At 42.7% G+C, this 115,343-nt stretch carries 115 protein-coding genes (2 of these 115 only partly in view); 112 read left to right on the top strand and 3 right to left on the bottom strand.

All coding sequences use genetic code 11. The features are described 5' to 3' along the window. Nucleotides 1-2,111, top strand: partial view of a chromosome segregation protein SMC gene (gene smc, locus AC0DBE_RS06660; protein WP_014113768.1) — the 3' portion only. Its footprint begins 1,450 nt before the window's first position; 2,111 of the gene's 3,561 nt are visible here — the last part of the coding sequence; its start codon lies off the left edge, out of view; its stop codon occupies nt 2,109-2,111. A gap of 19 nt (nt 2,112-2,130) precedes the next feature. Further along, a complete protein-coding gene (gene ftsY / locus AC0DBE_RS06655) occupies nt 2,131-3,120 on the top strand; it encodes a signal recognition particle-docking protein FtsY (RefSeq protein ID WP_014113769.1) in 990 nt (329 codons plus the stop codon). 37 nt (nt 3,121-3,157) lie between these two features. Here ftsY and AC0DBE_RS06650 read toward each other — a convergent pair whose 3' ends face one another. Next, a complete protein-coding gene (locus AC0DBE_RS06650) occupies nt 3,158-3,643 on the bottom strand; it encodes an Ig-like domain-containing protein (protein ID WP_014113770.1) in 486 nt (161 codons plus the stop codon). A gap of 179 nt (nt 3,644-3,822) precedes the next feature. Here AC0DBE_RS06650 and AC0DBE_RS06645 point away from each other — a divergent pair, with 179 nt between their 5' ends. The 108 genes from AC0DBE_RS06645 (at nt 3,823) to mutL (ending at nt 112,295) form a co-directional block, all read left to right on the top strand. Then, complete coding sequence (locus tag AC0DBE_RS06645; RefSeq protein WP_003238590.1) at nt 3,823-4,155, top strand: putative DNA-binding protein; 333 nt, start codon at nt 3,823-3,825, stop codon at nt 4,153-4,155. 13 nt (nt 4,156-4,168) lie between these two features. Then, on the top strand, nt 4,169-5,509 hold the full coding sequence (gene ffh, locus AC0DBE_RS06640; protein WP_014113771.1) for a signal recognition particle protein: 1,341 nt from the start codon (nt 4,169-4,171) through the stop codon (nt 5,507-5,509). A gap of 105 nt (nt 5,510-5,614) precedes the next feature. Next, the gene (rpsP, locus tag AC0DBE_RS06635; protein ID WP_003220815.1) at nt 5,615-5,887 is read left to right on the top strand and encodes a 30S ribosomal protein S16; all 273 of its coding nucleotides are present in this window, start codon (nt 5,615-5,617) and stop codon (nt 5,885-5,887) included. Continuing rightward, nucleotides 5,887-6,132: a KH domain-containing protein gene (locus AC0DBE_RS06630; protein ID WP_003220817.1), complete on the top strand. Its 246-nt coding sequence runs from the start codon at nt 5,887-5,889 to the stop codon at nt 6,130-6,132. Before rpsP ends, AC0DBE_RS06630 begins: the two co-directional genes overlap by 1 nt. A 121-nt stretch (nt 6,133-6,253) precedes the next feature. Beyond that, nucleotides 6,254-6,640: a YlqD family protein gene (locus AC0DBE_RS06625; RefSeq protein WP_014113772.1), complete on the top strand. Its 387-nt coding sequence runs from the start codon at nt 6,254-6,256 to the stop codon at nt 6,638-6,640. A gap of 4 nt (nt 6,641-6,644) precedes the next feature. After that, the gene (rimM, locus tag AC0DBE_RS06620; RefSeq protein ID WP_014113773.1) at nt 6,645-7,169 is read left to right on the top strand and encodes a ribosome maturation factor RimM; all 525 of its coding nucleotides are present in this window, start codon (nt 6,645-6,647) and stop codon (nt 7,167-7,169) included. Beyond that, nucleotides 7,166-7,897, top strand: coding sequence for a tRNA (guanosine(37)-N1)-methyltransferase TrmD (trmD, locus tag AC0DBE_RS06615; protein WP_014113774.1), 732 nt, complete (start codon nt 7,166-7,168; stop codon nt 7,895-7,897). The genes rimM and trmD overlap by 4 nt, the downstream gene beginning before the upstream one ends. 139 nt (nt 7,898-8,036) lie before the next feature. After that, on the top strand, nt 8,037-8,384 hold the full coding sequence (gene rplS, locus AC0DBE_RS06610; RefSeq protein ID WP_003220825.1) for a 50S ribosomal protein L19: 348 nt from the start codon (nt 8,037-8,039) through the stop codon (nt 8,382-8,384). Between the two features lie 144 nt (nt 8,385-8,528). Next, complete coding sequence (gene ylqF / locus AC0DBE_RS06605) at nt 8,529-9,377, top strand: ribosome biogenesis GTPase YlqF (protein WP_009967235.1); 849 nt, start codon at nt 8,529-8,531, stop codon at nt 9,375-9,377. Nucleotides 9,378-9,447: 70 nt separating this feature from the next. After that, nucleotides 9,448-10,215 carry a ribonuclease HII gene (rnhB, locus tag AC0DBE_RS06600; RefSeq protein WP_053407021.1) on the top strand — a complete coding sequence of 256 codons (768 nt, stop codon included), beginning with the start codon at nt 9,448-9,450 and terminating at the stop codon, nt 10,213-10,215. Nucleotides 10,216-10,244: 29 nt separating this feature from the next. After that, a complete protein-coding gene (locus AC0DBE_RS06595; protein ID WP_472961522.1) occupies nt 10,245-11,972 on the top strand; it encodes a hypothetical protein in 1,728 nt (575 codons plus the stop codon). Continuing rightward, the gene (locus AC0DBE_RS06590) at nt 11,969-12,250 is read left to right on the top strand and encodes a FlhB-like flagellar biosynthesis protein (protein ID WP_014113777.1); all 282 of its coding nucleotides are present in this window, start codon (nt 11,969-11,971) and stop codon (nt 12,248-12,250) included. Before AC0DBE_RS06595 ends, AC0DBE_RS06590 begins: the two co-directional genes overlap by 4 nt. A 173-nt stretch (nt 12,251-12,423) precedes the next feature. After that, nucleotides 12,424-13,581 carry an ADP-forming succinate--CoA ligase subunit beta gene (sucC, locus tag AC0DBE_RS06585; protein ID WP_019714397.1) on the top strand — a complete coding sequence of 386 codons (1,158 nt, stop codon included), beginning with the start codon at nt 12,424-12,426 and terminating at the stop codon, nt 13,579-13,581. Between the two features lie 28 nt (nt 13,582-13,609). Continuing rightward, nucleotides 13,610-14,512 carry a succinate--CoA ligase subunit alpha gene (sucD, locus tag AC0DBE_RS06580; RefSeq protein ID WP_003238566.1) on the top strand — a complete coding sequence of 301 codons (903 nt, stop codon included), beginning with the start codon at nt 13,610-13,612 and terminating at the stop codon, nt 14,510-14,512. A gap of 60 nt (nt 14,513-14,572) precedes the next feature. Further along, nucleotides 14,573-15,466, top strand: a complete 894-nt coding sequence (gene dprA / locus AC0DBE_RS06575) for a DNA-processing protein DprA (protein WP_061187457.1) — start codon at nt 14,573-14,575, stop codon at nt 15,464-15,466. A 186-nt stretch (nt 15,467-15,652) separates the two neighbouring features. Beyond that, complete coding sequence (gene topA, locus AC0DBE_RS06570; RefSeq protein ID WP_014113782.1) at nt 15,653-17,728, top strand: type I DNA topoisomerase; 2,076 nt, start codon at nt 15,653-15,655, stop codon at nt 17,726-17,728. Between the two features lie 75 nt (nt 17,729-17,803). Then, nucleotides 17,804-19,111, top strand: a complete 1,308-nt coding sequence (trmFO, locus tag AC0DBE_RS06565) for an FADH(2)-oxidizing methylenetetrahydrofolate--tRNA-(uracil(54)-C(5))-methyltransferase TrmFO (RefSeq protein ID WP_014113783.1) — start codon at nt 17,804-17,806, stop codon at nt 19,109-19,111. A 67-nt stretch (nt 19,112-19,178) separates the two neighbouring features. Continuing rightward, complete coding sequence (gene xerC / locus AC0DBE_RS06560) at nt 19,179-20,093, top strand: tyrosine recombinase XerC (RefSeq protein WP_014113784.1); 915 nt, start codon at nt 19,179-19,181, stop codon at nt 20,091-20,093. A gap of 12 nt (nt 20,094-20,105) precedes the next feature. After that, on the top strand, nt 20,106-20,651 hold the full coding sequence (clpQ, locus tag AC0DBE_RS06555; RefSeq protein WP_003238555.1) for an ATP-dependent protease subunit ClpQ: 546 nt from the start codon (nt 20,106-20,108) through the stop codon (nt 20,649-20,651). A 16-nt stretch (nt 20,652-20,667) separates the two neighbouring features. Continuing rightward, nucleotides 20,668-22,071, top strand: a complete 1,404-nt coding sequence (gene hslU, locus AC0DBE_RS06550; RefSeq protein WP_472961516.1) for an HslU--HslV peptidase ATPase subunit — start codon at nt 20,668-20,670, stop codon at nt 22,069-22,071. Between the two features lie 39 nt (nt 22,072-22,110). Further along, nucleotides 22,111-22,890, top strand: coding sequence for a GTP-sensing pleiotropic transcriptional regulator CodY (codY, locus tag AC0DBE_RS06545; RefSeq protein ID WP_003220850.1), 780 nt, complete (start codon nt 22,111-22,113; stop codon nt 22,888-22,890). Between the two features lie 382 nt (nt 22,891-23,272). Then, a complete protein-coding gene (gene flgB / locus AC0DBE_RS06540) occupies nt 23,273-23,662 on the top strand; it encodes a flagellar basal body rod protein FlgB (protein WP_014113786.1) in 390 nt (129 codons plus the stop codon). Further along, entirely contained in the window at nt 23,662-24,114 is a 453-nt protein-coding gene (gene flgC / locus AC0DBE_RS06535; RefSeq protein ID WP_014113787.1) for a flagellar basal body rod protein FlgC, read from the top strand. Before flgB ends, flgC begins: the two co-directional genes overlap by 1 nt. Nucleotides 24,115-24,125: 11 nt before the next feature. Then, nucleotides 24,126-24,446 (top strand): flagellar hook-basal body complex protein FliE, encoded by a 321-nt coding sequence (gene fliE, locus AC0DBE_RS06530; RefSeq protein ID WP_003238544.1) that lies wholly within the window; start codon nt 24,126-24,128, stop codon nt 24,444-24,446. A gap of 45 nt (nt 24,447-24,491) precedes the next feature. After that, nucleotides 24,492-26,102, top strand: a complete 1,611-nt coding sequence (gene fliF, locus AC0DBE_RS06525) for a flagellar basal-body MS-ring/collar protein FliF (protein ID WP_080010075.1) — start codon at nt 24,492-24,494, stop codon at nt 26,100-26,102. Nucleotides 26,103-26,114: 12 nt separating this feature from the next. Continuing rightward, the gene (fliG, locus tag AC0DBE_RS06520) at nt 26,115-27,131 is read left to right on the top strand and encodes a flagellar motor switch protein FliG (protein ID WP_003220860.1); all 1,017 of its coding nucleotides are present in this window, start codon (nt 26,115-26,117) and stop codon (nt 27,129-27,131) included. Next, complete coding sequence (fliH, locus tag AC0DBE_RS06515) at nt 27,124-27,876, top strand: flagellar assembly protein FliH (protein WP_439846033.1); 753 nt, start codon at nt 27,124-27,126, stop codon at nt 27,874-27,876. Before fliG ends, fliH begins: the two co-directional genes overlap by 8 nt. Next, nucleotides 27,873-29,189, top strand: coding sequence for a flagellar protein export ATPase FliI (gene fliI / locus AC0DBE_RS06510; RefSeq protein WP_041520951.1), 1,317 nt, complete (start codon nt 27,873-27,875; stop codon nt 29,187-29,189). The genes fliH and fliI overlap by 4 nt, the downstream gene beginning before the upstream one ends. 2 nt (nt 29,190-29,191) lie before the next feature. After that, entirely contained in the window at nt 29,192-29,635 is a 444-nt protein-coding gene (gene fliJ / locus AC0DBE_RS06505; protein ID WP_003220866.1) for a flagellar export protein FliJ, read from the top strand. Nucleotides 29,636-29,646: 11 nt separating this feature from the next. Beyond that, nucleotides 29,647-30,261, top strand: coding sequence for a MotE family protein (locus AC0DBE_RS06500; RefSeq protein WP_014113791.1), 615 nt, complete (start codon nt 29,647-29,649; stop codon nt 30,259-30,261). Nucleotides 30,262-30,273: 12 nt separating this feature from the next. Further along, nucleotides 30,274-31,737, top strand: a complete 1,464-nt coding sequence (locus tag AC0DBE_RS06495) for a flagellar hook-length control protein FliK (protein WP_014113792.1) — start codon at nt 30,274-30,276, stop codon at nt 31,735-31,737. Continuing rightward, nucleotides 31,734-32,156 carry a flagellar hook assembly protein FlgD gene (flgD, locus tag AC0DBE_RS06490; protein WP_014113793.1) on the top strand — a complete coding sequence of 141 codons (423 nt, stop codon included), beginning with the start codon at nt 31,734-31,736 and terminating at the stop codon, nt 32,154-32,156. Before AC0DBE_RS06495 ends, flgD begins: the two co-directional genes overlap by 4 nt. Before the next feature lie 21 nt (nt 32,157-32,177). Continuing rightward, the gene (gene flgG / locus AC0DBE_RS06485) at nt 32,178-32,972 is read left to right on the top strand and encodes a flagellar basal body rod protein FlgG (RefSeq protein ID WP_014113794.1); all 795 of its coding nucleotides are present in this window, start codon (nt 32,178-32,180) and stop codon (nt 32,970-32,972) included. A gap of 39 nt (nt 32,973-33,011) precedes the next feature. Then, entirely contained in the window at nt 33,012-33,227 is a 216-nt protein-coding gene (gene swrD, locus AC0DBE_RS06480; RefSeq protein WP_003220876.1) for a swarming motility protein SwrD, read from the top strand. Then, the gene (fliL, locus tag AC0DBE_RS06475) at nt 33,224-33,649 is read left to right on the top strand and encodes a flagellar basal body-associated protein FliL (protein ID WP_014113795.1); all 426 of its coding nucleotides are present in this window, start codon (nt 33,224-33,226) and stop codon (nt 33,647-33,649) included. The genes swrD and fliL overlap by 4 nt, the downstream gene beginning before the upstream one ends. 33 nt (nt 33,650-33,682) lie before the next feature. Next, complete coding sequence (gene fliM, locus AC0DBE_RS06470) at nt 33,683-34,681, top strand: flagellar motor switch protein FliM (RefSeq protein ID WP_003220879.1); 999 nt, start codon at nt 33,683-33,685, stop codon at nt 34,679-34,681. Beyond that, nucleotides 34,671-35,807 (top strand): flagellar motor switch phosphatase FliY, encoded by a 1,137-nt coding sequence (gene fliY / locus AC0DBE_RS06465; protein WP_014113796.1) that lies wholly within the window; start codon nt 34,671-34,673, stop codon nt 35,805-35,807. Before fliM ends, fliY begins: the two co-directional genes overlap by 11 nt. 25 nt (nt 35,808-35,832) lie before the next feature. After that, entirely contained in the window at nt 35,833-36,195 is a 363-nt protein-coding gene (cheY, locus tag AC0DBE_RS06460; RefSeq protein WP_003220882.1) for a chemotaxis protein CheY, read from the top strand. Nucleotides 36,196-36,209: 14 nt separating this feature from the next. Beyond that, nucleotides 36,210-36,869 (top strand): flagella biosynthesis regulatory protein FliZ, encoded by a 660-nt coding sequence (fliZ, locus tag AC0DBE_RS06455; RefSeq protein ID WP_472961506.1) that lies wholly within the window; start codon nt 36,210-36,212, stop codon nt 36,867-36,869. After that, nucleotides 36,862-37,527 carry a flagellar type III secretion system pore protein FliP gene (fliP, locus tag AC0DBE_RS06450; protein WP_003220886.1) on the top strand — a complete coding sequence of 222 codons (666 nt, stop codon included), beginning with the start codon at nt 36,862-36,864 and terminating at the stop codon, nt 37,525-37,527. The genes fliZ and fliP overlap by 8 nt, the downstream gene beginning before the upstream one ends. A 14-nt stretch (nt 37,528-37,541) precedes the next feature. Continuing rightward, the gene (gene fliQ / locus AC0DBE_RS06445; RefSeq protein WP_014113798.1) at nt 37,542-37,811 is read left to right on the top strand and encodes a flagellar biosynthesis protein FliQ; all 270 of its coding nucleotides are present in this window, start codon (nt 37,542-37,544) and stop codon (nt 37,809-37,811) included. A gap of 7 nt (nt 37,812-37,818) precedes the next feature. Then, nucleotides 37,819-38,598 (top strand): flagellar biosynthetic protein FliR, encoded by a 780-nt coding sequence (gene fliR / locus AC0DBE_RS06440; protein WP_014113799.1) that lies wholly within the window; start codon nt 37,819-37,821, stop codon nt 38,596-38,598. Beyond that, nucleotides 38,598-39,680, top strand: a complete 1,083-nt coding sequence (gene flhB / locus AC0DBE_RS06435; protein WP_014113800.1) for a flagellar biosynthesis protein FlhB — start codon at nt 38,598-38,600, stop codon at nt 39,678-39,680. Before fliR ends, flhB begins: the two co-directional genes overlap by 1 nt. Nucleotides 39,681-39,712: 32 nt before the next feature. Then, a complete protein-coding gene (flhA, locus tag AC0DBE_RS06430) occupies nt 39,713-41,746 on the top strand; it encodes a flagellar biosynthesis protein FlhA (RefSeq protein ID WP_014113801.1) in 2,034 nt (677 codons plus the stop codon). Further along, nucleotides 41,746-42,846 carry a flagellar biosynthesis protein FlhF gene (locus AC0DBE_RS06425; protein WP_461720077.1) on the top strand — a complete coding sequence of 367 codons (1,101 nt, stop codon included), beginning with the start codon at nt 41,746-41,748 and terminating at the stop codon, nt 42,844-42,846. The genes flhA and AC0DBE_RS06425 overlap by 1 nt, the downstream gene beginning before the upstream one ends. Continuing rightward, a complete protein-coding gene (gene flhG / locus AC0DBE_RS06420; RefSeq protein ID WP_088884254.1) occupies nt 42,837-43,733 on the top strand; it encodes a flagellum location/number ATPase FlhG in 897 nt (298 codons plus the stop codon). Before AC0DBE_RS06425 ends, flhG begins: the two co-directional genes overlap by 10 nt. A gap of 1 nt (nt 43,734) precedes the next feature. Continuing rightward, on the top strand, nt 43,735-44,805 hold the full coding sequence (gene cheB / locus AC0DBE_RS06415; protein WP_014113804.1) for a protein-glutamate O-methylesterase CheB: 1,071 nt from the start codon (nt 43,735-43,737) through the stop codon (nt 44,803-44,805). Nucleotides 44,806-44,810: 5 nt separating this feature from the next. Continuing rightward, nucleotides 44,811-46,826 (top strand): chemotaxis protein CheA, encoded by a 2,016-nt coding sequence (gene cheA, locus AC0DBE_RS06410; protein WP_061187471.1) that lies wholly within the window; start codon nt 44,811-44,813, stop codon nt 46,824-46,826. 21 nt (nt 46,827-46,847) lie between these two features. Then, nucleotides 46,848-47,318 carry a chemotaxis protein CheW gene (gene cheW, locus AC0DBE_RS06405; protein WP_014113806.1) on the top strand — a complete coding sequence of 157 codons (471 nt, stop codon included), beginning with the start codon at nt 46,848-46,850 and terminating at the stop codon, nt 47,316-47,318. An 18-nt stretch (nt 47,319-47,336) separates the two neighbouring features. After that, a complete protein-coding gene (gene cheC / locus AC0DBE_RS06400) occupies nt 47,337-47,966 on the top strand; it encodes a CheY-P phosphatase CheC (protein WP_003220907.1) in 630 nt (209 codons plus the stop codon). After that, a complete protein-coding gene (gene cheD / locus AC0DBE_RS06395) occupies nt 47,963-48,463 on the top strand; it encodes a chemoreceptor glutamine deamidase CheD (RefSeq protein ID WP_003220909.1) in 501 nt (166 codons plus the stop codon). Before cheC ends, cheD begins: the two co-directional genes overlap by 4 nt. A 22-nt stretch (nt 48,464-48,485) precedes the next feature. Next, on the top strand, nt 48,486-49,250 hold the full coding sequence (gene sigD / locus AC0DBE_RS06390) for an RNA polymerase sigma-28 factor SigD (RefSeq protein WP_003220911.1): 765 nt from the start codon (nt 48,486-48,488) through the stop codon (nt 49,248-49,250). A 29-nt stretch (nt 49,251-49,279) separates the two neighbouring features. Beyond that, the gene (locus AC0DBE_RS06385; protein WP_242733277.1) at nt 49,280-49,783 is read left to right on the top strand and encodes a Swarming motility protein SwrB; all 504 of its coding nucleotides are present in this window, start codon (nt 49,280-49,282) and stop codon (nt 49,781-49,783) included. 143 nt (nt 49,784-49,926) lie between these two features. After that, nucleotides 49,927-50,667, top strand: coding sequence for a 30S ribosomal protein S2 (rpsB, locus tag AC0DBE_RS06380; RefSeq protein ID WP_003220918.1), 741 nt, complete (start codon nt 49,927-49,929; stop codon nt 50,665-50,667). 101 nt (nt 50,668-50,768) lie between these two features. Further along, nucleotides 50,769-51,650 (top strand): translation elongation factor Ts, encoded by an 882-nt coding sequence (tsf, locus tag AC0DBE_RS06375; protein ID WP_222142835.1) that lies wholly within the window; start codon nt 50,769-50,771, stop codon nt 51,648-51,650. A 145-nt stretch (nt 51,651-51,795) separates the two neighbouring features. Then, nucleotides 51,796-52,518, top strand: a complete 723-nt coding sequence (pyrH, locus tag AC0DBE_RS06370) for a UMP kinase (RefSeq protein ID WP_003220923.1) — start codon at nt 51,796-51,798, stop codon at nt 52,516-52,518. Between the two features lies 1 nt (nt 52,519). Next, nucleotides 52,520-53,077 (top strand): ribosome recycling factor, encoded by a 558-nt coding sequence (gene frr / locus AC0DBE_RS06365; RefSeq protein WP_061187472.1) that lies wholly within the window; start codon nt 52,520-52,522, stop codon nt 53,075-53,077. A gap of 130 nt (nt 53,078-53,207) precedes the next feature. Next, entirely contained in the window at nt 53,208-53,990 is a 783-nt protein-coding gene (locus tag AC0DBE_RS06360; protein ID WP_014113809.1) for an isoprenyl transferase, read from the top strand. Between the two features lie 3 nt (nt 53,991-53,993). Then, nucleotides 53,994-54,803 (top strand): phosphatidate cytidylyltransferase, encoded by an 810-nt coding sequence (cdsA, locus tag AC0DBE_RS06355; protein WP_079287750.1) that lies wholly within the window; start codon nt 53,994-53,996, stop codon nt 54,801-54,803. A gap of 61 nt (nt 54,804-54,864) precedes the next feature. Continuing rightward, complete coding sequence (dxr, locus tag AC0DBE_RS06350) at nt 54,865-56,016, top strand: 1-deoxy-D-xylulose-5-phosphate reductoisomerase (RefSeq protein ID WP_014113811.1); 1,152 nt, start codon at nt 54,865-54,867, stop codon at nt 56,014-56,016. A 6-nt stretch (nt 56,017-56,022) separates the two neighbouring features. Beyond that, a complete protein-coding gene (gene rseP, locus AC0DBE_RS06345) occupies nt 56,023-57,291 on the top strand; it encodes an RIP metalloprotease RseP (RefSeq protein WP_072182690.1) in 1,269 nt (422 codons plus the stop codon). 32 nt (nt 57,292-57,323) lie between these two features. Next, nucleotides 57,324-59,018 carry a proline--tRNA ligase gene (gene proS / locus AC0DBE_RS06340; RefSeq protein ID WP_472961494.1) on the top strand — a complete coding sequence of 565 codons (1,695 nt, stop codon included), beginning with the start codon at nt 57,324-57,326 and terminating at the stop codon, nt 59,016-59,018. Between the two features lie 108 nt (nt 59,019-59,126). Next, entirely contained in the window at nt 59,127-63,440 is a 4,314-nt protein-coding gene (locus tag AC0DBE_RS06335) for a PolC-type DNA polymerase III (protein ID WP_472961492.1), read from the top strand. Between the two features lie 329 nt (nt 63,441-63,769). Beyond that, nucleotides 63,770-64,240, top strand: coding sequence for a ribosome maturation factor RimP (rimP, locus tag AC0DBE_RS06330; RefSeq protein WP_003220940.1), 471 nt, complete (start codon nt 63,770-63,772; stop codon nt 64,238-64,240). Between the two features lie 34 nt (nt 64,241-64,274). Further along, nucleotides 64,275-65,393 carry a transcription termination factor NusA gene (gene nusA, locus AC0DBE_RS06325; protein WP_003220941.1) on the top strand — a complete coding sequence of 373 codons (1,119 nt, stop codon included), beginning with the start codon at nt 64,275-64,277 and terminating at the stop codon, nt 65,391-65,393. A gap of 13 nt (nt 65,394-65,406) precedes the next feature. Next, nucleotides 65,407-65,682 (top strand): glucose-induced regulator RulR, encoded by a 276-nt coding sequence (rulR, locus tag AC0DBE_RS06320; protein WP_003220944.1) that lies wholly within the window; start codon nt 65,407-65,409, stop codon nt 65,680-65,682. Nucleotide 65,683: 1 nt separating this feature from the next. Further along, complete coding sequence (locus AC0DBE_RS06315; RefSeq protein WP_003220946.1) at nt 65,684-65,986, top strand: YlxQ family RNA-binding protein; 303 nt, start codon at nt 65,684-65,686, stop codon at nt 65,984-65,986. Between the two features lie 19 nt (nt 65,987-66,005). Next, nucleotides 66,006-68,153: a translation initiation factor IF-2 gene (infB, locus tag AC0DBE_RS06310; protein WP_041520956.1), complete on the top strand. Its 2,148-nt coding sequence runs from the start codon at nt 66,006-66,008 to the stop codon at nt 68,151-68,153. Continuing rightward, nucleotides 68,150-68,428, top strand: coding sequence for a DUF503 domain-containing protein (locus AC0DBE_RS06305; RefSeq protein ID WP_003220950.1), 279 nt, complete (start codon nt 68,150-68,152; stop codon nt 68,426-68,428). The genes infB and AC0DBE_RS06305 overlap by 4 nt, the downstream gene beginning before the upstream one ends. Before the next feature lie 16 nt (nt 68,429-68,444). Beyond that, the gene (rbfA, locus tag AC0DBE_RS06300) at nt 68,445-68,798 is read left to right on the top strand and encodes a 30S ribosome-binding factor RbfA (RefSeq protein ID WP_019258420.1); all 354 of its coding nucleotides are present in this window, start codon (nt 68,445-68,447) and stop codon (nt 68,796-68,798) included. A gap of 83 nt (nt 68,799-68,881) precedes the next feature. After that, nucleotides 68,882-69,811, top strand: coding sequence for a tRNA pseudouridine(55) synthase TruB (gene truB / locus AC0DBE_RS06295; protein ID WP_014113818.1), 930 nt, complete (start codon nt 68,882-68,884; stop codon nt 69,809-69,811). An 18-nt stretch (nt 69,812-69,829) separates the two neighbouring features. Further along, complete coding sequence (gene ribF / locus AC0DBE_RS06290) at nt 69,830-70,780, top strand: bifunctional riboflavin kinase/FAD synthetase (RefSeq protein ID WP_072182683.1); 951 nt, start codon at nt 69,830-69,832, stop codon at nt 70,778-70,780. A 156-nt stretch (nt 70,781-70,936) separates the two neighbouring features. Beyond that, nucleotides 70,937-71,206, top strand: a complete 270-nt coding sequence (rpsO, locus tag AC0DBE_RS06285) for a 30S ribosomal protein S15 (protein ID WP_003154182.1) — start codon at nt 70,937-70,939, stop codon at nt 71,204-71,206. A gap of 172 nt (nt 71,207-71,378) precedes the next feature. After that, on the top strand, nt 71,379-73,496 hold the full coding sequence (gene pnp, locus AC0DBE_RS06280; RefSeq protein ID WP_014113820.1) for a polyribonucleotide nucleotidyltransferase: 2,118 nt from the start codon (nt 71,379-71,381) through the stop codon (nt 73,494-73,496). 117 nt (nt 73,497-73,613) lie between these two features. Next, nucleotides 73,614-74,573 carry a polysaccharide deacetylase family protein gene (locus tag AC0DBE_RS06275; RefSeq protein ID WP_014113821.1) on the top strand — a complete coding sequence of 320 codons (960 nt, stop codon included), beginning with the start codon at nt 73,614-73,616 and terminating at the stop codon, nt 74,571-74,573. A gap of 39 nt (nt 74,574-74,612) precedes the next feature. Further along, nucleotides 74,613-75,842, top strand: coding sequence for a M16 family metallopeptidase (locus AC0DBE_RS06270; protein WP_061187480.1), 1,230 nt, complete (start codon nt 74,613-74,615; stop codon nt 75,840-75,842). Between the two features lie 78 nt (nt 75,843-75,920). Continuing rightward, nucleotides 75,921-76,178, top strand: a complete 258-nt coding sequence (locus AC0DBE_RS06265) for a YlmC/YmxH family sporulation protein (protein WP_003238478.1) — start codon at nt 75,921-75,923, stop codon at nt 76,176-76,178. A 191-nt stretch (nt 76,179-76,369) separates the two neighbouring features. Beyond that, nucleotides 76,370-77,263: a dipicolinic acid synthetase subunit A gene (gene dpaA, locus AC0DBE_RS06260; protein ID WP_014113823.1), complete on the top strand. Its 894-nt coding sequence runs from the start codon at nt 76,370-76,372 to the stop codon at nt 77,261-77,263. 2 nt (nt 77,264-77,265) lie between these two features. Then, the gene (dpaB, locus tag AC0DBE_RS06255; protein ID WP_061187482.1) at nt 77,266-77,868 is read left to right on the top strand and encodes a dipicolinate synthase subunit B; all 603 of its coding nucleotides are present in this window, start codon (nt 77,266-77,268) and stop codon (nt 77,866-77,868) included. 125 nt (nt 77,869-77,993) lie between these two features. Continuing rightward, a complete protein-coding gene (gene asd / locus AC0DBE_RS06250) occupies nt 77,994-79,034 on the top strand; it encodes an aspartate-semialdehyde dehydrogenase (RefSeq protein WP_014113825.1) in 1,041 nt (346 codons plus the stop codon). Between the two features lie 91 nt (nt 79,035-79,125). Then, nucleotides 79,126-80,340, top strand: coding sequence for an aspartate kinase (gene dapG, locus AC0DBE_RS06245; protein ID WP_003220974.1), 1,215 nt, complete (start codon nt 79,126-79,128; stop codon nt 80,338-80,340). Nucleotides 80,341-80,370: 30 nt separating this feature from the next. Next, nucleotides 80,371-81,243 carry a 4-hydroxy-tetrahydrodipicolinate synthase gene (gene dapA, locus AC0DBE_RS06240; protein WP_014113826.1) on the top strand — a complete coding sequence of 291 codons (873 nt, stop codon included), beginning with the start codon at nt 80,371-80,373 and terminating at the stop codon, nt 81,241-81,243. Between the two features lie 178 nt (nt 81,244-81,421). Next, the gene (rnjB, locus tag AC0DBE_RS06235; RefSeq protein WP_014113827.1) at nt 81,422-83,089 is read left to right on the top strand and encodes a ribonuclease J2; all 1,668 of its coding nucleotides are present in this window, start codon (nt 81,422-81,424) and stop codon (nt 83,087-83,089) included. Between the two features lie 116 nt (nt 83,090-83,205). After that, nucleotides 83,206-83,943, top strand: coding sequence for a translocation-enhancing protein TepA (gene tepA, locus AC0DBE_RS06230; protein WP_003220980.1), 738 nt, complete (start codon nt 83,206-83,208; stop codon nt 83,941-83,943). Next, nucleotides 83,940-84,152 (top strand): YlzJ-like family protein, encoded by a 213-nt coding sequence (locus tag AC0DBE_RS06225; RefSeq protein ID WP_041520957.1) that lies wholly within the window; start codon nt 83,940-83,942, stop codon nt 84,150-84,152. The genes tepA and AC0DBE_RS06225 overlap by 4 nt, the downstream gene beginning before the upstream one ends. A 129-nt stretch (nt 84,153-84,281) precedes the next feature. Continuing rightward, nucleotides 84,282-86,642 carry a DNA translocase SpoIIIE gene (gene spoIIIE / locus AC0DBE_RS06220; protein WP_014113829.1) on the top strand — a complete coding sequence of 787 codons (2,361 nt, stop codon included), beginning with the start codon at nt 84,282-84,284 and terminating at the stop codon, nt 86,640-86,642. A 143-nt stretch (nt 86,643-86,785) separates the two neighbouring features. Next, nucleotides 86,786-87,511, top strand: a complete 726-nt coding sequence (locus AC0DBE_RS06215) for a GntR family transcriptional regulator (protein ID WP_014113830.1) — start codon at nt 86,786-86,788, stop codon at nt 87,509-87,511. Between the two features lie 137 nt (nt 87,512-87,648). Beyond that, nucleotides 87,649-88,860, top strand: a complete 1,212-nt coding sequence (gene bcbE / locus AC0DBE_RS06210) for a bacillibactin exporter BcbE (RefSeq protein WP_079288159.1) — start codon at nt 87,649-87,651, stop codon at nt 88,858-88,860. A gap of 252 nt (nt 88,861-89,112) precedes the next feature. Continuing rightward, on the top strand, nt 89,113-90,393 hold the full coding sequence (gene yfmF / locus AC0DBE_RS06205) for an EF-P 5-aminopentanol modification-associated protein YfmF (protein ID WP_472961480.1): 1,281 nt from the start codon (nt 89,113-89,115) through the stop codon (nt 90,391-90,393). Further along, entirely contained in the window at nt 90,390-91,676 is a 1,287-nt protein-coding gene (yfmH, locus tag AC0DBE_RS06200) for an EF-P 5-aminopentanol modification-associated protein YfmH (protein WP_326198901.1), read from the top strand. Before yfmF ends, yfmH begins: the two co-directional genes overlap by 4 nt. Nucleotides 91,677-91,729: 53 nt before the next feature. Further along, nucleotides 91,730-92,458: an elongation factor P 5-aminopentanone reductase gene (gene ymfI, locus AC0DBE_RS06195; protein ID WP_087987083.1), complete on the top strand. Its 729-nt coding sequence runs from the start codon at nt 91,730-91,732 to the stop codon at nt 92,456-92,458. 80 nt (nt 92,459-92,538) lie between these two features. After that, the gene (locus AC0DBE_RS06190) at nt 92,539-92,796 is read left to right on the top strand and encodes a DUF3243 domain-containing protein (protein ID WP_003220996.1); all 258 of its coding nucleotides are present in this window, start codon (nt 92,539-92,541) and stop codon (nt 92,794-92,796) included. 129 nt (nt 92,797-92,925) lie between these two features. Continuing rightward, nucleotides 92,926-93,717 carry a DUF3388 domain-containing protein gene (locus AC0DBE_RS06185; protein ID WP_003220998.1) on the top strand — a complete coding sequence of 264 codons (792 nt, stop codon included), beginning with the start codon at nt 92,926-92,928 and terminating at the stop codon, nt 93,715-93,717. A gap of 18 nt (nt 93,718-93,735) precedes the next feature. Further along, nucleotides 93,736-94,650: a cell shape determination protein RodZ gene (gene rodZ / locus AC0DBE_RS06180; RefSeq protein WP_472961476.1), complete on the top strand. Its 915-nt coding sequence runs from the start codon at nt 93,736-93,738 to the stop codon at nt 94,648-94,650. Nucleotides 94,651-94,699: 49 nt separating this feature from the next. Beyond that, nucleotides 94,700-95,281, top strand: coding sequence for a CDP-diacylglycerol--glycerol-3-phosphate 3-phosphatidyltransferase (gene pgsA, locus AC0DBE_RS06175; protein ID WP_014113836.1), 582 nt, complete (start codon nt 94,700-94,702; stop codon nt 95,279-95,281). Nucleotides 95,282-95,298: 17 nt separating this feature from the next. Beyond that, complete coding sequence (locus AC0DBE_RS06170) at nt 95,299-96,549, top strand: competence/damage-inducible protein A (protein WP_072566289.1); 1,251 nt, start codon at nt 95,299-95,301, stop codon at nt 96,547-96,549. 172 nt (nt 96,550-96,721) lie between these two features. Continuing rightward, on the top strand, nt 96,722-97,768 hold the full coding sequence (gene recA / locus AC0DBE_RS06165; RefSeq protein ID WP_014113838.1) for a recombinase RecA: 1,047 nt from the start codon (nt 96,722-96,724) through the stop codon (nt 97,766-97,768). 168 nt (nt 97,769-97,936) lie between these two features. Beyond that, nucleotides 97,937-99,112 (top strand): serine hydrolase domain-containing protein, encoded by a 1,176-nt coding sequence (locus AC0DBE_RS06160; protein ID WP_061187493.1) that lies wholly within the window; start codon nt 97,937-97,939, stop codon nt 99,110-99,112. A 275-nt stretch (nt 99,113-99,387) separates the two neighbouring features. Then, nucleotides 99,388-100,950, top strand: coding sequence for a ribonuclease Y (gene rny, locus AC0DBE_RS06155; protein ID WP_003221010.1), 1,563 nt, complete (start codon nt 99,388-99,390; stop codon nt 100,948-100,950). A gap of 69 nt (nt 100,951-101,019) precedes the next feature. Next, nucleotides 101,020-101,814 carry a 2',3'-cyclic-nucleotide 2'-phosphodiesterase gene (gene ymdB, locus AC0DBE_RS06150; RefSeq protein ID WP_003221012.1) on the top strand — a complete coding sequence of 265 codons (795 nt, stop codon included), beginning with the start codon at nt 101,020-101,022 and terminating at the stop codon, nt 101,812-101,814. 198 nt (nt 101,815-102,012) lie between these two features. Further along, entirely contained in the window at nt 102,013-102,273 is a 261-nt protein-coding gene (gene spoVS / locus AC0DBE_RS06145; RefSeq protein ID WP_003154135.1) for a stage V sporulation protein SpoVS, read from the top strand. A 264-nt stretch (nt 102,274-102,537) separates the two neighbouring features. Continuing rightward, complete coding sequence (gene tdh / locus AC0DBE_RS06140; RefSeq protein WP_472961470.1) at nt 102,538-103,581, top strand: L-threonine 3-dehydrogenase; 1,044 nt, start codon at nt 102,538-102,540, stop codon at nt 103,579-103,581. A 12-nt stretch (nt 103,582-103,593) separates the two neighbouring features. Then, nucleotides 103,594-104,772 carry a glycine C-acetyltransferase gene (locus AC0DBE_RS06135; RefSeq protein ID WP_014113842.1) on the top strand — a complete coding sequence of 393 codons (1,179 nt, stop codon included), beginning with the start codon at nt 103,594-103,596 and terminating at the stop codon, nt 104,770-104,772. A 144-nt stretch (nt 104,773-104,916) separates the two neighbouring features. Next, on the top strand, nt 104,917-106,446 hold the full coding sequence (gene miaB / locus AC0DBE_RS06130) for a tRNA (N6-isopentenyl adenosine(37)-C2)-methylthiotransferase MiaB (protein WP_003221018.1): 1,530 nt from the start codon (nt 104,917-104,919) through the stop codon (nt 106,444-106,446). A gap of 1 nt (nt 106,447) precedes the next feature. After that, on the top strand, nt 106,448-106,879 hold the full coding sequence (gene ricA / locus AC0DBE_RS06125) for a regulatory iron-sulfur-containing complex subunit RicA (RefSeq protein ID WP_003231834.1): 432 nt from the start codon (nt 106,448-106,450) through the stop codon (nt 106,877-106,879). A 259-nt stretch (nt 106,880-107,138) separates the two neighbouring features. Beyond that, on the top strand, nt 107,139-107,684 hold the full coding sequence (gene cotE / locus AC0DBE_RS06120; protein WP_003221022.1) for an outer spore coat protein CotE: 546 nt from the start codon (nt 107,139-107,141) through the stop codon (nt 107,682-107,684). 132 nt (nt 107,685-107,816) lie between these two features. After that, entirely contained in the window at nt 107,817-110,393 is a 2,577-nt protein-coding gene (mutS, locus tag AC0DBE_RS06115) for a DNA mismatch repair protein MutS (protein WP_072182671.1), read from the top strand. Nucleotides 110,394-110,408: 15 nt separating this feature from the next. Beyond that, a complete protein-coding gene (gene mutL, locus AC0DBE_RS06110; protein WP_041520962.1) occupies nt 110,409-112,295 on the top strand; it encodes a DNA mismatch repair endonuclease MutL in 1,887 nt (628 codons plus the stop codon). Nucleotides 112,296-112,885: 590 nt separating this feature from the next. On the opposite strand, the gene AC0DBE_RS06105 is transcribed toward mutL, so the two are convergent. Beyond that, nucleotides 112,886-113,320 carry a regulatory YrvL family protein gene (locus tag AC0DBE_RS06105; protein ID WP_079287761.1) on the bottom strand — a complete coding sequence of 145 codons (435 nt, stop codon included), beginning with the start codon at nt 113,318-113,320 and terminating at the stop codon, nt 112,886-112,888. Nucleotides 113,321-113,475: 155 nt separating this feature from the next. After that, on the bottom strand, nt 113,476-114,033 hold the full coding sequence (locus AC0DBE_RS06100) for a hypothetical protein (protein ID WP_072182668.1): 558 nt from the start codon (nt 114,031-114,033) through the stop codon (nt 113,476-113,478). Nucleotides 114,034-114,152: 119 nt separating this feature from the next. Between AC0DBE_RS06100 and AC0DBE_RS06095 the strand changes: the two genes are divergently transcribed. Next, complete coding sequence (locus AC0DBE_RS06095) at nt 114,153-114,770, top strand: TetR/AcrR family transcriptional regulator (protein WP_014113847.1); 618 nt, start codon at nt 114,153-114,155, stop codon at nt 114,768-114,770. A gap of 191 nt (nt 114,771-114,961) precedes the next feature. Beyond that, nucleotides 114,962-115,343: the 5' portion of an MBL fold metallo-hydrolase gene (locus AC0DBE_RS06090; protein ID WP_242733250.1), read on the top strand. Its footprint extends 296 nt past the window's final position; 382 of the gene's 678 nt are visible here — the first part of the coding sequence; the start codon lies at nt 114,962-114,964; its stop codon lies beyond the right edge, outside the window.

Raw genomic sequence — 115,343 nt, 5'->3', positions numbered from 1 at the left:
AGCAAGCGAGATCGAAAAAGGACATGCTTGAGACGATGCAGGGGGATTTCTCCGGCTTTTATCAAGGTGTTAAAGAAGTGCTGAAAGCGAAAGAGCGCCTTGGCGGAATTCGCGGAGCGGTCCTTGAGCTGATCTCAACAGAACAGAAGTATGAAACGGCCATTGAAATTGCGCTCGGCGCTTCTGCCCAGCATGTCGTGACCGACGATGAACAGGCTGCCCGTAAAGCGATTCAATATTTAAAACAGAATTCCTTCGGCCGGGCGACGTTTCTGCCTCTTTCTGTTATTAGAGACCGCCAGCTTCAAAGCCGGGATGCGGAAACAGCAGCCCAGCACTCGTCATTTCTCGGGGTCGCCAGTGAACTTGTCACATTTGATTCTGCGTATCGGCGTATCATCCAGAACCTTCTTGGAACCGTTCTGATCGCAGAGGATTTAAAGGGAGCAAACGAACTAGCGAAGCTTCTCGGGCACCGGTACCGTATCGTAACCCTTGAGGGAGATGTCGTGAATCCGGGTGGATCAATGACGGGCGGCGCGGTTAAAAAGAAAAATAACTCGCTGCTAGGAAGAAGCAGGGAGCTTGAAGATGTGAGCAAACGGCTCGCTGAAATGGAAGAGAAAACAGCACTGCTTGAACAAGAAGTCAAAACCCTTAAGCAATCCATTCAGGATATGGAGAAAAAACTGGCTGACTTAAGAGAGACCGGAGAAGGCTTAAGATTAAAGCAGCAGGATGTAAAAGGGCAGCTGTACGAGCTTCAAGTTGCTGAGAAAAATATCAACACCCATTTAGAGCTCTATGATCAAGAAAAATCTGCTCTGTCAGAAAGTGATGAAGAGAAGAAAACGCGCAAACGCAAGCTGGAAGAAGAGCTTTCTGCCGTGTCAGAAAAGATGAAACAGCTTGAAGAGGATATTGACAGACTAACGAAACAAAAACAAACACAATCCTCAACAAAAGAGTCTCTCTCCAACGAGCTGACTGAGCTGAAAATCACAGCTGCCAAAAAAGAGCAGGCATGTAAGGGTGAAGAGGACAACCTTGCCAGATTAAAGAAAGAGCTCACAGAAACAGAGTTTGCGTTAAAAGAAGCGAAAGAGGACTTAAGCTTCTTAACGTCAGAGATGTCATCAAGCACCAGCGGTGAAGAAAAGCTTGAAGAGGCCGCAAAACATAAATTGAATGACAAAACGAAAACGATCGAACTCATTGCGTTAAGACGCGATCAGCGTATCAAGCTTCAGCATGGGCTTGATACATATGAGCGTGAGCTGAAAGAAATGAAACGCCTGTACAAACAAAAAACAACGCTCTTAAAAGACGAAGAAGTCAAACTCGGCCGAATGGAAGTTGAGCTTGATAATTTACTCCAGTACTTACGGGAGGAATACAGCCTGTCCTTTGAGGGGGCAAAAGAGAAATATCAGCTTGAAACTGATCCAGAGGAAGCAAGAAAGCGCGTGAAGCTGATTAAACTCGCAATCGAAGAGCTGGGTACCGTAAACCTCGGAAGCATAGACGAGTTTGAGAGAGTCAACGAACGGTATAAGTTTCTGTCAGAACAAAAAGAAGATTTGACAGAAGCGAAAAATACCCTGTTCCAAGTGATTGAAGAAATGGATGAAGAAATGACGAAACGCTTTAACGACACATTCGTCCAAATCCGCTCACACTTTGATCAAGTCTTCCGCTCCTTATTCGGAGGAGGGCGCGCTGAACTTAGGCTCACTGATCCTAACGATCTGCTTCACTCAGGAGTCGAGATTATCGCGCAGCCGCCGGGGAAAAAACTGCAAAACTTAAACCTTCTGTCAGGCGGAGAGCGTGCGCTTACTGCAATAGCGCTCTTATTCTCAATCTTAAAGGTTCGTCCTGTGCCGTTTTGCGTCCTTGACGAAGTAGAGGCTGCGCTTGACGAAGCGAATGTGTTCCGATTTGCGCAGTATTTAAAAAAATACAGCAGAGATACCCAGTTTATCGTGATTACCCACAGAAAAGGAACGATGGAGGAAGCGGATGTGCTATACGGCGTAACAATGCAGGAATCCGGTGTTTCCAAGGTAATCTCAGTTAAGCTGGAAGAAACAAAAGAATTCGTTCAGTAACGAGGAAAGAGGTTAAAAGATGAGCTTTTTTAAAAAATTAAAAGAGAAAATCACCAAACAGACAGATTCCGTATCTGAAAAGTTTAAGGATGGCCTTGAAAAAACAAGAAACTCCTTTCAAAACAAAGTGAATGATCTTGTATCCCGTTACCGTAAAGTGGATGAGGATTTCTTCGAAGAGCTAGAAGAGGTTCTCATCAGCGCGGATGTCGGTTTTACAACCGTTATGGAATTAATAGATGAGCTAAAAAAAGAAGTGAAACGCAGAAATATTCAAGATCCGATGGAAGTCCAATCTGTTATTTCTGAGAAACTGGTCGAGATTTATAACAGCGGAGATGAGCAAATTTCTGAGTTGAACATAGAGGATGGGCGTTTAAATGTAATCCTTCTGGTAGGTGTAAATGGAGTCGGCAAAACGACAACAATCGGAAAGCTTGCCCATAAACTGAAGCAAGAAGGAAAATCTGTTGTACTTGCTGCTGGAGACACATTTAGAGCAGGAGCCATTGAACAGCTGGAAGTATGGGGAGAGCGTACGGGAGTGCCAGTCATTAAGCAGACGGCCGGAAGCGATCCTGCGGCTGTCATCTACGATGCTGTACATGCTGCGAAAGCAAGAAATGCCGATGTATTAATCTGTGATACGGCAGGGCGTCTCCAAAACAAAGTAAACCTGATGAAAGAGCTTGAAAAAGTGAAGCGCGTCATCGAAAGAGAAGTGCCTGAAGCGCCGCATGAGGTACTGCTTGCCCTTGATGCCACAACTGGCCAAAATGCAATGGCTCAGGCAAAAGAGTTCTCTAAAGCAACAAATGTTACCGGCATTGCATTAACAAAGCTTGACGGTACGGCTAAAGGCGGTATCGTCCTCGCGATCCGCAACGAGCTTCAAATCCCGGTTAAACTAGTCGGGTTAGGTGAAAAAGTTGATGATCTCCAGGAATTTGATCCTGAATCGTATGTGTACGGACTCTTTTCAGATTTAGTGGAAAAAGCCGACGATTAAGAAAAAGGCCCTCACATTTTGGGGCCTTTTTCTTTTTTTATCTTCTCACTTGATAGGCGAAATGATAAAGGCTATTATCAGTGGATACCAGTCTTGAATCTCCTGAATAAACTCTGAATGGGATGATGTCATAGTAATGGACGGAAACAGATGTGTAATATGTGTAGTACCCAGCAGCTGGCCCCAAATACATTGGAACTTCAAACGCTCCGTTTCCATCGGTTGTTCCTGATGCTGTTTGTGTTGTATTTCCGACTTTCGTATCTGCTTCAAATCGTACTGGAGCGTTCGGCACCGGCTGCCCGTTTTGGTCGAGTAATTTGCCGCTTATTGTAATATTGTACTTGACTCGCCAAAATTGACCTTGGCCGTAATTGATTTTACCGTAAACCCCTCCATCTGTGCTGATATTTGTGATCGAAGCCTTATAAGGCGCCTCAGCAGCGTCTGCTTGATGTACCGGGACAAGGATTGTAAACACGGCTGCCAAGCACAACATAAACAAAAAACTGATTTTTTTCATAAAAAATCCTCCTTTAAAATAGGGATCATATACAATATCGGAATAAGTTGGATTGTATTTAGCTTATTTTGGAAAAAGGTAATCACTGCTTTGACAAGATAAAAACTTGACAGTCTCAATAAAACCGTGTAAACTAAGTTATCGTAAAGGGATTTGACTTAACAAAGGGGAGAGCTCAAATGTCACTCGAAAAGACAACGAGAATGAACTATCTGTTTGATTTTTATCAGTCGTTGTTGACTTCAAAACAGAAGAGCTATATGTCGCTTTATTATTTGGACGATTTCTCCCTAGGCGAAATAGCCGAAGAATATGAGGTTTCAAGACAAGCTGTTTATGATAACATCAAACGAACAGAAGCGATGCTTGAACAATATGAAGAAAAGCTGCTCCTTTTGAAAAAGTTTCAGGAGCGTAAAGAGATGTTTAATAAGCTGAAGGAGCTTGCTTCCGGTTCAAAAGAAGAGGAAGAAATTACAGCTCTGATTGAAGCGCTTGAGAAATTAGATTAGGAGGCGGCAAACTATGGCATTTGAAGGATTAGCCGACCGACTGCAGCAGACGATTTCTAAAATCCGCGGAAAAGGGAAAGTCAGCGAACAAGATGTAAAAGATATGATGCGTGAGGTTCGTCTTGCGTTGCTTGAGGCTGACGTTAACTTTAAAGTAGTCAAGGATTTTGTCAAAAAAGTAAGTGAACGCGCTGTAGGCCAAGACGTCATGAAAAGTCTGACGCCCGGCCAGCAGGTCATTAAAGTTGTTAAAGAGGAACTGACTGAGCTGATGGGCGGCGAAGAGAGCAAAATCGCCGTCGCAAAAAGGCCGCCGACTGTTATTATGATGGTCGGTCTCCAAGGTGCCGGTAAAACGACAACAAGCGGTAAGCTTGCGAATCTGCTGCGCAAAAAGCATAATCGCAAACCGATGCTGGTTGCTGCCGATATTTACCGCCCAGCCGCAATTAAACAGCTGGAAACGCTCGGCAAACAGCTTGACATGCCTGTTTTCTCTCTTGGTGATCAGGTCAGCCCTGTAGAAATAGCTAAACAGGCTATTGAAAAAGCCAAGGAAGAACATTATGACTATGTCATTTTGGATACGGCGGGCCGCTTGCATATTGACCATGAACTGATGGATGAACTGACCAACGTGAAAGAAATCGCCAATCCGGAAGAAATCTTCCTGGTCGTCGATTCAATGACCGGTCAGGACGCTGTAAATGTTGCCAAAAGCTTTAATGAACAGCTCGGTTTAACCGGTGTTGTGTTAACTAAGCTTGATGGAGACACACGCGGTGGTGCAGCGCTTTCTATTCGCGCAGTCACAAACACGCCGATTAAGTTCGCTGGTTTAGGCGAAAAGCTTGACGCATTAGAACCGTTCCATCCTGAACGCATGGCATCAAGGATTCTCGGCATGGGCGACGTGCTGACATTGATTGAAAAAGCACAGGCCAGCGTTGATGAAGACAAAGCCAAAGAGCTGGAACAAAAAATGAGAACAATGAGCTTCACATTGGACGATTTTCTGGAGCAGCTCGGGCAGGTCAGAAACATGGGGCCGCTTGATGAGCTTCTGCAAATGATGCCGGGTGCAGGTAAAATGAAAGGCCTGAAAAACATCCAAGTTGATGAAAAGCAGCTGAATCATGTGGAAGCAATCATCAAATCAATGACTGTTCTTGAAAAAGAACAGCCGGATATCATCAATGCCAGCCGGCGGAAGCGGATTGCGAAAGGAAGCGGGACATCCGTGCAGGAAGTCAACCGTCTGCTTAAGCAGTTTGACGAAATGAAAAAAATGATGAAGCAGATGACAAACATGTCAAAAGGTAAGAAAAAAGGGTTTAAGCTACCTTTTATGTAATCGGTTATACATGATAAAACCGTTGTTAAGAAAAAACACTTTACAAACACTTTTATCATTGTTAATATACTATCTTGTTGAAATATTTTCGGAGGTGCTAGTAAAATGGCAGTAAAAATTCGTTTAAAACGTATGGGAGCAAAAAAATCTCCTTTCTATCGTATTGTTGTAGCAGATTCTCGTTCACCACGTGACGGCCGTTTCATCGAAACAGTCGGAACTTACAACCCGGTTGCAAAACCAGCGGAAGTAAAAATCGACGAAGAGCTTGCTCTTAAATGGCTTCAAACTGGAGCGAAACCATCTGATACAGTTCGCAACTTGTTCTCTAGCCAAGGAATCATGGAAAAATTCCACAACGCTAAACAAGGCAAGTAATGACTGATCAACACTTGGAAGATTTGATTGTCCGAATTGTGACGCCGCTTGTTGATCATCCAGATGACATTCGCGTCATAAGAGAAGAAACCGATCAAAAGATTGCGCTGCGCTTATCTGTCCATAAGTCAGATACCGGTAAAGTTATCGGAAAGCAAGGCCGGACTGCAAAAGCGATTCGAACAGCTGTATTTGCAGCTGGCGCACAGTCTTCTAAGAAAGTTCAATTTGAGATATTTGACTAAAAGGGAGAGGGCCGGCACCTCCCCTTTTTTTACACGCAAAAAAAGGGTAAACTGATAGAAGCTTAGGCAAAATAGAAAAGCCCTGAGCCAAAAAAGTTTTAAAAGCGGGGAGCTTGGTGCGATGCAAATTATTCACCGTGTAGCCGTTATGCAAGTCTTAACCGAGCGCAGCAAAGAAAAGCTTTTAGCTTCTTTTGCCGAAAAGAAACAAATGCTTGAACGAGAATGCAGCCAGCTCTATTTTCAGCTTAGAAAACATGAGAAAGAACAGCAAAACCCAGATATGATTGAACAATTTAAAAAGGCAATAGAAAAGCGAAAAGATAACATAAAAATAATCGATTTTCAAATTGCTCAAGTACATACATTGCCGCTTGGCAGTGAGATGAAAGAAAAGGAAGTCGATGCGCTGCTGACGATTGAAGCCGGGGATGACTGGCATGAGAAAACAGCAGCAAACACCATCGTCATAAAAGACGGAAAAGTAATTGAAATTCGCCAGAGGTGATCATATGACAAAGCGATGGTTTAATGTAGGTAAAATCGTAAATACCCACGGAATTAAAGGCGAAGTGCGGGTGATTTCGAAAACAGATTTTGCCGAAGAACGGTATAAGCCGGGCAACACGCTGTATTTGTTTATGGACGGACGTAACGAGCCAGTGGAAGTAACAGTAAACACGCACAGACTGCATAAGCAATTTCATCTGCTGCAGTTTAAAGAAAGACAAGGCCTGAATGAAGTAGAGGAACTGAAAAACGCAATCATTAAAGTGCCTGAAGAAGATTTAGGAGAGCTGAATGAGGGAGAATTTTATTTCCACGAAATCATTGGGTGCGAAGTATTTACCGAAGGCGGCGAACTCATTGGAAAGATTAAGGAAATTTTGACGCCTGGAGCTAATGACGTTTGGGTTATCGGGCGAAAAGGGAAAAAAGACGCGCTGATTCCTTACATTGAATCAGTGGTCAAACATATCGATGTCAGCGAAAAGAAAATTGAGATTGAACTCATGGAAGGATTAATAGACGAATGAAAATCGACTTTTTGACGCTGTTTCCCGAAATGTTCGAAGGTGTGCTCGGTTCATCGATTCTTCAAAAAGCCCAGGACAAAGATGCGGTACAGTTTCAGGTCGTAAATTTCCGGGAGTATTCTGATAACAAGCACAATACTGTTGATGATTATCCTTATGGCGGCGGCGCAGGCATGGTTCTCAAGCCTCAGCCTGTTTTTGACGCGGTCGAGGACCTGACATCAAAGGCAGCTGCTGCTCCGCGTATTATCCTCGTCTGTCCGCAAGGTGAGCGTTTTACCCAAAAAAAAGCAGAACAATTAGCGAAGGAAGAGCATTTGCTGTTTATTTGCGGCCACTATGAAGGTTATGATGAACGCATTCGTGAGCATCTGGTGACAGATGAAATATCCATTGGCGATTTTGTTCTGACGGGCGGTGAGCTTCCTGCAATGATGATTGCAGACAGTGTGGTCAGACTGCTTCCGGGTGTGCTGGGCAAAGAAGCTTCCCATATTGAGGATTCATTCAGCACCGGCCTTTTAGAACACCCGCATTATACAAGACCGGCAGATTACAAAGGTTTAAAAGTGCCTGAAACACTCCTGTCAGGAAACCATGCAAAAATCAAAGAATGGCGGAATAAAGAATCGATTAGAAGGACCTATGTAAGACGTCCGGATCTTTTGAAAGACTACCCGCTTACAGAGCAGCAAAGAAAATGGATTTCTGAATGGGAAAAAGAATAGATTTTATTGCATAGGCTATGAAATTGTGATAAGATACTACTTGTGGCTTAAGCGGGCTTATCCGCTGCAAGCTTGAAAACGATGTTCCGCTGTGCCGGGTTTTGTGGCCAAGAGCATCTGTTGGAAGGAGTTGAAAACGATGCAAAAACTAATTGAAGATATCACAAAAGAACAGCTTCGTACTGATCTTCCTGCGTTCCGTCCTGGTGACACTTTACGTGTACACGTTAAAGTTGTTGAGGGTAACCGTGAGCGTATCCAGATCTTTGAAGGTGTTGTGATTAAGCGTCGTGGTGGTGGAATCAGCGAAACGTTCACAGTTCGTAAGATTTCTTACGGTGTTGGCGTTGAACGTACTTTCCCTGTACACACACCAAAAATCGCGAAAATCGAAGTTGTACGTTACGGTAAAGTACGCCGTGCTAAGCTTTACTACCTGCGTGAACTTCGCGGAAAAGCGGCTCGTATTAAAGAGATCAGACGATAATAATAACGAACGAAAAGAGCTTGTTACCTGTAACAAGCTCTTTTTTTATACAGAATTTGAAAATGCCGGACAGGCATCGTAAAATACATAAAGGACAACAAAGAATCATACATACTGAAGAGATAAAGGCGGTGTTCGTGTCACATGACAATTCAATGGTTCCCGGGCCATATGGCAAAGGCAAGAAGGGAAGTAACCGAAAAATTAAAATTAATCGATATAGTATATGAATTGGTAGATGCCAGAATTCCAATGTCGTCAAGAAACCCAATGATTGAAGATATTCTAAAAAATAAGCCGCGAATTATGCTGTTAAACAAGGCGGACAAAGCAGATGCGGCAGTTACACAGCAGTGGAAAGAGCACTTTGAGAACCAGGGGATCCGCTCCTTGTCCATTAATTCTGTGAACGGACAAGGCTTAAATCAAATTGTGCCGGCATCAAAAGAGATCCTTCAAGAAAAATTTGACCGGATGAGGGCAAAAGGTGTGAAGCCGAGAGCAATTCGCGCTTTGATTATCGGCATTCCAAACGTCGGAAAATCAACGCTTATCAACCGGCTGGCAAAGAAAAATATAGCAAAAACAGGAGACAGACCTGGTATTACGACATCTCAGCAGTGGGTCAAAGTCGGGAAAGAATTAGAACTATTAGATACACCGGGGATTTTATGGCCTAAATTTGAGGATGAGCTTGTCGGCTTGAGGCTGGCCGTCACCGGGGCTATTAAAGACTCGATTATCAATCTGCAGGACGTGGCTGTGTTTGGTCTTCGTTTTCTCGAAGAACACTATCCTGAACGGCTGAAAGAGCGTTACGGCCTTGATGAGATCCCAGAGGACATTGCAGAGCTGTTTGATGCAATAGGTGAAAAGCGCGGCTGTCTCATGAGCGGAGGGCTCATTAACTACGATAAGACGACTGAAGTCATTATTCGCGATATCCGCACTGAAAAGTTCGGCAGGCTGTCATTTGAACAGCCGACTATGTAAAGGCGCGCAGAAATGCGGGTCTTTATTTTTTCGTGACCGAACCGATACATAAAGTAAGGGAGAAGAGAAAGTGAATACATTAACCGTAAAGGACATTAAAGACCGTTTGCAGGAAGTGAAAGATGAACAAGACCCATTTCTTGCCCAATGCGAAAAAGACCCGAGAAAAAGCGTTCAAACGCTTGTAGAGCAATGGCTTAAAAAGCAGGCGAAAGAAAAAGCGCTGAAAGAACAATGGGAGAATATGACTTCCTATGAAAGACTGGCAAGAAACAAAGGATTTCGTTTGATTGCAGGTGTCGACGAGGTCGGCCGGGGGCCATTGGCAGGACCCGTTGTCGCCAGCGCAGTCATCCTTCCAGAGGAATGTGAAATACTTGGGCTGACAGACTCCAAAAAGCTCTCAGAGAAAAAGCGTGACGAATATTACGAGCTTATTATGAAAGAAGCACTGGCGGTCGGAACAGGAATTGTAGAAGCCTCTGTCATTGATGAAATCAATATATATGAAGCTTCAAAGATGGCAATGGTGAAAGCGATACACGATTTGTCAGATACACCTGATTATTTGCTTGTTGACGCAATGACGCTACCGGTCGGCATAGACCAGTCGTCAATTATAAAAGGCGATGCTAAAAGCGTGTCTATTGCGGCAGGTGCGTGTATCGCGAAAGTGACGAGAGACCGGATGATGAGCGCTTATGCCGAAACATACCCCATGTACGGCTTTGAAAAAAATAAAGGCTATGGGACAAAAGAGCATCTCGAAGCTCTCGCCGCATACGGCCCAACTGAATTGCACCGTAAAACTTTCGCTCCTGTTCAATCTTTCAGATAAACCAATGGACAAGGAGGCACCTCTTTTACATGAATATACGAAATGATGTGCAAAAGGCGCTACAGCACCTTTTTGGAAATACAGCAGTCCCGCAGGAAACATCAAATGTCAGCGAAGCGCTAAACGGGGAGAAGCGTCTCCTTTTAGGAAAAGTGCTTCGTTTATTAGGAGATCAGCATGCGCTGATTCAAGTCGGCAATCAAACTGTCCAGGGAAAACTTGAAGCTCAGCTTCGTCCTCAGGCGTACTATTGGTTTTCCTACGAAAAAACAACAGCAGAACAAGGCCGTCTTCAGGTCGTTCAAAGCTTTGACCAAAATCCCAAATCCATTCAGGATGCAGCTGGCAAGCTTTTAAATGCCATTTCAGTAAAACCTTCAAACGCCGCTCTGATGATGACAGGAGCGATGCTGAAGAGCAAAACACCCGTAACAGAAAATGATATCAAAACAGCTGTCCGCTGGATGGAGACACTGCCTGCGCCAGATACAAAAAAAGCGATTGAAACCGTTCTGTTCGCTTTAAAGCGTGAGCTTCCCATTCACCCCGAAGTTTTGAGCGGTGTTAACGCTGTGAAATCGCCTGTTCCGCTGCATCAGCACGTATCCCGGCTGCTTCGGGCAATCAACCAAAACCCTCAGCAGAGCCAAATGACGGCAAAGCTAAAAGCAGCAGTTGCGGCACTTTTTAATAGTGAAATTGATGTCCATGCAGAACGTCTGATTGATAAGCTTATCTCTCTAACGGATAAGACCAAAGCACCTTCTTCAGGCCATACAGCTGGAAACATGGAGCTTAGCGCACGATCTGGTTCCCCCGGAAAGGCCGGCTTATCGCCCGTAAATGACACAGCGGAACAGAGAAGCATACAAGGAGAGCTTGTCAAAACAGCAGCAGACATTCCCATCAAAGAAGCCCGCCAGCTGCTGACAAAGCTGACGGAATCTGCTGAAAAAAACAGTCTTCACATTATGAAAGAAGCAGCAAATTGGATTAAAGCGGCTGCTTCATCGGGTGATAGTAACTCACCTGCAACTTCAACTGTTTTTCAGGCGTCACAAGTCACAGATCAGGAAGCCGAAATCTTTTTAAAGGCTGTTCAGCAGACAGTACCTAATTTGGCGGATAAGGCAGATGTTCTTTCTTTCTTATCCAAAGTAAAAACGGCAATCGGCGCAAGGGACGAGCTTGCATTCATTAAAGCGTTAGAACAAGGAAGCGCAGTCACACCTGACGAAATACAATCCATCAAGCTGGCTCTTCATGCCGCAAGATCGTCGCATGAGGTAGCTGAACCTGTCAAACAGGAAGCCGATCAGCTTTTTCATAAATTAAACGGGCAGCTTTTCATGCAGCAGGACCATCCGTCATACAGCCAAATTGTAATGTCATTTCCGCTGTTTTCGAAGTCAGGGGTTCAGGACATGACTGTTCTGTTTAAAGGAAAGAAGGAAGCAGATGGAAAGCTTGATCCTTCTCATTGCCGCCTTTTATTTTTGCTGCAGCTGGATACGTTAAAAGAAACTGTCGTTGATTGTTTGATACAGCAAAAAGTCATGACCATTACAATTGAGACTGATTTCGAGCTTCAGGCTGCCATCGATCCGATGGTGCCCGCACTTAAACAGGGTCTGAAGGACATGGGATACAGCCTTTCAGGGGTAAACGCTAAAAAAAGGATTCACTCCGAAGAGAAGGCTACAATCGATCAATATGTAACAAGCATCAGTGACCAGGAAGTGGACGTGAAAGTATGAAAGAGCAGACGCCGATCAGAAAAGCTGTGGCTCTCCATTATAACGAACAAAAAGACAAGGCGCCGAAAGTGATTGCGACAGGAAAGGGCCATGTAGCCGACAACATTATCAAAGAAGCGAAAAAGGCAGGGGTCCCGATTCAAGAAGATCGGACCCTTGTCGAATTAATGCGCCATTTGACTGTAGATGATCAAATCCCGGAAGCTCTTTATGAAACAGTAGCCGAGATTTTTTCGTTCATTTACAGATTGGACGAAAGTGTAAAAAATAAAAAATAGCTAAAATATTCCCCATCCTCCGTTTGAAATTTATGTTTTTAATAAAATAAAAGTTTGAATGTTTAGAAGGATTTAAAGATTTTGCATCGAACTCTAGACAATTCTTCCAGTATTATTATAGAATGAAAGCGCAGTCTATTTTAGTTTTGTTACATAAGTTAGGAGGATGGGAAATGAATATCCATGAGTACCAGGGAAAAGAAGTCCTCAGAAAATATGGGGTATCTGTTCCTGAAGGTAAAGTGGCTTTTACAGCAGAAGAAGCAGTTGAGAAAGCAAAGAACTTATCCAGCTCGGTTTATGTCGTAAAGGCTCAAATTCATGCTGGCGGTCGAGGCAAAGCTGGTGGGGTAAAAATAGCAAAATCGTTAGACGAAGTGAAAGCGTATGCCGAAGAACTCTTAGGGAAGACCCTAGTTACACATCAGACGGGTCCGGACGGCCAAGTAATAAAACGCTTACTTATTGAAGAAGGCTGCGATATTAAAAAAGAATACTACGTGGGGCTTGTGCTTGACCGCGCCACTTCTAGAATCGTTCTTATGGCTTCTGAAGAAGGCGGAACGGAAATTGAAGAAGTAGCGGAGAAAACACCGGAAAAAATCAAGAAAGCTGTCATTGATCCGGCTGTCGGCCTCCAAGGCTATCAAGCTAGAGAAATCGCATTCGCTATTAATATTCCAAAGGAGCTTGTGGGAAAAGCTGCTAAATTTATGCTTGGACTATACAAAGCATTTGTTGAGAAAGACTGCTCAATCGCCGAAATCAATCCGCTCGTTGTTACTGGCGACGGAAATGTGATGGCGCTTGATGCGAAATTGAATTTCGACAGCAACGCGTTGTACAGACAAAAGGACATTATGGAATACAGAGATTTGGATGAAGAAGATCCGAAAGAAATCGAAGCGTCCAAATATGACTTAAGCTACATTTCTCTTGATGGAAATATCGGCTGTATGGTAAACGGCGCGGGACTTGCAATGTCCACAATGGATATTATCAAGCATTATGGAGGAGAACCCGCCAACTTCCTTGATGTGGGCGGCGGTGCAACCGCAGAAAAAGTCACGGAAGCATTTAAAATCATTCTTTCTGATCAAAACGTTAAAGGGATTTTTGTCAACATTTTCGGCGGCATTATGAAATGTGATGTCATCGCAGAAGGGGTTGTTGAAGCGACAAGACAAGTCGGTTTGACATTGCCGCTTGTCGTCCGTCTTGAAGGCACAAACGTGGATCTAGGGAAGAAAATCCTTAGTGAATCAGGATTAAATATTACATCTGCGGAATCAATGGCTGACGGCGCGCAGAAAATCGTATCCTTAGTTTAGGAAAGAATGAAAGGCAGGGGACCAGATAATGAGTGTTTTTATTAATAAAGATACAAGAGTTATTGTGCAAGGGATTACAGGTTCTACCGCTTTATTTCATACGAAGCAGATGCTCGAATACGGCACAAATATCGTAGGCGGTGTAACACCTGGAAAAGGCGGAACTGAAGCGGAAGGTGTTCCTGTATTTAATACAGTGGCTGAAGCAGTTCAAACGACTGGCGCTAACGCGTCTGTTATATATGTGCCGGCACCGTTTGCAGCTGATGCCATTATGGAAGCGGTAGATGCGGAGCTTGATCTCGTGATTTGTATCACGGAGCATATTCCGGTTTTGGATATGGTAAAGGTCAAACGCTTCATGGAAGGCAAGAAAACGAGACTGATAGGGCCAAACTGCCCTGGTGTCATCACGCCTGAAGAATGTAAAATCGGCATTATGCCTGGATATATCCATAAAAAGGGTCATGTAGGCGTTGTATCGCGTTCAGGAACATTAACATACGAAGCGGTGCACCAGCTGTCAGAAGCGGGTGTAGGACAATCTACAGCTGTTGGAATCGGCGGCGATCCTGTAAATGGAACAAACTTTATTGATGTTTTAAAAGCGTTTAACGAAGATCCTGACACACACGCTGTCATCATGATTGGCGAAATCGGCGGTACTGCCGAAGAGGAAGCGGCAGAGTGGGTAAAAGCCAACATGACAAAACCGGTAGTCGGTTTTATCGGCGGGAAAACAGCACCTCCAGGGAAGCGCATGGGGCATGCAGGCGCCATTATTTCCGGTGGAAAAGGGACAGCTGATGAAAAAATCAAAACGCTTAATGCATGCGGAATCGAAGTTGCAGAGACACCTTCTGTAATGGGTGAAACCTTAATTAAGGTGCTGAAAGAGAAGAACTTGTTCGAAACTTGCAAAACGCATTAATAAAGAAGGGACAGCCGTCAAGGCTGTTCCTGCTTTTTCTGTCAAAAGGAGGTCAATATATTGGATCAGGCCGCTGCCTGTTTAATGATTTGCAGAATCAATCAATTATTATCCCCATCCCTTCTATTAAAATGGTGGAAAGCTGATCCGTCTATGTCGCTGACGTCACCCGTGTTAGAAACTGTTACTCGAGGTAAAATAAAGGCAGCTGCATTAAAAAATAAAATAGAAGAACAATATCCAAAGCTTCAGCGTGTACTTGCTGCTTACCATGAGCAAGGAATTAACCCCATCCCGATTTCTTCAAAGCAATATCCTTTCTGGCTGAAAACCATTTATGATCCCCCCGCTGTCCTGTTTGCAAAGGGTGATATGACCCTTCTTTCTAAAGGGAGGAAAATTGGAATTGTAGGGACAAGAAATCCAACAGCTTATGGGATACAAATTGTCAATCATCTTACAGAAGAGCTCTGCCGTAAAAATTGGGTGATTGTCAGCGGACTGGCGTCTGGGATAGACGGAATGTCCCATGCTGCAAGTATTAAGGCGAAGGGGCGGACAATCGGCGTCATTGCAGGCGGATTTCAACACATATATCCCCGGGAAAACCTTCAGTTAGCAGATCATATGGCTAAACACCATATCCTTCTGTCAGAGCACCCACCTGAAACCAAACCCCAAAAATGGCATTTCCCTATGAGAAACCGTATTATCAGCGGATTAAGTGAAGGCGTTATTGTCGTGCAGGGCAAAGAAAAAAGTGGTTCGCTGATTACTGCATATCAAGCACTGGAACAAGGAAGAGAAGTATTTGCCGTACCCGGCTCATTATTTGATCCTTACGCCGGAGGTCCTATAAAACTGATCCAGCAGGGGGCTAAAGCTATATGGTCAGCAGAGGATATTTTCGAGGAGCTTCCTGAGAGAAACGTTCAATATACGGAACCCTTTTGAATTATCGTTTGACAAACGGTATTGTAATATTTAATAATAGTGAGGATTTAAAGTTGCATATTGTTTTCTATTTAAATAATGACGTTCATCATAAAGAATGAAATGTTGAAAGCCAAATAAAGACAGCTGCAAAAACAAAATTGAAATACTTGAAAAGAGAGAGAACACCTCTTGAGGGGGATGAAAATGTCTGATTATCTAGTCATCGTGGAATCGCCCGCTAAGGCGAAAACGATTGAACGTTACTTAGGTAAAAAATATAAAGTAAAAGCATCAATGGGACATGTCCGGGATCTTCCAAAAAGTCAAATGGGAGTTGACATAGAACAGAATTTTGAACCGAAATATATTACCATTCGAGGTAAAGGGCCGGTATTAAAAGAGCTGAAAACGGCTGCGAAAAAAGCCAAAAAAGTGTATCTCGCAGCCGACCCCGACAGAGAAGGGGAAGCGATTGCATGGCACTTGGCACACAGCCTTGATTTAGATCTTAATTCAGACTGCCGTGTGGTGTTTAATGAAATTACAAAAGACGCCATTAAGGAATCGTTTAAGCATCCTCGCATGATCAATATGGATTTAGTGGATGCACAGCAGGCGAGACGTATTTTAGACCGGCTTGTCGGATATAAAATCAGTCCTATCCTATGGAAAAAAGTCAAGAAAGGGCTTAGCGCAGGCCGCGTTCAATCCGTTGCCCTCCGTTTAATTATTGATCGCGAAAAAGAAATTAACGACTTTAAGCCGGAGGAATATTGGACAATTGACGGTACGTTTTTGAAAGGACAGGAAACGTTCGAAGCGAGCTTTTTCGGAAAAAACGGCAAAAAACTTCCTTTAAAAAGTGAAGCCGATGTAAAAGACATTCTTTCTCAGCTCAAAGGCAATAAATATACAGTTGAAAAAGTAACGAAAAAGGAACGCAAACGTAATCCAGCTTTGCCTTTTACCACTTCCACCCTGCAGCAGGAAGCGGCTCGCAAGCTCAATTTCAGAGCGAAGAAAACGATGATGATTGCACAGCAATTATATGAAGGAATTGATCTTGGAAGAGAAGGAACAGTCGGTCTGATCACGTATATGAGAACGGATTCAACCCGTATTTCAAATACGGCGGTGGACGAAGCTGCTGCATTTATTGATCAGGCATACGGCAAAGAGTTCTTAGGCGGCAAACGAAAGCCTGCGAAAAAGAATGAAAATGCTCAGGACGCTCACGAAGCAATTCGCCCGACATCAGTTCTCAGAAAACCAAGTGAATTAAAAGCAGTACTTGGCAGAGATCAAATGAGATTGTATAAATTAATTTGGGAGCGCTTTGTTGCCAGCCAAATGGCCCCTGCTGTTCTCGATACAATGAGTGTCGACCTGACAAACAATGGTTTGACATTTCGTGCAAATGGAAGTAAAGTCAAGTTTTCCGGGTTTATGAAGGTGTATGTTGAAGGAAAAGACGATCAAATGGAAGAAAAAGACCGGATGCTGCCTGACCTGCAAGAAGGCGACACGGTATTATCAAAAGATATAGAACCGGAGCAGCATTTTACCCAGCCGCCTCCGCGTTATACTGAGGCACGGCTCGTGAAAACTCTTGAAGAACTCGGTATCGGCCGTCCTTCCACATATGCTCCGACGCTTGATACCATTCAGCGGCGCGGCTACGTAGGACTGGATAATAAACGGTTTGTTCCCACAGAATTAGGGCAGATCGTGCTTGAGCTGATCATGGAATTTTTCCCTGAAATCATTAACGTTGAGTTTACGGCAAAAATGGAAAAAGACCTAGATAATGTTGAGGAAGGCAATATAGAATGGGTACAGATTATTGATAACTTCTATACCGATTTTGAAAAGCGCGTGAAAAAAGCCGAATCAGAAATGAAGGAAGTTGAAATTGAACCAGAATATGCCGGAGAAGATTGTGAATTGTGCAGTTCTCCAATGGTATATAAAATGGGCCGATACGGTAAATTCTTAGCTTGCTCCAACTTCCCGGACTGCCGGAACACAAAACCGATTGTGAAACAAATCGGTGTGAAGTGTCCGAGCTGCGGTGAAGGAAATATTGTTGAACGAAAATCGAAAAAGAAACGGGTTTTTTACGGCTGTGACCGTTATCCGGACTGTGAATTCGTTTCCTGGGACAAACCAATTGAACGAAAATGCCCGAAATGCGGAAAAATGCTCGTCGAGAAAAAACTCAAAAAAGGCATACAAGTCCAATGCGTGGAATGCGATTATAAGGAAGAACCACAGAAGTAGCGGTGAGCAGGGTCTTGCTCACCTTCTTTGTGTGTTAAAAGAAGGCCTTGAATAATAAACTAGGAGATGTGAAAGATGAACCAACAAACAGTGAATGTAATCGGAGCCGGACTCGCAGGAAGTGAAGCGGCGTGGCAGCTTGCCAAACGGGGGATTCAAGTCAGATTATATGAAATGCGCCCTGTTAAACAAACGCCTGCGCACCATACAGATAAATTTGCCGAGCTTGTGTGCAGCAACTCTCTGCGTTCCAATACGCTTGCTAACGCTGTCGGTGTATTAAAGGAAGAAATGCGGGCGCTTGATTCAGCCATCATCGCGGCTGCTGACGAATGTTCGGTGCCTGCTGGCGGTGCTCTCGCAGTAGACCGTCATGAATTTGCCGCAAGTGTGACAAATCGGGTGAAAAATCATCCAAACGTAACCGTTATTAATGAAGAAGTGACTGGAATTCCTGAAGGTCCTACCATTATCGCAACGGGTCCGTTAACATCTGAATCACTGTCTGCCCAACTGAAGGAGCTAACTGGCGAGGACTATCTGTATTTTTATGACGCAGCGGCGCCAATTGTAGAAAAAGACAGCCTTGATATGGATAAAGTGTACTTGAAATCTCGTTATGATAAAGGTGAAGCGGCATATTTGAACTGCCCGATGACAGAAGAAGAGTTTGACCGTTTTCATGAAGCATTAACATCAGCAGAAACAGTTCCATTAAAAGAGTTTGAAAAAGAAATTTTCTTTGAAGGCTGCATGCCGATTGAGGTCATGGCAAAACGGGGAAAGAAAACAATGCTTTTCGGACCGATGAAACCTGTTGGATTAGAGCATCCTGTTACAGGAAAACGTCCACATGCTGTCGTTCAGCTCAGACAGGATGATGCAGCGGGAACACTCTATAATATTGTAGGATTCCAGACTCATTTAAAATGGGGAGACCAAAAGGAAGTTCTCAAATTGATTCCAGGGCTTGAAAATGTAGAAATCGTCAGATACGGCGTGATGCACAGAAATACATTCATTAACTCTCCAAGCCTGTTAAAGCCGACATATCAATTTAAAAATCGCAGTGATTTGTTCTTTGCAGGCCAAATGACGGGAGTAGAAGGATATGTGGAATCCGCTGCCTCAGGACTGGTAGCAGGTATTAATGCGGCTAAACTTGTTTTAGGAGAAGAGCTTGTCACTTTCCCTCAGGAAACAACAATAGGCAGTATGGCACACTATATTACAACAACAAACCAGAAGAACTTCCAGCCGATGAATGCAAACTTTGGGCTTTTAAAAGAATTGCCTGTTAAAATTAAAAATAAAAAAGAGCGTAATGAACAATACGCGAACCGTGCAATCGAGACAATTCAAACAATTTCGAAAACAATATAGGTATTGATTGCAACCTGAACGCGATTTGTGATACCATTTAAAAGCCCTTCCTGGGGAGGTATTAGGCATGGAGAATGTTAAGAATTTCGTAAAGTTATTCGTTGAATATTTACAAATTGAAAAAAATTATTCACAATATACTATTGTGAATTATGTGGATTCAATTGAAGAATTCGAGACTTTCCTGCGCGTTCAAGGTATAAATGGATTTGAAAAAGCTGCATATCAAGATACTAGGATTTTTTTGACAGAAGCCTATGAAAAAGGTTTATCGAGAAGAACAATAAGCAAAAAGATATCTGCATTAAGAAGCTTTTATAAGTTTCTGATGCGGGAAAAACTTGTTGAAGAAAATCCGTTTCAGCTTGTTCATCTGCCGAAACAAGAGAAACGAATACCAAAGTTTCTATATCAAAAAGAGCTTGAGGAGCTGTTTGAAGTTTCAGATATAAGCCAGCCGACCGGAATGAGGGATCAAGCGCTGTTAGAGCTTCTCTATGCCACCGGAATGAGGGTCAGTGAATGCTGTTCCATAACTGTTAACGACGTTGACTTGTTTATGGACACTGTGCTTGTTCACGGTAAAGGCAAGAAGCAGCGCTATATCCCCTTTGGGTCTTACGCCCGCGAAGCGTTGAAGGTTTATATGAATAGCGGAAGACAGTGCTTGCTGATGAAAGCAAAAGAACCTCATGATCTATTATTCGTAAATCAAAGAGGCGGACCGCTTACAGCCCGAGGCATCAGGCATATTTTAAGCGGGCTTGTTCAAAAAGCGTCCGGCACTTTACATATCCATCCGCATATGCTTCGACATACGTTCGCCACTCATCTGTTAAACGAAGGGGCAGATTTGAGAAGCGTTCAGGAACTGCTCGGGCATTCCAATCTGTCTTCGACACAGATATACACGCACGTTTCGAAGGAAATGTTGAGAAACACATATATGTCTCACCATCCAAGAGCTTTTAAGAAAAATTAAAGGAGGCCCTTTATGTCATCTTTTCATGCGACCACAATATTTGCCGTACAGCATAAGGGACGAAGCGCTATGTCCGGAGACGGCCAAGTGACATTTGGTCAGGCTGTTGTCATGAAACACACTGCAAGAAAAGTGAGGAAACTGTTTAACGGTAAGGTTCTTGCCGGGTTTGCAGGATCTGTTGCAGACGCTTTCACATTATTCGAAAAGTTTGAAGCTAAGCTTGAAGAATATAACGGCAACTTAAAACGGGCAGCTGTTGAGCTTGCGAAGGAATGGCGTAGCGATAAAGTGCTTAGAAAGCTTGAAGCCATGCTGATTGTTATGAATCAGGATACTTTGCTTCTCGTATCGGGAACAGGCGAGGTGATCGAACCAGATGACGGCATTCTCGCGATTGGATCAGGAGGCAATTACGCTCTGGCAGCCGGAAGAGCTTTGAAAAAGCATGCCGGTGAAAGCATGTCTGCAAGTGAGATTGCTAGAGCCGCGTTAGAAACAGCAGGCGAAATTTGTGTTTACACGAACGATCAAATCATACTGGAAGAGCTTGAATAGAAAGGACTTGAGGCGCATGGAAAAACAACCGTTAACACCAAGACAGATTGTAGATCGGTTAGACCAATATATTGTCGGTCAGCAAAACGCGAAAAAAGCTGTCGCCGTGGCATTAAGAAACCGCTATAGAAGAAGTCTTCTGGATGAAAAGCTGAAGGACGAGGTCGTTCCGAAAAACATTTTAATGATGGGGCCTACCGGCGTTGGGAAAACTGAAATTGCAAGACGAATCGCCAAGCTTTCAGGTGCGCCATTTATCAAAATTGAAGCAACAAAATTTACTGAAGTCGGCTATGTAGGCAGAGATGTTGAATCAATGGTCAGAGACCTTGTGGAAACTTCTGTTCGGCTTATAAAAGAAGAGAAAATGAATGAAGTAAAGGAGCAGGCAGAAGAAAATGCAAACAAACGCATTGTTCGTCTGTTGGTTCCTGGGAAGAAAAAACAATCAGGCGTTAAAAATCCGTTTGAAATGTTTTTTGGCGGCAGCCAGCCGAACGGTGAAGATGAGGCGGAGAGCCAGGAAGAAGCAAACATTGAAGAAAAAAGAAATCGCATGGCGCATCAGCTGGCTTTAGGAGAGCTCGAAGACTACTATGTAACAGTAGAAGTCGAAGAGCAGCAGCCTTCTATGTTTGACATGCTGCAGGGCTCGGGTATGGAGCAGATGGGCATGAATATGCAAGATGCGCTGAGCGGATTAATGCCAAAGAAAAAGAAACGGCGCAAAATGACAGTCAGAGAAGCCAGAAAAGTCCTGACGAATGAAGAAGCAAGCAAACTCATCGATATGGATGAAGTCAGCCAGGAAGCTGTTCAGAGAGCAGAAGAGAGCGGAATTATCTTTATCGACGAGATTGATAAAATTGCAAAAAACGGCGGCGCGTCATCTTCTGCCGATGTATCTAGAGAAGGCGTTCAGCGGGACATCCTCCCAATCGTTGAGGGTTCAACCGTTGTCACTAAATATGGTTCGGTAAAAACAGACCATGTGTTATTTATTGCAGCAGGAGCGTTTCATATGGCCAAACCGTCAGATTTGATTCCTGAACTGCAGGGGCGTTTCCCGATTCGTGTAGAACTGAGCAAACTCACGGTAGACGACTTCGTGAGAATTTTGATTGAGCCTGATAATGCACTGCTGAAACAATATCAGGCATTATTGCAGACAGAAGGTATATCTCTTGAATTTTCTGACGAAGCTATTCATAAGATTGCTGAAGTTGCTTATCATGTGAACCAGGACACAGATAATATCGGTGCGAGACGCCTTCATACAATACTTGAACGCTTATTAGAAGATCTGTCGTTTGAAGCTCCTGATGTAACAATGGAGAAAATAACGATTACACCACAGTATGTCGAAGAAAAGCTCGGAACGATAGCAAAAAACAAAGATTTAAGTCAATTTATTTTGTGAAAAATTTAATAAGAGGAACGTTTAGGAGGATTATTTATCATGGCTTTATTACAAAAAACACGAATTATTAACTCCATGCTGCAAGCTGCGGCAGGGAAACCGGTAAACTTCAAGGAAATGGCGGAGACGCTGCGGGATGTAATTGATTCCAATATTTTCGTTGTAAGCCGCAGAGGTAAGCTCCTTGGATATTCTATTAACCAGCAAATTGAAAATGATCGCATGAAAAAAATGCTTGAGGATCGTCAATTCCCTGAAGAATATACGAAAAATCTGTTTAATGTCCCTGAAACATCTTCTAACTTGGACATTAATAGTGAATATACTGCTTTTCCTGTTGAAAACAGAGACCTGTTCCAAGCTGGTTTAACAACAATTGTACCGATCATCGGAGGCGGAGAAAGATTAGGAACACTCATTCTTTCACGTTTACAGGATCAATTTAATGACGATGACTTAATTCTCGCTGAATACGGCGCTACAGTTGTCGGTATGGAGATCCTGAGAGAAAAAGCAGAAGAAATCGAAGAGGAAGCAAGAAGCAAAGCTGTCGTTCAAATGGCTATCAGTTCTCTTTCTTACAGTGAGCTTGAAGCAATTGAGCACATTTTTGAAGAGCTTGACGGAAACGAAGGTCTTCTCGTTGCAAGTAAAATCGCTGACCGCGTCGGCATTACCCGTTCTGTTATTGTGAACGCACTCAGAAAGCTGGAAAGCGCGGGTGTTATCGAGTCAAGATCATTAGGAATGAAAGGTACTTATATCAAAGTCCTAAACAATAAATTCCTAATCGAATTAGAAAATCTAAAATCTCATTAATCACGCAAAGAACCCCCCTCTTAAGGGGTTCTTTTTTTATTTCAAATAAAGGAAATCAATAAGCTTTATTTCCTGGGTTGAAAGTCTTTCTTTGTAATAATTTTAATAAATCTCATAAATTTCTTCAAAAAGACTCAAAAATGACGAAAAGAATATAGAAAAAACAGAAATTCTGCTATTTTCAGGCTTATATTAAGGCGGGGAATGTAGTTCTAACAATCTAGGACTATATACCTAGTTGTAAAATAGATAATTGTGAGGACATTTTTTTACACGATCTTCATAGACTTTATGCCTGTTATTTCTTACAATAAGCATATAGTTTTACAATTCTCGACAAGGATATTGAGGGTGAAAAAAACTGAAATGGAGGTAAGTGGATTTGAGCTTATTTTCTGGAACGATACAAAATCTTGAAAATGCCTTGGGCAGAGCGAATATTAAGCAAAAAGTCATAACTAATAATATTGCTAATATAGATACACCGAACTATAAGGCAAAAAAAGTCTCTTTCCAAAATTTATTAGATCAAGAATCCTCTCGTCTTGAAGCGATAAAAACAGACTATCGTCATATTGATTTTTCTGGTACTGATTCGAATTATTCAATTGTAACGAGCGGAGATACATCGTATCAGCAAAACGGAAACAATGTTGACGTTGACAAAGAGATGACAGAATTGGCACAAAATCAAATCAATTATCAAGCTTTAGTTGAAAGAATGAACGGTAAATTTAATTCGCTGAAGACCGTATTAACAGGAGGAAAATGATGACAGCTTTTCATAGCTTAAATGTTTCAGCATCTGCTTTAACAGCTCAGCGAGTCAGAATGGACGTTGTATCGTCTAACTTGGCAAATATGGATACGACAAGAGCTAAGCAGGTGAACGGAGAGTGGGTGCCTTACAGAAGAAAAATGGTTTCCCTCCAGTCAAAAGGTGAATCGTTCTCTTCTATACTCAATTCTCAAATGAGCGGAAGCGGCAATGCTGGAAACGGTGTAAAGGTTTCTAAAATTACGGAAGATGATTCAGAATTTAATCTTGTCTATGATCCGACAGACCCTGATGCAAACGCTGAAGGATATGTACAAAAGCCTAATGTTGATCCGTTGAAAGAAATGGTTGACCTTGTCAGCAGCACAAGATCATATGAGGCGAATGTCACAGCGATGAATGCCACAAAGGGAATGCTGATGAAGGCGTTAGAAATCGGAAAGTAAGGTGAATGAAAGTGATTAATGCAATTTCTCCTTTTCAGGTTCAAAATACTCAAAACACTCAAAATGCAACAAATCAAGTAAACAATAGCCAAAAAACAGATTCTTCAAATCAAACAAGCTTTTCGGAGCTTTTAAAAAACTCTATTAGTTCGTTAAATGAGTCCCAAGTAGCTTCTGACAACATGACTAATGCCTTGGCTGCAGGAAAAGATGTAAATCTTGATGAGGTCATGATCGCCGCTCAAAAAGCAAGCATCTCTCTAACTGCAGCAACAGAGTTCCGCAATAAAGCTGTGGAAGCTTATCAGGAGATTATGAGAATGCAAATGTAGGGGGTCTGACGATTAAGAGAAAGAGTGGAATGACCGGGGGTTAACATGAATCGTACTCTAATGCAAATGAAAAACAAAACGAGTGAGTTTTGGAAAAATAGATCTAAATTACAAAAGGTTTTAATGATTAGTGCTTTAGCGGCAATTATTATTATTGGAATTATTATTAGTGTTTTTGCTTCAAGTTCTAAAATGGCGCCGCTATACAAGGATCTGTCTGCCGAAGAAGCAGGGCAAATCAAAGAAGAACTGGATGCGAAAAAAGTGCCAAACGAACTTTCGAATGGCGGTACAGTGATTAGTGTTCCAGAGGATCAGGTTGATTCTTTGAAAGTGCAGCTGGCTGCAGAAGGACTTCCCAAAACTGGATCAATTGACTATTCATTTTTTGGGCAGAATGCCGGCTTTGGTTTGACAGACAATGAGTTTGATATGGTGAAAGTGAAAGCCACACAGACAGAACTGTCAAATTTGATCAATGAAATGGACGGTATCAAAAATTCAAAAGTAATGATTAACCTCCCGAAAGACGCTGTGTTTGTCGGTGAGGAGCAATCTGCAGCATCCGCATCAATCGTTCTGCAGATTCAGCCGGGCTATACACTTGAGCAAAGCCAGATCAACGGATTGTATCATCTGGTATCGAAAAGTGTGCCGAACTTAAAAGAAGATAACATCGTGATCATGGACCAAAATTCTACATACTACGACAAATCAGACAGCGATGCAGGGTCCTACGCGGATAGTTATTCTTCTCAGCAAGGAATTAAGTCCCAAGTTGAAAAAGACATTCAAAAACATGTTCAGTCACTGCTTGGAACAATGATGGGCCAAGATAAAGTCGTTGTCTCTGTTACAGCAGACATTGATTTCACAAAAGAAAATCGCACAGAAGACATTGTCGAACCTGTTGATAAAGAAAACATGGAAGGCATTGCAGTTAGCGCTGAAAAGGTATCTGAAACATACCAGGGTGACGGTGCAGCCAATGGCGGAACTGCCGGAACCGGCGACGAAGATGTAACAAATTATAAAGCTGACGGTGAAAATGCCGAAAGCGGGAACTACGAAAAAAGCAGCAATAAAATCAATTACGAGGTTAACCGAATCCATAAAGAAATCGCTGAAAGCCCTTATAAGGTCAGAGATTTAGGGATTCAAGTAATGGTTGAGCCGCCTGATGCCAAAAATACAGCGTCGCTATCAACTGAAAGACAGGATGATATACAAAAAATCCTCTCAACTGTAGTCAGAACATCATTAGATAAGGATGCAACAACAAACCAGAATCTTTCTGATGAAGATATTAATAATAAAATTGTGGTCTCCGTTCAGCCATTTGACGGGAAAGTCAACTTGGATACAAATACGGAAAAATCTTCAGGTATCCCGCTGTGGGCATATATCGTAGGCGGTGTTTTAATCGCAGCGATCATTGTTCTGATCATTATGCTTGTCAGAAAGAAACGGGCGCAAGAGGATGAATTTGAGGAATATGAGTATGAGGTTCCTCAAGAACCAATCAATTTGCCTGATATCAATGAAGAGGAAAATGAAACAGCGGAAACAGTCAGACGAAAACAGCTTGAAAAGATGGCGAAAGACAAGCCGGAAGATTTTGCAAAACTGCTGAGAAGCTGGCTGGCCGAGGATTAGGAGGAATTAGAAATGGCGAGACGTGATCAAGATAAGCTTACAGGAAAACAAAAAGCAGCCATTCTCATGATTTCCTTGGGGTTAGATGTGTCAGCTTCTGTATATAAGCACTTAACCGATGAAGAAATTGAAAGGCTTACCCTGGAAATATCAGGTGTTCGAAGTGTCGATCATCAAAAAAAGGATGAAATAATAGAAGAATTTCATAATATAGCCATTGCGCAAGATTATATTTCTCAAGGCGGCCTAAGCTATGCGAGACAAGTTCTTGAAAAGGCGCTTGGTGAGAATAAGGCGGAAAACATTCTAAACAGGCTGACTTCTTCTTTACAAGTTAAACCATTTGATTTTGCCAGAAAAGCGGAGCCCGAACAAATTTTGAATTTTATACAGCAAGAGCATCCGCAGACGATGGCTTTAATCTTGTCTTATTTAGATCCTGTGCAAGCTGGGCAAATTTTATCCGAGCTGAATCCTGAAGTACAGGCTGAGGTTGCGAGAAGAATCGCGGTCATGGACAGAACGTCTCCTGAAATTATTAATGAGGTAGAACGGATTCTGGAACAAAAATTATCTTCTGCATTTACTCAGGATTATACACAAACAGGCGGAATTGAAGCTGTTGTTGAAGTGTTAAACGGGGTAGACAGAGGAACAGAGAAGACGATCTTGGATTCATTGGAAATTCAGGATCCTGATCTTGCTGAAGAAATTAAAAAGCGGATGTTTGTCTTCGAAGATATTGTTACACTTGATAACCGCGCAATTCAGAGAGTCATTCGCGATGTTGAGAACGACGATCTGCTCCTTTCATTAAAGGTTGCAAGCGAAGAAGTCAAAGAAATTGTATTCAACAATATGTCACAGCGTATGGTTGAAACCTTTAAAGAAGAAATGGAATTTATGGGCCCTGTACGTTTGAAAGATGTAGAAGAAGCTCAATCAAGAATTGTAAGCATCGTCAGAAAGCTTGAAGAAGCCGGAGAAATTGTGATAGCAAGAGGCGGAGGGGACGATATTATTGTCTAATATCATTAAACAAGAATCATCTTTTTCTCCACAAAAGGAAAGAAGAAAACTCTCTGTACAAGAGGTGCGTATCGATCATTCTCATCTTTTGCAGGCTGAAGAGAACCCAGAAGCGCTTATGGCTCGAGTGAAAGAGGAAGCTGACCGGATTTCTGAGCAGGCAAACAGCCATATAGAAAATATTCGCCGTCAAATTGAGCAGGAAAAAAATGATTGGTCGGCTGAAAAACAGAAGCTTATTGAGGAAGCAAAAGCCGAGGGCTTTGAACAAGGTGTGGCATTAGGAAAAGCTGAGGCGCTTCAACAGTATGGCGAGCTGATCGACCAAGCAAACAGCATAACTGAAATGTCCAGAAAAGCTGTTGAGAATAAGCTTGAAGACGCTAATGAAGAAATCGTTGAGCTTGCCGTTGCACTAGCTAAAAAAGTTTGGCAGCAAAAATCTGATGATAAAGAGGCTTTTCTCCTGCTAGTGAAACAGGTCATAAACGAAGTAAAGGAATATGACGATATCTCAATATATGTGGATCCATATTACTATGAGACAGTCTTTCAGCAAAAGGATGAAATTCAGCAGCTGCTTTATAAAGAATGCCGGCTTGGCATATATGCTGATGAAAAAGCTCAAAAAGGATCTTGTTATATTGAAACACCTTTTGGCAGGGTAGATGCGAGTGTTGACACACAATTGATGCAATTGAAAGATAAACTTCTGACAGCGCTGGAAGCGGGTGCAGCTGAATGAAGACACAGAGTCTGATAGATTGCATAGAAATGACGGACTCGTATAAACGGTACGGAAAAGTCAAGCGGGTGATCGGCCTGATGATTGAATCAAAAGGGCCTGCAAGCTCAATTGGCGACGTGTGCCTGATTTATGCAAAAGGGCAATCTGGGAACGTCATAAAAGCTGAGGTTGTCGGCTTCCAGGAAGAAAATATTTTGCTTATGCCTTATTTAGAGGCTGCAAGCATTGCACCCGGCAGCATTGTAGAAGCCACCGGTGAATCTCTTCGGGTTAAAGTCGGAGCCGGGCTGATCGGACAAGTCATCGATGCTTTTGGAGAGCCGCTTGACGGCAAGCTTTTGCCGAAAGGGCTTTCGCCTGTATCGACGGAGCAATCACCGCCCAATCCGATGAAACGGCCGCCTATCCGTGAAAAGATGGGTGTCGGAGTCAGATCAATTGACAGCTTGCTGACAGTCGGTAAAGGCCAGCGGATTGGCATTTTTGCAGGAAGCGGTGTCGGAAAAAGCACACTAATGGGGATGATCGCCAAGCAGACAGAGGCTGACTTAAACGTCATTGCACTTGTTGGGGAACGCGGGCGAGAGGTTAGGGAGTTTATTGAAAAAGATCTTGGGGATGAGGGTCTGAAACGATCGATTGTAGTCGTTGCCACCTCAGATCAGCCAGCACTAATGAGATTGAAAGCGGCATATACAGCAACGGCAATTGCTGAGTATTTCCGCGATAAAGGCCAAAATGTCATGTTTATGATGGATTCTGTTACAAGGGTGGCAATGGCGCAGCGTGAGATTGGACTGGCCGCCGGAGAGCCTCCGACGACAAAAGGCTATACACCTTCTGTGTTCGCTATTTTACCTCGTTTATTAGAACGAACGGGTGCAAATGAGCACGGAACCATTACCGCGTTTTATACAGTATTGGTAGACGGGGATGACATGAATGAGCCGATTGCTGACACTGTTCGCGGAATTTTAGACGGACATATTGTATTGGACAGGGCGCTTGCCAATAAAGGCCAGTTTCCTGCAGTTAATATACTAAAAAGCATCAGCAGGGTGATGTCAAACATATCGACAAGGCAACACCTAGATGCAGCAAATAAATTCCGTGAACTTTTATCGACATATCAAAATTCGGAAGATCTCATTAATATCGGAGCTTACAAAAGAGGATCCTCAAGAGAAATTGATGAAGCGATACAATTTTATCCGCAACTTATTCAATTTTTAAAACAGGGAACAGACGAATCAGCATTATTAGAAGAAAGTATTGCTGCATTAACTAGTTTGACAGGAAATGAGGAATAAACGTGGCTTATCAATTTAGATTCCAGAAGCTGCTGGAACTAAAAGAAAATGAGAAAGATCAATCCTTATCCGAATATCAGCAATCCGTTTCTGAATTTGAAAACGTTGCTGAAAAGTTATATGAGAATATGAGCAAAAAGGAATTGCTTGAACAAGATAAGGAAAAGAAATTGAAAAGCGGCATGAGTGTACAAGAAATGAGGCATTACCAGCAATTTGTCTCAAATCTTGAAAATACGATTTATCACTACCAAAAGCTAGTTATTATGAAAAGAAATCAAATGAATCAAAAACAAGAAATTTTGACAGAGAAAAATATTGAAGTGAAAAAGTTTGAAAAAATGCGTGAAAAACAGTTTAAAATGTTTGCTATTGAAGACAAAGCTGCAGAGATGAAAGAAATGGATGATATTTCGATTAAGCAGTTTATGATTCAAGGCCATTAGGAGCGAATGTAATGTCCGGCAAAAAGAAAGAATCAGGTAAGTTCCGTTCGGTTTTGCTTATCATTATCCTTCCGCTGATGTTTCTTCTAATCGCAGGGGGGATTGTTCTTTGGGCTGCTGGTGTCAATGTTTTAAAGCCGATACAGGAAGCGGCGGCAAAAACGCCGGTTCTAAAAGAATTGGTTCCTGAAACCGAAAATAAAAAAGACACAGCATCAAGTAAGGATAGCAGTAATACGGCAGCTCTGGAAAAGACCATTAAGGATCAAAAAAGTGAAATCAGTATATTGAATAAAGATTTAGAAACGAGTAAATCTGAAATCGACAGACTCAATCAAAAGATCCGTTCACTTGAAAAGACGGCGGAGGATCAAAAAAAGTCATCAAAAGATAATACTGAAAATGCATCAGGCTCGAATTCTTCTTCTGAAAATGACAAAGTGATCAGTGTATATAAAAGCATGGACAGCGGAAAGGCCGCTAAAATTATTGCCCAATTAAAGGAGCAAGAAGCGCTGAAAATATTGAATGGCCTAAGCAAAAAGCAGCTTGCTGACATATTGGCGAAGATGACTCCTGAGCAAGCAGCAACTTATACAGAAAAAATTGCTGCCAGCCAAGAATAGGGGGAATTAAAGGTGAAGCTGCTTGAATTGGCAGGACCTTTGCTGCAAACCACAGCGGGTACTGCGGCTAAAACCATGAAAAGCAACCAGGGAGTTTTTCAAAACTGGCTTATGTCTGAGACCGGATTGAGTGAACTCTCAGAACAAGGAAAGGGAGCTCCTGATTTCAGTGATCAGCTTTTAGCAGATGCGCTTAAAAAAATCAGTGATTGGCTAAATGCAAGTCCTGAAGATCAAGACAAACAAAAAGCGGAACTTCTGCAAACATTAAGCAAACTAACAGGGAAGCAGTTGGATGAAACCGCTCAGCAAATGCTGCAGCATCTGTTGCAAGCAGTTGAATCAAAAATGTCCGGCGGGATGGATCAATTACTCGCTGAAGCGGAAAAAATCATTTCAGAAGGTAAAACGGCTCTTGCTGCCAATGATTCTGCTGCAGACATTAATGGAGAACTGAAGTTTGATACAGAGCAACCAAATCAGGAGAATGAAGTATCTGAGGATGATAAAGAACTTGTCCTTATCCAGATGTTCATTAGTCAGCTGCTAGAAGGGAATAAGCTGTCTGACCGTGGGAATAGCAATGAAGCTCATGTCATTTATCAGAATAGAGATCAATTTCTTTCTGCATTAGAAAAAAAGGGCGTATCTCAGCAGCTGATTCAGGATCTTAAACAGCAAATATTCACTAAAGATGAGTCAAGTTCAAAACTTTATTCGATGACAGCGTCAGAGCTGAAAAGTTTTCAAAGCTTAATGGAACAAATGTCTATGCTTCCTCAAAAAGGGACTAAAGAATGGAATTTAGCTGAAAGTCAGCTGAAAGCTTTCTTGTTATCGAAATCATCCGAATCATCGCAAGACTTTGGAAAGCGTGTCCTCGCACCGCTCTCGCAACACTCATCCAGCAAAAGTGCATCCGATGTTTCTGGAAGTATTCAGCCTGTAGATAGTAAATCAGGACTCCAAATGCTGTTTTCAGGATACCGGGGCACTGGAGGAGTTCAAACACTTGATCTGCACCAGCTCTCATCTGATTTACCGGCTGCCGAAACAAAAACGGTGGCTGATCAAGTGATCAATGCGTGGAAGCAAATGAAATATACGCCATTCGGCAGATCGACGGGAAGTTTCACCATTCGGCTGAACCCTGAACATTTAGGATTTGTCACAATCAAGCTGACAAATGAAAATGGGATGTTTCAGAGTAAAATCATTGCATCGAGCCAATCAGCAAAAGAACTGCTTGAACAGCATCTTCCTCAGCTGAAGCAATCATTGCCGAATATGGCCGTCCAAATTGACCGTTTTACTCTCCCTGTCCAAAGCGGGGATCAGCCGATATACGGCCAGCTTGCTGATGAACAGAAACAGCAGCAAGAGGGGCAGAGACAGCAAAAACAGAAAAAGCAATCAAATGATTTCGGCGATCTCCTCGATGAAGTGTCGACGGTTGAAATGGAGGAAGAAGAATGACTTCTATAAGTTCAGAATATAAACTGCCTGAAAAAACAAGCACTGTGAAGACTAGCAATAGCAGCTTGGGGAAAGATGAGTTCTTAAAAATATTAATGACCCAAGTCCAAAACCAAGATCCGCTCAACCCGGTTGATGACAAAGAATTTATCAGTCAGATGGCGACTTTTTCAAGCCTGGAGCAAATGATGAACATGAATAAGACCATGACTCAATTCGTTGAAAATCAAGATCCGTTTACTTCGTATGTTGATTGGCTGGGAAAAGAAGTATCTTGGACTGATGGTCAAAGTACTACAGATAAAACTGGCACAGTTAGCTCTGTTAAGCATTCTAAAGGAAACTATTATCTCATTCTGGATGATGGGACCGAGATTAATCCGTGGAATGTAATGTCTGTAGCACAGTCTTCTAAATAAAAAAATCTGGGGGAATTTATTATGTTACGTTCACTTTATTCTGGAATTAGCGGTATGAAAAACTTTCAAACAAAGCTTGACGTTATCGGCAACAACATTGCCAACGTGAATACAGTAGGATTCAAAAAGAGCCGTGTTACCTTTAAAGATATGGTAAGCCAAACGATTGCCGGCGGTTCTGCGGCTGGTGCAACTATCGGCGGTACGAACTCTAAGCAGATCGGTTTAGGTTCATCTTCTGGCACAATTGATACAATTCATTCAACAAGCGCAACACAAAGTACAGGAAGAACACTTGATTTAGCGATTGACGGCGATGGGTACTTTAGAATTGATACAGGCGACGGAACAGCTTATACAAGAGCAGGAAACTTCTATTTAGATAATACCGGAACACTGGTTACAGGTGATGGCTACCATGTATTAAATATGAATGGTGGAACAATTCAAATACCTACAGATGCACAAAGTTTTAGTATTGGTTCTGATGGAAAGGTGTCAATTGTTGATGCAGGCGGTCAAACGCAAGACGGAGGACAAATCGGGATTGTCACTTTTGCAAACAGTGACGGTTTGGATAAAATCGGAAGCAACTTATACCGTGAGTCTTTAAACTCTGGGACTGCCAGTGCAGCCAACCAGCCTGGTGATGGAGGTACAGGTTCACTTAAATCAGGATTTCTCGAAATGTCTAACGTTGATTTAACTGACGAATTTACTGAAATGATCGTTGCCCAGCGCGGATTCCAATCAAACTCAAAAATTATTACAACATCTGATGAAATCCTTCAAGAACTGGTTAACCTTAAACGTTAAGGAGGGAGGGGAGGCGAGTAATCGCTTCTCCGCTGTTTTATGATTAAAGTAACCCGTTTGAATGGGCAGCCCTTTACACTGAATGCGCTATTTATTGAACAGATTGAATGCTTTCCGGATACTACAATCACTCTGTCAAATGGTAAGAAGTTTGTAGTAAAAGAAGATGAAGAAGCTGTTCTGGAAAAGATCGCATCTTTCTACCGAAAAATACAAATATTTTCAATGGATCAAGGAATAGAGGAACCGGAATGAAGAAAAAATTAATTGTAATTTTACTAATTATTCTTATCGTAATTGGTGCTCTCGGGGCGGCGGCTTATTTTGTTTTAGGCGGAAAGTCCGAAGAAAAAAGTGAAGCGAAAAAAAGTATTGATGAAATCGTTGCATCTTCTGTTGATGTAGAAGAGATCACAACAAATTTAAAGTCTGATAACATTATCCGGCTTGCTATTAAACTTGAAACTGACTCTGATAAATCAAAAGAAGAACTTGAAAAACGTGATTTTCAAGTGAAGGATGCTGTGATATCACTGCTGGCTGATACGAATGCTAATGAGATTGAGGGAGACAAGGGAAAAGAAGCCTTTAAGAAGGAACTAAAAGATAAATTAAATAGCTACCTCCAAGAAGGAAAAGTAGAAAAAGTGTATATTACCTCCTTTAATCTGCAATAAACAATCATTTGACAGAATACGGAGGTGAGGAAAATGTCAGGAGAAGTTCTCTCCCAAAATGAAATAGATGCACTACTTTCTGCAATATCAACCGGTGAAATGGACGCTGAAGAGCTGAAAAAAGAAGAAAAAGAGAAGAAAGTGAAAGTTTATGATTTCAAACGTGCACTGCGGTTTTCAAAGGATCAGATCCGCAGTTTAACGAGAATTCATGACAATTTTGCAAGACTTCTTACTACTCACTTTTCTGCTCAGCTAAGGACCTATATTCACATATCTGTCAGCTCTGTTGACCAGGTCCCGTATGAGGAATTTATCAGATCCATCCCGAACATGACGATACTGAATCTATTTGATGTCCATCCGATGGAAGGCAGAATTATGATGGAGGTTAATCCGACAATTGCATATACGATGATGGATCGGGTAATGGGCGGAATTGGAATCAGTCATAATAAGGTTGACAGCTTGACAGAAATTGAAACAAAAATCATTTCTAATTTATTTGAAAATGCACTGGGAAATTATAAAGAAGCTTGGCAGTCAATTGCTGATATTGAACCGGAAATGACTGAGTTTGAAGTGAATCCGCAATTCGTTCAGATGGTATCACCTAATGAAACAGTCGTGGTAATCTCACTCAATACCCAAATCGGTGAAATCAGCGGTGTTATAAATCTTTGTATCCCGCATATCGTCCTCGAGCCGCTCATACCGAAGCTTTCAGTCCACTATTGGATGCAATCAGATAGAAATGAGCCAAAGCCTGAGGAAACAAAGTCGCTTGAAAAACGTATCATGACAGCACAAATACCTGTCGTGGCCGAGCTCGGCACATCTGAACTGACAATAGAAGAGTTTTTAAGTTTAGAAGTCGGAGACTGCATAACTTTGGACAAATCAGTCACGGATCCTCTTACTGTATTGGTCGGAGATAAGCCGAAATTTTTAGGACAAGCCGGCCGGGTGAATCGAAAACAGGCAGTGCAAATTTTAGATCACGACATAAGAGGTGAACAAGATGGAGAATAATAGATTATCTCAAGATGAGATTGACGCGCTTCTTAACGGCACAGGCAGCACGCCGGATGAGCCAGAGGTTCCGGAAGTACATGACTTATCGGAAATGGAGCGTGATGCGATCGGTGAAATCGGAAATATTTCATTCGGCAGTTCTGCGACAGCACTATCAACGCTTTTAAATCAAAAGGTCGATATTACGACTCCAAGTGTAACTGTCATTCCTAAAAGTAAAATCAGCGATGCGTTTCCTGAACCGTATGTAGCGATTGAAGTGAATTATACGGAGGGCTTCAGCGGCAGCAACCTGCTGGTCGTGGAACAAAATGACGCGGCCATCATTGCTGACTTAATGATCGGGGGAGACGGAAAAGGCGCCGACCCTTCACTGGGTGAAATCCATTTAAGTGCGGTTCAAGAAGCGATGAACCAAATGATGGGGTCGGCAGCTACATCAATGTCTACTGTATTCAGTAAAAAAATTGATATTTCACCGCCTCGGGTTGAATTGCTCGATGTTACTGAAGAAAAGGGAACTGACCGTATTCCTGATGATGAAATGCTGGTGAAAGTTTCTTTTAACTTAAAGGTGGGGGAATTAATAGACTCCAGCATTATGCAGCTTTACCCGCTGACATTTGCGAAAGATTTAATTTCAAGCCTTATGAATACAGGAAATACAGAGGAAGAAACAACGTCGCAGCCTGATGTTACATATGAGCAGCCGAAAGAGCCTGTGACGCCAGAGCCGCGTATTGAACCACAGCAACAGCAGCAGCCGCCAAAAAGGCAGGGAACACCGAAAAAAGCAGCGCCGGTTCAGGTTTCGCCGGTTGAATTTTCCGCGTTTGATCCAAACGAGGCTTCGCAAGCCCCTATTAACAATCTGGATATGCTTTTGGATATCCCGCTTTCGATCACTGTTGAGCTTGGCAGAACGAAGAGAAGCGTAAAAGAAATTTTGGAGCTTTCTGCCGGAAGTATTATTGAGCTTGATAAATTAGCCGGTGAGCCGGTAGATATTTTAGTTAATCAGCGTATCGTTGCCAAAGGCGAGGTCGTTGTCATTGAAGAAAACTTCGGAGTAAGAGTCACTGACATTTTAAGCCAGGCAGAGCGCATTAATAATTTAAAATAACGAAACACAAGGAGAGAGATAGATTATGGCACACAGAATTTTAATTGTAGATGACGCAGCATTTATGCGAATGATGATTAAAGATATTTTGGTGAAAAACGGTTTTGAAGTAGTAGCGGAAGCTGAAAACGGAGCACAGGCAGTAGAAAAATATAAAGAGCATTCTCCTGACCTCGTTACTATGGATATCACGATGCCAGAAATGGACGGTATTTCAGCATTAAAAGAAATTAAACAAATTGATGCACAGGCAAGAATCATTATGTGTTCTGCTATGGGACAGCAATCAATGGTTATCGATGCTATTCAGGCAGGCGCTAAGGATTTTATCGTAAAACCTTTCCAGGCGGACCGTGTGCTTGAAGCAATCAACAAAACATTAAGTTAAAGGGTGTACGACTGTTGAAAAAGAGTCAATATTTCATTGCTTTTATTTGTTTTTTCGTTTTATTCAGTGTACATCCGATTGCTGCTGCCGCGGCAGACTCTGATAATTCAACTGTAAACGAATGGTTTCAAAAGAAAGATGAAAAAACTGCAGATAAGTCAGAGCAAAAGGAAGAAAAAACAACACAAACTGCTGATGAGACGGAGGGAGCGGCTGCTCCTTCTGTCTCAGCTTTTGACTTTGTGAAGATGATTTTCGCTTTATTGTTTGTTGTCGTGCTGATTTACGGGCTGGTTAAGCTCATGAACAAAAGAAATCGGCTCCTAAAGCCTTTTCAATATGTTGAAAATATTGGCGGCACATCGGTCGGCCAAAACAGATCCGTCCAATTGATCAAAGTCGGAAAAAGTGTGCTCGTCGTCGGTGTAGGAGAGACGATCCAGCTGCTGAAAGAAATTGAGGATGAAAAAGAGATTGAAGTCATTCTCAGCCAGCATGAAGAGGCAATGTCAAGCAAAATAGAGTGGCAAAAGTTTGTGAAGCCGCTGAAGGGTTCTGAACATCAGTCGCAGCAAAAACTGCCTTCATTTTCAAAAGCATTAAAAGAGCAGCTTGAAGAGTTAAAACAAAACCGTTCTGAAGGAAAGAAGAAAGGCCCACGTCATCATGAATGAGTTTATAAATATTTTCAGTTCAAGCGATCCGGAAAACGTAAGTTCAACTGTTAAATTACTATTATTGTTAACTGTATTTTCAGTGGCGCCTGGAATATTGATTCTTATGACTTGTTTTACTCGCATCGTCATTGTTCTGTCATTTGTCAGGACTTCACTGGCGACGCAATCTATGCCGCCAAACCAGGTTCTTATCGGACTTGCGCTGTTTTTAACGTTTTTTATTATGGCTCCTACTTTTTCAGAGATTAATAAAGAAGCGCTGACCCCATTGATGGACAACAAAATCAGCTTGGACGAAGCGTATTCGAAAGCTGAAGAACCGATTAAAGAATTTATGAGTAAACACACAAGGCAGAAGGACCTGGCGCTGTTTATGAATTACGCGAAAATGGATAAACCCGAATCATTAAAGGATATTCCGCTTACAACAATGGTTCCCGCTTTTGCCATATCGGAGCTTAAAACAGCGTTTCAAATAGGTTTTATGATTTTTATTCCATTTTTAATTATAGATATGGTAGTAGCGAGCGTCCTAATGTCAATGGGAATGATGATGCTCCCTCCAGTTATGATTTCTCTGCCCTTTAAAATATTACTTTTTGTTTTAGTAGACGGCTGGTATTTAATTGTGAAATCTTTGCTTCAGAGCTTTTAGGGTAGGTGCTAAACGTGAGTTCAGAATTTGTAATTTCTATGGCGGAAAAAGCCGTATACGTAACGCTGATGATCAGCGCGCCATTACTGGCTATTGCTTTACTGGTCGGTTTAATCGTAAGTATCTTTCAGGCGACAACTCAAATCCAGGAACAGACTTTGGCGTTTATTCCAAAAATCGTGGCGGTTCTCCTAGCCCTGATTTTTTTTGGTCCATGGATGCTATCAACCATTCTTTCATTTACAACAGAGCTGTTTTCTAATTTAAATCGTTTTGCAGGGTAATGTAGAGATGAATTCGATTATTGATTTATTTCCTGCTTTTTTATTGGTTTTTATTAGAATCTCTGCTTTTTTTGTAACGATTCCGCTTTTCGGACACCGGAATGTGCCAGCTGTTCATCGTATTGGATTTGCTTTTTTTCTCGCGGTCATTTGTTTCAGTACCATTGATAAACCTCCCTCTTTGGAGATAGATGGGCAATATATGCTCTTGACGTTTAAAGAAGCTTTGGTTGGCCTTTGTCTAGGCTTAATTGCTTATATGATGATTGCTGCAGTACAGATTGCCGGCTCGTTTATTGATTTTCAAATGGGATTTTCAATTGCGAACGTTATTGATCCCCAAACAGGTGCACAAAGTCCGTTAATCGGCCAGTTTATCTATACGATGGCACTTTTGTTTATGCTGAGTGTCAATGCCCACCATTTGCTGCTGGACGGTATTTACTATAGCTTTCATTATATTTCAGTTGATCAGGCATTTCCGAATTTCGGCGATGAAAAGTTTGCTTATTTGATCGCGAAAAGCTTTAATGCGATGTTTATTATCGCTTTTCAAATGTCAGTGCCGGTTGTGGCCAGTTTGTTTCTTGTTGACTTAGCATTAGGTATCGTGGCTCGAACTGTTCCGCAATTAAATGTATTTGTGGTCGGTCTGCCTTTAAAGATCGCTGTCAGTTTCATCATGCTCATTGTGTGTATGTCCGTTATGTTCGTCGTTGTGCAGAATGTCTTCAGTTTAACGATTGAAACGATGCGGAATCTTTTAGCATTGGTCGGTGTTTCTTAATGAAGCTTAGAATTGACCTGCAGTTTTTTGCGGGAGAGAAGACAGAGAAAGCTACTCCGAAAAAACGGAAGGATACGCGAAAAAAAGGACAGGTAGCCAAAAGTTCGGATGTCAATACCGCCATTTCTTTACTAGTAGTATTCCTTTCATTTATTGCGATTGGTCCGTATATGAGAGACAGACTGCTGTCATTTATAGAAACATTTTATACCGAGTCGCTCACAATGAAGCTCTCAGAATCAAATGTTCATACACTGTTTATCAGCTTATTAAAGGATATGGGCATGATACTTGCACCGATTTTGCTTGTCGCTCTTGTTGCAGGGGTCGTCAGCAACTATATGCAGGTTGGGTTCTTGTTTTCTGCTGAAGTGATACAGCCTAAGCTTGAAAAGCTGGACCCGATCAAAGGCTTTAAACGAATATACAGTATGAGGGCGATTGTAGAGCTAATTAAATCCATATTGAAAATCACTGTTGTCGGTTTTGCGGCTTTCGCTGTGCTTTGGCTGCATTATGGGGAAATTCTCCGGCTCCCGCTCCTGACACCCGAAGAGGCACTTTCTTTTGTTTCGAAACTCACCTTGTGGATGGGGCTGAGCGGGGCAGGGGCTTTGTTGATACTTGCTGGTCTCGACTATTTATATCAGAGATTTGACTATGAGAAAAATATCAAAATGTCAAAGCAGGATATAAAAGATGAGTACAAAAAATCTGAAGGAGACCCGATTATCAAGTCAAAAATTAAACAAAGACAGCGGGAAATGGCGATGAGGCGGATGATGCAAGAAGTTCCCAAAGCAGATGTCATTATCACAAACCCGACCCACTATGCGATTGCCCTGAAATATGATGATGAAAAAATGGATGCTCCTTATATTGTTGCAAAAGGTGTCGACCACCTAGCGTTAAAAATCAGGAAAATTGCTAAAGAGCATGATGTCATGATGGTAGAAAACAGACCGCTTGCCCGTGCGTTATATGATCAGGTAGAAATTGACCAGGCGGTGCCGGAAGAATTTTTTAAAGTCTTGGCAGAAATTCTGGCTTACGTATATAAAACAAAACAAAAAGTATATTGAATTTTTCGAGTTAAAAGGAGAGAAAAAACAGCATGTCAACAAGAGATTTATCCGTTTTAATAAGTGTTGTCCTCATTGTGGCGATGCTGGTGATTCCATTTCCTCCATGGCTGTTAAGTATTTTGATCATTATTAATATTTCTCTTGCGTTGATCGTGCTTCTTACCACAATGAATATGCAGGAAGCGCTTCAGTTTTCGATTTTCCCGTCACTGTTGCTGCTTTTAACCTTATTTCGTTTGGGCTTGAACGTCTCAACTACCCGTTCAATTCTTTCACATGGTGAAGGAGGAAAAGTCGTCGAGACTTTCGGAAATTTCGTTGTCGGCGGAAATGTATTAGTTGGACTCGTTGTATTTATCATCCTTATTATTATTCAGTTTATCGTCATTACGAAAGGTGCTGAACGTGTTTCCGAAGTTGCAGCAAGGTTTACGCTGGACGCAATGCCGGGGAAGCAGATGAGTATTGATGCTGACTTAAACGCAGGGATGATTACCGAACAGGAAGCGAAGCACCGCCGCGAAAAAGTGGCAAGAGAAGCAGACTTTTATGGAGCAATGGACGGTGCCAGTAAATTTGTAAAAGGCGACGCGATTGCCGGAATCATCATTGTGATGATCAATATTATTTTTGGTATCGTGATCGGAATGCTTCAGCAGGGAATGTCCATTCAAGAGGCCGCTTCACAATTTACGATGCTGACTGTCGGGGATGGAATTGTTTCGCAAATTCCGGCGCTGTTAATTTCTACAGCTACGGGTATTGTCGTGACAAGAGCTGCCTCTGAAGGAAACTTAGGGCATGACATTACAGGTCAGCTGTTTGCTTATCCAAAGCTTTTATACGTCGCAGCATCTACGATTCTGCTTCTTGGTATTTTCACTCCGATTGGCATTTTTCTGACGGGGCCGCTTGCAGGGCTGCTTGCTTTCGGCGCTTATATGCTATCTAAATCAGGTAAGGAAAAAGAAGAAGTGGATGAGATTCTCGAAGAAGAGGCTGAGGTTGACGACCTTAAAAGCCCTGAAAGCGTTGTTCAGCTTCTGCACATCGATCCGATAGAATTTGAGTTTGGATATGGTCTGATACCGCTTGCTGATGCCAATCAAGGCGGTGATTTATTAGACCGAATTGTCATGATTCGCCGTCAGTTGGCTCTGGAACTTGGGCTTGTCATTCCTGTCGTGCGAATCAGAGACAATATAGCGTTGCAGCCAAATGAATACCGATTGAAAATTAAAGGCAACGAAGTAGCAAAAGGCGAGCTGTTGCTTGATCATTATTTAGCGATGTCGCCTACACCTGAAGACGATCTCATCGAAGGGATTGAAACAGTGGAACCGTCATTCGGACTGCCGGCCAAATGGATTAGCGAATCGGTAAAAGATGAAGCTGACATGCTTGGTTATACAGTTGTCGATCCTGCTTCAGTCGTTTCGACTCATATTACGGAGAAAATTAAGCAGTATGCCCACGAATTAATCGGAAGACAGGAGACGAAACAGCTGATCGACCACTTAAAAGAAACGTATCCAGTCCTTGTTGAAGAGGTTACGCCAAATCCGTTGTCTGTCGGTGATATTCAAAAGGTGCTGGCCAAGCTTTTAAAAGAAAAAGTTTCAATCCGAAACTTAGTAACGATTTTTGAAACGCTTGCTGACTATGGAAAATTAACAACAGATTCTGATCTTTTGACAGAGTATACAAGGCAGGCACTGGCAAAACAAATTACAGCCCAGTTTGCCAAAGAAAATGAAGTGTTGAAGGTTGTTACTTGTTCGGGTCGTGTAGAAAAGGCAATTGCAGATGGCGTTCAGCAAACGGAACACGGGAATTATTTGTCGCTTGAACCAGATGTTTCAGAAAGTATTGTACGCTCTGTCGCTAAAGAAGCCGAACAGCTGTCATTACGTCAGGAAACTGCGATTCTTCTCTGCTCGCCGCCTGTCAGAATGTATGTGAAACAGCTTCTGGAACGATACTTCCCTGATCTTCCGGTACTTTCTTATAACGAACTTGAGGCGAATGTTGAGGTACAAAGCATTGGAGTGGTGGATATTTGATGAAAATAAAAAAATTTACTGCTGCTTCAATGCAAGAAGCGGCACTTCTCATCAGAAAAGAGTTAGGTAATGAAGCGGTCATATTAAATTCGAAAAAAATTAAAAAGCGAAAATGGTTTGGACTCATCAATAAGCCTGCTGTTGAAGTAATTGCCGTATTGGATCAGGACTTTCTTGAAAACAAAACGCCTCAGAAAGCTGCTGAGCCGAAACAAACATTAAAAACTCCGGTCAGCAGTCCGAAAATAGAGGAGAGGATATATCCCCCTCAAACTCCGGCGCAACATGAGCCCGGTGATTTTTCAGTGTATCAATCTGTACTTCCTGAGCCGCTGCAAAAAGCAGAAAAGCTTTTGCAAGAAACGGGTATTAAAGAGTCAACGAAGACGAGCGCTCTGAAAAAATTGCTTCGATGCTCTGTGGAAGCGGGCGGTCTGACGGAAGAAAACGTGGTTGGCAAACTTCAGGATATACTATGCGATACGCTGCCTTCAGGAGACAAGTGGCAGGAGCCTATTCACTCAAAGTATATCGTGCTGTTTGGTTCAACAGGGGCAGGAAAAACAACTACGCTGGCTAAGCTCGCAGCCATATCTATGCTTGAAAAACAGAAAAAAATCGCTTTTATCACAACAGATACGTATCGGATAGCAGCTGTTGAACAGTTGAAAACATACGCCGAACTGCTGCAAGCTCCTCTGGAAGTTTGTTATACAAAAGAAGAATTCCAGCAGGCGAAGGAGTTATTTTCTGAGTATGATCATGTGTTTATTGATACAGCCGGAAGAAACTTCAAGGAGCAGCAATACATTGATGAATTGAAAGAAACGATTCCTTTTGAGAGTAGCATTCAGTCATTTCTCGTTTTATCCGCGACTGCAAAATATGAAGATATGAAGCATATTGTCAAACGGTTTTCATCCGTCCCTGTCAATCAGTTTATTTTTACGAAAATAGATGAGACTACTTCCTTAGGTTCTGTATTTAATATACTGGCAGAATCAAAAATAGGTGCCGGGTTTATAACGAACGGCCAGAATGTGCCGGAGGATATACAGACTGTATCTCCACTTGATTTTGTAAGGATGCTGTGCAGATGAACAGATTTGACCAAGCAGCAACTTTACGGGCGGAAATGGAAAAGCGTCAGCGTGTTCTGCCAATGGTTTATTCACAAAAAGCGAAGACACTTGCTGTCATCAGCGGCAAGGGCGGTGTCGGCAAATCCAATATTACTTTAAACATGGCCCTTGCCCTGCAGGATAAAGGTAAGAAGGTACTGCTTATTGATCTTGATATTGGGATGGGGAACATTGATATATTAATGGGAAACTCATCGTCCGCCACGATTATCGATGTATTAACCGATCGCAAGCCTTTGATGCAGTCATTATCCACTGGGCCAAAGGGTTTGCGGTATATATCAGGGGGAACCGGTCTGGATGTAATGTTTCAGCTGGATCAGAGAAAATGGGCGTTTTTTGCTAATGAGCTTTCTCATGCATTAAGCCAGTTCGACTATGTGCTGTTTGACATAGGAGCGGGCTTATCAAAAGATCAGCTGCCTTTTATTTTATCGGCAGAAGATATTTTGATCATAACAACTCCCGAACCGACGGCCATCATGGACGCATACAGCGCTGTCAAGCACTTGGTTTTGACAGAAAATAAACTTTCGATGAAGGTGGTTGTCAATCGGTGCCGTGATCAAAAGGAAGGGCTAGACGCCTTTACCCGCCTTTCCCGCACGATTCATATGTTTTTGGATGCTCAGGTTCAGTTTGCCGGTTCCGTTTCTGACGATGCGATCGTGAGCAAAGCAGTTGTCGAACAGGTTCCTTTTTTCATAAAAAGTCCTCAGGCAAAAGCCAGCCGGTCAGTCCGTGTTTTAGCGGACGCCTTGTTTGAAAGAGAAGAAACAAGACACAAAGAAGACAAACAGACATTTATTGAGAAATTATCTTCTTTTTTAATGAGGAGGGCTTAATTTGATTCGTGTGCTTGTAGTTGATGATTCAGCTTTCATGAGAAAAATGATAAGTGATTTTTTAACCGAGGAAAAGCAGATAGACGTAATCGGAACTGCGAGAAACGGAGAAGAAGCGCTTAAGAAGATTGAATTACTAAAGCCGGATGTTATTACTCTTGATGTTGAAATGCCGGTCATGAACGGGACAGACACACTGCGCAAAATTATCGAGATTTATAACTTGCCGGTCATCATGGTGTCAAGCCAGACAGAGAAAGGCAAAGAGTGCACAATTAATTGTTTAGAGATCGGCGCCTTTGACTTTATCACAAAGCCATCAGGCTCCATATCTCTGGATTTGTACAAAATTAAAGAACAATTAGTTGAGCGTGTCATCGCGGCTGGGCTTTCCGGCAAGCGGAAACATCCTGTTTCACAGGCAGTTCGGCCTGAACCTATAGTGCGTGCTGTAAAGCCTGAATTAAGCAAGCCGAAACCCGGCACAGGCAGACAAATTGTATGTATCGGCACATCAACAGGCGGTCCAAGGGCGTTACAAAAGGTGATACCGAAGCTCCCTAAGGATTTGAACGCACCAGTGGTTGTTGTTCAGCACATGCCTGAAGGTTTTACTGCTTCTTTGGCTGAGCGGCTGAATCATTTATCCGACATTCAAGTAAAAGAAGCAAAAGATGGTGAAGCAGCTCTTAACGGCTGTGTTTACATAGCACCGGGAGGAAAAAACATATCCGTTATTAAAAACAGCGGAGGACTCCAGATCGTGCTTGATAATCTCGATACGCCAAGCCGTCATAAACCATCAGCTGATTATTTATTCCGTTCTGTCGGTAAACTGGCAGACTATGAAAAAGTAGCGGTTATCATGACCGGAATGGGCAGTGACGGCACTGCCGGCTTAAAGGACATGCTTATGGCCGGCAATGTGAAAGCCATTGCGGAGTCTGAAGAATCTTGTGTCGTATATGGGATGCCGAAAGCAGCTGTTAAAGCGGGCCTCATCCATGAGATTAAACATGTGGAAGATATCGCAGCATCCATCACAAGCTGTGTGAAAAAAGAGAGGATGTGATTCAAATGGATATGAATCAGTATTTAGATGTCTTTATTGATGAGAGTAAAGAACATTTACAAACATGTAATGAAAAGCTTCTCCTTTTAGAGAAAGACCCGACTGACCTTCAGCTCGTTCATGATATATTCAGGGCTGCCCATACATTAAAAGGAATGAGCGCAACGATGGGCTATACCGACTTAGCACATCTAACCCATCTGCTTGAAAATGTGCTGGATGCAATCCGAAACGGAGACATGGCAGTTACCTCAGAATGGCTGGATATTTTGTTTGAAGCCCTGGATCACCTGGAAGCTATGGTTCAGTCTATTATTGACGGCGGGGATGGTAAAAGAGATATCTCAGAAGTGAGTGCCAAGCTTGATGTGAATGGTGCACACGCTGAAATGGCTGCCTCTGCGGAACCTGCAGAAGCACAGAATTCAATATCTGATTGGGAATATGACGAGTTTGAACGGACTGTCATACAAGAAGCGGAGGAGCAAGGTTTCAAACGATATGAAATCAAGATTTCTCTGAACGAAAACTGTATGTTAAAAGCAGTTCGTGTCTATATGGTGTTTGAAAAGCTTAATGAAGTCGGAGAAGTAGCCAAAACAATTCCAAGTGCGGAAGTGCTTGAAACAGAAGATTTCGGCACTGACTTTCAAGTTTGTTTCTTAACACATCAATCAGCGGAAGAGATTGAACAATTAATCAATGGCGTTTCAGAAATTGAGCATGTTGAAGTCATTCAAGGGGCTCCTTTAACATCAGCTGAAAAGCCGGCAGAATCTAAGCCGGCAGATTTACCAGCACCTGTACCTGTGAAGCAGGAGAAACAAAAACAGCCTGCTAAAAACGAAGAACAGGCGAAGCACACAGCCGGCGGATCTAAAACAATTCGTGTCAACATTGACAGACTTGATTCTTTAATGAACTTATTTGAAGAGCTTGTCATTGACCGCGGGCGACTCGAGCAGATTGCAAAAGAGCTTGAGCACAATGAACTGACTGAAACGGTTGAACGAATGACGAGAATTTCCGGAGATTTGCAATCGATTATTCTTAATATGAGAATGGTTCCAGTTGAAACCGTTTTTAACCGGTTCCCGAGAATGATTCGCCAGCTTCAAAAAGAGCTGAATAAAAAAATCGAACTCTCGATCATCGGTGCGGAAACTGAACTGGATCGAACAGTGATTGATGAAATCGGAGATCCTCTCGTTCACTTGATCAGAAACAGTATTGATCATGGTATCGAGTCGCCGGAAACACGTTTGCAAAAGGGAAAACCGGAATCAGGAAAGGTTGTGCTTAAAGCTTATCACAGCGGCAACCATGTCTTTATCGAAGTAGAGGATGACGGTGCAGGCCTTAATCGCAAAAAAATTCTCGAAAAAGCGCTTGAGCGCGGGGTCATTACGGAAAAAGAAGCTGAAACCTTAGAAGACAATGAAATTTACGAATTGATCTTTGCTCCAGGGTTCTCAACTGCTGATCAAATTTCTGATATTTCCGGCCGCGGTGTTGGACTTGATGTTGTAAAAAACAAACTGGAGTCTCTGGGCGGTTCAGTCAGTGTGAAATCTGCAGAAGGTCAAGGCTCTCTATTCAGCATCCAGCTTCCGCTTACCTTGTCCATTATTTCAGTTCTCCTAATCAAATTGGAAGAAGAGACATTTGCCATTCCAATTTCTTCAATCATTGAAACGGCAGTTATTGACAGAAAAGACATTTTGCAAACGCATGACCGTGAAGTGATTGACTTTAGAGGGCACATTGTCCCTGTCGTTTATTTAAAAGAAGAGTTTAAAATAGAAGATACAAGACAAGATGCGGAACAGCTCCATATCATTATCGTGAAAAAAGGCGATAAACCTACTGCGTTTGTGGTGGACTCCTTTATTGGCCAGCAGGAAGTTGTGCTGAAATCACTCGGAGATTATTTAACAAACGTCTTTGCAATTTCCGGAGCTACTATTTTAGGAGACGGAGAAGTAGCGCTCATTATTGATTGTAATGCACTGATTATTTAACCATTCGAGGAGGTGTCCCACATGACTGCAGAAATTAAAACAGGCGAAAAAATGATTGTCTTTATGGTAAATGGCAAAGAATATGCCATTTCCGTCACTCAGGTGAAATCAATTGAAAAATGGCAAAAACCAACGAGAGTGCCTGGCGTCGAACCATATATTTGCGGGGTAATCAATTTGCGCGGGGTAGTGACTCCGGTTATTGATTTAAGAAAGCGCCTGAATTTGCCAGAGTATGAAATTACCGATGAAACACGAATTATCATTATTGCTTATCGTGATACTGAAATCGGCTGGATAGTGGATGAAGCTAATGATGTGATTACCGTACACGAAAGTGAAATCGAATCCGCTCCAGAAAGCATCCAGAAAGATACGGATGTGTCGATCGAACAGATTGTGAAACAAGAGAACAGGCTCTTAAATATTATTGATGCGAACGCTGTTTTGGATAAAGAATCATCTCAGTCCGCTGTGCCCGATCAAGCTTAATCTTAAAGGGGTTATGACATGAGTATTTTTAATGGAATCAAAGAAGAGCAGATGGACATTTTGCGGGAAGTCGGCAATATAGGCGCCGGCCACTCCGCCTCTGCAATGGCCCAGCTGTTAAATAGAAAGATAGATATGGAAGTCCCGTTTGCAAAGCTGTTGTCTTTCGATGAGCTTGTCGATTTTTTCGGCGGCGCCGATATCCCGGTTGCCAGCATCTTTTTAAGAATGGAAGGCGATTTAACGGGCTCGATGTTCTTTATAATGCCTTTTTATCAGGCGGAGCAGTTTATCAGAGAGCTGATTGGAAACCCCGATTTTGATATAGAGGACTTAGGTGAAGATCATATGAGCTCATCCGCTTTGCATGAACTGGGCAATATTTTAGCAGGATCATATTTAACAGCCTTGGCGGATTTGACGAAACTCCAGCTTTATCCAAGTGTTCCTGAAGTTTCTTTGGACATGTTCGGCGCTGTGATCAGCGAAGGGCTGATGGAGCTAAGCCAGGTTGGAGAACACGCCATTGTTGTGGACACGTCAATTTTTGACCAAAGCCATCAGCAGGAGCTGAAAGCGCATATGTTTATGCTGCCGGACTATGATTCATTTGAAAAGCTCTTTGTCGCCTTGGGTGCATCATTATGAGTACAACTGAGGCTGTCGTTGTAAAGGTTGGAATTGCTGACGTGAAGATCGCCCGCTTCCCGGACACCATCAGGACCTCTGGGTTGGGATCATGTGTGGGACTGGTGCTTTATGATAAAGAAAAGCAGACGGCGGGGCTTGTTCATGTCATGCTTCCGGATTCGACGTTATCGAAAACTGCCGAACTCAATCGGGCTAAGTATGCTGACACAGCCGTAAAGACCACGATTGATATGCTGATAGAAGCGGGATGCCGGAAATTTGCATTAAAAGCAAAGCTGGCTGGCGGATCAGAGATGTTTAAATTTAAATCAACAAATGATTTGATGAAGATAGGACCGAGAAATGTATTAGCGATAAAGGAACAGCTGTCTTTATATAATATTCCTATTATTAGTGAAGATACGGGCGGCTCAAGCGGCCGGACGATAGAATTTGAACCGAAGTCCTGCATGCTGCATATTCGAACTGTTAAACAAGGTGAAAAAACGATTTAATTAAGGTATTAGGGGGATAACAATGCAATCCTTGAATTATGAAGATCAGGTGCTTTGGACGCGCTGGAAAGAGTGGAAAGATCCTAAAGCCGGTGACGATTTAATGCGCCGTTACATGCCGCTTGTTACATATCATGTAGGCAGAATTTCTGTCGGACTGCCGAAATCAGTGCATAAAGACGATCTTATGAGCCTTGGTATGCTTGGTTTATATGATGCCCTTGAAAAATTTGACCCTAGCCGGGACTTAAAATTTGATACCTACGCCTCGTTTAGAATTCGCGGCGCAATCATAGACGGGCTTCGTAAAGAAGATTGGCTGCCCAGAACCTCACGTGAAAAAACAAAGAAGGTTGAAGCAGCAATTGAAAAGCTTGAACAGCGCTATCTTCGGAACGTATCGCCCGCAGAAATTGCAGAGGAACTCGGAATGACGGTACAGGATGTCGTGTCAACAATGAATGAAGGTTTTTTTGCAAATCTGCTGTCAATTGATGAAAAGCTCCATGATCAAGATGACGGTGAAAACATTCAGGTCATGATCAGAGATGACAAAAATGTTCCGCCTGAAGAAAAGATTATGAAGGATGAACTGATTGCACAGCTTGCTGAAAAAATTCACGAACTCTCTGAAAAAGAACAGCTGGTTGTCAGTTTGTTCTACAAAGAGGAGTTGACATTGACAGAAATCGGACAAGTATTAAATCTTTCTACGTCCCGCATATCACAGATTCATTCAAAGGCACTTTTTAAATTAAAGAATCTGCTGGAAAAAGTGATTCAATAATGAATTTCAATGGTTAGCGAGTGAAAAACATGTCAACACTATTATGGCTTTTAAGCTTTACGCTCCACGGCGTTCTTCTGTACGCTGTCATTATCCTGTATATGAGACTCGCAGCTGTGAAAGAAACAGAAAAACAGCAAAAGAAATTACTTGAAGAGACGGAAAACACCTTGGCAGCATTTCTTCTTGAATTAAAAGAAGAAAATGAGAAACTGATAGAAAATACCGGTTCACCTTCAAGTCAAGCGGAAGAAGAAACCCAAAAGCCAGACCTTCGGCACTCTGAAAAAGATTCAGAGCAGGGTACAGTTCAAGAAGAAGAGAATCTTCTTGAACATATTGAAGGGCTGATTACTGAAGTTGAGCGTCAGGAAGAGAGGGTAAACAGCAATGCCCAATCATTTGAAGACCAGGTCATAGCATTATATGAGCAGGGGTATTCGGCCAATCAAATTGCTCAGAAACTGAAGAGCGGAAAGACAGAAATCGAGCTGTTTTTAAAATTTCGCTCCAAAGGTGTAAAGGATTCTTGATTGTCGGATAAAGCTGTGTTATATTATGTCTTGGTGTTAAATACACACGCTTAACGATTTATGCAGAGGGTGCTGCAGGCGGCAGTTCTGCACAAAAATGACCTAAGCGGAGGAAAAAAACCATTATATTAGGAGGAAATAACATGTCAGTCATTTCTATGAAGCAATTGCTTGAAGCTGGTGTTCACTTCGGTCACCAAACACGCCGTTGGAACCCAAAAATGAAGCGTTACATTTTCACGGAGCGTAACGGAATCTACATCATTGACCTTCAAAAAACAGTCAAAAAAGTAGAGGAAGCTTACAACTTCACTAAAAATCTTGCTGCTGAAGGCGGGAAAATCCTTTTCGTCGGAACAAAAAAACAAGCTCAAGATTCTGTTAAAGAAGAAGCTCAGCGCTCTGGCATGTACTATGTCAACCAACGCTGGTTGGGCGGTACATTAACAAACTTTGAAACAATCCAAAAACGTATTAAACGTCTTAAAGACATTGAAAAAATGCAAGAAAACGGTACGTTTGATGTACTTCCTAAAAAAGAAGTCGTTCAATTGAAAAAAGAATTAGAGCGTCTTGAAAAATTCCTAGGCGGAATTAAAGATATGAAGGATCTTCCTGATGCATTATTCATCATCGATCCTCGTAAAGAGCGCATCGCTGTTGCGGAAGCTCGCAAATTAAACATCCCTATCATCGGTATCGTAGATACTAACTGTGATCCAGATGAAATCGATGTTGTAATCCCAGCGAACGATGACGCTATCCGCGCTGTTAAACTTCTAACTTCTAAAATGGCAGATGCAATCTTAGAAGCGAAGCAAGGCGAAGAAGAAGCGGAAGTTGCTGAAGAAACTGCACCAGAAACAGAAACAACAACTGCGTAACCTATTCAAAAGGTGATAAGAGGGACTGCCTTTTATCACCTTTTTTCAAGAAAAATGTGTAATATACATACTCTTGTTTTAACATATAAGGAGGAATACAAATGGCAATTACTGCACAGCAAGTAAAAGAACTGCGTGAAAAAACTGGCGCGGGCATGATGGATTGTAAAAAAGCGTTAACTGAAACTGACGGAGATATGGACAAAGCAATTGACCTTTTAAGAGAAAAAGGGATTGCGAAAGCAGCGAAAAAAGCTGACCGTATCGCGGCAGAAGGTTCTACTCTTATTAAAACTGACGGCAACAAAGGCGTTATCTTAGAAGTAAACTCTGAAACTGACTTCGTTGCGAAAAACGAAGGCTTCAAAGAACTTCTTAACACTTTAGCTGACCACCTTCTTGCAAATACTCCAGCAGATGTTGAAGAAGCAATGGGTCAAAAAATGGAAAATGGCTCTACTGTTGAAGAGTACATCACTAGTGCAGTTGCTAAAATTGGTGAGAAAATCACTCTTCGCCGCTTTACAGTTCTTACAAAAGACGACAGCTCTGCTTTCGGTGCTTACCTTCACATGGGCGGCCGCATCGGCGTATTAACTGTTCTAAACGGTACAACTGACGAAGAAACTGCGAAAGATATCGCAATGCACGTTGCTGCGGTTAACCCTCGTTACATTTCTCGTGATCAAGTATCTGAAGAAGAAAGAAATCATGAGCGTCAAATCTTAACTCAGCAAGCCCTTCAAGAAGGTAAACCTGAAAACATCGTAGCGAAAATGGTTGAAGGCCGTCTGAACAAATTCTTCGAAGAAATTTGTCTTTTAGACCAAGCGTTCGTTAAAAACCCAGATGAAAAAGTGAAACAAGTGGTTGCAGCGAAAAACGCAACTGTTCAAACTTATGTACGCTATGAAGTTGGAGAAGGCATCGAAAAACGTCAAGAAAACTTTGCTGAAGAAGTAATGAACCAAGTGAAAAAATAATGGCGAAAAGATTTCGCGGCCAAGTCGCGTCTTTTCAGGCAGTATAGGGGACACACTTTGTGTTCCCTATTTTTAAAACTATATTTACAAACCTTTTTTTCTCTTGCATAATAGAAAACGGCAATGTTTACACTTGGAGGTTATCATGGAAAAACCAAAATACAAACGTATCGTATTAAAGCTTAGCGGGGAAGCATTGGCAGGAGAACAGGGAAACGGAATTAACCCAACTGTCATTCAATCCATTGCAAAGCAAGTGAAAGAAATCGCTGAGCTTGAAGTCGAAGTGGCTGTTGTAGTAGGCGGCGGCAACTTATGGCGCGGAAAAACAGGAAGTGACCTGGGCATGGACCGTGCAACTGCTGACTATATGGGAATGCTGGCGACAGTTATGAATTCGCTTGCTCTTCAAGACAGCTTGGAAACACTCGGAATCCAGTCCAGAGTGCAAACATCCATTGAAATGAGACAAGTTGCTGAACCGTACATAAGAAGAAAAGCGATACGCCACTTAGAGAAAAAACGTGTCGTTATTTTCGCTGCGGGTACAGGAAACCCATATTTCTCAACTGATACGACAGCTGCACTGCGGGCTGCTGAAATTGAAGCAGACGTTATTTTAATGGCTAAAAATAATGTTGACGGTGTGTATAATGCTGATCCTAGAAAAGATGAATCAGCTGTTAAGTATGAATCACTTTCTTATCTTGACGTTCTTAAAGACGGCCTGGAAGTCATGGATTCAACAGCATCATCTTTATGCATGGATAATGACATTCCGCTTATCGTCTTTTCTATTATGGAAGAAGGAAACATCAAACGTGCCGTTATCGGTGAATCAATCGGAACGATCGTGAGGGGGAAATAACGTGTCAAAAGAAGTATTAACTCAAACAAAAGAAAAAATGGAAAAAGCAATTACTGCTTATCAACGTGAATTGGCTACTGTACGCGCAGGGCGTGCAAATCCATCTCTATTAGATAAAGTAACGGTTGAATATTACGGAGCACAGACACCTTTAAATCAGCTGTCTTCTATTAACGTGCCTGAAGCTCGTATGCTCGTTGTAACGCCATACGACAAATCAGCAATCGGCGATATCGAAAAAGCGATTTTAAAAGCTGATTTAGGTATTACGCCAACAAGTGACGGCAATATGATTCGAATTGCGATTCCGGCGTTAACGGAAGAAAGACGGAAAGAATTAGTGAAAGTTGTAAAAAAATATGCTGAAGACGCGAAAGTAGCTGTCCGTAACGTTCGCCGTGATGCTAACGATGATCTCAAAAAACTTGAGAAAAACGGAGACATTACTGAGGATGAACTGCGTGCTTCAACTGAAGACGTTCAAAAACTGACAGATGAATATGTGTCAAAAATTGACAGTGTCACAAAAGACAAAGAAAAAGAAATCATGGAAGTTTAATGAAAAACTATGTACAATAGATAATAGTGAAAAGACCCTCTCATGTTTACAGGGGGTTTTTTTGTTAATACTGTTGATTACATTGATTATCAGCAGGGAATGCAACCTTTTTGGGTGACGGAGGAATCTCATGCTCAACATACTCAAAAATTGGAAGAATCAGCAAACTGCGGCTTCCAACTTAGAACGTTATACAAAAGAAGACATACTTAAGGGAGAAATTCCCGAACACATCGCCATTATCATGGATGGAAATGGCCGTTGGGCTAAAAAACGCTCTCTTCCCCGAATTGCAGGCCACCATGAAGGGATGAAGGTGGTAAAAAGGACAACGAAGCTTGCAAATGAATTAGGTGTAAAAGTACTGACATTGTATGCATTTTCAACAGAAAACTGGAAGAGGCCGAAAATGGAAGTCGATTTTTTAATGAAGCTTCCGGAAGAATTTTTGAATACGTATCTTCCAGAGCTTGTTGAGGAAAATGTACAGGTTCGGATCATTGGAGATGAAACGGCTTTGCCGGCACACACATTACGTGCGATTGAAAAGGCAGTACAGGATACGGCACAAAACGACGGAATGATTCTTAATTTCGCTCTCAATTATGGAGGCCGTACTGAAATTGTTGCTGCTGCAAAAACACTCGCGGAAAAAGTGAAGGATGGCTCTTTGAATATTGAAGACATTGATGAATCGCTTTTTTCTAATTATTTAATGACTGAATCTTTGCAGGATCCTGAACTTTTAATTCGAACGAGCGGCGAGATTAGACTGAGCAATTTTATGCTATGGCAGGTTGCCTACAGTGAATTTGTCTTTACTGACGTCTTGTGGCCTGACTTTAAAGAAGATCACTTCTTACAGGCTTTAGGAGAATATCAGCAGAGAGGCCGGAGGTTTGGCGGAATTTAGAGGATGGTGGACATGAAACAAAGAATTTTGACAGGTGTTCTGGCAGCAATTGTATTTTTATTTTTGGTTATTGTCGGGAAATTGCCGTTCACCATATTAATTTATGCTATGGGCAGTGTGGCGCTTTTTGAACTTTTACGGATGAAAAAGCTGAAGCTGGTTTCACTGCCGGGTTTGATCGGTCTTTTATTATTGTGGATGTTCTTATTGCCAAGCCAGTATTCGTTTTTTGAAGCGAACGGTATTTCAAAAATGGAAATCGCTTTGTTTGCGGTACTGCTTTTGCTGACTTACACAGTGTTGGTGAAAAACACCTTTACTTTTGATGAAGTCGGTTTTATTACGCTGGCAGCAATTTACATCGGAATGTGTTTTCATTATTTTATAGAAATCAGAAATATTGACCAATACGGATTAACATACATTTTTTACGCGTGTGTTGTGATTTGGTCCACTGATTCCGGTGCATATTTTGTCGGGAAAGCGCTTGGTAAGCGAAAACTGTGGCCTGAAATCAGTCCGAATAAAACAGTGGAAGGATTTGTAGGTGGAATTGTTATCGCGCTTGTATTGGCGACGATTTTTCAGCTTGTTGCACATCTTCCGGTCCCGTATATCTATCTGCTGTTGATCACGCTGTTTTTGTCTGTTTTCGGACAACTTGGAGATTTAGTGGAATCCGCCTTAAAAAGACATTACGATGTAAAGGATTCTGGGAAGATTCTTCCCGGGCATGGCGGTATCTTAGACCGTTTTGACAGTTTCTTGTTTGTCATGCCTTTCTTGTACTTTCTGCTTGCCCTTTTTTCATAAAAAAGTCTAATATGAATATAAGACTGATCATGCAGCAAAAAGAATAGGAGTAGTGGCAACTTTGAAAAATATTTGTCTTTTAGGAGCAACAGGATCAATCGGCGAACAGACACTTGACGTACTTCGTACACATCAAGATCAATTTCAGCTGGTATCTATGTCGTTTGGCAGAAATATTGATAAGGCCGTTCCAATGATAGAGGCCTTTCAGCCGAGGTTTGTCTCTGTCGGTGATCTGGATACATATCATAAATTAAAACAAATGTCTTTTTCTTTTGAATGCCAAATTGGGCTGGGAGAAGAGGGACTGATAGAAGCAGCAGTGATGGAGGAGGTTGACATCGTTGTCAACGCCTTGCTTGGAAGTGTCGGTCTCATCCCGACGTTAAAGGCAATTGAACAGAAAAAAACAATCGCGCTTGCAAATAAGGAAACTCTTGTCACTGCAGGGCATATAGTAAAAGAACACGCTAAGAAATACGATGTTCCGCTGCTGCCTGTTGACAGTGAGCATTCGGCCATTTTTCAAGCGCTACAAGGCGAACAGGCTAAAAACATTGAACGCCTCATCATTACGGCATCCGGCGGAAGTTTTCGAGACAAGACGCGGGAGGAGCTCGAATCAGTAACGGTTGAGGACGCATTAAAACATCCAAATTGGTCAATGGGTGCAAAAATTACGATTGATTCGGCTACAATGATGAATAAGGGGTTAGAGGTGATCGAGGCGCATTGGCTTTTCGATATACCATATGAACAAATTGATGTGGTTTTACATAAGGAGAGCATCATCCATTCAATGGTTGAGTTTCATGACAAAAGTGTGATCGCACAGCTCGGAACTCCGGATATGAGGGTTCCAATTCAATATGCGCTCACTTACCCTGACCGGTTGCCATTACCTGATGCGAAAAGGCTTGAATTATGGGAAATCGGCAGCCTCCATTTTGAGAAAGCTGATTTTGACAGGTTCCGATGCTTACAATTTGCTTTTGAATCAGGTAAAATAGGAGGAACAATGCCGACAGTGCTAAATGCGGCAAATGAAGTAGCTGTCGCTGCCTTTTTAGCCGGCAAGATACCGTTTTTGGCTATTGAAGACTGTATCGAAAAGGCATTATCTCGCCATCAGTTAATGAAAAAACCGAGCCTGGCGGACATTCAAGAAGTGGACAAAGATACCCGGGGATACGTCAATTCAATACTCACATAAGGTGGTATGTTCGTGAATACAGTTATAGCGTTTATCATTATTTTTGGAACGCTCGTTTTCTTCCATGAACTGGGCCATTTATTGCTAGCCCAAAGAGCGGGAATTCTCTGCCGTGAATTTGCGATCGGATTCGGTCCAAAGATTTTTTCTTTCAAAAAAAATGAAACAGTTTATACGATCAGGCTCCTTCCAGTCGGCGGATTTGTCCGTATGGCCGGCGAAGATCCGGAAATGATTGAGGTGAAACCTGGTTACACGGTCGGGCTTCTGTTTAATAAAGAAGATCAAGTTGAGAAAGTCATCATCAATCAAAAGGAAAAATACCCGGATGCTTTAGTCATCGAAGTGGAAACAGCGGATTTAGAGCATGACATGAAGATCACCGGCTATGAACAGGGGAAAGAGGATGAGCTTTCCAGCTTTACTGTCAGCGAAACATCCTTTTTCATTGTAGACGGAGAAGAAGTGCAGATTGCGCCGTATAATCGCCAATTTGGTTCCAAACCAGTGTGGCAGCGGATTAAAGCGATTGCTGCAGGGCCGATTATGAACTTTATTTTAGCTTACGTCATTTTAGTGATGCTTGGGCTGATTCAAGGTGTACCGTCTAATGAGCCTATGCTCGGGCAGCTGACAGACAATGGACGGGCGGCCGAAGCAGGGCTAAAAGAAGGGGATTATATCCAAAGCATTAACGGAGAGAAAATGAGGTCTTGGACTGACATTGTCTCCGCTGTAAAAGAAAATCCGGAAAAAGAAATGGATGTTGCGGTAAAAAGAGATAACAAAACGCTTCATATTGCAGTGACTCCGGAAGCTGTGAAAGATGAGAACAAAAAAACAATCGGACGTTTCGGTTCCTATGCGCCGACTGAAAAAGGTGTTCTCTCAGCAGTTGCTTACGGCGCGACATCAACAGTTGATGTCACCAAAGCCATTTTAACCAACTTAAGCAAATTAGTAACTGGCCAATTTAAACTTGATATGCTTTCAGGTCCTGTCGGCATATATGACATGACAGACCAAGTGGCGAAAACAGGGTTAGTGAACTTATTCCAGTTTGCTGCGTTTCTAAGCATTAACCTTGGGATTGTCAACCTGCTTCCAATTCCGGCACTTGACGGAGGAAGACTGTTATTTCTATTTATTGAAGCGATTCGGGGCAAACCGATTAACAGGGAAAAAGAAGCATTTGTTGTGTTTATCGGGGTAGCTTTCTTAATGCTTCTTATGCTGGTCGTCACATGGAACGATATCCAGCGGCTGTTCTTGTAAACGAAAAGTAAATCAATCAGAGGTGCGAAGAAATGAGACAAAGCTTGACGCTTATTCCTACGCTCCGTGAAGTTCCAGCTGATGCCGAAGCAAAAAGTCATCAGCTTCTTCTGAGAGCAGGATTTATCAGACAGAATACGAGCGGGGTATACAGCTATATGCCTCTTGCGTATAAGGTGATTCAAAACATTCAGCAGATTGTTCGGGAAGAAATGGAGAAAATAGATGCCGTAGAAATGCTTATGCCCGCATTGCAGCAGGCTGAGACATGGCAGGAATCAGGCAGATGGTATACGTATGGTCCTGAACTGATGAGACTAAAAGACCGTCATGGCCGTGAATTTGCTTTAGGGGCAACGCATGAAGAAGTCATCACTTCACTTGTTCGCGATGAGGTTAAATCTTATAAGCGTCTCCCTCTGACTCTGTATCAAATCCAGTCTAAGTTCAGAGATGAAAAACGTCCTCGCTTTGGTTTGTTAAGAGGGCGCGAATTTATTATGAAGGATGCGTATTCTTTCCATGCATCTGAAGAGAGCCTCAATGAAACGTATCAAAAAATGTACGAGGCCTATTCTAATATTTTTGCCCGCTGCGGCATTAATGTAAGACCTGTCATCGCCGATTCAGGCGCAATGGGAGGAAAGGATACGCACGAGTTTATGGCACTTTCTGCAATCGGTGAGGATACAATTGCGTATTCTGATGAATCACAATATGCGGCTAATATCGAAATGGCTGAAGTTCTTTATCAAGAAGTCCCTTCTGATGAAGAGCCTAAAGCTTTAGAGAAAGTCCACACGCCTAACGTGAAAACAATTGAAGAACTGACTGCGTTTTTACAGGTTTCCGCTGAAACCTGCATTAAATCGGTTTTGTTTAAAGCAGATGACCGTTTTGTCTTAGTGCTTGTAAGAGGCGACCATGAAGTCAACGATATTAAAGTGAAAAACTTGCTTCATGCAGAAGTTGTGGAGCTTGCCACACATGAAGAGGTCATTCAGCAGCTCGGAACAGAGCCAGGCTTTGTCGGCCCTGTCGGTGTCAATCAAGATGTTGAAGTATATGCCGATCATGCTGTGAAAGCAATGGTCAATGCTGTTGCCGGTGCGAATGAAGAAGATCATCATTATAAAAATGTCAACGTGAACCGTGACGCGCAAATTAAAGAATTTGCCGATCTTCGTTTTATTAAAGAAGGCGACCCTTCACCAGACGGTAAAGGCACGATCCGTTTCGCGGAAGGAATCGAGGTCGGACAAGTCTTTAAGCTCGGAACACGCTATTCAGAAGCGATGAATGCGACATACTTAGACGAAAACGGACGCGCGCAGCCAATGCTGATGGGCTGTTACGGAGTAGGTGTGTCAAGAACGCTTTCTGCTATTGCTGAACAGCATCACGACGAAAAAGGATTAATATGGCCAAAAAGTGTTGCACCGTACGATCTTCATATTCTTGCTTTGAACATGAAAAACGATTCGCAAAGAGAGCTTGCTGAAAAGCTGTATGCCAATTTAAAAGCAGAGGGCTATGAAGTGCTCTATGACGATCGTGCTGAACGCGCAGGCGTAAAATTCGCTGATTCAGATCTAATCGGCCTTCCAATCCGCATCACTGTCGGAAAACGTGCAGACGAAGGAATTGTCGAAGTGAAAATCCGTCAAACGGGTGAGTCAACTGAGGTTTCAGTAGATGAATTATCTGCTTTTATCAGCAAGCAGTAATCACCATAACGATTTAGCAAAAAACATGTTAAAATAGAAATAATAGAAGGTACCTCATTGCCTGAGGTACCTTCACTTATGATGTTTTTAGGGAGGGATACTGTCTTAATGGAACAGTTATCAGTAAACAGAAGGCAGTTTCAAATTCTTCTGCAGCAGATTAATATGACAGATGATACCTTCATGACATATTTTGAAGATGGCGAGATTAAAAAGCTGACAATACACAAAGCTTCTAAGTCTTGGCATTTTCATTTTCAATTAAAATCTTTGCTGCCTTTTCAAATATATGACACATTAACAACGAGGCTGACGCAATCGTTTGCCCACATAGCAAAAGTGACATCTTCAATTGAAGTGCAGGATGCCGAGGTCAGTGAAAGTATCGTTCAAGACTACTGGTCACGATGCATTGAAGAATTGCAAGGCATTTCGCCGCCGATTATCAGTCTCTTAAACCAGCAAAAACCGAAACTGAAGGGCAATAAACTGATTGTCAAAACAAAAACAGACACAGAAGCGGCTGCTCTTAAGAACAAATACAGTTCCATGATTCAAGCTGGCTACCGTCAATTTGGTTTCCCAGACCTTCAGCTTGATGCCGAAATATTTGTATCCGAGCAAGAAGTTCAAAAGTTTCGGGAGCAAAAGCTTGCAGAAGACCAAGAGCGGGCCATGCAAGCGCTGATTGAAATGGAGAAGAAAGATAAAGAAAGTGATGAAGATCAAGTGCCATCTGGGCCTCTTGTCATCGGTTATCAAATTAAAGATAACGAAGAAATCCGGACGCTTGACAGCATCATGGACGAAGAACGGAGAATTACAGTCCAAGGTTACGTGTTTGATGTGGAGACCCGCGAGCTGAAAAGCGGGCGTACGCTGTGTATCTTCAAAATTACAGACTACACAAATAGTATTTTAATCAAAATGTTTGCACGTGAAAAAGAAGATGCGGCACTAATGAAGTCTCTGAAAAAAGGAATGTGGGTAAAAGCACGCGGAAGCATTCAAAATGACACTTTCGTCAGAGATCTCGTCATGATCGCAAATGACGTAAACGAAATAAAAGCAAAAACCCGGGAAGATTCGGCTCCTGAAGGAGAAAAAAGAGTGGAATTGCATTTGCATTCCCCAATGAGCCAAATGGATGCTGTTACGGGTATTGGAAAGCTTGTCGAACAGGCGAAAAAATGGGGGCATGAGGCCATCGCTTTGACGGACCATGCTGTTGTTCAATCTTTCCCTGATGCTTATTCTGCCGCCAAAAAGCATGGAATTAAAATGATTTATGGGATGGAAGCGAATCTCGTTGATGATGGCGTGCCAATTGCTTATAACGCTGCACACCGTCTGCTTGAGGAAGAAACATATGTTGTTTTTGACGTCGAGACGACGGGACTGTCTGCTGTATACGATACCATTATTGAGCTGGCTGCAGTAAAAGTAAAAGGCGGAGAAATTATTGATAAATTTGAGGCGTTTGCGAACCCGCATCGTCCGCTTTCAGCCACAATCATAGAGCTGACTGGCATCACCGATGATATGCTTCGCGACGCTCCGGATGTCGTAGATGTGATAAGAGATTTTAGAGAATGGATTGGCGATGATATCCTTGTCGCTCATAATGCGAGCTTTGATATGGGATTCTTAAACGTAGCTTATAAAAAGCTTCTTGAAGTCGAAAAAGCTAAAAACCCAGTCATTGATACACTTGAGCTTGGCCGTTTTCTCTATCCGGAATTTAAGAACCACCGTTTGAACACACTTTGTAAAAAGTTTGATATCGAACTCACACAGCATCACCGTGCGATCTATGATACTGAGGCGACTGCTTATTTGCTTCTGAAAATGCTGAAGGACGCAGCTGAAAAAGGCATTCAGTACCATGATGAGCTGAATGAAAATATGGGTCAGTCCAACGCTTATCAAAGATCTAGACCGTATCATGCAACATTACTCGCTGTGAACAGCACGGGGCTTAAAAATTTATTTAAGCTTGTGTCACTTTCTCATATTCATTATTTTTACAGAGTGCCTCGTATCCCGAGATCTCAGCTTGAGAAATACAGGGAAGGGCTTCTGATCGGTTCAGCCTGTGACAGGGGAGAGGTTTTTGAAGGGATGATGCAAAAATCGCCTGAAGAGGTTGAAGATGTCGCATCATTCTATGATTATCTTGAGGTTCAGCCGCCTGAAGTGTATCGTCACTTGCTAGAGCTTGAACTGGTCCGCGATGAAAAATCGCTGAAAGAAATTATTGCGAATATCACGAAATTGGGTGAAAAGCTTAATAAACCTGTTGTTGCTACGGGAAATGTTCATTACTTGAATGACGAGGATAAAATTTACAGAAAGATTTTAATATCCTCTCAAGGCGGGGCCAATCCGCTGAACAGACATGAACTGCCGAAAGTGCATTTCAGAACGACAGACGAAATGCTTGAAGCATTTTCTTTTTTAGGCGAAGAAAAAGCGAAGGAAATTGTTGTTACCAATACCCAAAAGGTTGCTTCTTTAATCGATGACATCAAGCCGATTAAAGATGATTTGTATACACCGAAAATCGAAGGCGCCGATGAAGAAATCAGAGAAATGAGCTATCAGCGTGCAAGAAGCATTTACGGCGAACAGCTGCCTGAAATTGTCGAAGCGCGGATTGAAAAAGAATTAAAGAGTATCATTGGCCACGGCTTCGCTGTTATTTACTTGATCTCTCACAAACTTGTAAAACGTTCACTAGATGACGGGTATCTCGTAGGTTCCCGTGGTTCCGTAGGATCTTCATTAGTTGCGACGCTTACTGAGATTACTGAGGTCAACCCGCTGCCGCCACACTATGTCTGCTCTGAGTGCCAGCATTCTGAGTTCTTTAATGACGGTTCTGTCGGTTCCGGTTTTGACTTGCCCGACAAGATGTGTCCTCATTGCGGAACACCTTTGAAAAAAGATGGCCATGATATTCCGTTTGAAACGTTCTTAGGATTTAAAGGGGACAAAGTACCTGATATCGATTTGAACTTCTCAGGGGAATATCAACCGCACGCACACAATTACACAAAAGTATTGTTCGGAGAAGACAATGTATATCGAGCAGGAACAATAGGCACAGTTGCAGAAAAAACAGCCTACGGTTATGTAAAAGGCTATGCCGGAGACAATAACCTCCACATGCGCGGGGCCGAAGTAGATCGGCTCGTACAGGGATGTACAGGTGTAAAACGTACAACTGGACAGCACCCTGGGGGTATTATCGTAGTTCCGGATTATATGGATATCTATGATTTTTCACCGATTCAGTTCCCGGCAGATGCCACAGGTTCAGAGTGGAAAACGACTCATTTTGATTTCCACTCCATCCATGACAACCTGTTAAAACTGGATATTCTCGGACACGATGACCCGACCGTCATTCGGATGCTTCAAGACTTAAGCGGCATTGATCCGAAAACAATTCCAACCGATGATCCAGAAGTGATGAAGATTTTCCAGGGAACCGAATCACTCGGTGTTACAGAAGAACAGATCGGCTGTAAAACAGGAACTCTTGGAATCCCTGAATTCGGAACACGATTTGTCCGTCAGATGCTTGAAGATACAAAGCCGACAACTTTTTCCGAGCTCGTTCAGATTTCAGGCTTGTCTCACGGAACTGATGTATGGCTCGGCAATGCGCAAGAGCTCATCCACAATAATATTTGTGAGCTGAGTGAGGTTATCGGCTGCCGTGACGACATTATGGTTTATTTAATCTATCAAGGCCTTGAGCCGTCCCTTGCCTTTAAAATCATGGAATTTGTGCGTAAAGGAAAAGGATTAACGCCTGAATGGGAAGAAGAAATGAAAAATAACAATGTCCCAGACTGGTATATTGATTCTTGTAAAAAGATTAAATACATGTTCCCGAAAGCCCACGCCGCAGCTTATGTATTAATGGCAGTCCGCATTGCTTACTTTAAAGTACATCATGCGCTTCTGTATTATGCGGCTTATTTTACCGTTCGTGCAGACGACTTTGATATCGATACAATGATCAAGGGCTCTACAGCAATCAAGGCGGTAATGGAGGATATTAACTCTAAAGGACTTGATGCTTCACCGAAGGAAAAAAACCTTCTGACTGTTTTAGAATTAGCGCTTGAAATGTGTGAGAGAGGCTATTCATTCCAAAAAGTCGATTTATATCGCTCCAGCGCTACAGAGTTTATTATTGACGGCAACAGTCTTATCCCGCCGTTTAACTCCATTCCTGGATTAGGGACGAACGCCGCTCTGAACATTGTAAAGGCTCGTGAAGAAGGCGAATTCCTCTCAAAAGAAGATTTGCAAAAGAGAGGGAAAGTGTCAAAAACGATTCTAGAGTATTTAGATCGTCATGGCTGTCTCGAATCACTGCCTGATCAAAACCAATTATCATTGTTCTAACATAGAAGCAGAATTTCTCTCGAAATTCTGCTTCTATGCATATATAACCGCAAAAAGTGCCATCGTAACATTAGAGTTTCTGTCATTTGCTTAGGTATGAAGGTAAGCGTATATCCATTTGCAATAAAAATATGGTTATGGTATAGTTTTATTGGAAATGCTAACGATTACCGAGGCAAAGAGTGGGGAAACCCGCTCTTTTGTATTGAACAAGAGAATTTTGTCTCGACATGTTCATCGTTTACTTTTTAGCCCCTGCTCTCTTGAAGCAGGGTTTTTATGCAGAGTGACGAGACGAATATGATATCGACAGCACAAGGAGGAAGAACATGAGCAAAAAAGTGACTGACACCGTTCAAGAAATGGCTCAGCCAATCGTAGACAGCCTTCAGCTGGAACTCGTTGACATTGAATTTGTCAAAGAGGGTCAAAGCTGGTTCCTTCGCGTGTTTATTGATTCCGATGACGGTGTGGATATTGAGGAATGTGCCAAAGTAAGCGAAGCTTTAAGCGAAAAGCTTGATGAGGCAGATCCAATCAGCCAAAATTACTTTCTTGAAGTCTCATCTCCGGGAGCTGAGCGTCCGCTAAAGAAAAAAGCCGATTTCGAAAAATCACTTGGAAAAAATGTGTATATTAAAACTTATGAGCCTATTGAGGGCGTAAAAGTGTTTGAAGGTGAGCTGGCTGAATTTGATGGACAAACAGTGACAGTTGAGATCACGATCAAAACAAGAAAGAAACGGATCAATATTCCGTATGAAAAGATAGCTAATGCAAGATTAGCTGTTACATTCTAATGAATACAAATGTTTTAAGGGGGGAGACCGTTAAATGAGCAGTGAATTATTAGATGCTCTCACGATTCTTGAAAAAGAAAAAGGCATCAGCAAAGAAATTATCATTGAAGCAATCGAAGCTGCGTTAATTTCTGCTTATAAGCGGAATTTTAATCAAGCGCAAAATGTACGGGTGGATTTAAACCGTGAAACAGGCTCCATCCGTGTATTTGCAAGAAAAGATGTCGTTGACGAAGTTTACGACCAAAGGCTGGAGATCTCTATTGAAGAGGCGCAGGGCATCCATCCGGAATATATGGTCGGCGATGTCGTTGAAATCGAAGTAACGCCTAAGGATTTCGGGCGCATAGCTGCTCAAACAGCGAAGCAGGTCGTCACACAGCGTGTGCGCGAAGCTGAGCGCGGTGTGATATATTCTGAATTTATCGACCGTGAAGAAGACATCATGACAGGTATCGTTCAGCGCCTAGACAATAAGTTTATCTACGTGTCTTTAGGCAAAATTGAAGCCTTGCTGCCGGTTAATGAGCAAATGCCGAATGAAAGCTACAAGCCTCATGATCGCATTAAGGTATATATCACAAAAGTAGAAAAAACGACGAAGGGCCCGCAGATTTATGTGTCAAGAACACATCCAGGCCTGTTAAAGCGTTTGTTTGAAATCGAAGTGCCTGAGATTTATGATGGAACTGTCGAGCTGAAATCTGTTGCCAGAGAAGCTGGCGACCGTTCAAAAATTTCTGTTCGCACAGACGATCCTGACGTGGATCCTGTTGGCTCATGCGTAGGTCCTAAAGGCCAGCGTGTTCAGGCGATCGTCAATGAATTAAAAGGTGAAAAAATTGACATTGTCAACTGGTCCAGTGATCCTGTAGAATTTGTCGCGAATGCGCTCAGCCCTTCGAAAGTGCTGGATGTCATCGTTAATGAAGAAGAAAAAGCGACAACTGTTATTGTTCCTGATTACCAGCTGTCTCTGGCGATTGGCAAAAGAGGACAAAACGCACGCTTAGCTGCTAAACTGACAGGCTGGAAGATTGATATTAAGAGCGAAACGGACGCAAGAGAACTTGGAATCTATCCGAGAGAACTTGAAGAAGAAGACGATGAGCCGCTCTTTACGGAGCCTGAAACTGCTGAATCGGATGAATAAGAGGTGACCTTAGGTGAATAAACACAAAAAGATCCCGTTACGCAAATGTGTAGTGACTGGTGAAATGAAGCCTAAAAAGGAACTGATCCGAGTTGTACGTTCAAAAGAAGGCGAAGTCTCAGTAGACCCGACCGGAAAAAAGAACGGGCGGGGTGCTTATTTAACGCTGGATAAAGAGTGCATCTTAACAGCAAAAAAGAAAAACACTTTGCAAAATCAATTTCAATCACAAATCGATGACCAGATTTTCGAAGAATTGCTGGAACTGGCGGAAAAGGTGAAAAAATAAAATGTCTGGAATGGAATGGTTTCCCTTGCTGGGTCTGGCCAATCGAGCTCGTAAGGTCGTGTCAGGCGAAGACTTGGTAATAAAAGAAATCAGGAATGCGCGTGCAAAGCTTGTCCTGCTTACAGAGGATGCATCATCTAACACAGCGAAAAAAGTAACCGACAAGTGCAATTATTATAAAGTCCCTTATAAAAAAGTCGAGAGTCGCGCGGTTCTTGGACGCTCTATCGGTAAAGAAGCCCGTGTCGTTGTCGCCGTCACTGACCAAGGTTTTGCGAATAAGCTGATCAGCTTGCTCGATTAATATTTTTGGGGGTGAACGAATGGCTAAAATGAGAGTATACGAATATGCAAAAGCGTTAAATGTTTCAAGTAAGGAAATTTTGACCGCACTGAAAAACATGGATTTAGAAGTGAATAATCACATGGCCATGCTTGAGGAAAAGGCCATTAAACAGCTTGATGCCAAATATAAAAAAGGCGGCGCAGCCGCTAAATCTCAAAAGCCAGCAGAAACGAACAAAAACAAACAGCCGCAAGGGATCAATCAGCAATCAGCTGGAAATCAACCAAATAAAATTCGAGACGGAAAGAAGAATGACGTGCAGAATAATCAATTTAACAAAAACAAGAAGAATAACAACAACAAAAAAAATAAACGCAACCACAACAATAAAAACCAACATCAGCAAAAGCCTGTAAAGCCGAAAAAAGAGCTTCCTGAGAAAATTACATTCTCTGGAACATTAACAGTCGGCGCACTGGCTGAAGAGCTTGGCAAAGAGCCTTCAGAACTCATTAAAAAGCTGATGCTTCTTGGCGTAATGGCAACCATTAACCAAGAGCTTGATAAAGACACAATTGAACTCATTGCATCAGAATATGGTGTTGAAACAGAAGAAGTTATTGTGCTTGAAGAAACAGAGCTGGAAAAATACGAAGAGCCTGATAATGAAGAGGATCTTGAAATTCGTCCTCCTGTCGTTACGATCATGGGTCACGTTGACCACGGGAAAACGACGCTTCTTGACAGCATCCGTAAAACGAAGGTTGTTGAAGGAGAAGCAGGCGGAATCACTCAGCATATTGGTGCTTACCAAATTGAAGAGAACGGCAAGAAAATTACGTTCTTGGATACTCCGGGCCACGCCGCATTTACAACGATGCGTGCACGCGGTGCAGAAGTAACTGATATTACAATTCTCGTTGTTGCTGCCGATGACGGTGTAATGCCGCAAACAGTAGAAGCGATCAACCATGCAAAAGCAGCTGAGGTTCCTATTATCGTTGCTGTGAATAAAATTGATAAAGAATCCGCAAATCCTGACCGTGTGATGCAAGAACTGACGGAATACGGTCTTGTCCCTGAAGCTTGGGGTGGAGAAACCATTTTTGTTCCGCTTTCCGCTTTAACTGGAAAAGGCATTGATGAACTCGTTGAAATGATTTTGCTTGTCAGTGAAGTAGAAGAACTGAAAGCGAATCCGAACCGCCAGGCAAAAGGAACGGTTATTGAAGCAGAACTCGATAAAGGCAGAGGGTCAGTTGCGACATTGCTCGTACAGACTGGAACACTGCATGTCGGTGATCCGATCGTAGTCGGTAACACATTTGGCCGTGTCCGTGCAATGGTTAACGACATTGGACGCCGTGTGAAAACTGCCGGCCCGTCAACTCCGGTTGAAATTACCGGTTTGAATGATGTCCCTCAAGCGGGAGACCAATTCCTTGTCTTTAAAGATGAAAAAACAGCTCGTTCTGTCGGGGAAGCCCGTGCTTCGAAACAGCTTGAAGAGCAGCGCAGCGATAAAGCGAAGCTTAGTCTTGATGACTTATTCGAGCAAATTAAACAAGGTGATGTAAAAGACATCAACATCATCGTAAAAGCTGACGTTCAAGGATCTGCTGAAGCTTTAACAGCCGCACTTCAAAAAATTGAAGTAGAAGGCGTTAAAGTGAAAATCATCCATACAGGCGTTGGTGCAATTACCGAATCTGACATTATCTTGGCATCTGCTTCCAATGCAATTGTTATTGGGTTTAATGTGAGACCGGACGGAAATGCTAAGAGTACGGCTGAAGCTGAAAATGTAGATATTCGACTTCACCGTATCATTTACAAAGTAATCGATGAGATTGAAGCTGCCATGAAAGGTATGCTTGATCCTGAATATGAAGAAAAAGTAATTGGTCAAGTAGAGGTACGCCAAACATTCAAAGTATCTAAAATCGGTACAATTGCCGGCGGATATGTTACTGAAGGAACCATTACGCGCGACAGCGGCCTCCGTTTAATTCGTGACGGCGTCGTCATCTTCGAAGGCGAAGTAGACGTTCTGAAACGCTTTAAAGACGATGTGAAAGAAGTTTCACAAGGCTATGAATGTGGTATTACAATTAAGAAATACAATGACATTCGTGAAGGTGACATCCTTGAAGCGTTTGTCATGCAAGAAATTGAAAGAACGTGATCGGATTTGCGGAGTGTGAATGCATCATTTATGATGCAGGATCGCTAAAAGAAAAGCGTGCCGTTCTGAAGCGGATTTTAACCAGGGTTCAAAACAAGTTCAATGTTTCGATTTCGGAGATTGGCTATCAGGACACATGGCAAAGGACCAGCTTCGGAATCGCCGCTGTTTCTTCCTCTCGCGTTCAAACAGAAAAAGAACTGCAGCGCGTTCTGGCGTTTATCGATTCTTTTCCTGAAATTGAACGGACGATCACTAGAACAGAGTGGTTTTAACTTAGAGGTGATTGAATTGAGTATGAGAGCAAACCGTGTTGGCGAGCAAATGAAAAAAGAACTCGGTGACATTATCAGCCGCAAGCTGAAAGATCCGAGAATTGGTTTTCTGACAGTAACGGATGTGCGTGTATCAGGTGATTTGCAAATTGCAAAGGTGTATATCTCGGTTCTCGGTGACGAGAAAAAACGGGAGGAAGCGCTGAAAGGGCTGGCAAAAGCGAAAGGATTTATCCGATCCGAAATCGGCAGCCGCATCAGACTTCGAAAAACGCCTGAAATTGAATTTGAGTTCGATGAATCAATCGATTACGGAAATCGTATCGAAACACTGATTCACGAAATACATTCAGAGAAACCATCTGAATAAAAAAGGGAGAGGATAGGCGTATATCGTCTGTCCTCTTTTCTATGTTTTAAAGAGAAAAACTCAAAAGAAGGAGTGAAAGACAAATGGTTAACGGAGTTCTCCTTTTACATAAACCAGTTGGCATGACATCACATGACTGTGTCATGAAAATCCGAAAACTGTTAAAAACAAAAAAAGTAGGACATACGGGAACGCTCGATCCAGAAGTATCAGGCGTGCTTCCGATTTGTGTGGGAAGGGCGACAAAAATTGTCGAATACTTAACTGAAAAGTCTAAAACGTATGATGCGGAAATAACGCTTGGCTTTTCAACGACAACTGAGGATCAAACGGGCGAAACGGTTGAAACAAAGCCTGTCAATCAAGACATTGATAAAGCGGAAGTAGAAAAGGTGTTAAACAATTTAAAGGGTAAACAAGAACAAATTCCTCCCATGTATTCCGCTGTAAAAGTAAACGGCAAAAAATTATACGAGTACGCAAGAGCAGGGATTGAAGTAGAACGTCCGAAACGCATGATTACCATTGAAGACATCGCCCTGACGACAGAGATTACACATAATGAAGAAACCGCAAGCTTCCGATTTACAGTGACATGCTCCAAAGGGACCTATGTAAGGACGCTGGCGGTCATGATCGGCGAAAAACTCGGATACCCGGCTCATATGTCTCATTTAATTCGTACGGCATCCGGAGATTTTTCTCTCGACGAATGCTTTACCTTTGAAGAACTGGAAGCACAGGTCCAGTCCGGAACCGTGGGAGAGCATACAGTTCCTATTGAACGTGCGCTCAATCATTTGCCGAAATGGATCATAAGTGATACATTAGCTAAGAAAGTAGAAAATGGGGCTTTGCTTGAGACGCCCGAGCAGTTTTCTGAAATGACAAGCGAAGACCGTATTGCCGTCTTTACTGAATCCGGAAGCTGTTTGGCGATCTATTTCCCCCATCCTGCGAAAAAAGGGCTGTTAAAGCCGGCAAAAGTATTGATGCAAAAAAGCGAACAATAGAAAAAAGGTGACCGTTCTGTGAAGACGATACATATTACACATCCTCATCATTTAATCCAAGAGGAGCAGGCAAAGTCTGTGATGGCGTTAGGGTATTTTGACGGCGTTCATCTTGGGCATCAAAAGGTAATCGGCACAGCGAAGCAAATAGCCGAAGAAAAGGGTCTGGCATTAGCTGTGATGACCTTTCATCCTCATCCTTCTCATGTATTGGGCAGGGATCAGGAGCCAAAGGATCTGATTACGCCTCTGGAAGACAAAATAAACCAAATTGAACAATTAGGCACAGAGATTCTGTATGTCGTTAAATTTAATGAAGTATTTGCCTCTCTTTCTCCTAAGCAGTTTGCAGACCAGTATATTATCGGCCTTAATGTACAGCACGCAGTGGCGGGCTTTGACTTTACGTATGGCAAATATGGCAAGGGAACAATGGAAACTATGCCGCACGATTTAGACGGAAAAGCAGAGTGCACAATGGTAGAAAAATTAACGGAGCAGGATAAAAAAATCAGCTCCTCATATATCCGTACCGCGCTTCAAAACGGAGACGTTGAATTGGCGAATATCTTGCTCGGACAGCCTTATTTTATAAAAGGAATTGTCATTCACGGTGATAAAAGAGGGCGGACCATCGGGTTTCCGACAGCAAATGTCGGTTTAAATAACAGCTATATCGTTCCGCCGACGGGTGTATATGCCGTGAAAGCGGAAGTGAACGGCGAAGTTTACAATGGCGTTTGCAATATCGGCTATAAGCCGACATTTTATGAAAAACGTCCGGAGCAGCCTTCAATCGAGGTCAATCTGTTTGATTTCGATCAGGAAGTATACGGAGCCGCTATAAAAATCGAATGGTATAAACGGATTCGGAGCGAGCGGAAATTCAATGGCATCAAAGAATTAACAGAGCAAATTGAGAAGGATAAGCAGGAAGCCATCCGTTATTTCAGCAATTTGCGGAAATAACATGCAACGTACACAAATTTTATTCTAAAATATTTGCATATGGGCACGATTTTTAGTATGATAGTTTTCGTAGTCTTAAAACCATTGCTTGGCAATCCGAAGTCACCGACGGTTGCTAGGTAACTGGGGCTAAATATGATTTGGAGGTGAAACAGGATGGCAATTACTCAAGAGCGTAAAAACCAACTCATCAGTGAGTTCAAAACACACGAATCTGATACTGGATCTCCAGAAGTTCAGATCGCTATCCTAACTGACTCAATTAATAACTTGAACGAGCATTTACGTACTCATAAGAAAGACCACCACTCACGTCGCGGTCTTCTTAAAATGGTAGGTAAGCGTCGTAATCTTCTTACGTATCTACGTAATAAAGACGTAACTCGTTATCGTGAGTTAATTAACAAACTAGGCTTACGTCGATAATCGTAAAAAGCGGGAGGATTCCCGCTTTTTTATCGTATTAAAGCGAAATTACTTATAACAAATCATTGAAATCCTTTTACATACTACTTTGACATTGATATGTTCAATTCATTTCGTTCATAATAGGAGTAATTGATTATTTCACACAACGAAGAGAGGAGTTCGTAATCGTATGGGACAAGAAAAACATGTCTTTACCATAGATTGGGCCGGAAGAACGCTTACCGTTGAAACCGGCCAGCTTGCCAAACAGGCAAACGGTGCTGTGATGATCCGCTACGGTGATACAGCAGTACTTAGTACAGCAACCGCTTCAAAAGAACCAAAACCGCTTGATTTCTTCCCGCTTACTGTAAACTATGAGGAAAGATTATATGCGGTAGGAAAAATTCCGGGCGGATTTATTAAAAGAGAAGGACGTCCAAGTGAAAAAGCGGTTCTTGCCAGCCGTTTAATCGACCGTCCGATCCGTCCTTTGTTTGCCGATGGATTCCGTAATGAAGTACAAGTCATCAGCATTGTCATGAGTGTTGACCAAGACTGCTCTTCTGAAATGGCTGCCATGTTCGGTTCATCTCTTGCTCTTTCTGTATCGGATATTCCGTTTGAAGGACCGATTGCAGGGGTTACTGTCGGACGCATTGATGATCAATTTATTATTAACCCGACAGTCGATCAGCTTGAGAAAAGCGACATCAATCTTGTTGTTGCCGGCACGAAAGATGCCATTAACATGGTAGAAGCGGGAGCGGACGAGGTTCCTGAGGAAACCATGCTTGAAGCCATTATGTTCGGCCATGAAGAGATTAAACGCCTGATTGCATTCCAAGAAGAAATTGTAGCAGCAGTTGGCAAAGAGAAATCAGAAATTGCGCTTTATGAAATTGATGAAGAGCTTAGTGAAAAAGTAAAAGCTTTAGCAGAAAAAGATCTGCTGAAAGCTATTCAAGTTCATGAAAAGCATGCCCGCGAAGATGCCATTAATGAAGTGAAAAACACAGTTGTGGCAAAATTCGAGGATGAAGAGCATGATGAAGACACAATCAAGCAAGTGAAGCAGATTTTATCCAAGCTGGTGAAAAATGAAGTGCGCCGCCTGATTACTGAAGAGAAAGTAAGACCGGACGGCCGCGGTGTCGATCAAATTCGCCCGCTTTCTTCTGAGGTCGGCCTCTTGCCAAGAACGCACGGATCAGGTCTGTTTACAAGGGGACAAACACAAGCCCTCAGCGTATGTACGCTAGGTGCTCTAGGAGATGTGCAAATCCTTGACGGCTTAGGTGTTGAAGAGTCAAAACGGTTTATGCATCACTACAACTTCCCGCAATTCAGCGTTGGGGAAACAGGACCAATGCGTGGGCCGGGACGCCGTGAAATCGGACACGGAGCACTGGGTGAGCGTGCGCTTGAGCCAGTTATTCCGTCTGAAAAAGACTTCCCTTACACTGTCCGTCTTGTATCAGAAGTGCTTGAATCAAACGGTTCTACGTCTCAAGCAAGTATTTGCGCAAGCACACTTGCAATGATGGATGCCGGTGTACCAATCAAAGCCCCAGTTGCGGGTATTGCGATGGGTCTTGTCAAATCAGGCGAACATTACACCGTTCTGACTGACATTCAAGGCATGGAAGACGCGCTTGGAGATATGGACTTTAAAGTAGCAGGAACGGAAAAAGGCGTAACAGCGCTGCAAATGGACATTAAAATCGAAGGCCTTTCCAGAGAGATTCTTGAAGAAGCGCTTCAGCAGGCGAAAAAAGGAAGAATGGAAATCCTCAACAGCATGCTTGCGACATTAAGCGAATCAAGAAAAGAGCTTTCTCAATATGCGCCTAAGATTTTAACAATGGCCATTAATCCTGATAAAATCCGCGATGTCATTGGGCCAAGCGGAAAACAAATCAATAAGATCATCGAAGAAACCGGTGTTAAAATTGATATTGAGCAGGACGGCACAATCTTTATTTCTTCAACAGATGAAAGCAGCAACCAAAAAGCGCAAAAAATCATCGAAGACCTTGTCAGAGAGGTTGAGGTCGGCCAGCTTTACCTAGGTAAAGTGAAACGAATCGAAAAATTCGGGGCTTTCGTTGAAATTTTCAGCGGAAAAGACGGTTTGGTGCACATTTCAGAGCTTGCGCTTGAACGCGTAGGAAAAGTTGAAGATGTTGTGAAAATCGGAGACGAGATTCTTGTCAAGGTCACTGAAATTGATAAACAAGGACGAGTCAATTTGTCTCGTAAAGCGGTGCTCCGTGAAGAGAAAGAAAAAGAAGAACAACAATCTTAAATGAAAACATAAAAAGGAGCCTGGGAGACCCGGCTTCTTTATTTTGAAGCTTTTAAAAAGCAGGCGGGTTCTACCTTGTCCTTCTCCTTCATAATGTGAGGTGAGGGGGGACAGAACATGTACAAAAAATTTGTGCCGTTTGCCGTTTTTCTATTTCTTTTTTTTGTCTCATTTGAGATGATGAAAAATCCGCACACACTTGATTATATAGGGGCAATGAAAAAAGATACGGTGACTGTCACGGCGTCCAAAGACCCGTTATATGAAGAATTGCTTCAAAAAGCGCCGGAGTACGAAGTCAAGCCCCAAGATGCCAGAGTCGATAAAGTGTGGAAAAGCATTCCCGGCTACAATGGACTGAAGGTCAATATTGAACAATCATATAAAAAAATGAAAAAGCACGGCGAGTTTCGGGAAAACGATCTGGTGTACAGCCAAGTAAAACCAAACGTTCATCTTGAGTCTCTTCAGCCTGAGCCTATTTATAAAGGAAATCCTGACAAACCGATGGTGGCTTTTTTAATCAATGTGGCATGGGGAAATGAGTATTTGGAAAAAATGCTCCCTATCCTGCAAAAGCACCAAGTCAAGGCTACGTTCTTTTTAGAAGGCAATTGGGTGAGGAACAATAAACAGCTCGCTAAGAAGATTGCGGAAGACGGACATGAAATCGGAAATCATTCATACAATCATCCAGATATGAGCAAACTGACTACAGGAAGAATTTCCGAGCAGCTCGACAAGACAAATGAGCAAATAGAACAAACGATTGGCGTTAAGCCGAAGTGGTTCGCTCCGCCGAGCGGAAGTTTACGAAAAGCGGTTGTCGACATTGCAGCTGAGAAACAGATGGGAACAATAATGTGGACAGTTGATACGATCGATTGGCAAAAACCGGCTCCGTCTGTACTTCAAACGAGAGTGTTAAGCAAGATACATAATGGTGCCATGATTTTAATGCATCCGACTGACTCCACGGCGGAAAGTCTTGAAGTGCTGATTACAAAGATAAAAGATAAAGGATACGCGCTTGGAACAGTCACTGAACTAATGGATGAAACAAGACTGTTGAAGTAACAGATGCAGGCAGCTTGTCTTTGAATAGGAGGAACAAATTTGATTAAACGATATACGTGTCAAAATGGTGTAAGAGTTGTGCTGGAAAATAACCCGACAGTCCGTTCTGTTGCGATCGGCGTATGGATCGGCACAGGTTCGCGGCACGAAACGCCGGAGATAAACGGGATTTCTCACTTTTTAGAGCACATGTTCTTTAAAGGGACGAGCACAAGATCTGCACGCGAGATAGCAGAATCTTTTGATCGTATTGGCGGTCAGGTCAATGCGTTTACTTCAAAGGAATATACCTGCTACTATGCAAAGGTGCTTGACGAGCATGCGAATTACGCGCTTGACGTATTAGCAGATATGTTCTTTCATTCAACGTTTGATGAAAACGAGCTGAAAAAAGAAAAAAATGTAGTATATGAAGAAATTAAAATGTACGAAGATGCGCCAGACGACATTGTGCATGATTTACTGAGCAAAGCCACTTACGGCAATCATTCTTTAGGCTACCCAATTCTAGGCACGGAAGAAACGCTTGCTTCTTTCAATGGTGACTCTCTCAGACAATACATGCATGATTATTATACGCCGGACCGAGTGGTCATTTCGGTAGCGGGCAATATATCTGACAGTTTTATCAAAGATGTAGAAAAATGGTTCGGGTCATACGAGGCGAAAGGCAAAGCGACAGGCCTTGAGAAACCGGAGTTCTACACGGAAAAACTGACGAGAAAAAAAGAAACAGAGCAGGCTCATCTGTGCCTTGGATTTAAGGGCCTTCAGGTTGGCCATGAACGCATTTATGATTTAATTGTCCTGAATAATGTGCTCGGAGGCAGCATGAGCAGCCGGCTGTTCCAAGATGTCCGAGAAGACAAAGGCCTCGCTTATTCTGTTTACAGCTATCATAGCTCTTATGAGGACAGCGGAATGCTTACCATTTACGGAGGAACGGGTGCAAATCAGCTTCAGCAGCTGTCAGAAACCATTCAAGAAACCCTTGCTACATTAAAACGCGACGGCATTACCTCAAAAGAGCTGGAAAATAGCAAGGAGCAAATGAAGGGAAGCTTAATGCTGAGCTTAGAAAGCACAAACAGTAAAATGAGCCGAAACGGGAAAAATGAACTGCTGCTCGGCAGACATAAAACATTAGATGAGATCATCAATGAATTAAACGCCGTGAACTTAGAGCGTGTCAACGGCCTTGCCAGACAATTGTTTACTGATGATTATGCACTGGCACTCATCAGCCCTTCCGGCAATATGCCGTCTTAAAAAGGAAAAGCCTGCCCCTTAACGGAGCAGGCATTTTTTTATCCCTTTGATCATACATAGTACAAGGGGGTGACAGACATGCGGCTCAGTGAATTATCAGGAAAGGAAATTGTAGACATCAAAAGAGCTGAACGGCTGGGAGTGCTTGGCCAGACCGATTTAGAAATCAATGAACAGGATGGCCAGATTACAGCACTCCTCATTCCGACAGTTAAGTGGTTTGGTTTGAGAAAACACGGTCAAGACATTCGTGTCCCCTGGCATCATATTCAAAAGATCGGATCAGATATGATCATATTAGATGTACCTGAGGAAATGTCTCCTCGACAAGAGTAAATGAAAAAGCCCAAAATGACTGTGGTGCGGGCTCTAAAGTAAACATCTGAAACATCGGCTTTTGGCAGCCGATGTTTTTTTATATGAAAAAACCGCATGTTTTAATTCACCGGTATTTCCTTTTGATCATAAGATGAAGGGGAGCTTAACAACTAGAGATCCAGTATATACAAAGAAGGTGAACGTTTAGAATGTTAACCGGATTGAAAATTGCAGTTATCGGCGGTGACGCAAGACAGCTCGAAATTATTAGAAAGCTCACTGAACAGCAGGCTGACATCTACCTTGTCGGTTTTGACCAATTGGATCACGGTTTTACCGGAGCAGTAAAATGCAACATTGATGAAATTCCTTTTCAGCAAATAGACAGCATTATTCTTCCAGTGTCTGCGACAACAGGAGAAGGTGTCGTATCGACGGTATTTTCGAATGAAGAGGTTGTGTTAAAACAGGAGCATCTCGACAAAACGCCTGCACACTGTGTCATTTTCTCAGGAATTTCTAACGCCTATTTAGAAAACATTGCAGCTCAAGCAAACAGAAAACTTGTTAAGCTGTTTGAGCGGGATGACATTGCGATATACAATTCTATTCCGACAGTAGAAGGAACGATCATGCTGGCTATTCAGCACACGGATTATACGATACACGGATCTCAGGTGGCCGTTCTTGGTCTAGGACGCACCGGGATGACGATTGCCCGTACATTTGCCGCGCTCGGAGCGAATGTAAAAGTGGGGGCAAGAAGTTCAGCGCATCTGGCACGTATCACTGAAATGGGGCTCGTTCCTTTTCACACCGATGAGCTGAAAGAGCATGTAAAAGATATAGATATTTGTATTAATACCATACCGAGTATGATTTTAAATCAATCGGTTCTTTCTAGCATGACACCAAAAACCTTAATATTGGATCTGGCCTCACGTCCCGGGGGAACGGATTTTAAATATGCCGAAAAACAGGGGATTAAAGCACTTCTTGCCCCTGGCCTTCCAGGGATTGTCGCACCTAAAACAGCCGGGCAAATCCTCGCAAACGTCTTGAGCAAGCTTTTGGCTGAAATACAAGCTGAGGAGGGGAAATAAGGATGTCGTCATTAAAAGGAAAAAGAATCGGGTTTGGACTGACCGGATCGCATTGCACATATGAAGCGGTTTTCCCGCAAATTGAGGCGCTGGTCAACGAAGGAGCGGAAGTGCGTCCGGTTGTCACATTTAACATGAAATCCACAAATACCCGATTTGGAGAGGGAGCAGAATGGGTTAAAAAAATTGAAGACTTGACTGGATATGAGGCAATTGATTCAATTGTAAAGGCAGAGCCCCTTGGGCCGAAGCTTCCCCTTGACTGCATGGTCATTGCTCCTTTAACCGGCAATTCAATGAGCAAGCTGGCAAATGCCATGACGGACAGTCCGGTGCTGATGGCGGCAAAAGCGACAATCCGAAACAATCGGCCGGTCGTTCTTGGCATCTCGACAAATGATGCTCTCGGTTTAAACGGAACAAATTTAATGAGGCTCATGTCAACAAAAAATATCTTTTTTATTCCATTTGGGCAAGACGATCCATTTAAAAAACCGAATTCAATGGTAGCCAAAATGGATCTACTTCCGCAAACCATTGAAAAGGCACTAATGCATCAGCAGCTTCAGCCGGTTCTGGTTGAGAATTATCAGGGAAATGACTAAATTTACAGAAAATCTTTCCCAAACTAAAAAATTCGGTCATCACCCGCATATTCTATGGTAAAATAAAACGTAAAATCATAGTCAAATCAATTCAATGAGGCTGATTGGCGGAAGGAGTTTTACAGATGGGAAGAGGTTTACACGTAGCTGTTGTCGGAGCGACAGGAGCTGTAGGACAACAAATGCTTAAAACACTTGAAGACAGAAACTTTGAAATGGACACACTTACATTGCTATCTTCAAAACGCTCTGCGGGGACAAAAGTCACGTTTAAAGGCGAAGAGCTGACTGTTCAGGAAGCTTCTCCTGAGAGCTTTGAAGGGGTAAATATTGCTTTGTTCAGCGCCGGCGGAAGCGTATCACAAGCATTGGCACCAGAAGCTGTAAAACGCGGCGCTATTGTTATAGATAATACGAGTGCGTTCCGTATGGACGAAAATACACCGCTTGTTGTGCCTGAAGTGAATGAGGCAGACTTGCATGAACACAACGGCATCATTGCCAATCCTAACTGCTCTACAATCCAAATGGTTGCGGCTCTTGAACCGATCCGCAAAGCATACGGCTTAAACAAAGTCATCGTATCAACGTACCAGGCGGTATCAGGAGCGGGAAATGAAGCTGTAAAAGAGCTTTACAGCCAAACACAGGCGATTTTAGATCAAGAAGAAATTGAGCCTGCGATCATGCCTGTAAAAGGTGACCAAAAACACTATCAAATCGCCTTCAACGCGATTCCGCAAATTGATAAATTCCAAGATAACGGCTATACGTTTGAGGAAATGAAAATGATAAATGAAACGAAAAAAATCATGCACATGCCAGACCTTCAAGTAGCGGCTACATGTGTGAGACTGCCAATTCAAACTGGGCACTCAGAGTCAGTCTACATTGAGGTAGACCGTGATGACGCTACAGTTGAAGATATTAAAAATCTATTAAAAGAAGCTCCGGGCGTGACACTTCAGGATGACCCAAGCCAACAGCTTTATCCGATGCCTGCTGATGCCGTCGGCAAAAACGATGTGTTTGTAGGCCGCATCCGCAAAGACTTGGACAGAGCAAACGGTTTTCATTTATGGGTTGTTTCTGATAACCTATTAAAAGGCGCGGCATGGAACTCTGTTCAAATTGCAGAAAGCCTGAAAAAACTAAACCTCGTATAATAGAGAGAATTTCCTAAAGACGAATAGAAGAGAGTAAGGCACTATCAGCCTGCTCTCTTCTGTTACGTCCGAATAATTTGGAGTGAAAACAGTGAAGATAATTGTTCAAAAGTTCGGCGGAACATCTGTAAAAGATGATAAAGGCCGCAAACTGGCTTTAGAGCATATTAAAGAAGCAATCAGTGAAGGATATAAGGTTGTCGTTGTCGTTTCAGCGATGGGCCGGAAAGGAGACCCGTACGCTACAGATTCTTTGCTGGGACTGCTTTACGGCGATCAGTCAGCGATTTCTCCACGGGAGCAGGATTTGCTTTTATCTTGCGGAGAGACCATTTCCTCTGTCGTCTTTACAAGCATGCTGCTTGATAACGGTGTGAAAGCAGCTGCGCTGACAGGGGCTCAGGCTGGCTTTTTAACGAATGATCAGCATACCAATGCGAAAATCATTGAAATGAGACCGGAGCGTTTATTCGGTGTGCTCGCGAATCATGACGCTGTAGTCGTCGCAGGATTCCAGGGCGCAACTGAAAAGGGTGATACAACAACGATCGGCAGAGGGGGCAGCGACACGTCCGCAGCCGCACTCGGAGCAGCTGTTGACGCGGAATACATCGATATTTTCACCGATGTAGAAGGTGTGATGACTGCTGACCCGAGAGTGGTGGAAAATGCGAAACCGCTTCCTGTCGTGACATATACAGAAATTTGCAACCTGGCGTATCAAGGGGCGAAGGTCATTCATCCGCGGGCTGTGGAAATTGCGATGCAGGCCAAGGTTCCGATCCGTGTCCGTTCGACTTATTCGAAAGATAAGGGCACATTGGTGACATCGCATCACTCTTCCAAAGTCGGAAGCGATGTTTTTGAAAGGCTGATTACGGGAATTGCCCATGTCAAAGATGTCACTCAGTTCAAAGTGCCTGCCAAAATTGGCCAGTATAACGTTCAGACTGAAGTGTTCAAGGCGATGGCGAATGCGGGAATCAGTGTCGATTTCTTTAACATTACACCTAGTGAAATCGTATATACGGTGGCTGGGAATAAAACAGAAACAGCTCAGCGTATTTTAATGGATATGGGCTATGATCCGATGGTAACCAGAAATTGCGCGAAAGTATCGGCGGTCGGAGCGGGCATTATGGGTGTTCCTGGTGTCACATCGAAAATCGTTTCTGCTCTTTCAGAAAAAGAAATTCCGATCCTTCAGTCGGCTGACAGCCATACGACGATATGGGTGCTTGTCCATGAAGCCGATATGGGACCTGCTGTAAACGCTTTGCATGAAGTGTTTGAACTTTCCAAGTAAATGTGATTGAATCATGATGAGGTGAATAAAATGAATTTCGGAAATGTGTCTACAGCGATGATTACACCCTTTGACAATAAAGGGAACGTAGACTTTCAAAAACTGTCTACACTGATTGATTACTTGTTGAAAAACGGAACGGATTCTTTAGTAGTAGCGGGAACAACTGGAGAATCTCCGACCCTTTCAACTGAAGAAAAAATTGCGCTTTTTGAATATACGGTAAAAGAAGTGAACGGTCGGGTGCCGGTTATTGCGGGTACTGGAAGCAACAACACGAAAGATTCCATTAAGCTGACAAAAAAAGCTGAGGAAGCGGGCGTAGACGCAGTCATGCTTGTTACGCCTTATTACAATAAGCCTTCTCAAGAAGGAATGTACCAGCATTTTAAAGCAATTGCGGCTGAAACGTCTCTTCCGGTTATGCTTTATAATGTGCCGGGCCGTACGGTTGCTTCTCTTGCTCCTGAAACGACGATCCGTTTGGCGGCAGACATTCCGAATGTTGTTGCGATTAAAGAAGCGAGCGGAGACCTCGAAGCGATTACAAAAATTGTTGCAGAAACGCCGGAAGACTTCTCTGTCTATTCAGGGGATGACGCCCTGACGCTTCCTATTCTCTCAGTTGGAGGAAGAGGAGTTGTGTCAGTGGCGAGCCATATCGCAGGCTCTGATATGCAGCAAATGATCAAAAATTATACGAATGGGCAAACAGCTAATGCGGCACTGATTCATCAGAAACTGCTGCCGATTATGAAGGAACTGTTTAAAGCGCCTAATCCTGCTCCTGTCAAAACAGCGCTTCAGCTGAGAGGCCTTGATGTCGGTTCAGTGCGTCTTCCTCTTGTTCCGTTAACCGAGGATGAACGTCTGAGCTTAAGCAGCACGATCAGCGAACTGTAAGAAAAATTTCATACAGTGAAACAAACGCGGTCATTCTCACATTCAGCTGAGTTTGACCGTTTCTTATACATATTGGTTTTCCCTAAACCTTCTGCTTTATCTTGTTTTCTAAATTTACTTTCAGTTATAATAGGAACAAGTGATGATGGACGGGTATGAGACTAGGAGGATATAGATTTTGAAAAAGAAAAATACAGAAAACGTTAGAATTATCGCCCTTGGCGGTGTCGGAGAAATTGGGAAGAACCTTTATGTCATCGAAATTGACTCAGACATATTTGTTGTAGATGCCGGCCTTATGCATCCAGAAAACGAAATGCTCGGTATTGATGTGGTGATTCCTGACATATCATATTTGATTGAACGGGCTGACCGCGTCAAGGCAATCTTTTTAACGCACGGGCACGATGAAAATATCGGCGGCGTTTTTTACTTATTGAACAAGCTGTCCGTTCCAGTGTACGGAACAAAGCTGACGCTTGCGCTATTAAGAGAAAAATTAAAACAATACGGACATAACCGAAAAACTGATTTAAGGGAAATTCACTCCAAATCTGTCATTACGTTTGAATCGACTAAAGTATCGTTCTTTAGAACGATTCACAGCATCCCTGATTCTGTAGGTGTGAGTCTTAAAACATCACTTGGATCTATTGTATGCACGGGAGACTTCAAATTTGACCAAACGCCTGCACTTAACCAAACGTGCGACATTGGCGAGATCGCCAAGATCGGCAATAGCGGCGTACTTGCCCTGCTTTCCGACAGTGCAAATGCGGAGCGACCGGGCTATACGCCTTCGGAAGCTGCTGTCAGCGGAGAAATTTCGGACGCGCTGTATAATTCAGTGAACCGGGTGATTATTGCTGTTTTTGCATCCAATATTAACCGGATCCAGCAAGTCATTCATGCAGCGGCTCAAAATGGCAGAAAGATTGCCGTTGCCGGAAAAAATCTTCAATCTGTCCTGCAGCTGGCAAGAAAGCTCGGATATATTGAAGCAGATGATGAAATGTTTATTTCTGTACAGGATGTCAAGAAATATCCGAAGCGCGAAGTGGCCATTATTACAGCCGGCAGCCAAGGTGAACCGTTAGCTGCACTGACAAGAATGGCAAACAAAGCCCATAAACAGCTGAACATTGAAGAAGGGGATACGGTTGTCATTGCGTCAACTCCAATCCCTGGGCAGGAACTCATTTATTCTAAAACAGTAGATCTTCTTGCGAGAGCCGGTGCACAAGTCATCTTTGCACAAAAGCGTGTCCATGTATCTGGCCACGGCTCACAAGAAGAGTTAAAGCTGATGATCAATCTGCTTAAACCAAAATATTTAATTCCTGTAAACGGCGAATACAGAATGCAAAAAGCTCATTCAAAAATCGCTGAAGAAATCGGCATGAAGCGCAGTGATATCTTCTTAATTGAAAAAGGAGACGTCGTTGAATTCCGCGGCCAAAACGTAAAAATTGGGGATAAAGTTCCGTACGGCAATATTTTAATTGATGGTTTGGGTGTCGGTGATATCGGCAATATCGTATTAAGAGACCGCCGCTTGCTTTCACAGGACGGAATTTTAATCGTTGTCATTACACTTGATAAACAAAAGAAACATCTTGTATCAGGACCAGAAATTATCACTCGCGGTTTTGTTTATGTAAGAGAATCTGAAGGCCTTATCGTACAAGCTACTGAGCTTGTCCGTTCCATCGTGACAGAAGCGACTGAAACATCAAATGTTGAATGGTCAACGCTGAAGCAGGCAATGCGAGATGCTTTGAACCAATTCCTATATGAAAAAACGAAACGCAAACCGATGATCATCCCAATTATTATGGAAGTATAATGTCTGACTAAAGACCGGAGCTGCTCCGGTCTTTATTTTTTTGCCTTTCAAGCCGGGATTGAATTGAGTATCTTTGTTCATAATACAAAGAGAAATTCGGAAAGGGTGAAAGCGAAATGGATCATCGTATGGAAAACGCAGAAGAAGAGCGTCCTGAAAAAAATGACGCGAAAGACAGCATTATGAATAAAATACAGCAGCTTGGTGAAACGACGCTTCCGCAGCTGCCCCAAGATACAAATATTCATTGTCTGACCATTATCGGACAAATAGAAGGCCATGTTCAGCTTCCTCCGCAAAACAAAACAACAAAATATGAGCATGTCATCCCGCAGATTGTGGCAATTGAACAGAATCCCAAAATTGAAGGCCTGCTGATTATATTAAATACTGTCGGAGGAGATGTTGAGGCGGGTCTCGCAATAGCGGAAATGCTGGCATCATTATCAAAACCGACCGTTTCCATCGTGCTTGGCGGAGGGCATTCCATCGGCGTTCCGATTGCGGTATCCTGTGATTACAGCTATATTGCTGAAACAGCAACGATGACGATTCATCCCGTTCGGCTGACAGGACTGGTAATTGGTGTGCCGCAAACGTTTGAATACCTGGATAAGATGCAAGAAAGAGTTGTTAAATTTGTAACAAGCCACTCAAATGTAAACGAAGATAAGTTCAAAGAGCTGATGTTTTCAAAAGGAAACTTAACACGCGACATCGGAACAAATGTCGTTGGTAAGGATGCTGTCGAGTACGGATTGATCGATCACGTCGGAGGAGTCGGACAAGCGATCAATAAACTGAACGAGCTGATCGAGGAAGCAAGAGCAGAAGAAGGACGGATGATTCAATGATTCTGTATACTATGATGCCGCAGGAAATTGTTTTTGCTGAACAGAACCAACAGACAAGCGCACATGAGCAAATTGAATATAGAGGTGTGCCGCTTCTTGTCGAGATGAAAGGCAATGAAGCGGAAGTTATTCAAATCATGAGCACAAATCCAATGCATTTTCTGCACCCGGACATTTCACCGGGACAAAAGCTGAAATTAAACGTATAAGATCCATCCCTTTTTTAAGGGCAAAATATGCTATAATAGGGGAATCCTACAGAAAAAACGCAGCCTGTAATCGGCTGCTTTCTTCATTATGTATGAACTTACATTTTTTAACGCAGTAAGGTGATGAGTGTGGCAAAGAAAAAACGAAAATCAAGAAAAAAACAGGCGAAACAGCTCAATATAAAATACGAACTCAACGGATTGCTGTGTATAGCCATTTCAATTATTGCGATTCTGCAGCTGGGGGTAGTCGGGCAAACCTTTATTTACTTGTTCCGCTTTTTTGCTGGAGAGTGGTTTATTTTATGCTTGTTAGGTTTATTAGTGTTAGGAGTCTCGCTGTTTTGGAAGAAGAAAACGCCAAGCTTATTAACGAGACGAAAGGCCGGATTGTACTGTATTATCGCAAGCATATTGCTGCTTTCTCACGTGCAGCTGTTTAAAAATTTGACGCACAAAGGGTCTATTGAGTCCGCAAGCGTGGTGCGCAACACATGGGAATTGTTTTTGATGGACATGAAAGGCAGCTCCGCTTCACCTGATTTAGGCGGAGGGATGATCGGTGCGTTGCTATTTGCGGCTTCACACTTTTTATTTGCGTCAACTGGTTCTCAGATCATGGCGATTGTTATGATTTTGATCGGAATGATTTTAGTCACAGGGCGCTCTCTTCAAGAAACGCTGAAAAAGTGGATGAGCCCGATTGGCCGCTTTATAAAAGAACAATGGTTTGCATTTATTGATGATATGAAATCCGTCAAAACCAATATGAAGTCATCGAAAAAAACGAAAGTGCCGAGCAAAAAACAAAAACCGGCCCGCAAAAAACAGCAAATGGAACCGGAGCCTTCTGATGAAGAGGGGGATTTGGAAACGGTATCGCCTCTTATTCATTCAGAGCCGATTATCTCAAGCTTTTCAGATCGTAATGAAGATGAAGAGCCTCCAGTCATAGAAAAACGTGCTGAACCTGTACCAGAGCCGATTCAGGACATCCAGACTGAGACAGGTGATCAGGAAACTGTTTCTGCTCCGCCTATGACCTTTACGGAGCTTGAAAATAAGGATTATGAGATGCCGTCACTTGATTTACTGGCAGATCCGAAGCATACTGGCCAGCAGGCAGATAAAAAGAATATTTATGAAAATGCGAGAAAGCTCGAACGCACCTTCCAAAGCTTTGGCGTAAAGGCGAAAGTCACACAGGTTCATCTCGGGCCGGCCGTAACAAAATATGAAGTGTATCCTGATGTCGGAGTGAAGGTTAGCAAAATCGTCAATTTAAGCGATGATTTAGCGCTTGCACTTGCTGCAAAGGATATCAGGATCGAAGCGCCAATACCAGGCAAATCAGCAATCGGAATTGAGGTTCCGAACGCAGAAGTGGCGATGGTATCGCTGAAGGAAGTGCTGGATTCTAAATTGAATGACAGACCGGACGCAAAGCTGCTAATTGGACTCGGCCGCAATATTTCAGGTGAAGCTGTGCTGGCTGAGTTAAACAAGATGCCCCATCTTTTAGTCGCAGGCGCAACCGGAAGCGGGAAGAGCGTCTGTGTCAACGGCATTATTACGAGTATTTTGATGCGCGCGAAACCGCATGAAGTGAAAATGATGATGATCGATCCTAAAATGGTAGAGCTGAATGTCTACAACGGGATTCCGCATTTGCTTGCTCCGGTTGTAACTGATCCGAAGAAAGCGTCACAGGCTTTGAAAAAGGTTGTCAATGAAATGGAGCGGCGGTACGAATTATTTTCTCATACGGGTACAAGAAATATTGAAGGATACAATGATTATATAAAACGTGCCAACGAAGAAGGAGCGAAACAGCCGGAGCTGCCGTATATCGTTGTGATTGTGGACGAGCTTGCCGATCTCATGATGGTCGCTTCATCTGATGTGGAGGATTCAATTACGAGATTGTCCCAAATGGCGCGGGCTGCCGGCATCCATCTCATTATTGCGACACAGCGGCCGTCGGTTGACGTTATCACAGGGGTCATCAAAGCGAATATTCCGTCACGAATCGCGTTCAGCGTATCTTCACAGACGGATTCAAGGACGATTCTTGACATGGGTGGCGCTGAGAAGCTGCTCGGCCGCGGCGATATGCTGTTTTTGCCTGTCGGGGCTAATAAACCTGTCCGTGTGCAGGGAGCATTTTTGTCGGATGACGAAGTGGAAAAGGTCGTCGACCATGTGATTACGCAGCAGAAAGCGCAATATCAGGAAGAAATGATTCCTGATGAGACAACGGAAACTCATTCCGAAGTTACCGATGATCTTTATGATGAAGCTGTTGAATTAATCGTCGGCATGCAGACGGCATCTGTTTCAATGCTGCAAAGAAGATTCAGGATCGGTTATACGAGAGCGGCGCGCCTGATTGACGCCATGGAGGAACGGGGCGTTGTCGGGCCGTATGAAGGCAGCAAACCTAGGGAAGTCTTATTATCAAAAGAGAAATATGATGAGCTCTCTTCTTAATGAAGGGAGTTCAGCTTTCTCCAGTTATCAATAATAACATTATGTAAACTGATAACCTTGCTATTTATTTTTTCGACAAAACATGATATAGTTGTCCCAATTGTTCAATAATTTTTATCGAAAGTGGTTTACGGAGGGGAAACATGTCTACAAAAGCTGATAATCGGCACTTGTATTTGAAAGTAATTGAACGAATTAAAGAGGATATAAAAAATGGCATCTACACTGAGAAGGAAAAGCTGCCTTCTGAATTTGAGCTTTCCAAAAAGCTTGGTGTCAGCAGAGCGACGCTTAGAGAAGCCTTGCGGATACTGGAAGAAGAGCATGTCATTATCAGAAGACATGGTGTAGGCACTTTTGTCCATTCTAAGCCGTTATTTCTTTCGGGCATTGAACAGCTGAACAGTGTAACGAAGATGATAGAACAGGCAAATATGACGCCTGGTACGATTTTTCTATCATCCCAAGTGCTTATGCCGTCTGAAGATGATATTAAGAGATTTCATTTGGAAGATGAGCAAGAACTTTTTTACCTCGAACGAGTCAGAACAGCTAACGGACAGCCGATTGTGTATTGTATAGACAAAATTCCGATGGATATTTTGCCGAATTCTTTCTCTCATCAGCAAGAATCCATGTTTGACCTGCTTGAGAAAAATTCAGGCTCCGTGATCAGCTATGCCGTGACTGATATTGAACCGATCGGCTATCATGATACCATTTCTCCAGTGCTGGAATGCGATCCGGAAACAGCTCTTTTGCTGTTAAAACAAACCCATTACGATCAGCACGATAAACCGGTGCTTTACTCATTAAACTATTTTAGAGCGGACAAATTCAGATTTCATGTTTTGCGTAAACGATTCTAAAACGGGCGCTGTGATGTGTCTGTTTTTTTATTTGCACTGATTCGTGTTTCTTTGTACATACTTTCACTTCAGTTAACGCAACATATAAGGGATGACAAGAAAGTGAATGGGTGAAAATGTTGAGAGAGAAAAATGGAATGAAAAATATTATTGCATTGTCTTCCGTACCGCTTGTGATGACACTAGGGAACTCCATGCTGATTCCTGTTCTTCCGATGATGGAGAAAAAGCTGTCAGTGACTTCATTTCAAGTGTCTTTAATCATTACTGTATATTCAGTAGTAGCGATTATTTGCATTCCGATTGCCGGATATTTGTCGGATCGATTCGGGAGAAAAAAAATATTGCTTCCATGCCTCCTCATTGCAGGATTAGGTGGGTTGGTGGCTGCTTTTGCCTCAACCTATATGAAAAATCCTTATGCTATGATTTTGGCGGGTCGGGTTCTTCAAGGTATCGGCTCTGCAGGGGCAGCTCCTATCGTTATGCCGTTTATCGGCGATTTGTTTCAAGGAGACGATGAAAAGGTCAGCGCCGGCCTTGGTGATATTGAAACTGCCAACACGTCAGGGAAGGTATTGAGTCCGATACTTGGCGCCTTACTGGCTTCCTGGTACTGGTTTGTCCCATTTTGGTTTATTCCGTTTTTCTGTTTGATCAGCTTTTTGCTCGTGTTGTTTCTGGTGGCCAAGCCTGAAGAAGATGAAGATGCGCCAGCAGTTTCTGAATTTATCAAGAGTGTGCGGAAAATCTTTAAACAGGATGGGCGCTGGCTTTATACGGTCTTTATTATCGGGTGTGTGATTATGTTTTTGTTATTTGGCGTATTATTTTATTTGTCAGATACGCTGGAGAACAAGTATGACATTGACGGAGTGGCTAAAGGCGGATTACTGGCAATCCCACTTTTATTTTTGTCAACCAGTTCATTTATAGCAGGCAAAAAGATTGGCAAAGATAAAGTCCGAATGAAATTTTGCGTTGTTACGGGAATGATTCTGTTAACCCTGTCGTTTATTGCCTTGTGGTGGAACCACAGTTTTTATTTTTTATTTGTCTTTTTAAGCTTTGGCGGGATTGGGATTGGAATGGCGCTTCCTGCTTTAGATGCACTGATAACCGAAGGAATTGAAAGTGAGCAATGCGGAACCATTTCCTCCTTTTACAATAGCATGCGCTTTATAGGAGTAGCTCTCGGTCCACCTGTGTTTGCGGCATTAATGTCTAATGCAAACTGGCTGATTTTCATTCTATCGGCGTTTTGCAGCATCATTGCTTTATTCTTAGTGCTTTTTACTGTGGATGCTAAAAAAAGTGAAGAGGAAGAAAAAAACTTAGGGACGGTCTAGCCAACCGTCTTTTTTGCTGTGATAGCGAAAAATCTTTCTCTCTTGCAGTTTACAACTGTCGTTCTGCAGGCGCAAACAGAGGTCTTTCAGATAGAAAATGGATTAACCTATACAGCCTCCGTCCTGTCGTGCGGAGGTTATTGTTTCCTTATAAATCCTACAGTTGCTATAATTACATGAAAGAGTGTTTCTGCGAATGCTGAAAATTGGTCATAATACATACTAATAAGAAATGAACGAAGGAGGTTCCATATGTCATATGTAAATGAAATCAAAACAAAGCACGGCGGTTTAACCGCACACATTGTAAAAACAGAAAAATTCAAAACCGTCTCGCTTATTTTTAAAATGCTTGCACCGTTGACAAAGGACCAAGTCACCAAAAGAGCGCTGCTTCCGCATGTGCTTCTTCGCGGAACAAAAAGCCATCCGAAAACCGCAGAGTTGCGTTCTTATTTGGATGAACTATACGGCACGTCCGTTTCGGCGGATCTTTCGAAAAAAGGAGAGCGGCACGTCATTACGTTCAGGCTTGAAGTCCCGAATGAAAAATATTTAAAAGATCAAACGCCGCTTCTTGAAAAAGGACTGCAGCTTCTTGCAGAAATCGTCTTTTCACCTGCTTTAGAAGGAGGCGCTTTTCAATCACAATATGTGGCTCAGGAAAAACGGACGCTCAAGCAAAGAATCCAAGCCGTCTATGACGATAAAATGCGCTACTCGAATTTAAGGCTGATACAGGAAATGTGCAAAAATGAGCATTACGCGCTCCATGTCAATGGGGAAATCGACGATGTCGATGCCATTACGGCCGATCAATTATATGAAACATATCAAAGCGCTATCCAAAAAGACCAGCTCGATCTTTATGTCGTTGGCGATGTGGACAATAACCAAGTGCAAGCGGCAATTGATAAGTATTTCCAAGCAAAAGAGCGCAACCTCGGCACGCCTGAAAACAATCACGCTGAGCAAAAAGCCCAGCCTAAAGAAGTAATTGATGAAGAAGACGTCAAACAAGGAAAGCTGAATATCGGCTACCGCACCAGCATCACTTATACGGATCAGGATTATCCTGCTTTGCAAGTGTTTAACGGATTGTTTGGCGGATTCTCTCATTCCAAGCTTTTCATCAATGTTCGGGAAAAAGCCAGTCTTGCATACTACGCCGCTTCGCGTATAGAAAGTTTTAAAGGCTTGTTAATGGTGATGTCGGGCATTGAAGTGAAAAATTACGAACAGGCTGTTTCTATTATTGCTGAGCAATTTCAGGCAATGAAAAACGGCGACTTCAGCGAGCAGGACATCGCTCAGACAAAGGCTGTCATTCGAAATCAAGTGCTGGAAACCATTGATACAGCGTACGGTTTATCTGAATTTTTATATCAGCAGGCCGCTGCCCAAGTCGATATTCCTATCGAAGAATTTCTTGCCAATATTGAGCAGGTCACAAAAGAGGATATCGTGAAAGCCGGCGAAAAGATTCAGCTTGATACGACTTATTTCTTAAAAGGGACGGAGGGTGCATCTTGATCAAACCAATCGAATACGAACAGCTTCAGGAGACGCTGTACCATGAAAAAATGCCGAACGGACTTGACGTTTACGTTTTGCCGAAAAAAGGCTTCAACAAAACATATGCGGTCTTTACAACAAAGTACGGCTCTATAGATAACCGGTTTGTCCCTTTAGATAAAAATGAGATGGTTCACGTGCCGGACGGCATTGCCCATTTTCTTGAGCACAAGCTGTTTGAAAAAGCGGACGGAGATGTTTTTCAAGATTTCAGCAAACAGGGCGCTTCTGCTAATGCGTTTACGTCATTTACAAGAACGGCTTATCTTTTCTCAAGCACATCAAATGTTGAACGCAATTTAGAGACGCTCATCGATTTCGTACAGGACCCGTATTTTACTGAAAAAACGGTTGAAAAAGAAAAAGGGATTATCGGGCAGGAGATTAACATGTATGACGACAACCCCGATTGGAGGCTTTACTTCGGGGTCATTGAAAACATGTACAAAGAACATCCTGTCAGAATTGACATAGCAGGAACAGTGGAAAGCATTTCACATATTACAAAAGACCTTCTTTATGAATGCTATGAAACGTTTTATCACCCGAGCAACATGCTCCTCTTTATTGTCGGGCCTGTAGATCCTGAAGCGATCATTTCTCAGGTAAGAGAAAATCAGGAGAGAAAGCCGTATACTGACCAGCCGGAGATCAAACGGGAAGAAGTGAAAGAGCAAGAAGCTGTTTTCCGAAAAGAAAAAGAGATCAAAATGAATGTGCAGGGACCGAAATGCCTTGTCGGGCTGAAATCAAAGAATCCGTTTAAATTAGGCAAAGAGCTGTTAAAGCATGAACTTTCAATGAACTTATTGCTTGAATCTCTTTTCGGCAAAAGCTCTGCCCAGTACGAATCACTTTATGAAAAAGGGTATATTGACGAAACGTTCAGCTTTGATTTTACTGCTGAATATGGGTTCGGTTTTGCGGCGATCGGCGGCGATACGCCGGAGCCCGATCAAATGGCAGAAGACATTTCAAGCATGCTTCTGCGCGCCGGTGAACTGATTACTGCTGAAAAGATTGAACTTGCCAGAAAGAAAAAGATCGGTACATTCTTAAAAGCGCTGAATTCACCTGAATACATTGCCAATCAATTTACCCGTTATGCTTTTTTGGATATGAGCCTGTTTGACGTCGTAACGGTTCTCGAGCAAATTACCCTCGAGGATGTCCAGAAAGTCATACAAGAGGAAATTGCTGCAGACAGACTGACTGTCTGCAAGGTTGTTCCTAAATCATAAACAAACATCCCTCCAGTGTGAGGGGTGTTTTTCTGCGGAAAGAAGGAAAGAGGATGAACAAAACAGCACTAATCACCGGAGCAAGCGGCGGCATCGGCAAAAGCATAAGTGAAACCCTTGCGGCAGAGGGATACAATCTGCTTCTGCATTATAATACAAATCAAAACGCGGCAGCGGAGCTTGCTGAAAAACTAAGAGAGACGTTTGGCGTGCATGCTGAAACTTTGCAAGCCGATCTGTCCGCGCCAGAAGGAGCAGATAATCTGACAAGTTCAATTGTTCAGCCGGTTGATGCGATTGTTTTAAATAGCGGAAGAAGCCATTTTGGACTGATTACGGATGTGGATAATGCAACAGTTCAGGAAATGGTTCAGCTCCATGTGGCGAGTCCGTATATGTTGACGAGAAACCTTCTTCCAGGCATGATCCGGAATAAATCGGGAGCGATTGTGGCTGTCAGCTCTATTTGGGGCGAGACTGGAGCATCTTGTGAAGTGCTGTACAGCATGGCAAAGGGAGCTCAGCACTCGTTTGTAAAAGGACTGGCTAAGGAGCTGGCGCCAAGCGGAATAAGAGTAAACGCCGTAGCGCCGGGCGCGGTTGATACAAATATGATGAATCAATTTACCCTGTCTGAAAAAGAAGAGATTGCTGATGAGATCCCGATTGGCCGGCTTGCCCGGCCGCAAGAAATTGCCGATGCAACAGCATTTCTCCTGTCTGAAAAGGCGTCATATATTACCGGCCAAATTCTGTCGGTGAATGGCGGCTGGCACTGCTGATTCGAAAATATTCGGTGTATAGTTTCTTTTGCGAAGGACACAATAATCTTGTAACTTCACATGAAATGGAGGAAACGAGCATGTCAGTATTAGAAAACTGGGATAACTGGAAAAACTTCCTTGGCGACCGTCTGAACTATGCGCAAGATAAAGGTATGAGCCAGGATACTATCACAGATCTTGCGACAGAAATCGGCAGTTACTTGGCTAATGAAGTGGAATCTAAGAACGAGCAGGAAAAAGTGCTGGCAGATCTTTGGAGCGTAGCATCAAAAGATGAACAGCACGCAATTGCCAATATGATGGTTAAGCTTGTTGAAAATAACAGCACTCACTAAGAAGAGAGGGGATTTTTCCTCTCTTTTTTATGTTTTCCTCATCACAGCAACATTCTTCTTTCTAATTAGAGAAAAATGCTTTATGATAAAGGAAGGTAAAATTTTGCCACAATGAAGGGGGTATATCATTTGGCAAAGCTCGAATGGTATTTTGAATATGAAATTCAAGTGAACCGCCCCGGACTGCTCGGGGATATTTCGTCTCTTCTTGGGATGCTTTCTATTAACATCGTAACGATAAACGGCGTCGATCTTTCCAGAAGGGGAATGCTCCTCAGGTGCCGCCATATAGATCAAATTAAACGATTAGAATCAATCTTAAAAACGATGGAAACAATTAAAGTAACGAAGCTGAGAGAACCGAGGCTTCGCGACCGTCTTGCCGTACGTCACGGCCGTTACATTCAAAGGGATGCCGATGACAAGAAAACGTTCCGCTTTGAACGGGACGAGCTAGGCTTATTAGTCGATTTTATGGCCGAACTGTTCAAAAAAGAAGGCCATAAATTAATCGGGATCAGGGGGATGCCGCGTGTCGGAAAAACGGAATCGATTGTGGCCTCCAGCGTGTGTGCAAGCAAAAGGTGGCTGTTTGTGTCATCAACCTTACTGAAGCAGACGATAAGAAGCCAGCTGATTGCCGATGAATACAGCACTGAAAATGTCTTTATCGTGGACGGAATTGTGTCAACACGAAGAGGATCAGAACGCCACCTCCAGCTGGTCAGAGAAATCATGAGGCTGCCTGCAACAAAAGTGGTGGAGCATCCGGACATATTCGTTCAAAATACAGAGTATACACTAGATGACTTTGATTATATTATTGAACTTAGAAATGACCCTGATGAGGTTATTACATATGAACATGCCGAAGAACCCCAAATGTTTGACCAATCCGGGTTTTCAAGCTTTGATTTTTAAAATTGGAAGGTGTTTGTTGTGACTGAACTAGGAATCCGGCTCAAAGAAGCCAGAGAGGAAAAAGCAATGTCATTGGATGATCTCCAAGCGGCAACAAAGATTCAAAAAAGGTACTTAACCGCCTTGGAGGAAGGAAACTATGACATTATTCCGGGGAAGTTTTATGTTCGGGCATTCATCAAGCAATATGCGGAAGCTGTCGGGCTTGATGCGGAACAGCTGTTTGAGGAGCATAAAAAAGATATCCCAAATACGTATCATGACGATGTGTCTGAAAAGATCTCCGGCATGAATCTTCAAAAGGAAATGCCAAAGCCAGCATCTAAGGCGCTGGAGCTGCTGCCAACGATACTTGTCATTCTCGGCGTGATTGTCGTGATTGCGATTGTGTACGCGATCATTCAGTTTGCGAATCATAAAAACAGCGATGATAACAATGCCGCATCTGAAAAATCAATTACGCAAAGTGAAAGCAAGTACGAAATCCCAAAAGATTCATCACTAAAAGAGAATCAAAGCAACAGCTCTGAAAAAGAGACAGACACTAAAAAAGAAACGAAAGAAAAAGAAGATAAAAAAGAAGAAAGCGACAGTGATAAACTGGAGATTAAAGCAACTGGCACTGAAGGATCATTAACAACTTATGAAGTGTCCGGCGCTGATAAAATCGAGCTCGAACTGAAGGCATCAGACAGTTCTTGGATTCGAGTACGCGATGAAAACAGCAGCTCGTTAAAAGAGGGAACGCTGAAAAAAGACGAAACCTATAAAAAAGACATAACTGATCAGAAACAAGTTGAAATCCGCACCGGATATGCACCTAATCTGAAAATAAAAATCAACGGTGAGGTTCTTTCATATGAACTTGATCCGAAAAAAGTGATGGCACAAACCATAAAGATTGTAAATAAAAAGGAAGAAAAGTCATCTTAATTACCAGATGACTTTTCTTCACGTCCGAGTATGAAATTGGAGGGGCTTTATGTTTAACTTACCAAATAAAATCACACTTGCTAGAATCGCATTAATCCCAATCTTCATGATTATCATGCTGGCACCGTTTGACTGGGGCAGGCTCGAATTTGGAGACGAATCGATTCCGGTCGCACACTTGGCGGGGGCTATTCTATTTATTATTGCATCCACAACAGACTGGATAGACGGATATTATGCCCGAAAACTGAATCTCGTTACAAACTTCGGAAAATTTCTAGATCCGCTTGCGGACAAACTGCTTGTATCCGCAGCGTTAATTATCCTTGTTCAATTTGATCTTGCTCCAGCCTGGATGGTCATTGTGATTATCAGCCGAGAGTTTGCCGTGACAGGTTTAAGGCTTGTCTTAGCCGGAACAGGAGAAGTCGTAGCTGCTAACATGCTTGGTAAAATTAAAACCTGGGCACAAATCATTGCGGTTTCCGCATTGCTTCTTCATAATCTTCCGTTTGAACTTGTGTCATTCCCGTTCGCTGACTTAGCGCTGTGGGTAGCCGTCTTCTTTACTGTCGTCTCAGGCTGGGAATATTTCGCTAAAAACTGGGAAGCGTTAAAAACATCTAACTAAGAAAGAAGGACTTCGTCATGGAATTTCCAAAAAAAGCAGAAATTATTGCAGTCGGTTCAGAGCTATTGCTTGGCCAGATCGCCAATACAAATGCTCAATTTATCAGCAAACAGCTCGCTGAAATCGGAGTGAACGTATTTTATCATACAGCAGTCGGAGATAACCCGGAGCGGCTGAAGCAGGTCATCCGCATTGCTGAAGAACGCTCTGACTTCATTATTTTTTCAGGAGGTCTCGGACCGACAAAAGATGATCTGACGAAAGAAACGATTGCAAATGCGCTGGGACGTCCGCTTGTGTTAAATGATGAGGCGTTCCAATCCATTGAGGACTATTTCAAACGAACAAAACGGACGATGTCACCTAATAATCGAAAACAGGCGCTTGTAATCGAAGGATCTGACGTACTGGCAAATCACTTTGGAATGGCACCGGGAATGCTCACAGAACATGAATCGCGCTTTTATATGCTTCTTCCTGGACCGCCAAGCGAATTGCGTCCCATGTTTGAAAACGAGGCAAAGCCTCTTCTGCTGAAAAAGATGGGTTCAAATGAAAAAATTGTGTCAACCGTTCTTCGCTTTTTCGGTATTGGTGAATCTCAGCTTGAAGCCGATTTGGAAGATATTATTGATGCACAAACCAACCCGACAATCGCTCCTTTGGCGGCAGATGGAGAGGTGACGCTGCGTCTGACAGCCAAGCATGCTGACGAAAAGGAAACAGAGCGTCTGTTAAAAGAAACAGAGGCTGTTATTTTAGAACGTGTCGGTGAATTTTTCTATGGTTACGATGATACTTCCCTTGTAAAAGAGCTTTCTAAAGCATGTAAGGAAAAAAGCATTACGATTTCCGCGGCGGAAAGTTTTACCGGCGGGCTGTTTTCTGAATGGCTGACGGATCTTAGCGGTGCTTCAAAACGATTTGCCGGCGGCATCGTTTGCTATACAAACGACATGAAGCAGAATGTGCTTGGCGTCAAGAAGGAAACATTAGATCAATTTGGCGCGGTCAGCAAGGAGTGCGCATCAGAGCTGGCAAAGGGTGTTCAAAAGCTCACTGGTAGCGACATCGGCATCAGCTTTACCGGTGTAGCAGGACCTGATACTCAAGAAGGGCATGAGCCTGGACATGTGTTTATCGGTATTTCAGCTAATGGAAAAGAAGAGGTTCACGAGTTTCACTTTGCGGGCTCCAGAACGGGAATCAGAAAACGCGGTGCCAAATACGGCTGCCATTTAATCTTGAAGCTTTTAGAGCAAAAATAATATTTTCAGCACATTATCCTCCTAAAAAAACATGATTTCTCTGATACATTATGATATTTTGATAGAAATCACGCCAAGAAAAAATCCGAATATGCGTTCGCTTTTTTCTTGGCAAATCCCTTCAAACAGGGTATAGTATATGTAGTGGTAACATAAAGGAGGAAAAAATAGAATGAGTGATCGTCAGGCAGCCTTAGATATGGCTCTTAAACAAATAGAAAAACAGTTCGGCAAAGGTTCCATTATGAAACTGGGAGAAAAGACAGATACAAGAATTTCTACTGTCCCAAGCGGCTCCCTCGCTCTTGATACGGCATTAGGAATTGGCGGATATCCGCGCGGGCGGATTATTGAAGTATATGGTCCTGAAAGCTCAGGTAAAACAACTGTGGCGCTTCATGCGATTGCTGAGGTTCAGCAGCAGGGCGGACAAGCCGCGTTTATCGATGCGGAGCATGCGCTAGATCCGGTATACGCGCAAAAGCTCGGAGTCAATATCGAAGAGCTTTTACTGTCTCAGCCTGATACAGGCGAGCAGGCGCTTGAAATTGCGGAAGCGCTGGTTCGAAGCGGTGCAGTTGACATTGTTGTTGTCGATTCTGTGGCAGCTCTCGTGCCGAAAGCGGAAATTGAAGGCGACATGGGAGATTCGCATGTCGGTTTACAAGCACGCTTAATGTCTCAAGCGCTTCGTAAGCTTTCAGGGGCCATTAACAAATCGAAGACAATTGCGATTTTCATTAACCAAATTCGTGAAAAAGTCGGCGTTATGTTCGGGAACCCGGAAACAACTCCTGGCGGCCGTGCGCTGAAATTCTACTCTTCCGTGCGTCTTGAAGTGCGCCGTGCTGAACAGCTGAAACAAGGAAACGACGTAATGGGGAACAAAACGAAAATCAAAGTCGTGAAAAACAAGGTAGCTCCGCCGTTCCGTACAGCCGAGGTTGACATTATGTACGGAGAAGGCATCTCAAAAGAAGGCGAAATCATTGATCTTGGAACTGAACTTGATATCGTGCAAAAAAGCGGTTCATGGTATTCTTATGAAGAAGAGCGTCTTGGCCAAGGCCGTGAAAATGCAAAACAATTCTTGAAAGAAAATAAAGATATCATGCTGATGATCCAGGAGCAAATTCGCGAACATTACGGCTTGGATAATCACGGAGCAGTTCAGCAGCAAGCTGGAGAGGCACAAGAAGAACTCGAATTTGAAGAATAAAAATAAAATAAGTTTGAAATGATACAAAAGGCTGAGTGAAAAACTCAGCCTTTTTGTATTTTTACAAAAAAACGATAAAAATATTGCTTTTTTTGACAACTTTTTTAGTGCTTTATTCGTCTAACAAAACGTGTGCAAAATGGAATTTATTTCGGGAGGAAAAAATGAATGACAAGCCCAACCCGCAGAAGAACTGCGAAACGCAGACGGAGAAAACTAAATAAAAGAGGCAAACTTTTGCTTGGTCTTTTAGCAGTGATGATTTGCTTCACGATTTGGAATGCGCTTCAACGAAATAGTGAAGAGAACGAGCCATCACAAGAAACTGCAGCAGTTTCAGATACCAGCCAGAAAAAAGAAGTCAAAAAGAAAACCACCAAAAAAACAGACGAACAAATCAAAATAGTCGACCGTAATCAAAAAATCAGCAATTATTTAAAAGAGATCGGTTTCAGCGGAACAGCCATGATTGTCAGAAATGGAGAAATCGTAACAAGTAAAGGTTTTGGTTATGCAGACCGTAAACATCACATTCAAAATAATCCGTTGACATCTTTTTATGTCGGTTCGTCACAAAAAGCGTTGATTGCAACCGCTATTTTGCAGCTTGAGGAAAAAGGGAAACTTCAAACAAGTGATCCTGTAAGCAAGTATTTACCTCATTTCCCCAACGGACAAACAATTACTTTGAAGAACCTGCTTACACATACATCGGGAATAAATGGACATATTGAAGGCAATGGCGCAATCACTCCGGACGATTTAATAAAAGACATAGAACGTCAGGGAATCAAACGTCAGCCGGGCGTATGGGACTATAAGGATTCCAATTATTCTGTTCTCGCTTATATTATTGCTGAGGTAAGCGGTGAGTCTTATGAACAATACATAACGAATCATATTTTTAAACCGGCGGGAATGACGCATGCAGGCTTTTATAAAACATATAATAAAGAACCTTATCCTGCTGTCGGGTATAAGCTGAAGGGCAGCAGAACGGTTACACCGTATATGCCTGATCTATCTCAGTTGTATGGAGCCGGTGATATTTATATGAGTGCTATAGATATGTACAAATTTGACCAAGCGCTGATAGACGGCAAACTGTATTCGCAAAAAAGCTACGAAAAGATGTTTACGCCAGGGAGCAGCTCCACATATGGTATGGGATTTTATGTCGCTCCCGGAAGCTATTCAAACCATGGTGTCATGCCGGGCTTCAACATCTTGAACAGCTTTAGCAAATCTGGGCAAACCATTGTTGTTTTGTTGTCAAACATTCAAAATAACGCTAAATTAGGCCAAGTGAACAATAAAATATACCAGCTTCTGAATCAAGAATGATTTATGATCTTCTTTGGAAGGATTGCATTCGGCACGTTAAAAGACGGCAGTCGGCAAACGTTAAGATGGCAAGCTTGACAAGTATTTCCGACACATTTACAATGAAGTTGTAACATTTGTTTTTTTAACATGATTGTTAAACCATTTTAAACTTGACAAGGGCGATGAAAATACTCATTCCCTGTGAAGGTTCTGTATGTTGAGAAAACTAGACAATGTACATGCCGACACTTATTTAAGCAACAACCAAGTTCATAGCAAGAGGAGGTGAAAGTATGACCCCAATTATGATGGTTCTCATCTCCATTTTGCTGATTCTACTCGGTTTAGTTGTTGGCTACTTTGTTCGTAAAACCATTGCCGAAGCGAAAATTGCGGGCGCACGCGGTGCAGCCGAGCAAATTCTTGAAGATGCAAAGCGTGATGCTGAAGCACTGAAAAAAGAAGCTCTGCTTGAAGCAAAGGATGAAATCCACAAACTTCGAATAGATGCTGAACAGGAAGTTCGTGAAAGACGAAATGAGCTTCAAAAACAAGAAAACCGTTTACTCCAAAAGGAGGAAAACCTTGATCGCAAACATGAGGGAATTGATAAACGGGAAGCGATGTTGGAGAAGAAAGATCATTCTCTGAATGAACGACAACAACATATTGAAGAGATGGAAAGCAAAGTGGATGAGATGATTCGTATGCAGCAGTCAGAGTTGGAACGAATTTCGAGTCTGACTCGTGATGAAGCAAAACAAATCATTCTTGAGCGGGTTGAAAACGAGCTTTCACATGACATCGCCATCATGACAAAAGAAACTGAAAACCGCGCGAAAGAAGAGGCGGATAAGAAAGCGAAAAACATTCTTTCACTCGCCTTACAGCGCTGCGCAGCGGACCACGTTGCCGAAACAACGGTATCAGTTGTCAATCTTCCAAATGATGAGATGAAAGGACGTATCATCGGACGGGAAGGGCGTAACATTCGTACGCTTGAAACGCTGACAGGTATCGACCTGATTATTGATGATACGCCTGAAGCTGTCATTCTTTCCGGATTTGATCCGATCAGACGTGAGACAGCAAGGATTGCTCTTGATAAACTCGTTCAGGATGGCCGTATTCATCCGGCACGGATTGAAGAAATGGTTGAAAAATCTCGCCGCGAGGTCGATGACTATATTCGTGAGATGGGTGAGCAAACGACATTTGAGGTTGGCGTTCACGGCCTCCACCCAGATCTCATCAAGATCCTCGGCCGCTTAAAGTTCCGTACAAGCTACGGTCAAAATGTGCTTAAGCATTCCATGGAAGTCGCATTCTTGGCCGGTCTAATGGCATCGGAGCTTGGAGAAGACGCAAAGCTTGCTAAACGTGCGGGCCTTCTTCACGACATCGGGAAAGCAATTGACCATGAAGTAGAAGGAAGCCACGTTGAAATCGGGGTAGAGCTTGCGACCAAATATAAAGAGCACCCAGTCGTGATTAACAGTATTGCATCACACCACGGGGATGAGGAGCCGACTTCCATTATCGCTGTGCTGGTAGCTGCAGCAGATGCGCTTTCCGCTGCAAGACCTGGCGCGCGAAGTGAGACGCTCGAGAATTATATTCGAAGACTTGAAAAGCTCGAAGAAATTTCTGAGTCCTACGAAGGTGTTGAAAAATCATTTGCCATTCAGGCTGGACGCGAAGTGCGTATTATGGTGAAGCCGGATTCAATTAATGATCTTGAAGCTCATCGACTGGCGCGAGATATCCGTAAGCGAATTGAGGACGAGCTCGATTATCCAGGTCATATTAAAGTGACAGTAATCAGAGAAACTCGAGCCGTAGAGTATGCAAAATAAAGTGATGCGCTAAGCATCACTTTATTTTTTTGATGGTCAAGGAATTTTTAAGAAGAAAGGATTTACAAAATGAGAATTTTATTTATCGGAGATGTTGTCGGTTCACCGGGCCGTGACATGGTAAAAGAATATGTACCAAAGCTAAAAACAAAATATAAGCCTCACTTTACCATTATTAATGGTGAAAACGCCGCACATGGAAAAGGCCTGACGGAAAAAATTTATCACAGCTTAATCCAGTCCGGCGCAGATGCAATCACGATGGGGAACCACACATGGGATAAAAAAGAAATTTTCGATTTTATAGATGACGTTCCGAACTTGGTTCGCCCGGCAAACTTTCCTGAAGGAACACCGGGAAAAGGGATCACATATGTGAAAGCAAACGGCAAAGAGCTTGCCGTCATTAATTTGCAAGGACGTACGTTTTTACCGCCGCTTGATGATCCGTTTTTAAAAGCGGATGAATTGATTGCCGAAGCTTCGAAAAGAACACCGTACATTTTTATCGACTTCCATGCCGAAGCGACAAGTGAAAAGCTTGCACTCGGCTGGTACACAGACGGTCGGGCATCAGCTGTCGTCGGAACTCATACACACGTGCAAACAGCGGATAACCGCATTTTGCCGAAGGGGACGGCATATATTACTGATGTTGGAATGACTGGCCCATATGACGGTATACTGGGGATGGACAGAGAGACGATTATTAAGCGATTCAAAACGAACCTTCCAGTCCGCTTTACTGTCGCTGAAGGAAAAACAACGCTGAGCGGAGTTGTCATTGACATCGACGATCAAACGAAAAAGGCTGTCAAAATTGAACGTATTCTGATCAATGATGATCACATGTTCTTTGAATAATTAGCATAGGGTTATTTTATAAAAATATTAAAAAGAAAAGCAGGAATATAGCAACTTCTTAGTGAATATAGTAAAAATGGAAGGTAGCCCGCTATTTTTGAAAAGCATTGTGGGGATGGCTTTTTGGATAGCAACATCTAATAATGATTGTTCTAATGAACACTCACTTATCCATTGTAAAACTAAGGGGGAGCAGAAATGGAAATCTTAAAAGTTTCAGCAAAATCGAGTCCAAATTCAGTGGCAGGTGCACTTGCAGGTGTGTTAAGAGAGCGAGGGGCCGCCGAGATTCAAGCGATTGGAGCGGGTGCATTAAACCAGGCTGTAAAAGCTGTGGCGATTGCCAGGGGATTTGTGGCGCCAAGCGGCGTTGATTTGATTTGTATTCCGGCTTTTACTGATATTCAGATCGATGGGGAAGAAAGAACGGCGATTAAATTAATCGTGGAGCCTCGGTAAAAACAAATAAAGCATTCTCAACCTGTTTGCGTGAGCAAACAGGTTGTTTTTCATTTGTTGTGATATTTTCTTCCAATAGTATTTTCAGCATATAAATGACGGATATACACAAGTCAGAAATGTTTTAGAACGTTTCAGAAAAAAATTCCGCCCATTTTTCAAGACAGATACTTTTGTCTTTCTCAGAAAGACAGTGCTGTTTACGCTTAGTCCATATCATGGTACAATCCGAATGTAATAAGAATTTTTCAAGGGGGATTGTACATGCGGAGTGGAAAGATGGAAGCTCTAATGAAAAAGGAGGGGTCGTTCGGTGCTGTACTGACTGAAGTTCCCATTCCTGAGATCGATAAACATGAAGTCCTCATAAAAGTGAAAGCTGCTTCCATATGCGGCACGGATGTGCACATTTATAATTGGGATCAATGGGCACGCCAGAGAATCAAAACTCCCTATGTTTTCGGCCATGAGTTCAGCGGCATTGTTGAAGCTGTAGGAGAGAATGCCGGCAATGTAAAAGTAGGGGAGTATGTGTCTGCTGAAACGCATATTGTCTGCGGTGAATGTGTCCCTTGCGTAACCGGAAAATCTCATGTTTGCATCAATACAGCTATTATTGGGGTGGACACGGCAGGCTGTTTTGCGGAGTATGTGAAAGTCCCCGCTGATAACGTTTGGAAGAATCCCGCCGATATGGACCCGGCGATTGCTTCCATTCAAGAACCTTTAGGAAATGCGGTTCACACAGTACTCGAGAGCCAGCCCGCAGGAGGAACAACTGCAGTCATCGGATGCGGACCGATTGGTCTTATGGCTGTTGCGGTTGCAAAAGCAGCAGGTGCTTCTCAAGTGATAGCGATTGATAAAAATGAATACAGGTTGGCGCTTGCCAAACAAATGGGAGCTACACGTACTGTTTCTATTGAAAAAGAAGATCCGCTCAAAATTGTAAGCGCTTTAACGAATGGGGAAGGAGTGGATCTCGTTTGTGAGATGTCGGGTCATCCCTCAGCGATTGCCCAAGGTCTTGCGATGGCTGCGAATGGCGGAAGATTTCATATTCTCAGCTTGCCGGAACATCCGGTGACAATTGATTTAACGAATAAAGTAGTATTTAAAGGACTTACGATTCAAGGAATCACAGGAAGAAAAATGTTTTCGACATGGCGGCAGGTGTCTCAATTGCTCAGCTCAAACGTGCTCGATCTTTCACCTGTTATTACCCATCAGTTTCCGTTAGAGGAGTTTGAGAAAGGATTTGAACTGATGAGAAGCGGCCAGTGCGGAAAAGTGATATTACTTCCATAAAGGGGGATAAACATGATGAAGGAATTTGAGTTTTTAAAAACAGAGCTTGATAAAATGAAAGAAAACCATACATGGCAAGAGATCAAACAGCTTGAATCAATGCAGGGCCCAGCTGTCACAGTGAATCACAAAAACGTCATTCAGCTTTCTTCTAATAATTACCTCGGTTTTACTTCACACCCAAGACTCATCAAAGCCGCGCAGGAGGCCGTTCAGCAATTTGGGGCAGGCACCGGATCAGTGAGAACGATTGCCGGTACATTTACAATGCATCAAGAGCTTGAGAAAAAGCTGGCAGCCTTTAAAAAAACGGAGGCGGCACTTGTATTCCAATCAGGCTTCACAACAAACCAAGGCGTACTTTCAAGTATTCTTTCAAAAGAGGATATTGTCATCTCAGATGAATTGAACCATGCCTCTATTATTGATGGAATCCGACTGACAAAGGCGGATAAAAAGGTGTATCAGCACGTCGATATGAGTGATTTAGAGAGGGTGCTGAGAAAGTCAATGAATTATCGGATGCGTCTGATTGTGACAGACGGCGTATTTTCCATGGATGGCAACATAGCTCCTTTGCCTGATATTGTAGAACTCGCTGAGAAATATGACGCATTTGTAATGGTGGATGACGCCCATGCATCGGGAGTGCTGGGTGAAAACGGCAGGGGAACGGTGAATCACTTCGGTCTGGACGGCAGAGTCCATATTCAGGTCGGAACGTTAAGCAAGGCAATAGGAGTGCTCGGCGGCTACGCCGCAGGTTCAAAGGTGCTGATCGATTATTTGCGCCATAAAGGCCGTCCGTTTTTATTCAGCACATCCCATCCGCCGGCTGTCACTGCAGCTTGTATGGAAGCGATTGATGTCTTGCTGGAAGAGCCGGAGCATATGGAGCGCTTGTGGGAGAATACGGCCTATTTTAAATCCATGCTGGTGAAAATGGGTCTGACGCTCACGCAGAGTGAGACGCCAATTCTTCCTATTTTAATAGGTGACGAAGGAGTGGCAAAGCAATTTTCTGATCAGCTCCTTTCTCGCGGCGTTTTTGCCCAAAGCATCGTTTTCCCGACTGTAGCAAAGGGAAAAGCCAGAATTCGCACGATTATTACCGCTGAGCACACTAAAGAAGAACTGGATGAGGCGCTTGCCGTCATCGAAAAGACGGCTAAGGAGCTCCAGCTATTGTAAGAGGAAGAGTATACTCTTCCTCTTTTGATTCCTTATTGATTATTATTCTCAATGAGTGTACAATGATAGGTTGCCAGTTGTGCAGAGCTTCAATAACCTTTATACTGAAGGGTGGAAGTTTGGTTTGAAAGGAGAAATCATGACATGAATGAAAAGCAAAAATTAGAGAGCGGACAAGTTAATCCATCGGACAAAAAATCCGAGAAGGATTACAGCAAGTACTTTGAAGCTGTTTATATTCCGCCTTCCTTAAAAGATGCGAAAAAAAGAGGCAAGGAAGCCGTTACTTATCATAATGACTTTAAAATTTCTGAACAATTTAAAGGATTGGGAGACGGAAGAAAGTTCTATATCCGTACGTACGGCTGCCAAATGAATGAACACGATACAGAGGTTATGGCAGGGATCTTTATGGCGCTCGGTTACGAAGCGACAAACTCTGTTGATGATGCCAATGTCATTTTGTTAAACACATGTGCGATCCGTGAAAATGCCGAGAACAAGGTGTTTGGTGAGCTGGGGCACTTAAAAGCGCTGAAAAAAAACAATCCCGATCTGATTTTAGGCGTGTGCGGCTGTATGTCCCAAGAGGAATCAGTCGTGAACCGGATTTTGAAAAAGCATCCGTTTGTCGATATGATTTTCGGAACACATAACATCCATCGCCTGCCAGAGCTTTTGTCAGAAGCATACCTTTCAAAAGAAATGGTCATAGAAGTTTGGTCCAAGGAAGGGGACGTTATTGAAAACCTTCCGAAAGTCCGGAACGGAAAAATTAAGGGCTGGGTCAATATCATGTACGGCTGTGACAAATTCTGTACGTATTGCATTGTGCCTTACACACGCGGAAAAGAAAGAAGCCGCCGCCCTGAAGAGATCATTCAGGAAGTGAGAAGGCTCGCAAGTGAAGGCTACAAGGAAATTACACTATTAGGTCAAAACGTAAACGCGTACGGAAAAGACTTTGAAGATATGACGTACGGCCTCGGTGATTTGATGGATGAGTTGAGAAAAATCGATATCCCGAGAATCCGTTTTACAACGAGTCATCCGCGTGACTTTGACGACCGTCTCATTGAAGTGCTGGCAAAAGGCGGAAACCTGCTTGATCACATTCATCTTCCGGTTCAATCAGGAAGCTCAGAGGTTCTGAAGCTGATGGCCCGCAAATATGACAGAGAGCGTTACATGGAGCTCGTGCGAAAAATTAAGGCAGCAATGCCGAACGCATCTTTGACAACGGACATTATCGTCGGATTCCCGAACGAAACGGACGAACAGTTTGAAGAAACGCTTTCTCTATACCGTGAAGTAGAGTTTGACAGCGCCTATACGTTCATTTACTCTCCGCGTGAGGGCACTCCGGCTGCCAAAATGAAGGATAATGTACCGATGCGCGTGAAAAAAGAACGTCTGCAGCGTCTGAACGCACTGGTGAATGAAATTTCTGCTAAAAAAATGAAGGAATACGAAGGCAAGGTTGTCGAAGTATTAGTTGAAGGTGAAAGCAAAAATAATCCTGATATTCTTGCCGGCTACACTGAAAAAAGCAAGCTTGTCAATTTCAAAGGGCCGAAGGAAGCCATCGGCAAAATCGTCCGCGTGAAAATCCAGCAAGCGAAAACATGGTCGCTTGACGGAGAAATGGTAGGAGAAGCAATCGAGGTGAAATAAGATGACGCTCTACTCAAAAAAAGACATTGTGCAGCAGGCACGAAACCTTGCAAAAATGATCTCTGAAACAGAAGAGGTTGATTTTTTCAAACGGGCTGAGGCGCAAATCAATGAGAATGACAAAGTGTCTACAATTGTTAATCAGATTAAAGCCCTGCAAAAGCAAGCTGTCAATCTGAAGCATTATGAAAAGCATGAAGCGCTCAAACAAGTAGAAGCAAAAATTGACGCGCTGCAAGAAGAGCTTGAAGAGATTCCTGTCATCCAGGAATTCAGAGACTCGCAGATGGAGGTAAATGACCTTCTGCAGCTCGTTGCACACACCATTTCCAATCAAGTCACAAATGAAATCATCACGTCAACCGGAGGCGACCTGCTGAAAGGGGAAACCGGTTCGAAGGTGAAACATTCAAATAACAGCTGTTCTCTCTAAACACGGTGCCTTTACTGGCCCGTGTTTTTTTTATTCAAGCGGCTAAAAATGAACTAAATAATCTATGTACCAAATGTTCAATTTGTTTTTCTCTGCTCAGCCGCGAGTAAACTTTATCGCACTTAAAAGTAAAGTTTCTAGGCACGCCTGCATACAATGGAACAGAAACTTTGTATTTTTATATTTTATTTATAAAAATGCACACTAGACAAATGCCCAGCATAAGATAACACGAAGAAGAACAAGGAGGCATGCCGGAATGTCTGAATACAGGGAAATTATTACGAAGGCGGTAGTAGCGAAAGGCAGAAAATTCACCCAATGCACCAATACCATCTCCCCTGAGAAAAAACCGAGCAGCATTTTGGGTGGTTGGATCATTAACCACAAGTATGACGCTGAAAAAATCGGAAAAACAGTAGAAATTGAAGGGTATTATGATATAAACGTATGGTACTCTTACGCGGACAACACAAAAACAGAGGTTGTCACAGAACGGGTGAAATACGTAGATGTCATTAAACTCAGATACAGAGACAACAATTACTTAGATGATGAACATGAAGTAATTGCGAAAGTCCTTCAGCAGCCTAACTGTCTAGAAGTGACCATTTCACCGAATGGAAATAAAATTGTTGTGCAGGCAGAAAGGGAGTTTTTGGCGGAAGTGGTAGGAGAAACAAAGGTAGTGGTTGAGGTCAATCCTGATTGGGAAGAGGAAGACGAAGAAGATTGGGAAGATGAGCTTGATGAAGAGCTGGAAGACATCAACCCGGAATTTTTAGTGGGAGATCCTGAAGAATAAAAAAGGGACTAGGGGAGACAGTACCCCCAAGTCTCTTTTTTATATTGATATATCATTCTTTTATCACCTTTTGTTTATGTTATAATGAAGGTTGGAAAATAGAAACGTTGATACATAGTGAGGGATAAAACAATGGCCGGTTATACGCCTATGATACAGCAATATTTAAAAATAAAGGCAGAGCACCAGGATGCCTTTTTATTTTTTCGCCTTGGTGATTTTTACGAAATGTTTTTTGAGGACGCCAAAAAAGCGTCACAAGAGCTGGAAATTACGTTAACAAGCAGAGACGGCGGTGCGGCTGAAAAAATACCGATGTGCGGTGTGCCGTATCATTCTGCCTCCGCGTATATCGAGCAGCTGATTAAAAAAGGGTATAAAGTGGCTATCTGTGAACAGACGGAAGATCCGAAAGCCGCAAAGGGCGTTGTGAAACGAGAAGTGGTTCAGCTTATTACACCCGGAACTGTAATGGACGGCAAAGGCATCCATGAATCAGAAAACAACTTTATCGCGTCTGTTTCCGTCTGCTCGAATGGATACGGGCTGGCGCTGTCTGATTTAACAACGGGAGAAAATTTGGCTGTTTTGATTGAACGGCTCGAAGATGTCATATCAGAAATTTATTCAGTCGGCGCACGGGAAATCGTCGTTTCAGGCAGCTTGGATGCCGATACGGTCGCACAGCTGAAAGAGCGGTGCGGTGCAACGATCTCAATTGAAGATGGTGAAACAGACGAACACGTAATGATCATTGAGCATTTAGATAATGAAGATGTAACAAAAACATTTTTGCGCTTGTATACGTATCTGAAAAGAACCCAAAAGCGCAGTCTTGATCATCTTCAGCCCGTACAGGTGTATGAGCTTGAGGAAGCGATGAAAATTGATTTGTACTCAAAGCGAAATCTGGAGCTGACTGAAACGATCCGTTCGAAAAATAAAAAAGGCTCTCTTTTGTGGCTGCTGGATGAAACAAAAACTGCAATGGGAGGCCGGCTGCTTAAACAGTGGATTGACCGGCCGCTTATCAGAGTCAATCAAATCGAAGAGCGCCAAGAAATGGTGGAAACATTGATGTCCCATTTCTTCGAACGGGAAGACCTGCGTGAACGGTTAAAAGAAGTATATGACCTAGAACGCCTTGCAGGCCGCGTTGCATTTGGAAATGTCAATGCACGGGATTTGATACAACTGAAGGAATCGTTAAAGCAAGTGCCTGGCATTAAACAGCTGGTTGCTTCACTGGCTCATGACAAGGCCAAGGAACGTGCCGAACGGATTGATCCTTGCGGGGATGTGCTTGAATTGCTGGAAGAAGCGCTGTACGCAAACCCTCCTTTATCGTTAAAAGAAGGGAACCTGATTAAAGACGGATACAATCAAAAGCTTGATGAATACCGTGACGCAAGCAGAAACGGAAAAGACTGGATTGCCCGCTTGGAACAGCAGGAGCGCGAATATACGGGCATTCGCTCTTTAAAGGTCGGCTTCAATAAAGTTTTCGGTTATTATATTGAAGTGACAAGAGCGAATTTGCATTTGCTTGAGGAAGGGCGATATGAGCGGAAGCAAACGTTAACGAATGCAGAGCGCTACATTACACCTGAATTAAAAGAAAAAGAAGCGCTCATTTTAGAAGCAGAAAATAACATCTGTGAACTGGAGTATGAGCTGTTTACCGAGCTGCGCGAGAAAGTGAAGCAGTATATTCCGCGGCTGCAGCAGCTTGCCAAACAGATGAGCGAGCTGGACGCACTGCAATGCTTTGCGACAATCAGTGAAAATCGTCACTACACGAAACCGGAGTTCTCTAAAGATGAAGTCGAAGTGGTAGAAGGCAGACACCCGGTTGTTGAAAAAGTCATGGACAGCCAGGAATACGTCCCGAACAATTGTATGATGGGCGATAACAGACAAATGCTTCTCATTACCGGTCCAAACATGTCAGGGAAGAGCACGTATATGAGACAAATTGCGCTCATTTCCATCATGGCGCAAATCGGCTGCTTTGTACCTGCGAAAAAAGCGGTGCTTCCGATTTTTGATCAAATTTTTACACGAATCGGCGCTGCAGATGATTTGATTTCCGGACAAAGTACATTTATGGTGGAAATGCTTGAAGCTAAAAATGCGATTGTAAATGCGACGAAAAACAGTCTGATTTTGTTTGACGAAATCGGGCGGGGAACGTCCACTTATGACGGCATGGCGCTGGCACAAGCCATTATCGAATATGTTCACGATCATATCGGCGCCAAGACGCTGTTCAGCACGCACTATCACGAGCTGACTGTGCTTGAGGACAAGCTGCCGCAGCTGAAAAACGTTCATGTTCGCGCTGAAGAATATAACGGAACGGTTGTCTTTCTTCATCAAATTAAAGAAGGGGCCGCTGACAAAAGCTATGGTATCCATGTAGCCCAGCTTGCTGAACTGCCGGAAGATCTTATTTCGCGCGCTCAAGATATTTTAAAAGAGCTTGAGCATTCAGGGAACAAACCGGAAGTGCCGGTGCAGAAACCTCAGGTGAAAGAAGAGCCGGCACAGCTGTCCTTTTTTGCCGAAGCGGAAAAGCGGGTGGAAGCGCCAAAGCTTTCAAAAAAAGAAAAGCAAGTGCTCGATGCTTTCAAATCACTTAATATATTGGATATGACACCGCTTGAAGCGATGAATGAAATGTATAAGCTGCAAAAGAAATTACATTAAAACGGGGTGATGAATGTGGCAAAAGTCATCCAGCTGTCAGATGAGCTTTCAAATAAAATAGCGGCAGGCGAGGTTGTGGAGCGGCCCGCCTCAGTCGTCAAAGAGTTGGTGGAAAATGCGATTGACGCTGACAGCACAGTCATTGAAATCGATATTGAGGAAGCAGGCCTTGCATCCATTCGCGTACTGGATAACGGCGAAGGAATGGAAAATGAAGATTGCAAGCGTGCTTTCCGCCGCCACGCAACGAGTAAAATAAAAGATGAAAATGATTTATTCAGGGTGAGAACGCTTGGTTTTAGGGGAGAGGCACTGCCGAGTATCGCGTCAGTCTCTCATCTAGAGATTACGACAAGCACCGGTGAAGGAGCAGGGACGAAGCTCGTACTCCAAGGAGGAAACATGATTTCTGAATCGCGTTCCTCAAGCAGAAAGGGAACTGAAATTGTCGTTTCCAATCTGTTTTTTAACACACCGGCCCGTTTGAAATATATGAAAACCGTTCATACAGAGCTTGGGAACATTACAGATGTGGTCAACCGTATTGCTCTGGCCCATCCGGAGGTATCAATCCGCCTGCGCCATCATGGGAAAAATCTTCTTCAAACGAACGGAAACGGAGATGTGCGCCATGTCCTGGCGGCGATTTACGGCACGGCTGTCGCCAAAAAAATGCTTCCGCTGCATGTGAGCTCATTGGATTTTGAAGTCAAGGGATATATCGCCCTCCCAGAGATTACACGGGCGTCGAGAAACTATATGTCGTCTGTCATCAATGGCCGTTATATTAAAAATTTCCCGCTCGTCAAAGCGGTGCATGAGGGATATCATACGCTTCTGCCGATTGGACGCCATCCAATAACCTTTATAGAAATTACGATGGACCCGATTTTAGTTGATGTCAACGTGCACCCATCGAAGCTTGAGGTCCGTCTCAGCAAGGAAACAGAGCTTCATGACTTAATTCGTGACGGAATAAAAGATGTATTTAAACAGCAGCAGCTGATTCCAAGTGCCCAGCTCCCGAAAAAATCGGCACCTGCCATCAAAAATGAGCAGCAGTTCATAACCTTTGATGAAAAGCCTGCGGAAAGAAAAGTACCGGAAAAAGCGCCTGCGCCATCTTATTCACCAATGAAGCTCAGCTCAGTCGTGAAAGAGCGGGTTAATACGGAGGAAGAATTGCCCTCTGCTCAATTTGATACTCCACCTAGCTTTGATCAGGAACATAGGATTGAAGTGCCTGATGTTTCAGAAGATCAGCCTGTGGCTTTTGAGCAGGAACACCATCAAGAAGAACATCCTGAGCCAACGTCTGAGCGGGTTCCGATTATGTACCCGATCGGCCAGATGCATGGGACTTATATATTGGCACAAAACGAAAACGGCCTGTATATTATCGACCAGCACGCCGCCCAAGAGCGTATTAAGTACGAATATTTCCGCGAAAAGGTGGGAGAGGTTGAGCCTGAGGTGCAGGATATGATCGTGCCGCTGACGTTCCACTACTCCACGAACGAGGCGCTGATTATTGAACAGCACAAACAAGAACTGGAAAGCGTCGGTGTCTTTTTAGAGTCATTCGGCTCTAACAGCTATATCGTCCGCTGCCACCCGGCCTGGTTTCCAAAGGGAGAAGAAGCTGAGCTGATAGAAGAAATCATTCAGCAGGTGCTCGACTCCAAACATATTGATATTAAAAAACTGCGCGAGGAAGCGGCGATTATGATGAGCTGCAAGGGCTCCATCAAAGCAAACCGCCACCTTAGAAACGACGAAATCAAAGCGCTTCTGGACGACCTCCGAAGCACATCAGACCCATTTACATGCCCGCACGGCCGTCCGATCATCATTCACCATTCCACTTATGAGATGGAAAAGATGTTCAAACGCGTGATGTAGCGGGATTGGGCGAAGAGGAAAATTTAGCATTGAGACATTCTTTGAATGGATCAATGCTTTTTTTGTACTGATTTGAAGTAATCAATTAAAAGAAACTATTGTAAACGTGTGAACAGTGTTAATGCATAATAGTTCATGGATACATTCCTCTGCATAACAAAATTGTAATTTACAAGTAATTGAAATTAATGTATATTTTGGGCAAGGGGGTGGGAACATGGCATGTGGTCCAAATATGATTATCGTTTTGAATGAACTCGATGATCCGAATGTAAGAATAATTGTAGAATGCAGAATTTAAATTAAATCATTGTGGTTTGCTTCCTGTTCATGTGAACAGGGAGTTTTATTTTGAATTATGAAAGGAAAATACTTGTTTTTATCCGCTTTTATAACTGGTAATGTCAAAATAAAAGGAGTTGTGGAATTGTACTTTGTTTTCTTCCATATCTATCATTATCGATTCTATGATTCCACTCATCATTTTACATTTTATTGTGGACTATCTTCCAAATTAGACGATGAGAATGATATAAAAGCAAAAAACACTTAAATTATCACAGGCAATTTTAAGCTGCTTCCCCATTAGGCTAGTCATCAAATGCAAGTTCAATGAAAGCCATCAAAGCTGATATCACAACAAGCAAGACATCTGGAATATATATAGACTGCATATAGTAATCTGCAAAACAGATCGTTATGAAATTGCTCACAAAGTACAGTATAAAAGCAAAAAGTGCAGTTTTTTTCAATGAAAGTGATCTTGCCAAAATCATAGAGATAATCTTTGTAAGCGGGTCTATGATCAAGCCGACAGCAAAACAGACTAAAATAAATAAAACTAATGTTTGATTTGAATCATATGTGACGCCCAGTATAGAGAATAATCCTTTGATCCCAAAAAAATAGCCGCCGAAGATTACTACAAGTGCAATAGCAACGATAAAAGTGATAGAGACAATTTCGATTAATTTTGATCTTAGGTTAAAATCTTTAGAGTGTTCGTTCTGTTCTTTTTGGCTCAAGTATAACACTCCCTTCACCTGCTTACTCATACAAACAGTTACTCTTGAATTAGCCCAAAATATCTATAAGTCTGTTTTTTAATGAAAATAGTATAACATATTTTGACAAAACCAAAAAAGGTCCTTTCCGCTGGGGAAGGACCTTTTTCATCATGTTAACTCCTGAGATTCGCCGAAGCTTTCTCTTTTTTTGGCCAAATAAAATAGCTGGCAGTAATGAGAAAGTCAATGCCTATGATGACAGTCCACAGTTTAAGAATGCCGCTCAATGCCTCGGTTCGGGCGGAATCATTGATAAAATAGATCATCCCTGCTAATAGTCCTGCACCAATTAGGTAGGCCAGCACATGTCTTATCCAGCCTTTCGCATAGTGCTTGGCATAATCCATTCCAAAACGTTTCAGCGGTTTTGCGCCTTTTTTTGTTACATAATATTGAAATTTTTCATCTGCCCATTGAATCATTTGTTTCCCATAGGCGATCGATATCCCGATGTAAACAGCAGCAATCCCATGGGCAGCAGTCGCTGAGGCTCCGCGGTAAAGGTCCACACCAGTTGCCGCTAATAAGATCAAATCGATAACTGGAGTTAAGGCAAGGAATAGCAGTCCTAATGTATGCTGTTTGAATAGGTAGCGTACAGCAAGCCCTAAAACAATCACAACCCAAAACGCAATTTCACAGAAGACAATCATCCATGCGATACCGTTCAATCCATTCCCCTCTTTTCAATACAGTTGTATTATTTAAATAATATGTTACCATCTTTGTTTTTGCAATACAACTGTATTATAAAATTGCTCTCTTATTTTTTTCTTGTTACAATAAAGCTATGCCAAAACAAATTGACCATGAGAAAAGAAGAAAAGAAATTGCAGAAGCAACGTGGCGGGTGATTTTAGAACGGGGGATGGAGGGAGCCTCAGCCAGGAACATTGCAAAGGAAGCAGGATTGTCATTAGGTGCGCTGCGCCATTATTTTTCTACTCAGGATGAACTGCTTGTTTTTGCAATGAAACTCGTTCAAGAAAAGGTGATGGCCCGAATTAAGGACATTACAATGAGGAATGTGCCCCCTAAGGAAAAAGTGTTACATATTTTGCTTGAAATTGTCCCAACGAATGAAGAAACGGTAAGAGAGATGGAGGTGTGGTTTGCTTTTACGGTTTACGCCAGACATAAAAAGGATATGTTTGATGCGAATCATGACGGAATTTACAGCGGCATGCGGAATCTGATTGCCTATTTAGATGAATTCGATTTACTGAGGCAGGATGCTGATAAAGATATTGAAGCTGAGAGACTTTACGCGCTTATTGATGGCTTGGCTTTACATGCGATGCTTGACCCTGTGAGAGTGAATAAAGACAGGATCAAACGTGTCATTATGCAGCATGTAGAATCAATTTGCGTGAAAGAAACAAATGAGACAGAAGAAAGAAATCCCTAAGATATAGTGCGAAAAAGCTATTCTCGTTGGACATGCTTCCAGAAGAATAGCTTTTTTATATGCAGAAGGAACAAGGGTCTCTGAAAAAAATGGAAAACAATCATGCTGTTTGGTAAAGTGGAATGAAAGACGACTGAGGGTTGAACAGTTTGCCCATCATTTAAGAACTTTACATGATAGGAATGGTGTAAATGAATCTTACGTATAAGGTACATCCAATTAAAACTAGGTATCAGGGCTGGACGAATTATTGCTATATCATTGAAGATATTGTAAGCAGATCTGCAATTGTTGTTGACCCCTCATGGGAACTGAGTAAAATAACAACTAAACTTTCCGAGCTGGAAGTTGAATTAACAGCAATCGCATTGACACACTCTCATTATGATCACGTTAACCTGGTAGAGCCGCTGACGAAGATGTTTAACATTCAAGTTTATATGTCGAAAAAAGAAATTGATTATTATCAATTCAGCTGCCGAAATTTAATTGGCTTGCATGATCATCAGACGATCAGCATAGGCAACACAAGAGCGCAATGCCTTCTCACACCGGGGCATACAGCCGGCGGAA

Source organism: Bacillus sp. VA15, assembly GCF_055721145.1.
This window is presented reverse-complemented; position numbering and strand designations above follow the sequence as displayed.

Bases quoted from the DNA above. Each gene is read 5' to 3' on its own strand.
- ftsY (WP_014113769.1), top strand. From the start codon at position 2,131: ATGAGCTTTTTTAAAAAATTAAAAGAGAAAATCACCAAACAGACAGAT.
- AC0DBE_RS06650 (WP_014113770.1), bottom strand. From the start codon at position 3,643: ATGAAAAAAATCAGTTTTTTGTTTATGTTGTGCTTGGCAGCCGTGTTT.
- AC0DBE_RS06645 (WP_003238590.1), top strand. From the start codon at position 3,823: ATGTCACTCGAAAAGACAACGAGAATGAACTATCTGTTTGATTTTTAT.
- ffh (WP_014113771.1), top strand. From the start codon at position 4,169: ATGGCATTTGAAGGATTAGCCGACCGACTGCAGCAGACGATTTCTAAA.
- rpsP (WP_003220815.1), top strand. From the start codon at position 5,615: ATGGCAGTAAAAATTCGTTTAAAACGTATGGGAGCAAAAAAATCTCCT.
- AC0DBE_RS06630 (WP_003220817.1), top strand. From the start codon at position 5,887: ATGACTGATCAACACTTGGAAGATTTGATTGTCCGAATTGTGACGCCG.
- AC0DBE_RS06625 (WP_014113772.1), top strand. From the start codon at position 6,254: ATGCAAATTATTCACCGTGTAGCCGTTATGCAAGTCTTAACCGAGCGC.
- rimM (WP_014113773.1), top strand. From the start codon at position 6,645: ATGACAAAGCGATGGTTTAATGTAGGTAAAATCGTAAATACCCACGGA.
- trmD (WP_014113774.1), top strand. From the start codon at position 7,166: ATGAAAATCGACTTTTTGACGCTGTTTCCCGAAATGTTCGAAGGTGTG.
- rplS (WP_003220825.1), top strand. From the start codon at position 8,037: ATGCAAAAACTAATTGAAGATATCACAAAAGAACAGCTTCGTACTGAT.
- ylqF (WP_009967235.1), top strand. From the start codon at position 8,529: ATGACAATTCAATGGTTCCCGGGCCATATGGCAAAGGCAAGAAGGGAA.
- AC0DBE_RS06595 (WP_472961522.1), top strand. From the start codon at position 10,245: ATGAATATACGAAATGATGTGCAAAAGGCGCTACAGCACCTTTTTGGA.
- AC0DBE_RS06590 (WP_014113777.1), top strand. From the start codon at position 11,969: ATGAAAGAGCAGACGCCGATCAGAAAAGCTGTGGCTCTCCATTATAAC.
- sucC (WP_019714397.1), top strand. From the start codon at position 12,424: ATGAATATCCATGAGTACCAGGGAAAAGAAGTCCTCAGAAAATATGGG.
- sucD (WP_003238566.1), top strand. From the start codon at position 13,610: ATGAGTGTTTTTATTAATAAAGATACAAGAGTTATTGTGCAAGGGATT.
- topA (WP_014113782.1), top strand. From the start codon at position 15,653: ATGTCTGATTATCTAGTCATCGTGGAATCGCCCGCTAAGGCGAAAACG.
- trmFO (WP_014113783.1), top strand. From the start codon at position 17,804: ATGAACCAACAAACAGTGAATGTAATCGGAGCCGGACTCGCAGGAAGT.
- xerC (WP_014113784.1), top strand. From the start codon at position 19,179: ATGGAGAATGTTAAGAATTTCGTAAAGTTATTCGTTGAATATTTACAA.
- clpQ (WP_003238555.1), top strand. From the start codon at position 20,106: ATGTCATCTTTTCATGCGACCACAATATTTGCCGTACAGCATAAGGGA.
- hslU (WP_472961516.1), top strand. From the start codon at position 20,668: ATGGAAAAACAACCGTTAACACCAAGACAGATTGTAGATCGGTTAGAC.
- codY (WP_003220850.1), top strand. From the start codon at position 22,111: ATGGCTTTATTACAAAAAACACGAATTATTAACTCCATGCTGCAAGCT.
- flgC (WP_014113787.1), top strand. From the start codon at position 23,662: ATGACAGCTTTTCATAGCTTAAATGTTTCAGCATCTGCTTTAACAGCT.
- fliF (WP_080010075.1), top strand. From the start codon at position 24,492: ATGAATCGTACTCTAATGCAAATGAAAAACAAAACGAGTGAGTTTTGG.
- fliG (WP_003220860.1), top strand. From the start codon at position 26,115: ATGGCGAGACGTGATCAAGATAAGCTTACAGGAAAACAAAAAGCAGCC.
- fliI (WP_041520951.1), top strand. From the start codon at position 27,873: ATGAAGACACAGAGTCTGATAGATTGCATAGAAATGACGGACTCGTAT.
- AC0DBE_RS06500 (WP_014113791.1), top strand. From the start codon at position 29,647: ATGTCCGGCAAAAAGAAAGAATCAGGTAAGTTCCGTTCGGTTTTGCTT.
- flgD (WP_014113793.1), top strand. From the start codon at position 31,734: ATGACTTCTATAAGTTCAGAATATAAACTGCCTGAAAAAACAAGCACT.
- flgG (WP_014113794.1), top strand. From the start codon at position 32,178: ATGTTACGTTCACTTTATTCTGGAATTAGCGGTATGAAAAACTTTCAA.
- swrD (WP_003220876.1), top strand. From the start codon at position 33,012: ATGATTAAAGTAACCCGTTTGAATGGGCAGCCCTTTACACTGAATGCG.
- fliL (WP_014113795.1), top strand. From the start codon at position 33,224: ATGAAGAAAAAATTAATTGTAATTTTACTAATTATTCTTATCGTAATT.
- fliM (WP_003220879.1), top strand. From the start codon at position 33,683: ATGTCAGGAGAAGTTCTCTCCCAAAATGAAATAGATGCACTACTTTCT.
- fliY (WP_014113796.1), top strand. From the start codon at position 34,671: ATGGAGAATAATAGATTATCTCAAGATGAGATTGACGCGCTTCTTAAC.
- cheY (WP_003220882.1), top strand. From the start codon at position 35,833: ATGGCACACAGAATTTTAATTGTAGATGACGCAGCATTTATGCGAATG.
- fliP (WP_003220886.1), top strand. From the start codon at position 36,862: ATGAATGAGTTTATAAATATTTTCAGTTCAAGCGATCCGGAAAACGTA.
- fliR (WP_014113799.1), top strand. From the start codon at position 37,819: ATGAATTCGATTATTGATTTATTTCCTGCTTTTTTATTGGTTTTTATT.
- flhB (WP_014113800.1), top strand. From the start codon at position 38,598: ATGAAGCTTAGAATTGACCTGCAGTTTTTTGCGGGAGAGAAGACAGAG.
- flhA (WP_014113801.1), top strand. From the start codon at position 39,713: ATGTCAACAAGAGATTTATCCGTTTTAATAAGTGTTGTCCTCATTGTG.
- AC0DBE_RS06425 (WP_461720077.1), top strand. From the start codon at position 41,746: ATGAAAATAAAAAAATTTACTGCTGCTTCAATGCAAGAAGCGGCACTT.
- cheA (WP_061187471.1), top strand. From the start codon at position 44,811: ATGGATATGAATCAGTATTTAGATGTCTTTATTGATGAGAGTAAAGAA.
- cheW (WP_014113806.1), top strand. From the start codon at position 46,848: ATGACTGCAGAAATTAAAACAGGCGAAAAAATGATTGTCTTTATGGTA.
- cheC (WP_003220907.1), top strand. From the start codon at position 47,337: ATGAGTATTTTTAATGGAATCAAAGAAGAGCAGATGGACATTTTGCGG.
- cheD (WP_003220909.1), top strand. From the start codon at position 47,963: ATGAGTACAACTGAGGCTGTCGTTGTAAAGGTTGGAATTGCTGACGTG.
- sigD (WP_003220911.1), top strand. From the start codon at position 48,486: ATGCAATCCTTGAATTATGAAGATCAGGTGCTTTGGACGCGCTGGAAA.
- AC0DBE_RS06385 (WP_242733277.1), top strand. From the start codon at position 49,280: ATGTCAACACTATTATGGCTTTTAAGCTTTACGCTCCACGGCGTTCTT.
- rpsB (WP_003220918.1), top strand. From the start codon at position 49,927: ATGTCAGTCATTTCTATGAAGCAATTGCTTGAAGCTGGTGTTCACTTC.
- tsf (WP_222142835.1), top strand. From the start codon at position 50,769: ATGGCAATTACTGCACAGCAAGTAAAAGAACTGCGTGAAAAAACTGGC.
- pyrH (WP_003220923.1), top strand. From the start codon at position 51,796: ATGGAAAAACCAAAATACAAACGTATCGTATTAAAGCTTAGCGGGGAA.
- AC0DBE_RS06360 (WP_014113809.1), top strand. From the start codon at position 53,208: ATGCTCAACATACTCAAAAATTGGAAGAATCAGCAAACTGCGGCTTCC.
- cdsA (WP_079287750.1), top strand. From the start codon at position 53,994: ATGGTGGACATGAAACAAAGAATTTTGACAGGTGTTCTGGCAGCAATT.
- rseP (WP_072182690.1), top strand. From the start codon at position 56,023: ATGTTCGTGAATACAGTTATAGCGTTTATCATTATTTTTGGAACGCTC.
- proS (WP_472961494.1), top strand. From the start codon at position 57,324: ATGAGACAAAGCTTGACGCTTATTCCTACGCTCCGTGAAGTTCCAGCT.
- AC0DBE_RS06335 (WP_472961492.1), top strand. From the start codon at position 59,127: ATGGAACAGTTATCAGTAAACAGAAGGCAGTTTCAAATTCTTCTGCAG.
- rimP (WP_003220940.1), top strand. From the start codon at position 63,770: ATGAGCAAAAAAGTGACTGACACCGTTCAAGAAATGGCTCAGCCAATC.
- nusA (WP_003220941.1), top strand. From the start codon at position 64,275: ATGAGCAGTGAATTATTAGATGCTCTCACGATTCTTGAAAAAGAAAAA.
- AC0DBE_RS06315 (WP_003220946.1), top strand. From the start codon at position 65,684: ATGTCTGGAATGGAATGGTTTCCCTTGCTGGGTCTGGCCAATCGAGCT.
- infB (WP_041520956.1), top strand. From the start codon at position 66,006: ATGGCTAAAATGAGAGTATACGAATATGCAAAAGCGTTAAATGTTTCA.
- truB (WP_014113818.1), top strand. From the start codon at position 68,882: ATGGTTAACGGAGTTCTCCTTTTACATAAACCAGTTGGCATGACATCA.
- rpsO (WP_003154182.1), top strand. From the start codon at position 70,937: ATGGCAATTACTCAAGAGCGTAAAAACCAACTCATCAGTGAGTTCAAA.
- pnp (WP_014113820.1), top strand. From the start codon at position 71,379: ATGGGACAAGAAAAACATGTCTTTACCATAGATTGGGCCGGAAGAACG.
- AC0DBE_RS06275 (WP_014113821.1), top strand. From the start codon at position 73,614: ATGTACAAAAAATTTGTGCCGTTTGCCGTTTTTCTATTTCTTTTTTTT.
- AC0DBE_RS06265 (WP_003238478.1), top strand. From the start codon at position 75,921: ATGCGGCTCAGTGAATTATCAGGAAAGGAAATTGTAGACATCAAAAGA.
- dpaA (WP_014113823.1), top strand. From the start codon at position 76,370: ATGTTAACCGGATTGAAAATTGCAGTTATCGGCGGTGACGCAAGACAG.
- dpaB (WP_061187482.1), top strand. From the start codon at position 77,266: ATGTCGTCATTAAAAGGAAAAAGAATCGGGTTTGGACTGACCGGATCG.
- asd (WP_014113825.1), top strand. From the start codon at position 77,994: ATGGGAAGAGGTTTACACGTAGCTGTTGTCGGAGCGACAGGAGCTGTA.
- dapA (WP_014113826.1), top strand. From the start codon at position 80,371: ATGAATTTCGGAAATGTGTCTACAGCGATGATTACACCCTTTGACAAT.
- tepA (WP_003220980.1), top strand. From the start codon at position 83,206: ATGGATCATCGTATGGAAAACGCAGAAGAAGAGCGTCCTGAAAAAAAT.
- AC0DBE_RS06225 (WP_041520957.1), top strand. From the start codon at position 83,940: ATGATTCTGTATACTATGATGCCGCAGGAAATTGTTTTTGCTGAACAG.
- AC0DBE_RS06215 (WP_014113830.1), top strand. From the start codon at position 86,786: ATGTCTACAAAAGCTGATAATCGGCACTTGTATTTGAAAGTAATTGAA.
- bcbE (WP_079288159.1), top strand. From the start codon at position 87,649: ATGAAAAATATTATTGCATTGTCTTCCGTACCGCTTGTGATGACACTA.
- yfmF (WP_472961480.1), top strand. From the start codon at position 89,113: ATGTCATATGTAAATGAAATCAAAACAAAGCACGGCGGTTTAACCGCA.
- ymfI (WP_087987083.1), top strand. From the start codon at position 91,730: ATGAACAAAACAGCACTAATCACCGGAGCAAGCGGCGGCATCGGCAAA.
- AC0DBE_RS06190 (WP_003220996.1), top strand. From the start codon at position 92,539: ATGTCAGTATTAGAAAACTGGGATAACTGGAAAAACTTCCTTGGCGAC.
- pgsA (WP_014113836.1), top strand. From the start codon at position 94,700: ATGTTTAACTTACCAAATAAAATCACACTTGCTAGAATCGCATTAATC.
- AC0DBE_RS06170 (WP_072566289.1), top strand. From the start codon at position 95,299: ATGGAATTTCCAAAAAAAGCAGAAATTATTGCAGTCGGTTCAGAGCTA.
- recA (WP_014113838.1), top strand. From the start codon at position 96,722: ATGAGTGATCGTCAGGCAGCCTTAGATATGGCTCTTAAACAAATAGAA.
- AC0DBE_RS06160 (WP_061187493.1), top strand. From the start codon at position 97,937: ATGACAAGCCCAACCCGCAGAAGAACTGCGAAACGCAGACGGAGAAAA.
- rny (WP_003221010.1), top strand. From the start codon at position 99,388: ATGACCCCAATTATGATGGTTCTCATCTCCATTTTGCTGATTCTACTC.
- ymdB (WP_003221012.1), top strand. From the start codon at position 101,020: ATGAGAATTTTATTTATCGGAGATGTTGTCGGTTCACCGGGCCGTGAC.
- spoVS (WP_003154135.1), top strand. From the start codon at position 102,013: ATGGAAATCTTAAAAGTTTCAGCAAAATCGAGTCCAAATTCAGTGGCA.
- tdh (WP_472961470.1), top strand. From the start codon at position 102,538: ATGCGGAGTGGAAAGATGGAAGCTCTAATGAAAAAGGAGGGGTCGTTC.
- AC0DBE_RS06135 (WP_014113842.1), top strand. From the start codon at position 103,594: ATGATGAAGGAATTTGAGTTTTTAAAAACAGAGCTTGATAAAATGAAA.
- miaB (WP_003221018.1), top strand. From the start codon at position 104,917: ATGAATGAAAAGCAAAAATTAGAGAGCGGACAAGTTAATCCATCGGAC.
- ricA (WP_003231834.1), top strand. From the start codon at position 106,448: ATGACGCTCTACTCAAAAAAAGACATTGTGCAGCAGGCACGAAACCTT.
- cotE (WP_003221022.1), top strand. From the start codon at position 107,139: ATGTCTGAATACAGGGAAATTATTACGAAGGCGGTAGTAGCGAAAGGC.
- mutS (WP_072182671.1), top strand. From the start codon at position 107,817: ATGGCCGGTTATACGCCTATGATACAGCAATATTTAAAAATAAAGGCA.
- AC0DBE_RS06095 (WP_014113847.1), top strand. From the start codon at position 114,153: ATGCCAAAACAAATTGACCATGAGAAAAGAAGAAAAGAAATTGCAGAA.